Genomic DNA, 83,674 nt, shown 5'->3' on the forward strand with positions numbered 1-83,674 from the left:
ACGGGCTGCGGCAGCCGAGGTCGGGTTGGCACCATAGGTGTGGAACATAAACCTCTCTGCCATGGGTTCGGCGATATGCTTCTTGGCCACAACTGCACCAATCGGAAAGCCATTCCCCAGACCCTTGGCCATGACGATGATATCGGGAACAACGCCGTCCGCTTCGAACCCCCAGAAATTCTCGCCCGTACGGCCAAAGCCCGACTGCACCTCGTCCGCGATATAAAGACCTCCTGCCGCGCGCACGCGTTCGGCTGCGCCGGACAAATAACCGGGCGGCATTTCGATGATGCCACCATAGCCCTGCACGCTTTCGACAAAGATGCCCGCCACATTGCCGGATGTGGCTGTGGCGATTGTGCGATCGATCTCACCCAGATAGGGCTGCGTGCCCGGCCCAAAGATGCCGCGGTATTGATTGGGTTCCGGCACGAAGGCAACGTTGCCGGGCATGCCCGGGTGACGCCAGCCCGAGATGCCGGTGATCGACTGCGCCGCAGCCGTTGGTCCGTGATAGGCGGTACGCAGCGCCAGCAAATCCAGATTGCCAGTGTATGTGCGCGCCATGGTCATCGCCAGATCAACCGCTTCGGATCCGGAGTTGGTCAGGTGCACGACCCAGTCATGTCCTTTGGGCATCGTTGCGGCCAATTCTTCGGCCAGATGCGCAGGCGTTGGGTGGTAAAACATTGTCGTGCAGTGGGTCAGCTCTTGCGCCTGTGCAGTTGCCGCCGCCACAACACGAGGATGCGAATGTCCGACCGAGATACAGACGTTCATGCCCAGCAGGTCAGTGTATTTCCGACCCTCCGTATCCCAAAGGTATTGGCCCTGACCTTTCTTGAAAACGATAGGTTCGCGAAACGGTGTGAACCGCGTTAGTGAGGCCGCATAGTACTGATCCCGTCGCGCGGCTGTGTTCGAGAAGTCCCAGTCGGTGTGAAGGGGGTGGTCGGTCATTTGGAACCTCCGGTTTTCAATCGTGAGTTTTTGGGGTCAAAGGGGGCCTCAGGCAGGATCGTTGCCGCACGATGCTGGCCCAGGATTGAGATGGTCAGCCCCTCGCGCGCGGTCGGGTCGCGCAGATAGGCCAAGGCCAGAACTTTACCGGTCCGGTGGCCATAAGCACCCGAGGTGGCGATGCCGACCGGGATACCGTTTTTCCAGATCGTGTGCGCGTAGAACGGATCTATCTCACCGACCTCGACCTCAAGCAGCACCATATCCCATGCGTTGTCCCTTGCTAGTTCGTCGCGTAGGTCCTTGCGGACAAACGGGGTCAGACCTGCCTCTAATGGGCTGCGTTCGGTCGTCAGATCACTGCCCCAACCGCGATAGCCTTTTTCAAGACGCATGGAGTTTGCAGCATAGGCCCCGTAGAATCCCAGACCATGAGGTTTGGCGATCTCTTCAAGCGTCATGAAAAGTTGCACGGCATGTTCTTTAGCCACGTGCAGTTCCCAACCGCATTCGCCCAGATAGGATACTCGCAAGGCGCGCAGGGAAATCCCGCCGACATGGGTCTCGTGCGCGGTGAGCCATGGCATATGGTTCAACTCGGGCAACACATCGGAGGATTTGGGCCCCATGACGCCGATAACTGCCAGATCCTCAGAGACGTTTCGGATGGTGACGTCAAAGCCCTTGGCAACCTGCGTCAGAAGATCATAGTCGATCTGCTCGGCCGCGGCAGCGCTGGTCAGATAGGCGTGACGCTCGGCCAAGCGGGTGACGGTGAATTCCGACAGCACGCCACCTGTGGGTGTCAGCGCATGGGTCAGGCCGATCCGGCCCGGCTGGATCGCGCGGTTCGCGCCCAATGCTTGCAGGAAGGCCGCGACATCGGGGCCGGTGACGTCGAATTTTGAAAACACGGACAGGTCCGCCATGGCGACGCGATTGTGCGCGGCCTCGACCTCTCGCGCCACGGGTTCGAACCAATTGGCGCGGCGGAAGGTTTCACCGGCGATTGCTCCGGGTGTGTTTGAGAACCAATTAGGACGCTCCCACCCATAAGCCGCTCCCATCACCGCGCCACGTTCGACCATCAGGTCGTGCAGCGGGGACAGCCGCAGGCCGCGCCCTGCGGGCCGTTCCTCATGCGGATAGTGCACTCCAAATTGCAGGCCGAAACACTCGACGGCCTTAGCCACGCGGTAATCGCGATCCGCCCATGACCCGAAACGGCGGCTGTCGACGGCCAGCGCATCCATCGGTGGGGCACCGTGGGTCATCCAATGGGCAAGGAACCATCCGGCGCCGCCACCCTCCATCACGCCCATGGACGAACCGGTCAGCAGCCACGCATTTTCCAATCCTTGCGCAGGCCCGATCAGAGGGTTGGCGTCAGGTGTAAAGGTGATCGGTCCATTGATCACCGATTTTACACCACCGGTTTCCAGCGCCGGTATTCGTTCCATTGCGGCCATGATGATGTGTTCCACACTGTCCAGATCCGGCGGCATCAGGTCCGCGCCAAACTCCGGCGGCACACCATCAACGGACCAGACCTTGGCGTCCGTTTCATAAGGCCCCAGGATCAGCCCATCGCGCTCTTGCCGTACATACCAGCTTTCTTCAGGGTCGCGGATGATCGGCAGTTCGGGCAAGTCGGCTTTGATCCGGGACGATACGGCCTCCACCGTGTCCGTCACCAGGTATTGGTGCAGCACCGGAACAGACGGGATGTTGAGTCCCATCATATGCCCGATTTCCCAGCCCCACGTGCCTGCGGCGTTGACCACGTGGGTGGTTTCTATGATCTCCTTCGCAGTCTCAATCCGCCAATGATCCTGCTGACGCTCAATCGCGGTGACTGCGCAATTGCGTATGATCCGAGCCCCGCCACGCCGGGCAACCTCAGCCATTGCGTGGGTCGCCAGCGTAGGGTCTACATGGCCGTCATCAGGTTCATAAATCCCGCCGATCAGCCCATCCAGTTTGGCCAGAGGGAAGAGCTCGGCGATCCGATCGGGCGTCAGGACCTCCAGCGGGTAGCCGGTGAATTCGGACAGACCGGCCACATGGCGGAACTCATCCATTCGGTCGGGGTTGCGGGTAATCCGCATCGCGCCAGAGCGGTGAAAGCCGCAATCGCGTCCGGTTTCCCGCGGAAGTATATCGCGGTAAAGCCGAACAGAGGTGGCGCGCAATTCCTGAATGGTGGGATTATGCGCGAAATGGGTGCACAGTCCCGCCGCGTGCCATGTCGAACCATGGGTCAGGTCGTTTTTCTCGACCAGCAGAACATCGGACCAGCCCGCCTTGATCAGATGATACATCAGCGACACGCCCATCGCGCCGCCACCGATGATGACAACCTGCGCCTTGATCATGCGCGCATCCTTTCGCCTGAGGGATCAAAGGGCGGACGTCGCAAGGGCTGCGCTGGATAGTCCTGCCCAGCGACCCGAACCGCGAATTTTCGATCGCATGTCTGGGTCAACGTCTCGCCCGATTGGACCGCGACCATGGCAAAACACAGGTTCAGTCCCGTACGCGGCCCGCGCCCGCCCGAGGTTGTCAGCCCCACATGGGTGCCGTCCTCGAACACCGGTTCGTCATGCAACATCAGGGCATTGCCGTGAACTTGCAGAAGGATCAGGCGCTGTTGCAAGCCGTTGGACTTTTGCTGTTCCAGCGCCGCTTTGCCCTGAAACTCCTTGGACCAGTCGATGGTAAACCCCAGACCGGCTTCCAGCGGAGTGATCTTGGGGCCAAGTTCATGCCCCCAGTGTTTGAAGCCCTTTTCCAGCCGGCAGGCGTCAACCGCATAGTGGCCCAGCGGGCGCGCGCCTGCCTTGTGAAGGGTGTCGAACAACTGAGGGGCCTGAGCGTTGGGTATGGTTAGTTCCCAGCCCAATTCTCCGACAAAACTAACGCGCGTGGCGCGGCAAGCAATGCCTGCCATTTCGGCGGTGGCGGCATAGCCAAATGCCATTTCTGGAACGCTGCCAAGACCCTGTAGCAGCGTTCGGCTGCCACCTCCCATCACACCGATTGTGCAGAATGCTTCGGTCACATCCCTGACAGATACCTCGCCCTTCACATGCCTGCGCAGAAACATCAGATCGCGCATGCGCGTGGCGGCGCCCGAGGTCAGATGAAACGCATCCCGACCCAACCGCGTGATGGTCACATCCATTTCGATCCCACCGCGCGCGTTGAGTATCTGCGTATAGACAGACCGACCAATGGGCACGTCCATCTGCGCGGTCGTCAGGTGGTTCAATGCCTTCAGAGCATCCGGCCCGGTGATGTCCAGTTTGGTAAACGGGCTTAGGTCAATCAGCGCAGTGCCCTGATCCAAGACCGCCGCTTCGGCCTCAACCAGCGGCCACCACCCCTGATCTGTTGTCGAATAGGGCTGTGCCGGTCCGTAATACAGCCCGCGTTCCCAACCGGCCGTCAGGCCAAAATGCGCCCCAGCCTCAGCCCAGAAATCGTGCAGTGCTGTGGTGCGCAGACCTCGGCCGGCGTTGGGCTGTTTATATGGCCAATGCAAAGCGAAAAGATCCGCGACGGCCTCTTCCATGCGGTCGGCCATATGTTCAGCGCTGGCTGTGTGCGGGTCGACCCGGGCAACATCGACCTCCCACATGTCCATCGGGGGGTGGCCGTCGACCATCCAATCCGCCAGCGCCCGCCCAATCCCCGCCGAAGACATGACTCCGACCGAGTTCATACCCGCAGCCACAAACAAACCATTGACCGAGGTTTCACCAACAAGCGGCCTTGTGTCCGCGGTAAAGCTTTCCGGGCCATTCATGAAATGCTGAATGCCGACCGCTTCAAGGCTGGGGCACAGCTCTAATGCGGCCTCCATGAAAGGGGCAAATTGATCCCAATCCTCGGCCAGTTCAAGAAAGGGTCGGTCGCCTTCGGGGCCATAAGCGTCCCAGCATTTGGCGTTGGGTTCAAAGCCGCCGATCACAAGCTTGCCCGCATCGCCCTTGATGTAGATGCCCCGGTCCAGATCTCGGATCACTGGGAACGGGTTGGGCAGGTTGGGCATGGGTTCGGTGACAACATACATGTGCTCGACCGCCTGTAACGGAAGCGCGACGCCAACATTGGCGGCCAGCTCACGTGACCAAGCGCCGGTGGCAAGAACGACCTGATCGGCGTCCAGTTCCGTCCCATCGGTCAGGGTTACACCCGTGATCCGCTGACCCTTTTTCCGCAGGGACTGAACCCCGGTATGTTCGCGGATTGAAACGCCACGATCCCGTGCACCTTTGGCGTATGCCATGCACAAATCGACCGGATTCACATTGGCGTCTTCCGGCACATGGAGCGCACCGACATAGTTCCTCAGATCAAGGTGTGACAGGGGCACGTCCGAGGCCTCGATCATGCGTGGGGTCAATCCCAGCGTCTGGCCCAGATCCGCAATCCGGCGCAGCTCGTCCAGGCGGGCAGGGTCGCTGGCCAGCCAATAGCCAGAGGTTTGGCGATATCCAGTGGACATGCCAGTTTCGGCCTCAAGGGTAGGAAAAACCTCAAGTGCGGTCATTGCCAATCGGGTCATGTTTGGCGTTGCGCGCAGCGGACCGACAATCCCCGCCGCATGCCAAGACGTGCCCGAGGTCAGCTGGTTGCGCTCCAGAACAGTGACGTCATTCGAACCGCGTTTGGCCAGATGGTAGGCCAAGCTCAGACCAATAGCGCCACCTCCGATGATCAAGATACGGCTCATCAGAAGTAATCCTGATCTGGCTTCTCGGCCTTACGCTGCGCGATATAGTCCTGCAGCGCGGCGTCGATGCCGGGGGCGAGACCGGGGTCTTGATATGCGTCAAGCCGCTCTTTCCAGATTGCATTGGAGCGGGCTGCGGCATCCAACTCTCCGGCCGCGTGCCATTGTTCGAATGAATTGTCATCCGGGGTCCAGGGCCGGAACAATGCGGACATGAAATTGGCCTGCGTATGCTCAGAGCCCAGAAAATGCCGCCCCGGTCCAGTCGCGGCAATTGCCTCCATCGCCTGAGCGTTCTCGCTCATGTCGATTCCATCGAAGAACCGTCCGACTTTGCCACAAAGATCATGATCCAAGATCGTTTTTTCGAACGAGGTCACCAACCCACCTTCGAGCCATCCAGTTGCATGGTTGATCAGATTGGCACCCGCGAACATCGACATCATAAGGCCCCATGTGGCCTCTTGCTGGCTCTGGGCGTCCGAAACTTTTGAGGCGCTGAGCGTGCCAACCGTGTGCAGCGGCACCCCCAGCCTGCGGGCAAGCTGTCCGGCCGCCAAAACCATCAACCCGGCTTCGGGCGTACCAAAAGTGGGCGCACCGGATTTCATCGACATGGTTGAGGCAAAACTGCCCATCATGCAGGGTGCCCCGGGGTTTATAAGTTGGGTCAGCGTCATCGCCGCCATGGTTTCAGCCAGCACCTGCGCTAACGTCCCGGCAACGGTGGACGGCGACATGGCCCCGGTCAGAACCCAAGGGGTGCAGGCAACCGGTTGCCCGGCACGGGCATAGGTTTTCAATGCGCCCGACATGTGGCTGTCCATCACCAGCGGCGCGTTTGTGTTCGAGACACAATACAGCACGGCATTTTCCGCCACGAAGTCCTCGCCGAACACAATTCGTGCCATGTCGATCGCGTGACCCGCACGTTCAGCCCCGATAAATGCCCCCATGAAGGCACGATCAGAATGGCGTATATGGCCATAGAGCATGTCGAGATGGCGTTTGTTGGCCGGTAAATCCACTGGCTCGCAAACCACGCCGCCCGAATGGTGCAGCCAAGGCAGACTGTGATGCAGCTTGACCAGATCAACGAAATCCTGATGCGAGGCATAGCGCCGCCCGCGGTCCAGATCATGCACAAAGGGCGGACCCCAGGCCGGGCATAGCACGCTGGCGTCACCGCCCAATTGAACGCTGTTGGCGGGATTTCGGGCGTGTTGAACGAACTGTGCTGGCGCGGCTGCCATGATCGTATTGCGGCAGAACCCCGGCGCGAACCGAACGCGAGAGCCGTCGACGTCACAGCCTGCATCGGCAAAAATGCTCAGGATTTCCGGGTCGTCCTGAAACTCCATCCCTGTTTCGGCAAGGATGGTATCCGCATTGGCCTCGATCTGTTCCAACCCTGCCTCGCTGAGGACATTGAAGGTCGAAAGCTTGCGCAGAATATACGGCGCGCGCGCCTCGGGAAGAGTGCGAGGTCCAGCGGCCCTGCGGCGTCGAGATGAGCGCGAACGTGTCATGGCCAAAGCGTTGACCGAGTGCTTGACGTAAACCAAGAAAATTCCAACAGTATAAGGACTATTTATACTAAGGATGAGCAATGCTGGATCATCGTAAACTCTCACCAAGTCTGATGCGTTCACTTGAGGTTTTCGTCGCCGTTGCGGAAACGGGTCAGATGCGGGCGGGCGCAAAACTTCTGAATCTGTCGCAGCCGGCGGCTTCCCAGCACGTCACAGCGTTGGAAAGGGCCTTCGGCACTGTGCTTCTGGATCGCAGTACACGTCCGGCGCGGCTGACCTATGCGGGTGCGCGTTTGCATGGAAGAGCGCAGAAAATTCTGGATGCACTTTCCGACATGGAAACGGAACTGCGCCACGTTGGCCAGAAATCCCTGACGCTGCTGCGGGTCGGCATTCAAGCCTCGATCGCCACGACGCTGACGCCCTCTTTGGTCGATTTCGCGCAGCGTGAGTTCAATGTCGAAGATATTACCCTGCATGCCGGCCAAAGCGGCAACCATGAACACCTGCTGCGGACGAAACAAGCGGACCTCGCGATCACATCAAATCCGTTTCTGGATATGGATGGCTTGGAGCGTCATCACGTTCTGACCGAAAGATACCTGCTGGTTCTTCCCGAAGCATATGACGGCCCGACGGACAGCCTGGAGGCGATCCAAACGCGGCTTCCGCTGGTGCGGTTCGGAGATACAACCAACGCGGGCCGCCAAATTGCGCAGCATCTGCGCCGATTGCGGTTTGAGCCCGACAAGGTCATCCAGGCGGACCGCTCCAGCATGGTTACATCCTGTGTTTCTGCAGGTCAGGGGTTCAGCCTTTTGACGCCGACATTGCTGATCGATGGTCTGGTTGAGAATATGAACCTGCGGTTGAAAGATATTCCGGTCTCGGGCCTTTCGCGCACTTTAACTGTTGTCGCCAGAAAGGAAGAGCTGCAGAGTTTTCCGAAGGCACTTGCAGACATGTCCAGGCAGAAATTGGTGCAGCGCATCACCGGCCACATGGGCGACATCGGAGCAAAAAGCGTAGAGTACGATATGGTCTAGCGCGTCGTCACAAGCTGAACAGCGCGGGGAACTTCGGGCTCAGGTTCAGCCCAAAGTCGCGACCTGTTGGTGAACTTCGACAACATTGCCTTCGGGGTCGCGAAAGAACACTTGGTGCCACTCTTTCGAAAAGGCAGTGCCATAGTCCGAATAAGGAACCGCGTTTTCATCAAGTATCCTCAGGACCGCGGCAAGATCATCCGTTCGGAACGCGATGTGTCCGCGGCTCACTGGATTGATGACCTGATCATTTTTGAAAGCGACGTCAAAGTCCCGTTCCGCAAGGTGCATCTGCATGCTGCCGTCCGTTGCAAAGCGGATTTGGCCGTCATAACCCGAGTCTTCGGTTGCTTCAGAGCGCGGGAAATTATGCTGCGGAATATCACCCAAACCCAAGACGTTTGTATAAAAGTCGTGTAGGCGGTCAACGTCGTCTGCCACCAGGTTAATATGATGAAATTCCAGCTTCATTTGGTTCCATTTTACTTGTCGTCACACACTGGATGTGTGCTTGGGGGACTGAGGTATTGAGCAGCTGTTGATCAGGTCCCGGGATAGTGCCGACAGAGTTTGTGAACTGCAAGCCGGATTGAGCCCCACCATACCGCTACTCCGAGCGCGCGTTCCCTGATCCAACAAAAAACGCCCGCCAATTAGGGCGGGCGTCCGAAATCCAAAAGCGGTAAGATCCGAAATTAACGACGGATGCCCAACTTTTTGATCAGGTCCTGATAGCGCGCTTCTTCTTTGCCCTTCAGGTAGTCCAGCAGCTTACGGCGCTGGGCGACCATTTTCAGCAGACCGCGACGACCGTGGTTGTCTTTCTTGTGGGTCTTGAAGTGCTCGGTCAGGGTGGTGATGCGCGAGGTCAGGATGGCAACCTGGACTTCTGGCGAACCGGTGTCGCCGTCCTTGGTGCCGAATTCTTTCATGACGCGTGCTTTTTCAGCGGCAGTAATCGACATCGGGGTCTCCTTTAAAGGTTAGAGTTGATGGCGCAGGCCGGGATGTCGTCCAGCACAGGCCCATGGAGAAAACCGCACCGATTCCGATGCGGATGGGCGCGTATAAGCGGATTTCAGGCAAATGGCAAAGGGATTCTATTGCTTCAACTCAGCGCATTGAGCTGCGACAGTTCCTGACCGTTGATCAATTGGATATCGTCCAGGGTCAACCCTTTGGCACCCAGCAGTTGGGCGACGTCTTGTCCGTCGACCATGACACGGGTCAGGTTTTCGTTTTCAGTGTCTGTTTCAATGTTGATCTCCGGATCTTCCTCGCCTTCCCACGAGATCAACAGCTTGTCCTGCCCGGGTTCAAAATCCATGACCTTGACGGCATCGTCGTCATCCTCGGGGTTCAGGTGGATGCTGTCGGCGCCTTCGCCTCCGGTCACGATATCACCGCTATGGGCAGCAATAATGTCGTCGCCGGCTCCGCCATTCAGAAAATCCACGGAGTCTTCGTTTTCGCCATCCTCACCGGTCAGCACGTCGTCACCGTCGCCGCCAAACAAGACGTCTTCACCTGCGCCACCAGCAAGCTCATCGTCGCCATAGCCCCCATGCAGCGCATCGGCGCCCGCGCCTCCGGTCAGCGTGTCGTTGTCCTGACCGCCGTACAGGTCGTCATCCCCATCGCCACCGTCCAGCCTGTCGTCGCCGAAATGACCAAAAAGCTTGTCGTCGCCATCATCACCGGACAGGACGTCATCGTTACCTTCGCCATGCAAAACATCATCGCCTTCGCCGCCCTGGATTGTATCAACGCCATCGCCGCCATGCAGGGTGTCATCGCCCATGCCCCCCAGCACAGTGTCGTCGCCACCGTAGCCGTTGATCTGGTCGTCGCCATCTTGCCCGGTCAGAATGTTTGTGTCGTCGTCCCCGGCCACAACCAAATCGCCTTCGAATTCCGAGACTGTGGTCCCGGTCGAGGGCTCTTCGACTTCGTCGATGTTTTCACCAATCTCAAGATACCTGCCGTCAGAGACCTCTTGCGGTTCATCTTCGATGATCTCGTCTTCTTCGGTGTCGTCGTCAGCCTCCATAATACCGCCCATCGCATAGGCTGCTCCGCCCATTGCGGCCAGGCTCAGCAATCCGAACAGAAACATGGCAACCCTCCGAGAACGCACTGCTCCGAGGATGAAATATCCCATGTGATCAGTTAGTTGGTCAAAGCCAATCTGAACTTGTGGTTAACCGTCGGTCACCACGGTTCGGGCTGTTGGGTATAGGCGATGTAAAGCGGGTGCTTGGGGTGTCCGGCCTTGGTCAGCCCCAAATGAAACAGTTGCTGACCGGTGCCGCGCAGCAGCGTCTCAACCGCCGGGCCGCGGTCCAGATGTGCACCATGGGTGCCCCATGCGGCGATGACCTGATCGGCCCATTGAACACCATCCAATATGGCCGCGTCGTTCTCGGGTCCTACCGGGTCGGCAGCAGCGCGCATCTTGCGCGGGTCGGTGTCGCGCCAGGCAAAGATGTTGGTTACCTGAAATGCTCCGAACCCCAGCGCCCGCGCGCGGCGTTCGCAACGTTCCACCGTCGGGTCGTTCTGAACCTCGGTCGCGGTTGACGGGTTCAGCATCACAAACAGCGCTTTGCGCCCCGCAGGATCCCAGATACGGGTCAGGCTATAGCGATATTTCTCGCAATCGGAATAGATGGCGGTTGAGGGCGCGTCGCCCTTAGTGTGCGTTCGGGTAATCATGCCCTTCGCCTAGCACGTGGCTTAGGTAACGAACACCCGGCTGGGGTGCAATTCGCCCGATTTGTAGATCCCCACCGCCACGGCCTTGCCGTCCAGCGAAGCCCAGGCTTCATCGCCGTATTCCACGTCCGAGGCCAGAACCATGCCCGGATTTCCGTTGCGCAGGCGGGTTGCGCCTTCGGGTGTGCATTTCAATTCAGGCAGATCGGCGAGACCGGTTTCCAGCGGGTGCAGGTAGTCGTCCAGTGCGGTTGTCTTGGCCATTTCATCGATCTGTTCGATGCTCAACCCGTCTTCAACCTCGAACGGGCCGGACCAGACGCGGCGAAGAACTTTGACATGGCCGTGGCATCCCAGCGCCGCGCCCAGATCGCGGGCAATCGAGCGGACATAGCCACCCTTGCCGCAAGTCATCTCTAGCACGACGTGGTCTTCGTCGGGGCGGTCGACCAGAATCAACTCTTCTACCCAAAGCGGGCGGGCGGATAGCTCTACGTCTTCGCCGTCTCGCGCCAATTTATAGGCCCGTTGCCCGTCAATCTTAACGGCCGAGAATTTGGGCGGGACCTGCATGATATCGCCCAGAAACCGGGTCAACGCCTGTTTGATATCGTCATCCGAAGGGCGCGCGTCGCTTTGTGCGATCACTTCGCCCTCGGCATCGTCGGTGTTGGTTGCCTGACCCAAACGGACGGTGAAGGTGTAGGCCTTCAGCGCATCGGTGATGTAGGGAACGGTCTTGGTCGCCTCACCCAAAGCCACGGCCAGTACGCCGGTTGCTTCGGGGTCAAGCGTGCCTGCATGGCCCGCTTTCTTGGCATCCATCGCCCACCTAACCTTGTTGACCACAGCGGTCGAGGTCATGCCCGCGGGCTTGTCCACCACCAGCCAACCGGAAATGTCGCGACCCTTGCGTTTGCGTCCCATTCTACACCCTGAATCTTACCGAGGCGCGCGACCTAACGGATCGTTCTGCCACTGTCAATTTCAGGGCGTATCTTCGACCACACCTACAATAGGGCCAAGCGAAAACCCGACATCCGACCGATTTCCGGCGCGTTCATACATACGAGAGATATTGCCGTCGAAGAACAGGGCATTCGGCGTTTCAAGGACATCGCGGAACAGGCTGCCGAATTCGTGAAATGTGACATAGTCATCCGAGATCGCGAATACTGCCCGTGTCCCATCCGCGCTGGTACCAACGCCGTTGCGCACATAGCGCGAGGTCGAATCGGGCAAGAAGCGCGGGTGCAGTTCACCGCCTATGACCAGCATCGGGCCGGATTGCGTGGCGAAACGGCACTGCGGGGCCTGATCAACGTAATCCAAGGTTTCGAACACGTCGGCACGGCCCTCGCGGATGCAAAACACTCCGTTCGGCAGCAAGCCGAAATTGCCGGGACCGGCATTCGGGATCACCCGCATCTGTTCCTGGCCGTCTTCAACGTAATGCCCGACAGGCGAGCGGTCGTCATGATACATGCCCGCGTTCATGGCAAATGCCAGACGCTTTCCCTGTGGGGCCAGGGTCTCGTTCACCGATGAGAAATGGCCCAGCACCTTACCGTCTTCATCATTGAGGAAGAGGCGCAACTCTTCGCTGGCGGCGTCCACATCGCAGATGGTGTACCGCTTGTCCTCATGGGTCACCTTCTCGCATGTGACCGCTGAGGCCTGCGCGGCCCAGAAGACCGCGCCCAAAATGACAAATGCGCGGATCACTCGTCCAGATCGCGGCGCACCGCGTCCTGATCGAACATGCGGCGCGTGTCATCCATTCGGTCAAAGGTGTCATCCAGCCGGAACCGCAGATCGGGTGAGAATTTCAGACCGACCTTCTTGCCGACCGCCCGCCGCAATTCACCCTTGTTGCGGGCCAGCAGCGCGATCACATCCTCCTGCCCCTTGCCGCCCAAGGGCAACACATAGGCGGTGGCGATCTTCAGATCGGGTGAGGTGCGCACCTCACCCACGGTGATTGACATGCGGTTCAGGTCGGGGTCGTGGACATCTCCGCGCGCCAGAACCTCGGACAGGGTGCGGCGGATCAGTTCGCCGACACGAAGCTGTCGTTGGGACGGGCCGGGGCCATCGTGGAATTTGTTCTTTGCCATATCCCCGATCTAAGCCCAAAGCAGGGCTTTGCCAAGCGGGCGCGAACGGGGTAGGAGGCTTTGAGCCGAATTCAACAAAAGGACCAGCGCAATGACCCATATTCCGGGGATCGTCATCACAGGGGCTTCGGGCCGTATGGGGCAGATGCTGATCAAAACCGTGACGGACAGCGATCAGGCGCGTTTGGTTGGTGTTGTTGAGCGGGCGGGCCATGACTGGATCGGTCAGGATGTGGGCGAGGCGCTGGGCGGTCAGTCGCTGGGCGTCACCGTCACAGACGACCCGCTGGAGGCGTTTTCGCAGGCGCAGGCGGTGATTGACTTTACTGCGCCCGAGGCGACGCTGGAGTTTGCCGCACTGGCCGCGCAGGCACGGTGCGTCCACGTGATTGGTACCACTGGCATGTCGGATGAGCAGATCGCAGCGCTGGAACCGGCCTCTCGCCATGCGGTCATCGTGCGGGCAGGGAATATGAGCCTTGGCGTCAACCTGCTGGTGCAGTTGACCAAAAAGGTCGCCGCAGCGCTGGATGAAGATTTCGACATCGAGATCATCGAAGGGCACCATCACCACAAAGTCGACGCGCCCTCGGGTACAGCACTGATGCTGGGCGAGGCCGCCGCCGAAGGGCGCGGGGTTGATCTGGCCGATGTGTCCGATCGGGGCCGCGACGGAATTACCGGCGCGCGCAAGCGGGGCGATATCGGGTTCCATGCCATTCGCGGCGGTGACATCGTGGGCGAACACGACGTGCTGTTCGCAGCCCCCGGAGAACGCATCGTCCTGCGCCATCTGGCCACCGACCGCACCATCTTTGCCCGCGGCGCTTTGAAGGCGGCCCTATGGGGACAGGGCAAAGCGCCCGGTCAGTATGACATGGTGGATGTATTGGGGCTGTAAGGGATCCTATCTGAACGCGGCGATTCCCGGCGGTTCTGCATGTCCCAAGTCAATATGCGCGAACAGAGCATCCAAACGCTGGTCCCATGTCGGGAACTGACCTGTCAACGCATAGGTCAGACGCTCTGCTCCGATTGATATGCCTAACGGTGCGGCCTCGCCGCCGATGATGATCTCTCCGATTTCGGTCCAGTTGGCAGATGGTGGATAGGATTCGGGTGCGGGTTCAGTTTGATTGCCGACGCGGTAATAAACGCCCATCGTGACCAGGTAATCCTCGCCAAACGGATCGGGAAAGAAATAACCAGAGGCGTCGCGGGCGGCCAATGCCTCGGCCTCATCGCGCAGCAGGACCTTTTGCGAAAACGGCAAGTTCATCCCATCTAGAACCGGGCGCACGTCATCGGCCTGAGGCACGCTGACAAAAGCAATGCGGGAAGGGTCAAGGCTGAACTCTTCAGTCAGAAGACGCACCATAAGTTCCGTGGTGTCACGCCCGCTGACCGCACCTTCTGGATGGCAGCCAACCTCGTGAAACAGGGGCAGGACATCGGGGCGGTTTTTTTCTTCCACATCTGCGACGCGAGCCAGCGGTTGTATGACGAAAGCGTTTGGTTGCAATTTCTTTTGCTCGAAATCGTGCCGCAGCCCGCCATTATAGTCGACGTTCCCGGTGACAATCGAAAAAGGTTGTGACTCGGAAAACCCGAGCTTGGCGAACGCGGCTTTGAGACCAGCCAGTGTTTCGGCGAACTTTGCCTCGAACGCCTCATTCTGGCCAGTTGCGCCGACAGCAAATCGCGACAGCGCCGCACTCGCGGTGGCTGCGGTGCCTAGTTGTACCAATTTCCGACGGTTCAATCCCATCTGCGCCTCCCTTATGCACACACAGGGTGAGTATCGCAGAAGTTTGCGGCAAAGGTTAAGGGAATCTGAAAAGCGCCGCCCGGAAGAGACAGGTTTGGCTACAGATCGCGTATCTTGTCCGCGCGCAAGGGGCAGGCAAGGTAAACGCCGAACTCTTTGCCGATATCGGCGCTGACCCGGGCGTGCACCCGGCCCTGCCGATCAAGGAAGCGTTGGTTGTCTTCGACGGGGAATATCCCTTCGTGCCAGATGCCGGGATGAATATAGAGGCCACGCGTGCCGTCACACCAGAATGCGACCACCTTTTCTGGCGTCAGGTTGTCGCCGGGCAGGGCGACAGGCACGATGAAGGGCTTGTTGTCCAGCGGCCAGAACATCTGCCCGCCATCGGGGTGGTAGTTCATGTGCCACAGTAGAACCTGATCGCGCGGTGCCGTCTGCAGGTCGGTCTGCGCCTGTTGTGGATCAGCGGACCAACCCAGAACATAGTGGCCTTTGACGGCCTCGTTCTCACCATAAAGCACGTCACCCTGCCAATCGCATTTGAACGTACCTTCGACCCAGCCGCCCTCGTCGCCGGTGCCTTCGTCAATCTGGCGCCAGCCCTGTTGGGGCCAGCGAGCTATTTCAATCTCGAAGGTATCGGGGTCATCAACCAGACAGCCATAGCCTTTGACCGACGTGTCCGTGGCCCGGATCAGCGGAACCTCGTGCCAGGGAAGGGACGGTTTTGAACTGGCCTCGAAGATATATTCAGGCGCGCTCATGATGTGCCCAGATGCCTGTCGACCATGCGCTGTACCATCGGTGCGAAATGGGTGAAATCCGGCGTGTCCATGTCAGCCCGCTTGCCCGCCTCGTCCAGATAGCGCACCTGAACGATCTCTTTCAGGTTCGGATTACTTTCGAACTCTGCGACCTCTTCAGCGCTCATCGGCCCGCCCTGTAATTCAAGCGTATGGACCGAGGCGGTGGAGAGACGGTTGAAATATTCCGGTTTGGTGGCGCAGAGATACCGCTTGGCTGCCACGTGATAGCGGCAGCAATCGGTGATAACCGAGGGGAAGAACTGTTCCAGCACCTCAGCGCCTGCATCCTCGTGATGACGGTCCTCGGTGTCATCTGGGTGATAAGTGCCGAACTCGGAGGTGAAATGGCCGATATCGTGCAGCAATGCGCCAACGATGATTTCCTCGGGCTGGCCGTTCTGCTCGGCGATCGTGGCACCTTGCAACATGTGTTCAGCCATGGTGACGGGCTCACCCAGATATTCCTCACCGCCGCGGCGGTCGAAGATATCGCCGATGAAGGCCACGATATTGTCCCGGCTCAGGGTCGAGAAATCGGGCTTCATTCTGCGGCCTCCGGTTGGCTCATCTCCATCGCGGCCAATGTGGACAGCAACCCGTCTTTGTCGGCGTAACAGCCCTGTAACCAGCGTGACCCCGCACCGGAATAGCCCAGACGCGCGTGCAGCACGCGGGTGTTGTCGACGATGAAACTCTCGCCTGGTTCCAGTTTGAACGACACGCCCATGGCAGGGTCGTCGATGATCTCGCCCAATTGGCGATAGGCGGCGTAATAGGCCTCCATCTGGTCGAACGGCACGTCGACGAACGGCGCGGATGAGCGGTTGTTGAACCGGATACCGACCAATTCTCCATCCGGTGACAGCTCAATCATCGGGCGGCGTGACCGTAGGCAGATACCGTCCGAGCCCTTGTATTCGAACCGGGCGGGGTAGCCTGCCAGCAAGGCAAAACCTTCCGGGTTCTGTTCGTGCAGTTTTTCAGCAGCGCGGAAGCCGTCAACCACGATGGAATCACCACCCTCGGCGCTGTTTTCCAGGCAATACAGAATTTGCAGCGTCGGAACCGGATCACGATAGGGGTTGTCGGTATGCGCCTGCAGACCAAGGCCTGTATAGGCGAGGTTGGTCGGGTTCACCTCGGTTCGGACCTCAAAATAGGGGCCATAGTTGGTTTCGCGCACATAGCCGAACAGATCGGCGACTTTCAGCAAGGATTCCGGTTCGGTCGGGCCGCCGGTCAGCTTGGCAAAGCCGTATTCGGCCACCGCAGCTAGCCATCCGCGTTTGGCGCTGGGATTGGCGTGGACCTCATCCCAATCAGCGCTGGGCGCGTCGATGCCGCGTCCCCAGGTGGTGATGTCGGGAGCCGTCCGACCCATGGGGCGGTTTTGATCGCGGTCATAGCCGTGCTCGGCCAGCCAGTCGGCGGGAAAGGTGACGGTCTTGCCTTCTGGCTGAAAGGTGACTGTCAGATCACCATTGCTGATTTCGGCGGCGCTAACCGAAATGTCTGAGGGGATATCACCGATGGTGATCAGACGTTGGCCATTGCCGGGCGCGCGCGTTTCGGGGTCCAGCGCGTTGTCGCGTAGCCAGATGGCGTGAAAGCGAGCCTTTGTGCCGGTGTCGAATTCTACGGTCACAACCGAGGCGTCATGGGTGGCAGAGCGCAGCATGGGGGATCTCCTGTTCAGCGCGGGCTTTGGTTGAGGAGATACGCCTCTTGTGGCATTACGACAATTAATCCTTCTTTCTGCTGAGGCTTGGAAAAACTTATGGCTAAGAAAAAGATCGGGTTGCCGCCCTTGGATTGGCTGCGCGTTTTCGAGGCGGCGGGGCGTCTGGGCGGGTTTTCGGCAGCGGCGAGGGAATTTGGTCTGACACAAGCGGCGGTAAGCCAGCGGATCGGTAACCTAGAGGCCTGGCTAGGGCGCACGTTGTTTGTGCGTGAGGCGCGTGGCGTGTCATTGACTGTCGAAGGGGAAAGCTATCTGCCACTGGTGCAAGACAGTTTGCAGGCGCTTGAACGCAATACCGAGGATCTGTTTGGAAAATCCCCGCGCGAATTGCGGGTGGCCGGTTTGTCATCGCACATCCATGCGCTTGTGGTGCCAAGTCTTGCCCGGTTTCAGGAGGTGCAGCCGAAGGTGCGTGTCCTGACCGATTCCGTGGCGCGGCGGTCGTCGCTGGATGAAGAGCGGACATGGCTGCAAATCCGCTATGGTCGCGGTGCCTGGCCCGGGCGGGATTCCGAATTGATCGCAGCCGAAGTGTTGGTGCCGATGGCGGCTCCGGGTGTTGAATGGGGCGCGCCTTTGATTGATCTGCGCGGAGAACGGCCGGGGTGGCGAGACTGGGCGCGAAAGGCTGAGCAGGGCGATGTGACGACGTCGACCATTAGCTTCGATTCAATGGAACACGCGTTGTCCGCGGCACTTCAGGGCATGGGCGTAGCGTTGGGGTCGGTGCCACTGGCCAAGGCGGATCTACAGGACGGGCGGTTGCGCCGGTTGCACCTGCCCGAGCTGAAAACGAAAGATGGGTATTGGCTGACATGGCCGGAAGAACGGGCGAAATCAAAGAAGCAGCGCGCTCTGATAGCGGATTTTCTGGAAGCTCTGCGGGGATAGGCGATCAGAAATCGATCGCGATGCCTTTCTTCTCCCAATCGCCATAGCGGGCCGGGTCAGGACCGTCGCGACCGCCCAGTTCCTTTGGCATCTCTTTCGCTTTGGCCTCTGCCTTGCGACGGCGCTCTTCGGCTTCGGCCAAGGCGCGCTGGGCGGCAGGCGGCAGGTCTTTGCGGTCGTCACTCATGACTTCGGGTTCCTTTCCGTGCATGGGCTTGATATACGCCCGCGTCCGCCATTGGCAATGCGGGCGAGGATTTATTCAAAGGCGATTCCATGTCCGACAACGCAACAGCCGCCCGACGCAGCGCAATCTATCTGCTGGATCAGATACTGGGCGAAGGACGCCTGCTGTCCGAATGTCTGGCCGCCGGTGCGCTGGACCGGTTGGCCCCTGAAGATCGCGCGCGGGCGCAACGTCTGACGCTGGAAACCTTGCGCGGGTTGGAGCGTGCGGATCGTCTGCTGGAAAACCACCTGAACCGTACCCCCGCTTTGACTGTGCATAATGCCCTGCGCCTTGGCGCGGTCGAGCTGTGCCACGGTGAAGCGGCACATGGTGTGGTGAATTCAATGGTCGACATTGTAGGGCGTTCACGCAAGCACGGACGGCTGAAAGGCCTGGTGAATGCCGTGTTGCGTAAAGTGGCCGCCGAAGGGCCCGAAGCATGGCCCAAAATGCGCGTGCCGCGTTTGCCCGAATGGCTGCGTGATCCGCTGATCATGGCCTGGGGGGAGGATGCAATCGCGGGAATGGAAAAGGTGCAATTTGCCGGCGCACCGCTTGACCTGACTGTGAAGCCGGGTGCCAGCGGACCGGGTGAAGTCCTGCCGACCGGTTCGACGCGGCTGCATGATGCCGGTCAGGTCACTGCCCTTCCGGGCTATGGCAAAGGTGATTGGTGGGTGCAGGACGCGGCGGCCGCTATTCCAGTGTGCATACTTGCCCCGAAATTGGGCGAAAAGATCCTCGACCTTTGCGCCGCTCCGGGTGGAAAAACACTGCAACTAGCGGCGGCTGGGGCCGATGTTACGGCGCTCGACGTTTCGGAAACGCGATTGGCGCGGGTGCATGAGAACCTCAAACGCACCGGGCTGAAAGCCACTGTCGTCGCGGGCGACGCGCTTGAACATCAGGGCCAGTATGACGCCATCCTTTTGGACGCGCCGTGTTCTGCCACGGGAACGATCCGCAGGCACCCTGACTTGCCTTTTGCCAAAGACGGATCGGAATTCGGTGAGCTGATCGAGCTGCAGGCCCGGATGCTGGCCCACGCCTGGAGCTTGCTGAAACCCGGCGGGCGGCTGGTCTATTGCACTTGTTCTCTCCTGCCGGATGAGGGCGAGGTGCAGGTCGAAGAAGCGCTGGACCAACACCCCGATATGTCGGTGGATCGGGCGGCTTTGACCATTGCCGGAATCGAGTCCGAATGGATCACCGAGGAAGGCGGCCTGCGTCTGCGGCCCGATTACTGGGCTGATCTTGGTGGAATGGATGGGTTCTACATCGCACGCTTGAACAAATCGGCGTAGAAGCACGCTTTTCGATGACTTGACGATCGCCCCGGTCTATCGTTGGGTCTCAGGCGCCAGCAGAGCGCAAGGGGCAGAGTAACGAGCGTCATGTCGAAGACAGATACCATGACCAATCAGTGGACACGGTTTCAGAACCGTCTCTATGCACGCATCAGCCAGCGTCGCAAAGCGGTCTCGGGGTTTGTTGGCGAGCCGGAACCACGCACGGTCGGCTCATTTGCGCGCGGGCGTCAGTTGGTCGCCGGAAATCTGCTGTTCGCAGGCTATCTGGTCGAAGCTCAGGATACCGAGCTGTGGGATGTGACCGCGCCCAGTACCGGGTTTGACAATGAACGCCACGGCTTTGCCTGGCTCGACGATCTGGCGGCTGTTGGCGATATGCGCGCGCGTGAAAAGGCCCAGCGGTGGGTCTGGGGCTGGATTAACGCGCATGGCCGCGGTCAGGGGCCGGGCTGGGCACCTGATCTGACCGGTCGGCGCGTCATACGCTGGATTAACCATGCGATTTTCCTGTTGCGCGGCGCAGATGAACATCAAAGCAGGATGTTTTTTCGTTCGTTGGCCCAACAGACATGGTTTTTGTCCAAGCGCTGGAAGGCAGCGACTCCCGGTCTTCCCCGGTTTGAGGCGCTTGCCGGGCTGGTGCAGGCTGGTCTGGCGCTGGAGGGGTTGGAGCAAATGGCTGATCCTGCCCTTCGTGCTTTGGCACGCGAGTGTGACAGTCAGGTAGACGAACAGGGCGGTATCCCAACCCGCAACCCCGAAGAGCTGCTTGAGGTCTTTATGCTGCTTTCATGGACCTCGGCCGCGCTCAGCGCGTTGGGCCGGGGCACGCCCGGGGCGCAGGCAAGTGCCATCAAACGCATGGCCCCCACCTTGCGCAGCCTGCGCCATGCGGACGGGGCTTTGGCTCGGTTTCACGGCGGTGGGCGCGGTGTCGAAGGGCGTCTGGATCAGGCACTGGCGCAAAGCGGTGTCAGGCCACATCACGCCACAGGGCTGTCCATGGGATTTGCCCGACTTTATGCGGCCAGAACCAGCGTGATTGTGGATGCCGCCACTCCACCCAAGGGGGCGGCGTCATACAACGCCCATGCTTCGACCCTGGCGTTCGAACTGACGTCGGGCCGCAGACCGCTGGTGGTCAATTGCGGGTCGGGCGAAAGCTTTGGGATGGAATGGCGGCGTGCGGGTCGGGCGACACCGTCGCATTCGACACTGTGCCTAGATGGGTATTCAAGCGCTCGGCTGGCGCCACCGACGCAGGGCGCCGAACGCGAGGCACTGGTGGATGCGCCGCATGAGGTTCCCATTGATTTCGAGGATGCCTTTGAAGGCACGCGATTCATGGCCGGGCATGACGGGTATACCAAGGTCTTCGGATTGACACATGCGCGTACCTTTGAGCTGCGCTTTGATGGGCGTGAGCTGGCCTGCGAGGATATTCTGCTGACGGCCACCGACAAGGCGAAGCGCCAATTTGACAAGGCGATGGACGCCTCGGGTCTGAAGGGCATCGCCTTTGACATCCGGTTTCACCTGCATCCGGACGTGGATGCGGCACTGGATCTGGGGGGCGCTGCGGTGTCGATGGCGCTGAAAAGTGGTGAGATTTGGGTTTTCCGCCATGATGGCGTCGGAAAATTATCTGTAGAACCAAGCGTTTATTTGGAAAACGGGCGTTTAAAACCACGCGCGACAAAACAGATCGTTCTATCTGGCCGCGCAATGGAGTATGCGACGCGCATCCGGTGGACGCTGAGCAAGGCCCAGGACACAGCCTATGCCGTGCGGGATATACACCGGGACGAGCCCGAGTTTTACTGACGCCAAAAGGACCTTTGACCCCATGACCGATCTTCACCCCGTGCGCCGCGCGTTGCTTTCCGTTTCCGACAAGACCGGGCTGATCGAGCTGGGCAAGGCACTGGCCGAGCGCGGGGTCGAGTTGTTGTCGACCGGTGGTACCGCCAAGGCGCTGCGGGATGCAGGGCTTGAGGTGAAGGATGTCAGCGAGATCACTGGCTTCCCCGAGATGATGGATGGCCGTGTTAAAACACTGCATCCCATGGTGCATGGCGGTCTGCTGGCACTGCGTGACAACGAAAGTCATGTAGCGGCGATGGATGAGCACGGCATCGGTGCGATCGACCTGCTGGTGGTGAACCTCTATCCGTTCGAGGCCACGGTAGCCAAAGGTGCGGGTTACGACGAATGCATCGAAAACATCGATATCGGTGGCCCGGCGATGATCCGCGCGGCCTCGAAAAACCACGCTTTTGTGAATGTAGTTGTGGATGTTCAGGATTACGACGCGCTGCTGGCTGAGCTGGCGGCTAACGATGGGCAGACTTCCTATGCGTTCCGTCAGAACCTGGCGCAGACAGCCTATGCTCGTACCGCCGCCTATGACGCGGCCGTGTCGAATTGGATGGCCGATGCGCTGGCCGCCGAGGCCCCGCGCCGTCGCGCCTTTGCCGGAGAATTGAAGCAGACCTTGCGTTATGGCGAAAACAGCCACCAACAGGCGGTTTTCTACACCGATGGCACCAACCGCCCCGGTGTGGCGACAGCGGTGCAGCATCAGGGCAAGGAACTGAGCTACAACAACATCAACGACACAGACGCGGCATTTGAACTGGTGGCCGAGTTCGATCCGGCGCAAGGCGCAGCCTGCGCGATCATCAAGCATGCCAACCCCTGCGGTGTTGCCAAGGGCGCGACATTGATCGAGGCCTATAAGGCCGCGTTTGATTGTGACCGCACTTCGGCCTTTGGCGGGATCATTGCGCTGAACCAGCCGCTGGATGCCGAAACCGCGCAGGAAATCACCGGAATTTTCACCGAAGTTGTGATCGCTCCGGGTGCGTCGGATGAGGCCAAGGCAATCTTTGCCGCCAAAAAGAACCTGCGTCTGCTGACAACCGATGGTCTGCCGGACGTGACCGCAGGTGGCAAAACCGTCCGTCAGGTAGCTGGTGGTCTTCTGGTGCAGGATAAGGACAACGGATTTGTCGGCCTGGATGACCTGAAGGTCGTCACTAAGAAATCCCCGACCGAGGAACAGATGCGCGATCTTCTGTTTGCGTGGAAAGTGGCGAAACACGTCAAATCCAATGCCATCGTCTATGTCAAAGACGGAGCAACCGTGGGTGTGGGTGCCGGGCAGATGAGCCGCCTGGACTCGGCGATGATTGCAGCGAAGAAAGCCGGGCGCATGGCCGATGCTCTGGGCTTGGCCCAACCACTGACAATCGGTTCCGCCGTGGCGTCGGATGCGTTTTTCCCGTTCCCGGACGGTCTGATGGAAGCGGCCGAGGCCGGCGCGACCTGTGTTATCCAGCCGGGTGGTTCGATGCGCGATGAAGAGGTGATCGCAACCGCGGATGAGGCCGGTCTGGCCATGGTCTTTACCGGCATGCGCCACTTCCGCCACTGATGCGCTATCGTCTGCTTCTCTGGGCCGCACTGGCTGCGTTACTGATCGACCAAATCAGCAAGTATCTCGTCGTTCACGTGATGCGCGTGGCTGATGGGAACATTGATGTCCTGCCGCCGTTGCTGGTGTTCAAATACGGTGAGAATCGGGGCATCAATTTCGGCCTGTTTCAGGGCAATACCGATGCTGCCCGATGGGCGTTGATCGGAGTTTCCATGGTCATCGCAATCGGTGTGCTGATCTGGCTGATGCGCACAGCCCCGTCGAAACTGATGCTGGTTTGCGGCGGGTTGCTGATTGGCGGGGCGCTGGGCAACGTCGTGGATCGCCTGCTTTATGGTTATGTTCTGGATTTCCTGAACATGTCCTGTTGCGGCATCAACAACCCTTTCGTGTTCAACCTTGCTGATGTGTTCATTTTTGCGGGAGCGATTGGTCTGGTGGTGTTCGAAGGCAAAAAGGCCTCGTGACGTGCCATTTGAAATGCGATAAAAGCGCCTGAAACAGGCTGGAGACTCTGATGCGGCTGCCGCGTTCCTTATTTGCTTTGACATTGGCTTTTGCGGCTGCAGGCTGTTCCGATATCGGATTGCGCCACTTGGAAGCGCCCGGGCAGGGGCCGGACGAATTCTCGGTCCTGCCTGTCAAACCACTGACTCAGCCCAAGGATTACGCTTTTCTGCCTGCGCCCACTCTGGGTGGTGAGAACCTGACCGATCCGAACCCTAAGGCCGAAGCTGTCGTTGCCCTTGGCGGGAACGAATCTTCGCTGAATGCAAATACGGCCATCCCGTCCACGGACGCCGCCCTTGTGACGGCCTCCAGCCGGTATGGGGTTCCGGCAAATGCCCGGCAGGTGGTTGATGCCGAGGATGCAGAATTCCGCAGAAAGCAGAGCCGCCTGACGCGCTTGCGCTTGTTCAACGTGGATCGGTATTCGCAGGTCTACCGCCGCGAAACGTTGAATCCCGACCGTCAGAATGAGGCAGCACGCCAAGCCGGGATAGAAACACCTTCGGCGCCACCGGTAGATGAATAATCTTTAACTTTTCGTCATTGGCCTTGAACCCGCGTGGCGCCACCGTAGTTTGAACAGCATAAATCAAACGGAGGACGCCCTATGGTTCGGGCCCTGGCATTGTCGGCAGCCCTGATGGCCGCAACCCCTCTTGCTGCAAGCGAGGGGCACGAAGCGGTCACGACCTTTACGTTGGACAACGGCATGGATGTCGTCGTGATCGAGGATCACCGCGCCCCTGTTGTGCAGCATATGGTCTGGTATCGCGCAGGGTCAGCAGATGAGCCCGTGGGATCATCGGGCGTAGCGCATTTCCTGGAACACCTGCTGTTTAAAGGCACTGACACTTTGGCCCCGGGCGAATTTTCCGCCACCGTTGCGGCCAATGGCGGCACCGACAACGCGTTTACGTCGTATGATTATACCGCGTATTTCCAACGCGTTGCCGCCGACCGGCTGGAATTGATGATGCGGATGGAAGCGGATCGGATGCGCAATATTCGCCTGAGCGAAAATGATATTGTCACCGAGCGCGACGTGATCCTTGAGGAACGCAATCAGCGCACCGATAACAGCCCGCGCGCCCTGTTTGGCGAACAGATGAGCGCGTCGCAGTATCTGAACCATCGCTACGGCGTGCCAATCATCGGCTGGCGGCACGAGATGGAAACGCTGGACATGGAGGACGCGCTGTCCTTCTACCAAACCCATTATGCGCCCAATAACGCCATTCTGGTCGTCACCGGTGATGTCGAACCTGACGAGGTCAAATCGCTGGCCGAGCAGTATTACGGCGTGATCCCCGCCAACCCTGACCTGCCCGAACGGGTCCGGTCGCAGGAACCGCCGCAAACGGCAGAACGCCGTCTGACATACAAAGACGCGCGCGTGTCGCAGCCCTATGTGCAGCGCAGCTACCTGGCACCCGAGCGTGATCCGGGCGAACAGGAAAAAGCGGCTGCTCTGTTTTTGTTGGCAGAACTGTTGGGCGGAAGCACGACATCCTACCTGAACGAAAAGCTGCAGTTCGAGCAGCAGAAGGTTGTCTACACCGGGGCGTTCTATCGGGGTGTCTCGCTGGATGATACGACCTTTGACCTGATCGTCGTCCCGGCTGCAGGCGTTTCCCTGCAGGAGGCCGAAGATGCAATGGATCAGGTGGTTGCCGACTTCATTGCTGAGGGTGTGAACGAAGAAGACCTTGACCGGATCAAGATGCAGCTGCGGGCGTCTCAGACCTATGCGCGCGACAATGTGGATGGGATTGGCAACCGCTATGGCCGCGCGCTGACCAGCGGCCTGACAGTTGAGGACGTGCAGGCCTGGCCCGATATTCTGCAAGCTGTCACTGGGGATGAGATCATCGCCGCTGCCCGCGAGGTAATACAACCGGAAACATCGGTCACCGGCTGGCTAATGCGCGATGACGAGGTGACGCAATGAAACGGATATTCGCAACCCTGATCGCGTTCGTTGTCGCTCTGCCCGCGTGGGCCGATATCGAGATCGAAGAGGTTACTTCTCCTGGTGGTATTACCGCCTGGCTGGTCGAGGATCACTCGATCCCCTTCACCGCGCTGGAGCTGCGTTTCCGCGGCGGCACATCGCTGGATGACGCGGACAAACGCGGTGCGGTCTACCTGATGAGCGGCCTGATTGAAGAAGGCGCAGGTGACATGGATGCCCGCACCTATGCGCGTGAGCTGGAATCGCTGGCGGCCTCGTTCCGGTACGGTGCAACCGATGACTCGGTGTCGATCACCGCGCAGTTCCTGACCGAGAACCGGAACGACGTGATCGACTTGCTGCGCACCACCATTCACGAGCCGCGCTTTGATCAGGATGCGGTGGACCGGGTAAAGGCGCAGGTGCTGTCCGGCCTTAAATCCGATCAAACCGACCCGAATGACATTGCGGGTCGTAACTTTGCCCAAATGGCATACGGCGATCACCCTTACGGCACCGAAGGTAAGGGTACGATCGAAAGCGTGACCGCCCTGACGCGCGATGACGTGGTCACCGCCTATCAGGATGTCTTTGTCCAAGACCGGATGTATGTCGGCGCAGTGGGTGACATCACCCCCGAAGAGCTGGGCGCGTTGCTGGATAAACTGCTGGCCGACCTGCCAAAAACTGGAAAGCCGATCCCTGAACGTGCCGATGTGTCCATCCCCGGTGGTGTCAGCGTTGTCGAGTTCGACACGCCGCAATCTGTGGCCCTGTTCGGACATGCCGGCATTGACCGCGATGATCCCGATTTCTTTGCCGCCTTTGTCCTGAACCACATCCTTGGCGGGGGCGGGTTTGAAAGCCGCCTGATGCAGGAAGTGAGAGAGAAGCGTGGCTTGACGTATGGTATCGGCACTTATCTGGTGCCCAAGGACCTGGCCTCGGTCTATCTGGGATCCGTGTCGTCCAGCAATGATCGCATTGCAGAAGCGGTCGAGGTGATCCGCGACGAGTGGGCCCGTGCCGCGTCCGAAGGTGTAACCCAAAAAGAACTGGACGATGCCAAAACCTATCTGACGGGCGCTTACCCGCTGAGGTTTGATGGCAATGGCCAGATCGCGGGGATCATGGTCGGGATGCAGATGGAAGACCTGCCCATCGACTATATCGCCACCCGCAACGACAAGGTGAATGCGATCACGCTGGAAGAGATCAACCGGGTCGCCAGCGAATTGCTGGACCCTGAAGGGCTCCACTTCACCATTGTCGGTAAGCCCGAAGGTCTGGACGGCTAAACCCGATCAGGCCGCGACTGGCTGTTTCTGGGCCCGAAGCGTATGCTTGTTACTGCTCAGAAGCTTTTGCCGCGCGTGCCTGAAATGTGCGGCTTTAAGCGCGTCGTCGATATGCCGGTTGCGGCGTAGCAGGCGCGACAGACGGAAATTGTCGAACACCAGGCAGGTTGTCGGCTCTGAGGCGATGACGGTGGCCGTTGCGGGTAGGCCAAGGCCGAATGTCAGCTCTCCCAGTGTCTCGTCCGAGCCGCAAATATTGATGACCTGACCATTTTGAAGGATGGTTGTTCGCCCGCTCAGGACATAGCCAAGGAAATCTGTTGTTCTGGTTTCTTCGATCAGAATGTCGCCCTTGGCGAACTCCTGAACCGATGCAGTGTTCAATAGCTTTCGGGCGTGATGCGGTTTCAGTGACCCAAGATGATGCAAGATGAACTGGCGCTCGGCTGCGGAAAAGCGAATGAGATGCCGCGACAGGTATCCGCGCAGCAATCCGATGACCGAGATCGCGATATAGGCCAACTGTATGATCGAACCGGCAAGATTGAATTCTTCAACCATGCTGATCAGAACGCAGCTTGCGGCAACGATAACCAGAACAGGGTAGAGTACGCCATTGCCGCGGACTATGCCGATTTGCAGTAAAAAGTAGTTCAGAATGTAAAGGCCAGCCCCGGCGACGCCGACCATCGTGGCCAGTTCGACAAACTCGGTGAACTCAAATGGACTATTTAGCATGTAAGGACCCACCCTCGCAATGAATGGGTCCTACGCTGCGTCAATCACGTGAAGCCGTAAATGAACAACTTCACAGGTTAATGGCCGTTATGAGCGTGCTTTCGCCTGCGCGCGTAGCATTTGTCCCATCATCTGGCCGAACTTGCCCGAACCACGCTGGTACAGCGCGCCGTCTACGGCCAATACTGTGCCGCTGATATAGCTGGCCAGATCGGAGCTTAGGAACATACAGGCATTCGCGACGTCCTGCGGCTGACCCCAACGGCCCAGGGGGACGTCCTTGCGCAGCGCTTCTCCGGCATCTGGCGTAGGGGCCAAACGCTTGGCCCCTTCGGTACCCTCGATAAAGCCCGGCACGACCGAGTTCACGCGGATACCCTCGACACCCCATTCCATCGACAGGGTGCGGGTGATCTGATCCACGCCCGCCTTGGCGGCACAGACATGGGCCTGGCCTTCGTAAGGCAGATAGGATTGCGGGGCCGAAATGTTGATGATGCTGGCACCCGGACGCTTGAGGAAAGGATAGGCCCCCTTCATCACGTGGATCGTGCCCATCAGGTCGATATCGATCACGGTCTTGAAGGCGTTGACTGACATTTCGGCCGCCAAAGCCGGGAAGTTGCCCGCCGCGCCCGATACCAGCACGTCGAAGTCACCGAGCGCGTCGTGGAACTGTTTCAGCCCGTCCGCCACGGCCTCTGGGTCGCGCACGTCAAAGGTCGCACCGATGGCGTCCTGTGCGCCCGCTTCTTTCAGCGCGGCAACGGTGTCATCGACCTTTTCCTGCGATCTGCTGGCGACCGCCAGTTTGGCACCCGAGGCCGCAAAAGCTTCGGCAATGCCGCGATTGATACCGCTGGTTCCGCCGATGACGACGATGGTTTTTCCTGAAAAGTCCATGTAGGCCTCCCTTGGCGGGGAGCCCTACTCGCCGTAGGGCACCCAGATGTTTTTGACTTCGGTCGCAGCCTGCAGGAAGCGGCGGGAATGGTCCACGCCCCAATCGATTGCCGTCGCGTTATTCACCCAGGTCCGTTTCAGGTTCCCGGCCGAGACGACCTCGATCTCTTTCGACAGGTCGGTGGAAGAGAACGACCAGACCGCATCGACGTTCAGGTGCGAGGCCAGCGGTTTCGCCAGTTCCGCGTGGCTGCCGGTCAGGATGTTGACCACGCCAGCGGGGACGTCCGAGGTTTCGAGGATTTGGTAGAAATCGGTAGCCGCCAGCGGGTAGGGCTCCGAAGCCACCAGAACTGTCCGATTCCCCATCGCAATCGCCGGGGCCATGGCCGAGACCAGACCCAACAAAGGCGCCTCATCCGCACAAAGCGCGCCGATGACACCCACGGATTCCTTCATGGCAATCGCCACGCCACGGATGGGAACGCCGTGCACCTGACCGTCATATTTGTCGGCCCAAGCGGCGGCGGAGAACAGGCGTTGGATTGAAGCTTGGACCTCTTTCGCACCGTCTTTCTTGCCGGTCATTGCGTCGATGCGAGCGGCAAACTCGTCGGCGCGAGCCGAGAGGTTTTCGCCGATGTAATACAGGATCTGTGCCCGCAGATGGCCGGTGGTCTTGGACCAACCTTTGGCCCCTGCCGCAGCTTCAACCGCATTGCGGACGTCCTTGCGATTGGCGAGGCCCACGTGGCCCAACAGCCCGGATTTACCCCAGACGGGTTTCGAATAGCCGCTATCGGGCCGTGCCTGCTTGCCTCCGACATACATCTTGGCGGTACGGTCAATCGGATCGACCGGAGAGCCCTCGCCGATGGCCGCTTCGACCTTCGCCAACGGCTTAGCTTTGCCTTTGAGCCTGGTATAGGCCGTCAGCCCTTCCCAGCCGCCTTCACGGCCAAAGCCGCTTTCGCGCACGCCGCCGAAACCAGCGGCCGCATCAAACAGATTGGTGGCATTAACCCAGACGACACCCGCAACCAGCTTGGGCGCGATATCCAGTGCAAGGTTTACATTCTCGGTCCACACGGTCGCAGCCAACCCGTAACGGGTGTTGTTGGCCAGCTCCACCGCCTCTTCCGGCGTGCGGAAGGTTGAGGACACCAGCACCGGGCCAAAGATTTCTTCCTGCATCAGCGGGTCGGAAGTTTCGAGGCCCGAGATCAGCGTGGGTGGGTAATAACATCCGTTCGCAGGCAGATCGCACGCGGCTTGGTGCACGTGACCAGCGGTGTTGCTTTCGACCATGCTTTTGATGGTTTGCAGTTGGACCGGGTCTACAACCGCGCCCACATCAATGCATTTATCCAGCGGATCGCCGATGCGCAGCTTGTCCATCCGTGCGCGCAACTTGTCGTGAAAGCGATCAGCGATGCCTTCCTGCACCAACAGGCGCGAGCCCGCACAGCAGACCTGCCCTTGATTGAACCAGATCGCGTCGACCAGACCTTCGATGGCACTGTCGATATCGGCATCATCAAGGACGACGTAGGCCGACTTGCCGCCCAGCTCCAATGTCAGTTCCTTGCCGGAACCCGCGGTTGCTTCACGGATGCGGCGGCCCACAACGGTCGAGCCGGTAAAGGCGATCTTGTCCACGTCCGCGTTCACGATCATCTCGCCCACGGCGCCGTCACCAGTGACGATGTTGACTACGCCTTTGGGCAGCCCGGCCTGTGTGCAAATGTCAGCAAACAGAAGTGCGGTCAGCGAGGTGTACTCGGCAGGTTTCAAAACCACGGTGTTGCCCATCGCAAGTGCCGGCGCAATCTTCCACGCCAGCATCAGCAACGGGAAGTTCCACGGGATGATCTGCCCGCAGACGCCCAACGCCTCAGCATCGGGCAGTTCGCTTTCCATCAGCTGCGCCATGCCCGCGTGGTAGTAGAAATGTCGCTGCGCCAACGGGATGTCGATGTCGCGTGATTCACGGATCGGCTTGCCGTTGTCGAGGCTCTCAAGCACTGCAAACAGGCGCGAATGCTTCTGCAACAGGCGCGCGATGGCATAGAGGTACCGCGCACGGGCTGCACCGCCCAGCTTCTCCCATTTCGGTTGCGCCTTTCGGGCGGCAGAAACGGCAGCATCCACATCGGCCTGTTTGGCCTGCGTCAGCTTGGCCAAAACCTCTCCGGTCGCCGGGTTGCGGCTGTCGAACCCTTTGCCGGGTTTGGTGAACGCACCATCGATATAGTGACCGAACTTGTCGCCCTGATCGACCAGCCAGGCCAGAGCCTCGGCGGCGCTTTCGGGGGCAGGGCCGTAATCCATGGTTTCGAATATCTCTTTGACTGTCATTGTTTTTGTCCTCAGCCCATGGAGTGACGGTAACCGGCGGAGTATGCGCCAGTTACATAGTGTTCCAACTGCCGCTCGATATCGCCCAACAAGGACGACGCGCCAAAACGGAACAGGTCCGGCTCCAGCCAGCGGTCGCCCAGTTCGTCCTTGATCAGCGACAGGTAAACCAGCGCGTCCTTGGCTTTTGAAATCCCGCCCGCAGGTTTGTACCCGACCCGGTATCCGGTGCGGTCATAGTAGTCGCGGATTGCACGGATCATCACCAAAGACACAGGCAGGGTGGCGTTGACGCTTTCCTTGCCGGTCGAGGTCTTGATGAAATCCGCCCCGGCCATCATGCAGACCAGCGAGGCGCGCGCGACATTGCGCAGGCTGCCCAGTTCGCCGGTGGCAAGGATGGCTTTGACATGCGCATCACCGCAAGCCACGCGGAAAGCCTTCATCTCATCATACAATGCCTGCCAGTCACCCGACAGGACATGGCGGCGCGAGATCACGATGTCGATCTCTTCGGCCCCGGCCTTTACGCTTTCTTCGATCTCGGCCACGCGCAGATGGAATGGCGATAAACCAGCCGGGAAGCCGGTGGAAACCGCGGCAACAGGTATGCCGGTGCCATGCAGCGCGTCTGCGGCGGTTTCGATCATGTCGTGATAGACGCAAACGGCCCCGGTTGTGATAGGCGGCATATCCAGCGCCTTCAGAACCGAAGGTGCAACGGGTTGCCGTGCCTTGGCACACAGACGGCGGACTCGACCAACCGTGTCGTCACCCGACAGGGTGGTCAGGTCGATCATCGTGACCGCCTTTAACAGCCATGCGGCCTGATACTCTTTCTTGACGGACCGACGACCGGGCAGGGTCGCGGCGCGGCGTTCAATGGCCGAAGTATTGACCTGCACGGCGCGTACCCAGTCCAGATCAAGATCCATGCCGGGGTTTCTGGGCTCGGTCACTTGCGGCAGATGCGCGGTGCGCACGGGGCTTTCTGAGCTCTGCGTTTCCATCTTCACATCCTTTGGGAGGTTTGCGCCAAATTCGCACGGCTTGACGCTAATTGGAAGGCATAGCGGCCTTCCGCGTGCAATTTTTTTGACCAAATGGACAAATTTGAGGTTTTCTTGCGAATAATTCGCAATAGCGTTGACTTAGTTGCGAATGGTTCGCATATTCATTCTCAAGAGGATACCTAAATGGGGTCAGAAATGATTCGTCGTAGTTTTCTTGCGGTTTTGGCTTTTGCCGCCGCTTTGCCGGTCGCGGCATGGGCCGAGGCGCCGCTAAAGGTTGTTGCCACCACGGGCATGATCGCTGATGCGGCACGTCAGATCGGTGGCGATCAGGTTGAGGTCAAGGGCTTGATGGGCCCGGGCGTCGACCCGCATGCCTATCGTCAGACCCGCAGCGACATCGTTGCTATGACCCGGGCGGATCTGATCCTGTGGCACGGTCTTTACCTTGAAGCGCAGATGGAAGACTTCTTCCATGATCTCGGACGTAAACGTCCGGTCGTGGCTGTGGCCGAAGGTGTCGATAAGTCCAAACTGCGCGCGCATGACGACTATGCCGATAAGTATGACCCGCATGTATGGATGAGCCCGGCCGTTTGGCGCGATGTTGTGGTCGAGGTTCAAGAAGCCCTGACAGAGGCCCGCCCCGAGGCTGCTGATTTCTTCGCCGCGAACGCGCAGACACATCTGGCCGAGATTGATCAGTTGGAAGCCTACGGCAAACAAGTGCTGGCCGACGTACCGGAAAACAACCGTGTGCTTGTAACGGCGCATGACGCCTTTGGCTATTTCGGTGAGGAATACGGCTATGAGGTGCTTGGTATACAGGGCATCTCGACCCAGTCTGAGGCTGGTCTGAACCGGATCGGCGAACTGGTCGATACCTTGGTAGATCAGCAGCTGACGGCGGTGTTTGTCGAAAGCTCGGTTTCTGATCGGTCCATGCGTGCGCTGATCGAAGGTGCTGCGGCCAAAGGTCATGATGTTGGCATCGGCGGAGAGCTGTATTCCGACGCAATGGGTGAACCGGGCACCTATGAAGGCACGTATATCGGGATGCTGGATCACAACATCTCTGTGATTGCCGGAGCGCTGGGCGCAGACGTGCCCGAACGCGGCATGAACGGCAAACTGTCGGCGGGGTCTTGAACGATGCTGTCGCTGGCTGCGCATCAGGGTGCTTCGGTTGCTGAAAAAATTACGAAGGACTGCCCGCTGGCCATTCGCGGTCTGACTGTCTCATACGGTCAGAAACCTGCCGTGTTTTCGGTGGATATGACCGTGCAACCCGGCGCGATGACGGCGATCATCGGACCAAACGGGGCGGGGAAGTCTACGCTTCTGAAGGCGGCGCTGGGCATCGTTTCGCCCCTGTCCGGGCAGGTGTCCGTCTTTGGTGAACCGCTGGAGAAACAGCGTGCAAGAATTGCCTATGTGCCGCAACGCGCAAGCGTCGACTGGGATTTTCCGACGCGCGTGATTGATGTTGTGTTGATGGGTCTGTCCCGCGAGTTGGGCTTGCTGGGTCGTGTCCGTGCCCGGCATATGTCCCGGGCCATGGACTGTCTTAACCGGGTCGGGATGCGCGATTTTGCCGATCGTCAGATTGGTCAATTGTCCGGCGGCCAGCAACAGCGCGTTTTTCTTGCCCGTGCTCTGGCGCAGGATGCTGATCTTTACCTGTTGGATGAGCCATTCGCAGGTGTCGATGCAGCGACGGAAAAAGCAATCATCGCAGTGCTGAAGTCGCTGAAAGAGGCTGGCAAAACCGTCGTGGTCGTGCATCACGATCTGGCCACCGTGACTGATTATTTCGACCATGTATTCCTGATCAATACCCGCAAGGTGGCTGAGGGAACTGTGGCCGAGGCCTTTACCGCCGAAACCCTGCAATCGGCGTATGGCGGCCGTCTGGCAACAGCCCAGATCGACCAGATTTCACGCGCATTGGGGTAAATCATGCTTTGGGATGCTCTGACCCTTCAGCTGGGCTATAACGCCACGCTGGTCGCGATTGGTGCGACCTTACTGGGTATATCCGCTGGTGTGACGGGCACGTTCTTGTTCCTGCGCAAACGCGCGCTGGTCAGCGACGCAATCAGCCACGCGACTCTGCCCGGCGTCTGCCTTGGGTTCATGGTTTTGGTCGCCCTTGGCGGCGATGGGCGCACCCTGATCGGTCTGCTGGCCGGATCGGCGATGTCGGCCTGGGTTGGATTACTTTGCATGAACTGGCTGACACGCCACACACGACTGGCCGAGGATGCCGCCATTGGTGCCATCCTGTCGGTGTTCTTCGGTTTTGGCATCGTGCTGTTGACCGTGATCCAAACCATGGGCGTCGGTCGTCAGGCCGGGTTGGAAGGGTTCCTGCTTGGCTCGACCGCAGGGATGTTGTGGGCCGATGCGCTGGTCATCGCAATCGGTGGGGCAGCGACGCTGTTGCTGGTCATGATCATCCGCCGACCTATGACCATGGTGGCTTTCGACCCGGAATACGCCGCTGCCCGGGGGCTGCCGGTGCACCGGATTGATCTGGCGATGATGGGGCTGGTCATGGCAGTTACTGTGGTGGGCCTGAAAATTGTCGGGCTAATCCTGATTGTGGCGCTGCTGATCATCCCACCTGTCACGGCGCGGTTCTGGACGGACCGCTCGGACCGCGTGGTGCTGCTAGCTGGACTGGCCGGAGGGTTGGCGGGCTATCTGGGGGCGGCGATGTCGGCCTCGGCCCCCAATTTGCCCACCGGCCCGATCATTGTTCTGGTCAGCTTTGGCTTTTTCGCACTGTCCCTGTTACTTGCGCCTGTTCGGGGTGTTCTGGCAGCGGTTCTGCGGCAACTGCGGTTCCAGCGTCGGGTTCACATTCGGCAGGGTCTGCTGGCACTGGCGCAAGGGCAAAAGATCTATGAGCCGTTGACCTTGCGCCTGTTGCGGCGTGCCGGTTTTGCGCGGGCAGATGGCGTGGCCACCGAAATCGGCAAAACCCGGGCTGCCAAGGCGCTGTGGGATGAAAAGCGCTGGGAAATCGTCAGGGCCGATCAGATGCATGAGGCAACGGCAGCGCTCTATGACGGGTTGCGGGACATCGAAACCGTCCTGACCCAAGATCAGATCGCCGAGATCGACCGCCAGATCGGCGGCCCGCAGGAGGTTCCGGCATGAACGGTGAAGAATTCGTACCCCTGTCTTTGACACCCTTGCTGATCGGCACGTTTGCCGCCATCGCTTGCGCTTTGCCCGGGAACTTCCTGGTCCTGCGCAAACAGGCCCTGATCGGGGATGCGATCAGCCATGTGGTGCTGCCGGGTATTGTCGTGGCCTTTCTGCTGACCGGAACGATTTCAACCTGGCCAATGATGCTGGGCGCCGCGGGTGCGGCGGTGGTGGCCGTGGTTCTGATCGAAGCCGTCAGGCGGCTGGGGCAGATCGAGGCGGGTGCCGCGATGGGGGTGGTTTTCACCACGATGTTTGCTGCTGGTGTGCTGCTGTTGGAACAAACCGATACCTCGACCGTGCACTTGGATGTTGAACATGCGCTGTATGGCAATCTGGAAAGCCTGATCTGGTTGGACGCTGTGGGCTGGTCTTCGGTGTTGGATCCTGTGGCGCTGGCGGGGTTGCCGCCGGAATTGCCTCGGATTGCGCTGACTTTGCTGGGGGTATCTGTCTTTGTATGGCTGTTCTGGCGGCCGCTGAAAATTTCCACCTTTGACGAAGGGTTCGCGCGCACCATTGGTGTCCGGACCGGAGTTCTGGGCATGGCCCTTGTGATCACGGCAGCTATTGCCGCCGTGGCGGCATTTGACGCCGTGGGTTCGATCATTGTGATTGCCATGTTTATCTGTCCCCCGGCGGCGGCGCGCATGATGACCAACCGGCTCGAAACCCAGATCGCGTGGAGCATCGTCTTTGCCATCCTGTCGGCTGTCTCCGGGTACGTGCTGGCTGGATATGGTCCGCTCTGGCTGGGGGCGGCGGACGCAGTCAGTGCAGCGGGCATGATCGCAACGATGTCTGGTCTGATCCTTGCGTTTGCGGCTTTGTGGGGGCCATGCCGGACCCGGGCGAGTGCACCCGGGACCGCGTGACCCGGCATTTTCCCGCCGCTGGGCCTTGTGCGGTATCGGCCAAACTTCGCCACCCGACTTGAGGCCCAGAGAGTCTTCGCATCGTGAAACCGTATTCGTGGTATGAATTGACCCATTGATTATTGGATGACCACCACTCACTCCGGATCGTTCGAGCAATCGCGCCCAGACTGGCCGCAAGTCTAGGCTGGCAAGGTGCGATTGTTCGAACGCCCCCTCCTCACACTAAATGCAAGCCAAAGCGGTGGCAGAATCGTGCGCGAATGTGCTAGTTCTGGTGGTATGGCGCAGGCACACCCCAATATCAGCGAAAATCGACCGGTCATCCGGCAACTTGACGACGCAGCAATCAACCGTATTGCGGCAGGCGAGGTTGTTGAACGTCCGGCTTCTGCAGTCAAGGAATTGGTGGAAAATGCCATCGACGCAGGCGCAACCCGCGTCGCGATCGACATTGCCGATGGGGGTAAGACGCTGATTCGCGTCACCGATGATGGCTGTGGGATTGCTGCTGAGGATCTGCCATTGGCCTTGTCGCGCCATGCGACTTCGAAAATCGACGGGTCTGATCTGCTGAATATCCACACCTTCGGGTTTCGGGGTGAGGCGCTGCCTTCGCTCGGCGCCGTCGGGCGCCTGACCATTACCAGCCGGGTGCCGGGGGGCGAGGCGGCTTCGGTCCATGTGGCGGGTGGTCGGATCGAGGCGGTGAAACCTGCCGCCTTACGTGCTGGCACAGTGGTCGAACTGCGCGATCTCTTTTTCGCAACGCCTGCGCGATTGAAATTTATGCGCACCGACCGGGCCGAAGCCCAGGCAATCTCCGACACCGTCAAAAGGCTGGCCATGGCCGAGCCTGCGGTGACTTTCACTTTGCGTGACGTCTCTGGCGGTGGAGAAGGGCGCGTGACCTTCCGCGCTGACCGCGAAAATGGTGATCTGTTCGACGCACTGCATGCCCGGCTGGCCCGCGTTATAGGGCGCGAGTTTGCTGAAAATGCCCTGCAGATCGATGCCACGCGCGAGGGGATCCGGTTGTACGGTTACGCCGCCTTGCCAACCTATTCGCGCGGTGCGGCGGTGGCGCAGTATCTGTTCGTCAATGGTCGTCCTGTGCGCGACAAGATGCTGACGGGCGCGCTGCGGGCGGCCTATTTCGATTTCCTCAGCCGGGATCGTCATCCGGCAGCAGCATTGTTTATCGATTGCGATCCGACATTGGTCGACGTGAATGTGCATCCGGCAAAGTCCGAGGTCCGGTTCCGCGATCCGGGCGTCGCGCGCGGGTTGATCGTCTCGGCCCTGAGGCACACGCTGGCCGAGGCCGGGCACAGGGCCTCCTCCACAGTGGCCAATGCGACACTGGGCGCGATGCGTCCTGAACCCGCACAGCCTACGCCTGCGCGCGTTTATCAGATGGACCGACCTTCGCCATCTGCACGGCAGGCGGCGTATCAAGCGCAGGCGCCGGGGTTCGCCGAGCTGTCACAAGATTACAGCGGCAACGTGGTCGAGCCGGGCCCTGTGCCAACCGCCGAGGCTCCGGTTGAAGACCTGCCTTTGGGCGCGGCACGTGGGCAGGTACATGAAAACTACATCATCGCCCAAACCGCAGACGGCATGGTGATCGTCGATCAACATGCGGCACATGAGCGGCTGGTTTATGAAAAGCTCAAAAAACAGATGGCCGAGAGTGGGGTTGCTGCGCAGGCGCTTTTGATCCCGGAAATTGTTGAACTGTCCGACAGCGATTGCGCGCGCTTGATGCAGGTGGCTGATGATTTGACGAACCTGGGGCTGACCATTGAACCTTTCGGCGGCGGTGCCATCGCGGTGCGTGAAACTCCTGCCATTCTGGGAGAGGTGGACGCGCGGGCGATGATCCTCGATATCCTCGACGAACTGGCCGATCAGGGCGAAAGCCAGACCGTGCAGGCGCGGATTGAGGCGATTCTCAGCCGGGTGGCCTGTCATGGGTCGGTCCGGTCGGGTCGCCGTATGCGGGCCGAAGAAATGAACGCCCTTCTACGGGAAATGGAGGCCACGCCCCATTCCGGTCAGTGCAACCACGGGCGGCCGACTTATGTGGAATTGAAGCTGAGCGATATCGAGCGATTGTTCGGCCGCAGTTGATCCATTGGCTTGGTTGGGCTATGGAGAATAAAACAAGAACACCCGAGGCGACATGATCGAGATTGCAGGAACCCAATATGCGTTGAACGACCCCGTGATCCTGACCGTGGGCGGGGTTGTTACGCTGATCCTGCTGTTGCTGTTTTTGTCGCTGCGCGCAGCCAACCGGTCGGCCCGGATGGCGGAACCTCTGTCCCGCCAGATGGCGCATCTTGGCCAGCATGTGCAGCAATTGGGGCAGGGGCAGGAACAATTGCGCGGCGGATTGCAGCATGTTTCGGACACGCAGGCCAATGCGCAGGTGCAGGTGATCCAAACGGTTGAAACCCGTCTGTCCTCGGTCCAGCAGCAGATGAATGACCGGCTGGCGGATAACGCGATGAAATCGGCGCGTGCTTTGGCTGAGATGCAGGAGCGGATGAAGGAATCCCTGCATGGATCATCCAAACAAACCGCGACATCGCTAACGCAGTTGCAGGAACGTTTGGCCGCCATCGACAAGGCGCAGGACAATATCACAAAACTGTCGGGCGACGTGCTGTCTTTGCAGGATATCCTGTCGAACAAGCAAACGCGTGGTGCTTTCGGAGAGATTCAGCTGAATGATATCGTCTCTAAGGCGCTGCCTTCGGATAGTTTCCAGCTGCAGGCAACCCTGTCGAATGGACGGCGCGCAGATTGCCTGATCAACCTCCCGAACCCTCCAGGACCGATTGTCATCGACAGCAAGTTCCCGTTGGAGGCCTATGAGGCGCTGATCGGTTCGACCAATGACATGGAGTTGAAGGCGGCGGTTCAGATGTTCCGCAGCACGGTGCGCAAGCACATTACAGATATTTCTGAGAAGTACATTCTGGACGGTGAAACGGCAGATGGAGCACTGATGTTCCTGCCGTCCGAGGCGGTCTATGCCGAACTTCATGCCAAATTTCCTGAACTGGTGCAGGAGAGTTTCACCAAACGCGTGTGGATCGTCTCGCCCACCACCTGCATGGCGACACTAAACACGATGCGTGCGATCCTCAAAGACGCGCGGATGCGGGAACAAGCTGGGGCGATCCGCAAAGAACTGGGTTTGCTGCACAAGGATGTTGAGCGTTTGGGTGATCGGGTCGGCAATCTGGACCGCCATTTCGGGCAGGCGGCCAAGGATATCTCGGAAATCAAGATCAGCGCGGAAAAGGCTGGCCGCCGGGCTCAGCGGTTGGATAACTTCGATTTCGAGGAACTGGCGCCTGACGATCAGACCAACGTTGTGCCTCTGGGCCAGTCCGAAGGCTAGGCATTACTGGATTGACAGATCCAGATTGTAGCCGACCGTCTTGTCCGTATCGCGGTCATTGCCCATCAGATAGACCCGGATCGTGTAGTCTCCATCCTCAGGCAATTCGATGCGCGCGGTATTCCCGCCGATCGAGCCGTTGTAGATCGCGAAACCATCACTGTCCGGCGGCAGGATGTTGAAGTAGATCACGCCATAGCCATTTGTGTCGCTTACCTTCAGGTCGGCGAACATCTCTTGCCCGGCTTTTGCACCCAACTTGTAGTCGAAGTACTCGTTTCCAGTGACGGTACCATTGACCATTGTCCCGAAATTGCCCGGTTCGAACTTCACGTCAGCGACCAACTGGGCAGAAGCGACAGATGAAAAACCCATAAGGGCAAGAATAAAGAACATAGTCCGGATCATTTCAAATGCCTCCACCAATCTGCTTGCAGGGCAGGATACCATATGAGTGCTGATTGCGTCAGATCTTCAGGAACGGTTGGAACAGACGCGGCATCAGCTTGTTGAATTTCAGCGGCGCGTCAGTGACAGCCAGGCAGATGCAATCCTCGGTGATGTCGGCTGTCGGCGTATGGTGCAGGTCTTCATCTGCAATCTCCACATCGCCACGGGCAAAACGGTCGACCTCATCCGAAAACGCGCCCTGCAGAACCATTGTCAGCTCCATGCCATTATGGCTGTGGTCGGGAACTGCGGTGCCCGCCGGAATGAATAGCAACCGAGCTGTTGCTTCGCCGCTCGTCGGGAGGATCGCCTGCTTGACCCCCATGCCGATTGGTCGCCAGCGGATGTCGTTCACATCGCCGCCAACGTAATCCTGCAACGGGCTTGGCAAAACCGAGCAGCCGGCTCGCCTAGGTTTGGCAATCGGCGCACCGTTTGCGATCAAAGCCATCGTTTCCGCAAGTGCCTTGTCGTTCATCGCAACGGTCTCGTCCTGTTCTTCCAGGACATATCCGCCAACGGCGTCAAAGCTTTCGGCCTGAGCACGACATTGATTGCACATGGAAAGATGTGTCGCGACCATCAGGTCGAAAGCCTCGGGCAGAGTGCCTGCGGCGTAAGCCATCAGCAGGTCGTCTGTCAGGTGATGTTTGATTTTATTGCTCATATCCGTCATCTCAATTCATCGCATGGCGCAAGCGGTCCAGCGCCAGCCGTATCCGTGATTTGATCGTTCCCAGTGGCAATCCAGTCTGAGAAGCGATTTCTCGATGGCTCAGATCGCCAAAATAGGCTTTCTCGATCAGTTGTCTTTGCGCCTCTGGCAGCGCGGTCATCGCGTTGCGCAGCTGCGCGGTTTCCTGTTGCAGCACGAGTATGTCGTCCTGCTCCGGTTCAGCCTCGGGTCCCCATCCCAGTTCTTCGGGCTCGGGGCGGCGTTGTTTGCGCAGGACGTCGATTCGCTTGTTCCGGGCGATCGTGAACACCCATGTGGCCACGGTTGCCCGCGTGGGGTCGAACAAATGTGACTTGTGCCACAGCGTGACCATGACCTCTTGTGCGCACTCTTCGGCCATGGCCGCATCTGAGCCCGACTTGATCAGGAACGCCTTGATCCGCGGCGCGAAGTGCTGAAACAACTCAGCAAACGCTGCCTGATCCTGTGCGTCCCTTATGCGTCTGACGTGGTCCACCCACTCAGCTCGTTTGTCACAACTGTCTTGCGCTCGGTTCACCGGTTTTCCCTTGATGCGTTTCTTTACGCGCCACGGTTTCTGTGAAGGCCTGGTGGCCACCGGTTCATCCAAGGTCGCGGTATCGATCTCGGTAAACATAACAACATTACGCGGTAAGGCCCAAGCTGGATCACATTGTGATGCGATTTTAATCCGAACCGGAGCATGTTTCGTATGATAAGTATCTACATGTCGAAGAAAACAGCGCCGTTTGAACGGCTTGCAGGCGAATTGGAACACTGACGAGAATGAACAGGATCGACCATATTTCAGGCCATACTTACCACGGTCGAAAAGGCGGGATCGAGAATGCGTTCCGGTATTCCATCGACTACATCCTATTGGACCCCGAAGCCCGGCCTGACACACCGCTTTTGTTTTCGATGAACCGCGTAAATGCGATGTATTGGCGAGATCGTGACCATGGCGGTGAACCCGGCAATGGGAAGGGTGCGGCGTGGTTGCGAGCCAAATTCAACGAAATGGGTGTGACGCAACCTGCAAGACTTGAGTTGCTGACGCAGCCACGGGTGCTGGGGCATGTCTTCAATCCGGTCAGCTTCTGGTTCTGTTTCGATGCCGATGAACAACTATATGCGGTGGTAGCAGAGGTTACGAACACTTACGGCACGCGCCACAGCTATCTGTGCAACAATCCCGGGTTTGCCCCGATCCAGCCGACTGATCGCATCGTTGCGGACAAGCTGATGCATGTCTCACCGTTTCAAAAGATCGAAGGGACGTATGAGTTCCGGTTCGACCATCGCCCCGAGCGTATCGGCGTCTGGATTGACTATGGTCGAAAAGCGGGTGGATTGATTGCCACCCTGACCGGGCCGCGCGCGCCGCTGACCAACCGGGCAATCCTGTGGTCGTTGCTGCGGCGTCCCTTCGGTGCGCGACGTGCGTTTTTCCTGATTGTCTGGCAGGCGATCAAACTTAAGATAAAAAAGGCCCGGTTTGTTCCGTTCCGAACCGCCCCTGTGCCCGATCAGCCGATATCCCGCAGTCGCAAGCCTTAGCCCCTGGGTCTTTGCTTAAGATCAAAGACTCAGCCCCCTCCTCATGGTTGTGGTATTATTGAAACCGCGAATACGAGGAGCTGGGTCATGATGGAAATTTCGCCAAGGAAAATCGCTCAGGTTGCGATGATGGGGCGCGAGTTGGGTCGCGCCGAGGGCGAATTGCGCGCCTTCATCGACCGGATGAGCGAGGACGAACAGGCCGAACTGGTGGCTGTCATGTGGGTCGGGCGCGAAAGCTTTTTCGCCGAAGATCTGCCTGAGGCCATCGCAACCGCCAAGTCCGAGGCTTCGACCCCTTGCGCGGACTACCTGATTGGTACGCCGCACTTGTCGGATCACCTTGAAAATGGCTTGGATGCACTGGGCATCTCGGCTGAGGATGTGGAAAACGACCTGATGTAAGTGCTCCGGCTATGTGCAACCGGTGCAGCCCGCAAATTGCAAACCATTCGCCGAATAGCCAGTTTTTGGATAACATGATCAGGAAACCCGAAAGCCCGCATTCAGGCTGGGGTGCTTTTAGACGGAGCGTGATCCATGTGGCGCGTCTTGCAAATGCTTACGGTACTCGCGCTTTGCGTGAGCTTCGAGCCTCGCCCGGCTCAAGCCTGCGGCGTCTGCGTTGAGCTTCCGGAATATTCTCTGGCAGACCGGATTCTTTCTGCGCGCGTGATCGTGCTGGCGGCACCGTCGCCAGACAACCCATTCAGGTACTTTCCCGTGTCGGTTTTGAAAGGCACGCCAGAGCAGGTTGGGGCTTTGCCCGAAATACCTTTCCTGGTCGACAGTGTCATGCGATCCGCCATTCGCGCGAATCCGGACAGAACGGTTTTGATGGTCTACGGGACGGGGTATCAGGACAAGGCCGGTCGCAGCCTTCCCAGCGGTTGGACCAAGGGGTTCTTGATGACACCTGATCGGGCCCACTTCCTTGAAACACTGCGTGCCGAAGGGCAGGGCTGGGCCAGTGGCGCGCCGGATCGCGCGGCGCAGGTTGCCTTTTTTAGTGCCTATCTCACACATGAAGATCGCCTGTTGCGCAACACGGCGCTGATCGAAATCCACCGCGCGCCCTATTGGCTTTTGACCCACCTGACCGATGCCGTGCCAACCGCTCAATTATTACAGGATCTTCGCAATCCCAATCGTCTTGCCTACGCACCGGCACTTATCCGATTGTTGGGACTTCAGTCGGATCCAAAGGCCAAAGAACGCGTAAGGCTTGGCTATCAAAGTGCGCTTCGCAGTGGAGGCCTCAACCTGTACGACTGGGGTTTGGCGGGTATCGCAGTGGATGGTGATCGGGCAATCCTTGAAATCGAAAAGTCGCTGCAGCTGCCTGAACGCTCCGCCGACGAAAAGCGCATCCTGATCCGCAGTCTGGCCGATGGCGGAACGACCTATCCCGATTTGCGACCCCGAATCCTGGATGTGTTTAGGCATCAGTTGGACAAAGACAGCACTGTTGCGATCTGGATTGCCCTGGCTGTACGACCTTGGGGCACCAACGTACTGAACCCCAATTTTGAGGCTATCATGGCCCAAAATGATCTAGACCCGGCGACGCTGTTTCTCATGCGAGCGGCAATCGAAGCTGACGAACCGGGTTAACGTCGCGGTGACGCTCCACATAGTTCCAAATCGCACTAGGGAACAGATGGGGCAGCACTTTCGCCACGCAAATGCATCCCAACAGCACCGACGCAATCGATTTCAGAAAAATATCGCGCTTGATCAAAATCGTCTTGTATCTGGTCGACATGCAAGGATATACCGGCCAGCGGAGACGTGGCCGAGTGGTCGAAGGCGCTCCCCTGCTAAGGGAGTAGGCCCGGAAGGGTCTCGAGGGTTCGAATCCCTTCGTCTCCGCCATAATTTTTAATTTTATGGCGTAAATACAATGATATAGACCCAAGCTATTTTCATTCATCCCCCATTTCCCCCCCCAAATTGCGCACTGACTGTTATGACAACAAGGATATTGCGACGATGAAAGTGTTTTGCACCGGTGCCGCGATAATTATTGATAAAGCGTCTGGCCAACAGTTTGAAATCCAAGCTTCTGACCTTGATTGGGACAGCGTCGGAGGCGGCGAAGGGCCAATGGGTAGTATTGAGCAATACAGGGCTACCGTAGAACACGAAGTCCTGGGCAAACTCTCATGGAATTTATGGGAATACCCTGTAGGTGTTGAAAACGATAGTGAAACCGATACAGGCGGGCACCGCCTAGTCGAAGACTTCGACTATGGTTTAGAGCATGAAGAAGAATTCGACTTAGAGCAGTTCGATGACGAAGAAAGAGCGGCAGCAAGGCTTGGCTTTGGAGACTTAACCGAGGAAGAGCAAATCGACACCATGGTTGGCTGGTTCAACCGAATGTTCGAAGACCCACAAAACTCGACGCCATATGCGATAGATAAGGATAGCCCCTATAACTACGAGTACATTTGGGGAGGGCCGTACGACGCCTCAGATGAACTGTTTGGTGAATTTGGCGACATTGCCTCTGAAGAGGCAATTGAGCGAGCAGCAAGAATTGTTCAAGACCAAGATGGAATATTCGAGTGGGCTCCTAGCAACAACCACCCCGATATGCGTCAACGTGATCAAGGCACGGTAGCGGACCAGTACGAATTCGAGCAGTCTCTTTATGAGATTCGTAGACGTGCCCGCGAAAAACCTGAGCTTACTAGGGGAAATGAAAGAGAAGTCTTAGCGCGGAGTGAACTGGTCGCACTAGCGAAAGACTTACCGCCATTGCTAGAGTTGGCTTCGAACGAGCGAATTCGCGGCCAAATTGGCCACAATCAACCTCCTGCCGAATTTGAAATTCCCAAAAACATATCGCAACAAATCAACGTCAACATAAGCGTAGTTGTTTCTCAAGCGAATGAACCTGAGCCTGACGTAGAAGTCGTTGCGGAGAGCGTTGGTGTTATTCAAGCCGCTCTGGCTGAGCTCAAAGACTTTATCAAAACCACCAAAGATCAGGTCAAGACCATAGGCGCTAAAACCTTGGCCGCAGCAATTGTAGGCGGTATTACCTTGCTAGTTCATAAGAGCATCAACTGGCTTTCAGCTATGCTCGACATTCCGTTTCCGTAAAAGCTCTACAATCACTTGGTGCTAGTTCGCTCAGCGTGACGCTGTGAAAGCATGGCTTACGTAACCAATGCTCGCAAGTTCGTAGTGTCAGCCTCCAATACGTTACTTGACTGTTTAGTACTATAATCGACCGATGTAGAGCGTCCATGCTAGAATTCTGGATCGACGAAGAACAATTCCTGTTCCTCTCTGCTCAGAAAACTTTTGAACTTTGCTGTGAAAATTCGGTCCGCTTGGCCCTCGAACCACTCAATCTCTTCTCGTTTTCGTTGGTACCTCTGATGAGACATACCTTTGGGCTTGGGCGCTACCCGGTTTGCCATCCCTGCTTCCCCACCAAGCTCACGCCTAAGCTTGTTTGCGCGGCGCAACATGCGGTCATACCGTGACTCTGACTGGCTGGTGTAGACAAGGTTGTAGCATTGGCGACATAAGAAGTATTTGCCACCTGAGTAAAGATTGACCACGCGCCGATTGCAGTGCCGTCCACTCACAACACCGGGACAAAGAAAATAGGGACGCTGACCGCCATAGTTGCAGCTATTGTGGTCAAGCGGCACCGGCTGAGTTACCGGCTCCCAATCACCGCCATTTTGGCTGATGCGATAACTCAGGACTATGCGCGCTGTTTCAGCGCGAAAGCTAATCCGTGCGACTTCTTTACCATCACGCGACCAAATCCAATTCCCGCTCCAGCCCGCGTTCAAGCATCCTTCGCGGTGCATCCGATTGACGTCTAGGGAACGGCATTCTTCCGCCTTTTTCTTGTGGCCGGGTCGTCCAGATCCATAACCTCCCATTACCACCACCCCCGATTTTTTCCGAAATCGTTAGGCAAGTTTAGGGTCTTCGGGTGTTTTGGGCTTTGGCTTCTCTTGCTAACCGCCGATTGTTGCATACCGTGTTCCTTCCCTGAGAGTGGTTAGTATTAGTGACCCGCCAGAGTACCCAGAGGGAGGCCAGAATCGACGCTGACGGGTTCTTTGGTGGACCCAGAAACGGGGCTTGGGTTTCCTGATGGACCCATTCGCGCGGGTGACGGGTATTCTGGTGGACCGCTTTTTGTTTTTGCCCGCCAATAGCGCCATTCGTTTGTGGCAACCTCCACCCCCTTGGCGGTTTGCATCCGTTTCGTTGTCAACCGCCATTCATGGGCGCGCCGGTTGTACCAGTTGCCGGGATTGTGCAAGACAATGAACCCCTTTTCCTCCAGTTCAACAAAGGCGCGCTGGGCGGTGCCTTTCGATATGCCGAGTGCCTTGACCGCTTCATTCATCGATAGGCGCACGTTGCCGTTGTTGCCGCCGTTGAACCGCGTGTGAAGTTCCAGCCAGACTTTGACGGCGGCCCCCGAAAGGGACCGCCATGCTTCTGATTTGAGTTGGGCATAGGGAAGCGTCACATACTGACCTTCCGCGTCGCGCCGTTTACCTTTTGACGTCATCAGCGATGCCCCCTGCGCAGTTCAGTGTTAGTGCGAAGCCAATGGTTCGGCAGGCCGTGTTTGCGCTTCAGGTGACGTTCAAATGCACTGAGAGGGTTAATTTTGGCCTTGGGGTTGGCAGTCATTTTTTCTGCTCCCCATTGCTGTGGCCCAGGACAACGGAACTCCGCAGGCGGTATCTGGCGTGATATCCGGGATAGTTTCCCCCGTGCGGTTCGGTTTCGGTGTCAATGAGAAAGCCCATTTCACGCAAGGAATGGATGTGTGCGGCAAGACGGATTGCAGGGTTTTCAAGCGATGTGATGCCTTGATTTTTTGCTTGCATCAGGTGATGCATCGTTTGGCCGATGCGCCCCGATAGTGTGAACAAGCGGGGGCAATCGCCTCCCAGAAGGGTGACGTTCAAATTCATATTTGCCTCATTGATTTGGGAGGCGCGAAGCGATAGGGCTTATGCTTCTAGACTACCCAGCACCCGCGCCAGTTTCATGACTGCGTGGGTGTTGTTTTACCCGGCCAGTGATTTGGCAATCGGTCTATCGGAAAGCCAATCGGATATTGTGCTTTCGGGCCAAGCAACAGCGCGCTTTCCGATACGGACTGGTCGGGGAAACTCCCCCCTGTCCATCATGTCGTAAATACTTGAACGACTAAGGCCAGTGGCGGCTTCAACAGCCGGGCGTCGTAGGTAGCGTTCGTGCATGTCGGTTCCTTTCGTGTCAGTAAGTGACTAATTGGAACCTAACGGGACGAAGAACCTGAAATAGGTGTCACGATTAAAAAGCCGTTTCGATACGGTGTTAGGAATTCGGAACCTTTGGTTTGCGCCCCGGTTTAGAAATTTCTGGTCTTTTTTCTCGAGCAAGATTCCAAGCGAAACGAAAACTGCGCACACTTTGTTCTTTGGCCAATAGAGCTTTGGCGTCTTGAAACTTGGGTAGCTTACCTAGGTCCGCCAGTCTTATTATTTCTTCAGACACAGCTCGGGGTGACATATCTCTTTTGGGAGAAAGCTGGTTTTCTCCAAAAGGAAGCGAGTCAGTTTCATCAGCAGTTGATAAACGCGGCCCAATGTACGCAGGTATATCGGCTTCAAAGTCATCTAGAAATTCCAGGAAATCATCATGTGGAAAAATCAAAGGCAAGTGGAGGAACGGGCCATATCGTCGTTGGAGTTCAAGTTCATCGGGAGGTTCGCTCATGTGATTTGACGACTGTGAGGAACCTACAGTCCCAACCGATATATCGATGTGGTCGTTTAGGTTGTCATAAGGATTATCTGAAAAGATTAGAAGGCGAGAAGCAGGTACAGGTTCGCCACTAGCTAGGCAAACCGCAACCTCACTACTCTCTTGCAAATACAGCCATGTGACTTCAAAGTTTTCGTCGCCGAAAAACTCTATATCACCGATGTGACCTTTCTCATCAAATATAGCGGCTATTGTGAAATAAATTTCGCGCAGGCTGATCCAGCCTTTTGGGGCAAACAATTATCCAATCCTAACTAAGCTGTCGGAGTTTTCGGCAATAAAATGAGACCAGTTTTCCATTAGTTTTCTTCGCTTTTCAAAGTAGTCCGACCTGGCATATGCCGCTTCAGCCTTATCTTTCACGGTATGTGCCAAGGCTGCTTCAGATACATCGCGTGGGGTGTTGGTGCGTTCTTGCGCCCATGTCTTAAAGGACGTTCGGAACCCATGTACATCGACATCATAGCCCAGCCCCTTAACCAGCTTTGACAGGGTCATGTCAGACAATGGCTTGCCCTGTTTGGTGCCAGGGAAAACCAAGCCCTTACCTGAACCCAAATTTTGAGCCCTGGACAACACCTCCAAGGCGCCGGGGGATAAGGGAACACGATGTTCTTTCTTGGCCTTCATACGTAGCGCTGGGCGGGTCCAAACAGCGTTCTCCAGATCAAATTCAGACCACTCGGCCAATCGCACCTCACCAGACCTAGACGCAGTCAAGATAAGCAGTTCTATCGCTAGTTTGGTGGCATCCCCGGCGTTTGACTCCTTGAGGCTCTCTAGGAATTCAGGAAGCTTTTTGTAGGGTAGCGCCTTACGGTGCGTTTGCGTCCTATCCTGCTTGGGCAGCGCGGAAGAAATTGTATCGGCAGGGTTGTCCTGCCTCCAACCGTTGGCAATGGCCCACTTCATCACAGTGCCGATACGCTGGCGTACACGCCGCGCTGTTTCAGCCTTTTCTAGCCAGATTGGTTGAAGGACAACCAGCACATCAGCCGTGGTGACTTCGGAAACCTTCAGCTTGCCAATGCGGGGAAAGGTGTAGGTTTCGAGTGTGGAAATAAACTGCGCCGCGTGTTTCTTGTTGCGCCAAGTTGGTTCGTGGATCTTATGAACCTTTCGCGCGGCCTCCTCAAACGTAAGTAGGGCTTCAGCAGTGCGCTTGGCTTGCAATGGGTCGCCACCAGCCCGCGCCAGCTTGCGGTTCTCTAGCGCGGCTTCTCGGGCCTCTGCTAGGCTCACAAGGGATGCAGACCCCAATCCTATTTCAGTGCGTTTGCCGCGAATGACAATACGCTGAACCCAGCGCCGTGCGCCTGATGTATCCACCTTTAGAAACAGGCCATGCCCATCGAAATACTTACCGGGGCTAGATGCCGTTCGAACGAAGGCAGCCGAAAGTGCTTTCTCTTGGCGCTTGCGCGGTGTGTTGTTGTTGGTAGTACTTTGTTCGTCCGCCATTCCGTCCCCCACTAGTGACAAGAATATGGGGGACGACACTGGAACGTTCAAGAACAGAATAGGCTTTAAATATCTGTTTTATGGTACTTTATGGAACGTTTTAGAATTGCGGTAGGCGGACTTCGTCTCCGCCATTACACTCTGAATCGGACGTGATCGCGAACTCATTTGTTACCGATATTGCGCGACGTTTTTGTCCGACTCGTGCGATTCCGGTTAGACTTTCATCTCTAATCGCGCATCTTGGAAACGGTTTAGAACGCTCGGTATATCTCCGTCAGACAGTGCGCACAGGGCTGTTGAAAGCCCATCGGCGAGCGCTGCGGAGTTTGCAGATACCGACAAAATCCGGCGCGCTGGTGTTTGACCGGTGGGGCTGAGGATGTGACCGTGAGCGTCCGTCAGCATCAGGTTACCGGAATCAGAGGTCGCAACAGCTCGGTCGCGCAGAGAGATACGCTTTGTGATCTGACTTTCGGCGCCTGCCAAACCGACTAGCCAATCGCGCCCATCGTGACGTTGTCCGAGCGCTGCGATTTCCCCCATGTCGACCAAAACGTCTTGCAGCCCCTGTGATCTGAGCAGGGCAGCGATGCGATCTGTGATTGCCCCTTGCGCTACTCCATTCAGAGTCAGCGCCGACTGCCCTGGGTAGGGCAGGCGGACGCCATCGTTATTAACCGTGACCTTATCCCACCCGATGGATTTGCGGGCGGTTGTGGCGTCGTCACCGTTGATCAGAGCAGCCCAGAGAGGCTGGATTGTCGGGTCAAAAGCGCCCCCTGAATTCTGGTGCAAAACTGTGCACAGGCTGAACAGGCTCAAGAGCTCGGGCGCTGGTTGCATAAGAAACCCATCGCGGTTCAGGCGCGAAAGTTGGGATTTCGAGCGATACAGGCTGAAGATATCTTCCAGCCGTGTGATTTCGGCTTCGACGGCTGCAAAAACGGGGCGGGCTTGGGTATCTGTCAGCCCGACCAACTGCATGCTGGCGGGTGCGCCCAATGCAGAACCGCGCCACCGGGCGGTTGTAACCGGGGCTGCGATTGCAGGACAGGCCGCGCTTGCGGCCGAGATGGTCAGAAACCGGCGGCGGGACAGAAAGGTCATGCGGGTGTCTCCAGTAGTAAGCCCAGGTCGACCGGGCCTAGCACCTCGGTATCAGGAATCTCGGACAAGGGCAGAGCGGCACCGCCATACTGGTCGATGAAGGATGCGGCATCGGCTGGGTTGGAAAATGGCACCACCTCACGCGCACCCATGCCGCCTGCCACGTTGGAGCCGACAACAAATGTCGCGCCGTCGGCGTCGATCCAATTCGAGATGCCAGGCTGACGCCAGTTGAGTGCAACGCTCATATCGCTGACATAGACGGCGGTGATATCAGCGTCCCGTTCGGGGCTTTTGAGATAGGCTACCATGTCCCGCACCTGCGCAAAAAACAGCGGCGTGGGGTATCCTTCCAGGTGGATCTGCCCTTTGGGGCCACCATGCTCGGCGATATTCATTTGGCAGAAGAAGCTCAGGGCATCGGGAGTCAGATCAACCGGGTCGGGAGCAACGGCGACCTCCTCTTTGCAAGCCGCCAAGGCAATCAGCGCAATCAGCACAAGACGTTTCATGGCTCAACCCTCCGGAAGGCGGCGCGGGCGAGGGCACAGCCCAGTATCGGCCAGATCAGCAGCGAGGCGGGCGCGGCCCAGACGGGCAGAGCTTGGGCCGCACCGGTCATGCCGGACGCCATTGCGACGCCTTCGGTCGCGGAAATGTTCCACAGCCGAAATGCGTCGGCCGGGTTGGCCACCATCACCCATGGAAAGACGGATTGGGTGAAGGTGCCGCCCTCATCCATGACCACGGCTCCCAACAAGCCAAGATCATAGAGGACGACAAAGACCAGCCAAAGCCCGGCCGACAGACCTGCCGCCGCCGTAGCGCCCCTTGCCAGAGCAGACAGCAGGTACCCCAGCGCCAGAAAAACGGCGCCCAGCAAGATGGAGGTAAGGATTAGGCGCGCCAGAGCCAGCAGGCTTTCAGGACCGGCGCCACCAAACCATGCGGCCACTGCACCTGCGGTGCCGAAACCGATGGTCATGGCAAAGGCCAATGCCGCCAGATGGGCGGTGAATTTGCCCAGCAGAATTTCTCCGCGTCCGGCGGGGTAGGACAGCAGCAACGACAGACTGCCCCGGTCCACGTCGCCTGCGATGGCGTCGAAAGCGATCATCAGCGCCAGCAGCGGCGCAAGATAGACCGAAAGCGTGGTCATCGAAGCGACCGAGACGGTCAGCATATCGACGCCCAACGTGCCGGTCGGCGCGCTGCCTGCAAAGGTCAGGGCCAAGGCGAACAGCACCATGATCAGCGTGGCCATCAACAGCCAGCGGTTGCGGCGCAGGATCAACATCTCGGTGCGGGTGATGGCGAGGAAGCGGGTCATTGCATCTCCTCCTGTGCGTAATGGCGGTAGAGGTCTTCAAGTTTGGGCGGGGTCATTTCCACATCCGCCACGGCGTCGCCCAGTCCGGCGATGCGGCGCAGGGCCTCCATCTTGTCATCCGGCGAGCAGAGCAGTTCCACAGATGCTCCGTTGATCCGGTTGCCGCCCAGTTCGGCGGCAAGTGCTTCGGGGTTCGCGCTGGCACGCACTTTGAGGCGGATCGGCAGGCCAGCCAGCGCCGACAGATTGTTGAGCGTGTCATCCGCAACCATTCGGCCCTCGCGCATGATGGCGATGCGGTCGGTGCGGGCTTCGACCTCGGTGAGAGCGTGGGAGGCAATCAGGACCGCTGTGCCTTGACCGGCCAATTCATCGATGATGGCATATAGGTCTTGCCGCGAGATCGGGTCCAAACCACTTGTTGGCTCATCCAACAGCGCCACTTTTGGCCGGCCCAGCAGCACTTGCGCCAAACCCAGACGTTGGCGCATGCCTTTAGAGTAGGTTCCGATCCGGCGGTCCAGAGCGTTGCCAAGGCCCACGCGGTCCAGCAGGCTGGGGACATCGGCCCTGGACCCGGAAAGTTGCGCAAATAAGGTCAGCTGCTCGCGGCCCGTCAGCGCAGGATGAAACGACACTGCCTCAGGCAAATAGGCAGTATCCCGCCGCGCCTGCGCACTGCCGGGAGTGGCATCTCCGATCCGGATGGTTCCGACATGGATCGATGTCAGACCGAGGATAGATTTGATCAGGGTCGACTTGCCCGCGCCGTTATGGCCCAGCAGCGCCACGCGCTGACCAGGGGCAAGAGACAGGGTGATATCGTCAAGAACACGGGTTTTACCTCGGTCCTTGCTGACTTGGGTAATACTCAGGGCCTTATCCGTCATGAGGCACCTTTTTCATTGCTGGGGGTTCAGGGGCTTGCATCAGTGGGTTGCTGTCCATCACACCGCCCGGCAACAGCGCCGGGAAGGCCGATTGGGACCAGCGCACCAGTTGCACGGCGGGGGAGCCGAGCAAAAGTTTGGCCGCGGGTTGGGTCCACAGCACATGGTCCATACTGTCATTGGGGCGATAAGGGGCGTCGGCGATGCCGTCGCCGTCCACGTCATAGGCCGCAAAATCGGACCAGTAATTGCCGCGCCCGTCTTCGGACCACTCGACCCATTTGGTCGAAACGTATTTCACTTGGGTCCGGTTGCCGACAAAGGCGTTTCCGACGATCCGGTTGCGCTCGGACCCGGCAGTAAAGTGGATACCGATGCCGCATCCCTGGAACCAGTTGTCGGTGAATTCGTTCTTGTTGGAGTTATAGAGGAAGGTGCATTTTTCCTTGGCACCGATCACGACATTGCCGGTGATCTGACTCTTGTTGGCGTAGTTCAGCATCACGCCATGTTCACGGTCACCGATTGAGACGTTGTCGGCGACTTTCACATTGGTCGTGAACATCACCGCATAACCCAGATCGTTACCGATCGAGACATTGTCACTGACAACTGAGTCGTCCGCATACATGTAATGCACCGCAAAACGCAGGTCGCGGAATAGGTTGCCGGTGAAGGTGTTCTTTTTCGACGAGTTCACAAAGATCCCGTCGCGGCCATAGCGGATGTCATTGCTATCCACCACGGAACCGGGCGCGTTCCAGACATAGACTCCGTTTCCACGGTCGTTCATTCGCTGGTCTTGGCGACCTTCAATGCGGTTACCACGAACGATGCTGTCCTTGGCACCATGAATGTCGACGCCATAAAGATTGCCCAGCAGCACGTTATCCTCGACCACCGGCGCCTTAGCCGTTTTGGTCAGCTGGATGCCACTGTCGATCCCGTCATGGCTTGAACCGGAACCGATCACTGCCAGACCGCGCACGGTTACACCGGGCCCGGTCACGGTGATGACGCTGCCCTCGCCTTGTCCGTCAATGGTGGCCTGTCCTTGCCCGTCAATGGTGACGGGCCGGTCCAGAACCAGGGTTTCGGTATAGACACCGGGGCTCAGGCGAAGGGTGTCTCCATCCGCCGCCTGCGCCAGTGTTTCATTGATGGCCCCCGCCCGGTTGGGCACATCCCAGTCCGCCGCCCAAAGGGGCGAGCCAAGCAGGAGCGGTATGAGCAGGGACCAACGCATGGGTTATGCTCCCGCCGGTTCGACCAGCATCCGGCCGCGCATTTCCATATGCAGCGCGTGGCAGAACCACTGACAATAGAACCAGTGCACGCCCGGACGGTCGGCGGTGAAGGTGACCGATGCGGTTGCCATCGGAGCCACTTCCATCGCGATGCCGTAGTTGCCCAGGCAGAAGCCGTGGGTCACATCGTCCACGTCATCCAGGTTGGTGATGTAAACCGTCACCTGGTCACCCTGTTTGACAGTGAACTTCTCAAGGCTGAAGGTCGGAGCCTGCGAAGTCATGTAGACCCGTACCTTGTTACCGTCCCGGATCGGTTCTTCGGCGCCGTCTTCCAAATCGATGCCATCAGCCTCGGCCTGTTTGCGGGCGTCTTCCCATGTGACATCGGCGCGGTCCCAGACGTTGACCGGGTTGACGATGTCGGCGCGAACCATGATCGAGTCGTGCGGCTCAGCAAAGGTCGGCCCGTCGTGAACCACCTTCATCTCGTTGGATGAGATGTCGATCAGCTGTTCATTTTCAGGCTTCAGCGGGCCCGTGTTCAGGAACCGGTCTTTCGAGAACTTGTTCATCGAAATCAGCCATTTGCCATCGGCCTCCTTGGTCTCACCCATGGTGGTCGAGTTGTGGCCCGGCTGATAGTGAACGTCGACTTTCGAGATGATCGGGTCCACGTCGGCGCCACCGTATGCCTCGATTGCCTTGTCGATGTTCCACTTCACGATCTGACTGTCGAGGAACAGCGTGGTGAACGCATTGCCCTGACCGTCATAGGCGGTGTGAAGTGGGCCAAGACCCAGCTGCGGTTCACCCACAATGCAGGAACGTGGGTCGGTATCGCTTTCGAACAGGGCGTCTAGTTTGGTGACGTCCATGATCGAAACGGTGGGCGACAGCTTACCGTTGATGCAGACGTGCTTGCCGTCAGGCGCAGTGTTGATACCGTGCGGCGAGTTCGGGATCGGGATGTAACGGGTGTACTTCTTGTTCTGACCCTTGCGTCCATCCAGAACCTTGACGCCTTTCAGTTCCTGATAGTCACCAGCCTCAATCCCTGCTTCGATTTCTGCGAGGTTGAAGACAACGACATGATCCAGCTCGTTCTCGGTCATCTCGGCCAGGTTCATACCCATTTCCGAGTTGTACGAGGTCGAATAGGCGTATTTGCCCTGATAGTCGCAGTCCGTGTTATCGAGGTTACCCGACACGATCACCTGCCACGCGACCTCCATGGTGTCGCCGTCCAGCGCCGTGAAGATGTTCACGTATTGCGACGGATCGTCCAGCACTGTGCCGTCATTGACCAGCGGCGTTTCATCCTCACCATTGGCAAAGACATAGCCGGTGCGCGGGAACTTCTGAGGACGCAGACCGTGGATCGCCTTGGCGTTCGGGATTTCGGTGATCTTGTCGCATTTCATCACATCGCAGCGCACACGAGCGACGCGGGTGTTGGCCTTGTCGTTCATGAACAGATAGCGGCCATCATAGGTGCCATCGGTGAACGACATGTGCGGGTGGTGAAGGTCGCCGTTATCATAAGTTTTCAGGCCGCGCTTGGCGAGAAACTCTTTGGTCTCCGGCAGCAGGCCGTCGGTCATGATCTTCAGCGATTCATTGGTCTGGCCCCAGCCGGTGGCCGAGCAGCGATTGAACACCGGCACCCGCATCAGCTCGCGCATGGAAGGGAAGCCAAGGATACGCAGTTCACCGGTCTGACCCGAGGACCAGAAGCCGTAATATTCGTCCAGTTCGCCGGGCTGCAGATTGGCATTGGCGGCGGCGCTGGCCTGTTTTGCGGTCATCAGGGTCGAACCCAGACCGGTCCCGGCCAGCACGGCGCCGGTTGCGGTTGCGCCCAGCATCCCGCGACGTGTGATGTTCAGTTTGTTGTCATGTTCCGACATGATCGTTCCTCCTTTAGGAAACGGTTTTCGGTTTGGCGTTCGGATGGTTCGCCGGTGGTTGTCCGAGTGGGGTCTTGAGATCGACCGACCCTGTCTTGGCCCGCCGCTTGAGCTGGCGGATAACGACGGGACATTTGTCCTCGGACTGGTAGAGCACCTGACAATGCAGGCAGGTGACGCACTCGTTCGGATTGATCTCACCGGTGGGGTGGATGGCCTGAACGGGGCATTCGTTGGCGCAGGTTTGACAGGGGGTGCCGCAATCCTTGTAGCGGCGCAGCCAGTCGAACATGCGAATTCGGGCGGGGATGGCCAGCGCTCCGCCCAGCGGGCAGAGGTAGCGGCAGTAGAACCGTTCGATGAACAGCCCGATCCCCAGCAGGGTCAGCGCAAAGACCACGAAGGGCCAGTCCCGCATGAATTTCAGAATGATTGCCGTCTTGAAGGGCTCGATCTCAGCATACTTCTCGGCCAGCGGGATCGAGACGAAGCTGAGGCCGAACAATCCGAGGAAGATCATGTATTTTGCGGGCCAGAGGCGTTCGTTCAGGCCCCAAGGCAGCGTCCATTGCGGGACGCGTAAGGCCCGCGCGATCTTGTTGGTCAGCTCCTGCAGTGCGCCGAATGGACACAGCCAGCCGCAGTAGGCACCACGGCCCCAGAATAGCAACGCGGCGGCGACGGCAAACCATTGGATGAAGACCAGTGGATCCAGCAGGAACGCATCCCATGAGAAGCCGGTCCGCAGACTGCCTGCCAATGCCATCAGGTTCACCACGCTCAGCTGCGCATTGGCGTACCAGCCGATAAAGAACAGGGTCATGGTCAGATACCCGATGCGGAACCAGTAGAAGACCCGTGCATTCATCGTCGCGTGAAACTGGAAGAAGAAGGTTGCGGTCAGCACCAGCAGCATGACGCCAAGCACGGCGATCTCGACCGTGCGGTCCTTCCAGATGCGTTTCCAAAGTGCGGCTTTGGCCGCGGCTTCGCCCGTGGCATCGTCAACAACCGCCGGGGCGGTGACGGGCAGCAGGTATTGCTCGGGCAGCTTGTAGCCCAGATCGAAGGTCAGGAACGTCTTCTCAACCGCGCCCACGGCCCGTTGCACCAGCAATTGCAGGCGGAACGGCTCGGCGGGGTCAAACTCGGCCTCGGCAGGGATCTTGAAGATATCCAGTTCGGTGAAGCTGGGCGCATCCGGGGCCGCAACCTTGCCCAGACGCTCTTGCTGCTTGTCAAAGAACCGCACCGAATTGTCGCCCTGAATAAGCTGAATCCGGTCGAAAATTCCGCCGCGCACATAGCCTGAACCCTTGAAGCTGTAAGCCCCACGCCCCAGCACCAGAATGGCCTGTTCACCTTCGTCCAGCCACTCGGTCAGATTCTGATATTCGGCCTCGCCCAACAGGGACTTGCCGACCGATGGGACCGAGACCAGCGCCACATGCATGTCGATGAACGTGTCATTCGGCTCGCCCGGTTCCGGGCGTTTGATGGCGCGCTGATCGCCTGTGGCTGCAAAGGCGGCATTGACCTGACCGACATCCAAAGTCAGGCGCCGGACCGAGCCATCGCCGGACAGAGTGGTCCAGTCATAGACTGAGTTCTTAGCCATATCGATTTCGCGCTTGGGACCATCGGCCTGTAGCGGCGACAGACCACCCAGACCCAGCGCACGGGCTACCTTGATGCCGCCACGAACCAGGCTGTCATCAATCACCATGATCGTCACAGTCGCGCCCGAAATGATATCGAGGTCATGCCCCTCACCACCGGTCTCAGCTTCGACTTTTAGGTCCAGCCCGGCGTAACCTTCGGTCAACTCGACCATGCGCGAATTGGGGATGCCGATCAGAACAATGGGTTCCGAGTGTTTGACTAGTTTCACTCCGGCCAGAACTGCGTCGTCGTCGATGGCGGCGACCACGTGGATGGGCTTGCCGGAATAGCCGGTGGTGCCGACGAAATCCGAGGTCAGAAAAGCCCATGCGATGGTCTCGCCGCCCTTTAGAACCGGAGCAACGGGCACGTCATCGCGCACGGGACCAAAGGCATCGGCTTCGGGGGCCAACTCAGAAGGGGTGATGTCAGGCAGGAAGCTGGCGAGGCTGTCAGCATGGGCACTGATCGCCATCAGGCAGGACAGGGTAAGGGCCAGCAGGAATTGGATTGCGCGACTTACGGCCACAGCGCACCTCCGGAAACTTGGATTGACGCTATGGACGCGCGCTGGGCGCGTTCGAGGTATTTCTTGGGCGCAGCCGGGGGGGCACGGGTTTCAGGCCACAATCGTTTCAAGCTGCAGACCTGAACCAGATCGCGGGGCGAAGAGTGTTCGGTGTGAATAGCGTTGTCCCGTGCCAGGAAAGGCCAGTTCGGCATCGGGGCAGCCGAGGTGACAGCACACAGGGCGCAATCGGCGCATTTGGGGCAGGGCGCGGTTGGGTCCAGGTCTTCCTCCTCAAGGTCTATCTGGACCCAGACCGCCCCTGCCTCCGAGCAGATTTCCACCCACATGCTTTGGCCGGGACTCGCCAGCGCCGGACCGATCGTTTGCAACAACAGCATAAGGATACCCGCCAAAGCACACGTCGCACGTAACGCGCGAACAGGGAGGCTGTGCAGAGGGCTAAGGGCGGGCATGGAGAATCCAACTCGGAAATCGTTCCTAAGTCGTAGGGGATTCTCGCTTGGTGATACTTGACTTCGGTTAGGCTGCAGGAAATTTCGCGTTATTCGTCCGCTTCATCCATCAGCCCGCGCAACCAACGCCCTGCCAACCACGCGGCGGGTACGCCCAGAGGAATTGACCACAGGATCGCGGCTACAGGCGTAATCACGCCAAACCCGGCGCTGTTGGCGATCAGCCCCGCTAGAAACAGGTTGATGGCCACGGTCAAAGCCGTGGCCGGATACAAAAGGATGGCCAGTTTCCAGACCGGCCAATTGCCCTCAGTGGCTGGTGCCTTCCGAGAAGGTGATTTTGTTCCAGACATTGTATTTCCCTGAAGGTTTGCGCATCGGTAGGCGGCGGACCTCTTCCAATGTTTGCGCGTCATAGACAATAACCGCGCCATCATCTTCCCAGATGGACACGAGTGCGTGGCTGCCATCTTTGGTGAATTCCACATGAGCCACGGTTTGACCGGGGGCCGGGCGCAGAGTCTTAACGATTTCAAGACTCTGCTTGTCGATCACATGCATAGCGTCCTTGTTGGGTCCAAAGAACACATCGGCCCAGACGTAAGGAGAATTCTCATGGCTGCGCATGAAAAACCCCGGCCCTTCGGTTTTGATCTGCTTAACAGTTTTCCAGGTCTCCATATCGATCACGGAAACGGTGCCATCGGTCAGGTGCGGCGTTGCCATCACGGTCGTATCGCCATACCTCCACGTGATCCCCGAGCCCAGGTGCGGCATCCCCGGCAGATCCAGATCGGCGACCTTCTGACCGATGACCAGATCAATCACCTGACCGCCCTCGCCGCCGCGGGATGCGCCCATGACGTATTCATAGCTCTGGTCGAAAAAGAAATCATCCAGATAGTCCGGCGTGGTGATCTTGCGCACCGGGAAAGGGTCAGGGTTTTTGAATTGTCCTTCGATGCGGAAATCATGACCGATACCAAATTGAGGAGGATTGGCCCCGTAGAAGACCTCCCAGATCTCGGGCACATCCTTGAGGGCCAGAACAAAGCTCTCGCGTGGGGGGGCCTGATAGACCGCCGAAACGCGGCTGGGCTTGCCCTTCTTGCTTTTGATGTCGATGACCTTGACCACGGACAGGTCTTCGGTCGACAGCAAGGTCAGGCTGTTGGGCAGGTAGTTTGCCACTGCCACCCATTTGCCATCGCCCGACATGGCGATGTTGCGACTGTTCAGGCCAGCGCGCACGCGGCCAACCTGTTCCAAGGCCCAGATGTCATACTTCTGGACCCAGCCATCACGTGACATGATGAACACATATCGCCCGTCTGGGCTGAATTTTGGACCGCCATGAACGGCAAAGGGTGTCTCGAACCGGTCCAAAACCTCGAAAGTGTCACCGTCCAGCACGCTGACATGATGGTCCCCTGTCTCAACAGCCAGAGTAATGTTCATCGGGTCGCTGTCCCAGATGGGTGCTTCAACTGCGACGTAATTCTCGTCCAGAATTCGGCTGGCCATTATGTCGGCCTCACCCCACTCGGGATCGCTTTCCAGCGGTGATTTCAACCAACCCGCCAGTTCTTCAATCTGCAAAGCGTCGAGCTCGTGCGAGAAGGCAGGCATTTGGGTCGCGGTCCGCCCTTCGGCGATAACCGCGGCAACGCGGGGGCCGCGCATCCGCTTCAGCGTTTCAGGGATAAGCGCCGGACCCACGCCGCCTAAGCGGTTTTCGCCGTGGCAGGACGCACAAAATTCAGCGTAATCCGAAGGAGCGTCAGCCCATGCGGTTCCGATCAACAACAGCGAGCAGAGAGTGCCGAGTTTGAGCGTCTTAGAAGAACTGATGCGCCGGATCATGGCGTTTCCCCCGGAACGGCGTGACCTGCAGGCGATCGCCCGCCTCATCCACGCCGATTTCTTGGTTTGACAGATAGCATGCTGGATCTTCCGCCCACGGGTCGCCGGTCACCTGCAAAGCCCGGATACGGGTGTTGCCGCCACAGACATCCTTGAGCTGACAGGCGCCGCAGCGCCCTTTCAAGGGGCGGGGACGTGTGCGCAGCATGGCCAACATTTGGTCATCGCCGGTCCAAAGTTCTGAGAACGACCGGGTCTTCACATTGCCGACAGTGTAGTCCGACCAGTAAGTGTCGGGGTGTACGCGGCCCAGATTGTCGATATTGGCCACGCCTAGGCCGCTGGAGTTGCCACCCCATGCCGCCAGATGCTCGCGTACATGAGCTGTTTTTCCAGCATCGAAACGCGCGCGGACCCAGTTCAGGAAATACCCCGCGTCAGCGTCATTATTACCGGTCACGATATCCAGAGGACGACCACCCGAGGCAGCCTCCCATGCGCGCTCCAACAGCAGGTCCAGCCCGCTCCGTGTGCGCAGATGTTCAGCATCTTCGCCTCGGTTCTTGTCTCCACGACCTGCATAGACCAGATGGGACAAGTAGAACTTGTCGACACCCTCGTCATCGCACAGCTGCAGCAGATCGGGCAGATGGTGTTGAGTACCTTCAGTCAGGCAAAACCGAAGTCCCACCTTGATGCCGCGTTTCTTACACTCACGCACGCCGCGCAGGGCGTCGGCAAAGGCGCCTTCGACCCCTCGGAACCAGTCATTTGTGGCCCCGATACCGTCCAGCGAGATACCCACATAGTTGAACCCCACATCGGCAATCATATCGGCGGTTTCGTCATAGATCCGCGTGCCGTTGGTCGACAATGCCAGCATCGGCACCAGATCGCGGGCCCGTTTGGCGATGTCAAAGAAATCGAACCGGTCCAGTGGTTCTCCACCCGAGAGGATCAGGGCCGGGACGCGAAATTGGCCCAGATCCTCAAGGGTTACCATGGCTTGCTCATGGCTGAGCTCACCCGGGAAGGCCACATCCGCCGAAACAGTATAGCAATGGCGGCATTTCAAATTGCAGCGCCGCGTCAGGTTCCAGATCACCACCGGCTTCACCGGGCCGGGCCGGCGTTTACGCACTGTTGTCGGTTTGACGAGTTGGTGCATGTATTCGGTCAGGCGGAACATGTCTCAGCCTTTCGTTTTCAGGCGCAACCCGGTTTTCTTCAGGATGCGCGTGGAATAGAGGATGTCCTTGGCCCGGCAGGCATCGCCTAGAATGTCAGCAATTTCGGCGCGCTTCGCTTCGACCTCGTCACGATCAGCGCCGTGTACCATGGCGAACAGATTGTATGGCCAATCGGGCAGGGCGCGGGGGCGTTCATAGCAATGGGTGACAAAGGGCAACGCGCCGATCCGGGCGCCTAATTCGGTGATCCGGTCGTCATCCACATCCCAGACGGTCATCCCGTTCGATGTCATGCCCAATTTGTAGTGGTTCGGCGCGGCAGCGATGCGACGGATCACACCGCGCGACTTGAACTCGGCTAAGCGGTACAAAAGGGCATCTTCATCCATGCCAAGTATCTCGGCCACCTGCGCATAAGGCGCGGGCACAAGGGGCAGCCCGCCTTGCAGCGCCTCGATAATCTCTCGATCTGTTGCGTCGATCATGCCGCCACCCGAAAGCCGATGAAAAATTCCTGTAGTTTGGGGAAACGAAGAACGCAGATCCCCGTTTCCCGTTCGATTGCATCAGCAGTGCCCACGATCCCCTCGGGAGTTTCAGTGGCCAGCACGAACCACATGTTCAGCCGGTGCGTACGTTCATAATTGTGGGCAACCTCTGCATGCGCATTGACTTTGGTCAGGACGGTTTCGAATTCTTCAGTTGGCACCGCCATTGCACACAGGCAAAAAGCGCCCCCCATGGCGGCGGCGTCGAAGAACGGACCAAAGCGCGTGATCACTCGGCTGTCTTTCATACGGGTCAGGCGGTTAAGCACTTCGCTTTCAGGAATGCCCAACTCCTCTGCCACGGCTGCATAAGGGTGCGATACCAAGGGTAGATCGTCCTGCATCCGGTTCAGGATCGCGCGATCGGTTCCATCCAGTTTCATGCGGCGGCCTCTTTCGGTTGGATCAGCGCGCCGGTCTGTTTGAAACAGCGCGTCGAGAACAAAACCTTGTGCTGCGCGCCAAACAGGTCCGGCAGCGCGCGCGCACTGGCCAGGATCTCCAGCGCTTCGCTGCGGGTGCGGGCGTGGATCATTGAGTAAAGGCGATAAGGCCAGACCCCTTCGGCCGGACACCGTTCATAGCACAAGGTCACTCCGGGGTGGGCTGCAAGGGCAGGACCGGCGGCGTCGATCTGTTCGGATGGCAAGTCCCAGACAACCATTGCATTGGCTGACCATCCGAGCGCACGGTGGCGCACGATCACGCCCAGGCGCGAGATGATACCGGCTCTGTGCAGTACCTCGATCCGATCCATCACACCCGCAGCGTCGCGACCTATTGACTGGGCCAGCACGGCATAGGGTTCAGCGACCAGCGGCAAACCCGAACTGAGGGCTTGAAGCAACGCGCGATCGCCGTCTTGCAAGACCGATCGATCTATCTTGCGCGGGCTTGGAACGTTTCGGGTCTTGCCTGACATGCGAAACCCCAGATCCACGTTGAACGGACGAACCAACCGAAGGTCGAGAACCTGCAGCCCTGTGCGCTGGGCGATCCGAGCCAGCGTGTCATTTACATGCGCCCGGTCTGGACCGGTTGCCACGAACCAGAGGTTCCATTTGTCCTCGCGCTGGTAGTTATGGTTCACACCCGGTTCGGCGTCGATCAGAGCGGCCACGTCTTCCAGACGTTCACCCGGTGCAGCGACGGCGGCCAGAGTGCTGGCAGAAACCGCGCCAGGGGCAATGGTCGCGCCGACTCTCGTAATCCGGCCGGTCGCCCGCATTCGGGCTAGGCGATCCAACACTTCAATCTCGTCCAGCCCCAACGTGAAAGCCAAAACCTGGAAAGGGCGGTCCGTTACCGGAAAATTGCGTTGAAATTCATCCAGCAGGCGGCGATCGATCGGGTCGGTGATATGTTCCATCGCCTACAGCCCCGTTTTGTGCGCGCGGGCGGTGAAGAAGATGCCAGATGGGCTGTCCGCCTCGATCTCGCGCAGCTTTTCGAAAGTTTGTGTGTCGTAAACCATGACCTTGTTGGCATCGCGCACGCTGATCCAGACCTCATGCCCACGCGGGGTGAACTCCATATGCAGCACTGCAGGCCCCGGTTTGAACTCGTGGATGATCTCTTTGCTGACACTGTCGATCACCTGGATCGTGTCGTTCAGCGGGTGGGCAAAGTTCACCCAGACCTCTCGACCATCCGGTCGCGACATGGCAAAGACAGGCTGGCCATGGGTTTGGGTGCGCCCGGTTTCCGTCAGGGTATCGGCGTCGATCCAGAGCACCTCGTGATGGCCGACGGCGGGCAGCACAAACTCGCGCCCCGTTAGTGCCCAGCCTTCCAGATGGGGCATCTTGTAGACGGGCATCTCTTCCTGACCACGACCATAGTCGGGTAACACGCGGATCGGTTCGGGGTTGTCGGCCCAGAGGTCCAGCGCTGTCAGCCCGTCTTCGCCGAATAGCCCGGTGATGTAGGTCCGACCATTGGCGGTGATAAGCGCGTCATAGGGGTTCTTGCCCATGTCGAAGATCTTGGTGATTTCTGGCTTGCCCGCCGAGAAATCGGCAATCCAGGTCTCGCCCGTGTCCCACATGGTGAACACGAACCGGCGGCCTGGTGCGTCGACCAGACCGATGGTTTTGCTATCGGTGGGGATGTCGGCAACCATTTCAAGCGTGTTGGCATCAAAGACCCGCACACCGCCGGGTTCATAATTCGATACGGCTACCAATTGGCCGTCATCCGAAATCGCGCCGCCAATAGCATTGCCCGCCTGCACGACTCTGATCACGATCTGGCGTGTGACGATATCGACCTTGGTCAGGCCCCCATCACGGCCAAAAACATAGGCAAAGCGTTCATCAGGCGAATAGACCAGCGAGGCATGGGACAGGTCGCCAAGCCCTTCGATCCGCGCCAGCGCGACACGGTCTGATTGATCAATCAGCAAGACCGAGCCCTTGGCCCGTTCGATCACCAGGCCTAAGTCGCCGGTAGCGGTGGGTTCGGCTTGCGCCGTTGTCATCATCAGGATGGCCGCGAGACCAAGGAAAAAGTGTTTCATTGTTCCTCCTGTTCCAGCAGGTAATGGGCGATCCATTCGGCCTCTTCTTCGCTGATCAGGGGCCGCCACGGGGGCATTGCAGTGCCGGGGATACCGTCAAGGATGACGTCGGTCAGAACGTTTGCATCGTAATGCTCCAACGATTTGGACCGTAGATCCGGCCCAAGACCGCCTTTCAGAGACAACCCGTGGCAAGAGCCGCAATCCTGATGCACAAGCCGTTTGAGCGCGTTGCCATCAAGCACATCGGCGGCAAGGGCTGACGTTGCTATGAGGACGGCCGTTGTGAGTAAAGCGCGTGAGGCCCATGCCGGAAGCCCGCCATTCGATTGGACATCACTAACCATGGGCCTGCTCCAGCAGGTTCGCCACGGGTTGATCCGCATAAAGGGTAACCACTTGCCCGACGATAAACAGCGTCGGGGCCTTCAGATCCGCCTCGCGCACATCCGCCGCCAATTTGTCCAGTCTTGAAACAAGTCGACGCTCGTCTGGCGTTGTCGCTTTGCCTACGGCCAAAACAGGCGTCGAGCCAGGCAGGTTTTCCGTCATCAAGCCCATGGCGATCTGACCGATATTTGCGACACCCATGTAGATGACTAGCGTCGCGTCAGGATCGGCCAGCCGTTTCCAATCTAGGTCCAGCACTTTGTCGGCTTGCCTGTGACCGGTGACATATTGAACCGATGTTGCCAGGCCGCGATGGGTCAGCGGCACGCCAGTGGAACTGGATGCCCCCTGTGCCGCTGTGATGCCTGGCGCGTATTCAATGGCGATACCGTGCGCCATCAGATACGCGGCCTCTTCAGAGCCGCGGCCAAAGATCATCGGGTCGCCACCCTTCAAACGCGCTACGGTGAGGCCAGCGCGGGCCTCTTTTGCCAAAATGTCATTAATGCGGTCCTGCGGCACCGTATGGCACTTGGGCGCTTTGCCGACCGGGATCAGCCGCGCGCCGGGGGCATGCAGGTCCAGAATGTCGGCCGAAACCAGCCGGTCATACACAACCACATCGGCCTCTTGCAACATGCGCAGTGCGCGCAGGGTCATGAGTTCGGGGTCGCCGGGACCGGCACCAATCAGAAAAACCTTACCGCTCATGTGCAAACTCGCTTGGTCTGAATGTCTTCGAAACCCGGGTCCATTCGGCGAATTGAGGACGTCGCTGGGCCAACCGGGCGTGTCATGCTGGTAGGTTTGCGCATTAACTGCGCTGTTTCCTTGACTAAAGTTAAGGAGCGAGGGATTTGCGCCCGCGCTCCTTTCTTTCTGCCTGTATTTTTGCCTCGGCTCAGGGTTCGACTGTGATCATTCCGATCATGTTCTGTGTTTCCCAATGCGGGCCGCACAGGTATTCCTGCGGACCCGGGGTAAGGAAGGTATTCTCGACCGTTTCTTCAGGGAACAACCGGTCGCTTTCCGGCTTGCCGCCATCCTTCAGCAAGACCGAGTGGCTGGTCCGCTTGTCGACATTGACCCAGCGGACAGTGGTGCCGGCCTTCACGGTCAGTTCGGATGGGCAGAAGTTGTACTTGTACATCAGCACCACCTCGGCATCCTCGACCGCCGAGGTTGGCTGGCCAAAAAGCGTGAGATAACGGTCTTCGGCTTCGGCGCACAGCTCGGCAGTGTCCTCGGCCCATACTGGCGCGGATAGAAAAAGCAGGGCAGGAAGAAGGTGTTGGGGTTTCATCGTCCAAGTCTCCTTTCCAAAATGGGGTGGGGCCGGAGTGCCCGGCCCCGATCTGTTATTGTTTGACCACGTTGATGAAGGCGGCGTCGTCGTCCAATGCCAGGCTGGTGTCCAGCGTGACATGGTGGAACCGGGCGGCGGCGAAATCGTCATGGATCGCAAAACCAACCGTATAGGTCTGGCCGGGCTCGAGCGGGACGTCACCCGGCGCGCCCGAGTTCAGCGGCCGGGTAAAGACCACGGTCCACATGCCACCGGACAGGTTCGCCGAGGCGGCGATTTCACCGTCATTGACCACGCGCTGTTCCAGCAGATAGCCGTTTGTCGCGCTGCCATCGGCGTAGACGCGCATCAGGTCTAGATAGGTGCCATCGGCCAGGTACTGCTCGATCTGTGCTTCGGCCTCCAGCTTGTCCCAACCGCCTAGTGCTTTGCCACGGCGGCCTTTGATTTCGACATCCGTGCGGCTTTCGCTGATGTATTTGGTCACGGTGTCCTGCGCGGACATGCGACCTGCGACGTCGCCATTGGCGGCAATCGCATCCGCGCCGGGGTCAAAGGGCATATAGCTGTTGTCGGCGTGGCACGAAGCCCAGCACCCCACCTGATCGCCCAGTTCGATACCGGTGCCGGTGATCATCATGGCAACCTTGATCTGGTTGTCGGGATCCATCTTGCCGCCATCGACAAAGGGCGCAGGATTGTGACCCGCATCCGGCCATTGCATGCGGACATAGAGGTTCTCGTCATCATGCGCTGCCTGCACGGTCGCATCGATCACGCCGCGTTTGCCGGGGATCGGGGTCGGTTCCAATTCACCGCCAGCAACAATCTTGTTGCCGATTGTGTCCAGCTCTTTGGCGTGGCAGGTCGTACACTGGTCTCCACCTTTGGTCAGAGGACGCGCGCCGCCGTGGAACTTACCGTTTTGGACCCATTCAAACGAGGCTTGACCGGGGTAGAACAGTTTCAAATCGGTGCTGGCAACCGCGTTCCAGTCGATATCCGCGCCGACATCGTCACCACCCCCGATTGCGGGCGCTGCTGCTTCATCACCGTTGGATTTGGCGCGTTCTTCGGCCACGGCCGCATCCACCGCCGCAGCGATTTGAGCCTGCACGGCTTCATGTTGCGCCTGTTTGGCGGCTTTCTCGGTCTCGGCTTCTGCGGCTTCCTTGGCTTCGATCCGTTCAAGGCTCGCCATATATTCCGGCGGGATCTGACGGATAAAGTCCGGGTTCGGCGCTTCAAGCTCTTCCAGATACTCTTCGTCGGCCCGGTCGCGGGCGTCCGAGTGCGCAATCCCCTTGTGACAGTCGATACAGGTCTGGCCCACAGTCATCGCGTTCAGGTGCTGTTGACGCGCGCGGGGTTTCTGGAATTCAGGCATCATCGATTCAAAGTCGTGACAGTTGCGGCATTCACGCGAGTCGGTGGCCTTCATCCGTTCCCACTCATTCATCGCCAAATGCACGCGTTTGGCTTCGAACTTCTCACGCGTGTTGATGGTGCCAACCACCTTGCCGTACAGCTCTTTGGACGCCTTGATCTTGCGGATCATCTTGTGGGTCCAGTCCTTGGGCACGTGACAGTCGGAACAGACCGCACCGACACCGGACCGGTTCACGTCATGGATCGTGCCGGTGTATTCTTCATAGACAAAATCGCGCATCTCGTGACAAGAGATACAGAAATCTTTGGTGTTGGTGGCTTCCATGGCGGTGTTGAATCCGCCCCAGAAGATGATGCCGCCGACAAAGGCTGCGGCAATACCGGCCACGGGCATTCCCCACAGGAAATACCGGCGCCAGATCGGTTTTTTCTTATCCGGTTCGGAAGTCATATCCGGGCTCCGTTTTGGCTGTCTTGTCTGGCCTTGGATGGCAGGCCGGTGAGTTTGGCTGAGTGAACAAACGAGGAAAGGGCGGGCGAGGGGCCCGCCCTTTCCGAAGTTGGTAGAGAATCCGTCAGGTTACGTGGTTCGACCGGTTGTAGACGTTGAATTTTCCGGTCGGTGCAAACAGCCCCTTCACGCGGCCAATCTCTTCCAGCGTCTTGGCGTCGTAGATCACGATCTCACCGTTCGCTTCCTTCGAGGTCGAGCGGTTCCACTTGGAAACCCAAACCTCGGAACCGTCCTGGTTGAACTCGAAGTGGACTGCGACGTTGCCTTCCTCTTCTGTGATCTGGATCGTTTTCACGATCTCACCGGTTGCCTTGTCAATGACCTGCACCGATTGCTGAACCTCAGGCTCAGGGTGCTTGGTCTGGTCGGCCCAGATATAGTCCGATTCCGGGTGTGTCCGAATGAACAGACCGGGTCCGTCGGTTTCCACCTCGTAGCAGACTTTCCAGGCGTCATCCGGACGACCTTCGGGGTCGTTGCCCCACACGGTGACAGTGCCTTCGCCCAAGTGGGTCGTACCGGCAACCGGGCCACAATTCGGGTCTTCCCAGTTGGCGCCCGGGCCGGGGTGCGGCAGCGGCGCCGTGTCGATCATGGCTTCCAACTTGTGGGTTTCGGTATCGACCACAACCATCTTGTTCGACGCGTTCGCGGCGATCTGGAAGTAACGGCCGGTTGGATCAAAGAACCCGTCATGCAGGAACTTGGCGCTGTCGATCTTGTCGATCCGCAGGTTATCCAGATCGGAATAATCGACCTGCCACAGCTGGCCAAGTTCTTTCACAGCTACGATCCAGGTTGGCTCGTTCGGAGTGGTGTAGATCGCGGCAACACGCGCCTCTTCCACATAGTCCCCGTCCACGTTGTAGCCTCGGGTCGAGACAACCTTCTTCGGTTCCATTGTTTCGGCATCGACGATCGCGAAATGCGGCGGCCAATAAGCCCCACCGATCACGTATTTACCATCACCAGAAACGGCCACGTCGCGGGCGTCATAGCCAATGGTGACCTCGGCCACGAGCATATTCTCAGGGTTCTGCCACAGGTCGATCTTGGTCATCTTGCCGTCGCGGCCCATGGTGTACCAGAAGCGGCCAGGGTTTTCCGGCTCTTCCAGTTTATGGTGCTCGGACGCTTTCAGAACGTGCACGGCATAGCCTGTCGGAATATGCGCCAGCACTTCTTTGGTGTCGCCGTCGATCACGGCCACCTTGCCCACGTCACGTTCGATAACCACAAAGAAGTTTTCCCAATTGCGGCCATGCAGCGGCTCGCTTGGGTAATCTTCGGGTTCGACATAGACCTTACGGGTCGCCATCATTTGCTCAAGCGACATTTCCGGCGGCTTGGGTGGCTCCATCTGGATGTAGGTCGCCATATTGCGGATCTCGTCCTCGGACATCACGTCCGAGAAGTTGTTCATCCCGCCTTCGGTGCCCCAGGCGATAATTTTTTCGAGCCGTTCCTGTCCTAGTTTGAGGGTGCCGGATTCGGTCACGGTGCCGTCGGCGTTTTTCGTTTCCACCAATGGTTCAAGGCTTTTGCCCGTCGCACCTTTGCGCAACACGCCGTGACAGCCAGCGCAGCGTTCAAAGTACAATTGTTTTGACGATTCAAAGGCGTCCTTATCAAGGGTTGGCTCTTCGGCGAGTGTCGGAGCAGCGACGCTGCCCAGCAGCATCGCCAAACCGACCCCAAAGGCACGGCCAGTTTTTTTGTAGCTGATTCCAAGTGACATGATCACTCTCCATTTGCTGGTGAGGCAGGGCTAAGGTTGGCCCACCGAAGCCTTCGGCTCCTTGACGAAAGTCAACGGATGGGGCGTAAACCGGGGTGGAGATGCAAAAATTCACCCAAAAAAACCTCAGAAAATCTGTGTTTTAGAGGCATGTTTTCCGCCGTTTTGATTTTGGTTAAGTGCCGCGAACAAGCAGGCTGCTAGGGCTTGGAAAAACGACCTAGGAGAGCAGCCATGCCCGCAGTCATCACCCGTATTTTTGGTGAGGGGTTCCGCGTATTCTTTCTGTCCGCCGGGCTGTATGGCCTGTTTGTGGGGCTAGTCTGGGGCTTGTGGCTGACGGTGCCTTACGTGGCACCGGATTACGGCATGACGCCGCCTATGTGGCATGCGCATGAGATGATCTTTGGCTATGCCACTGCGGCGCTGGGCGGGTTCTTTCTGACGGCGGTGCCAAACTGGACCGGTGCACCTGACGCACGCGCGCGGTTCATCGCCCTCGCGGCAGGGGTATGGCTGGCAGGCCGGATGGCAATGTGGTTTTCCGGGATGTTGCCGCCGGTTATGGTTGCCGTGATCGACCTTGCGTTTGTTCCGATCCTTGCAGCCAAGATAGCGACGCAATTGATCCGTCGGCCGAAACCGCAGAACATGATTTTCTTACTGTTGCTCAGCCTGATCTGGATCGCGGACTTGCTGACTCATTTTGAGTGGATCGGAATGACCGATGACACGTTGCAATCCGGGCTGCGGATGGGTTTGCTGGCGCTCTGCGCGATGATAGCCATTCTGGGAGGACGGATCACGCCGGCTTTTACCCGCAACGCCATGAAGCGGGCCGGGGTGTCTGAGGCTGACTGGCCCGTTTCCGTCGGTGCGCTGAACAAGGCCGGAATGGGATTGTCGCTTATCCTGCCGCTAAGCGTTCTGGCATCAGGCGATTGGGAAATTGCCGGGGCTGTTGCCCTAACGTTGGGCGTTGTGCAAATCCTGCGCATGGCTCGGTGGCGGACAATTTGGGCTGCGCGTGAACCGATCCTGCTGGCGCTGCATCTGGGGTTGGGTATGCTGGCACTGGGTCTGATCCTGTGGGGCTTGGCGGTGCTGGGTCTTGGCAATGAGGTTGCCGCCCTGCATGTCCTGGGTATCGGTTGCGTAGGTGGCATGACACTGGCGGTCATGAGTCGCGCCGCGCTCGGACATAGCGGTCGCGCGCTGGTCGCACCCGGACCGATGGTTGTGGCCTATGGATTGATGGCGGCGGCGGCGCTGTCGCGTTGGATCGGGGCCGAGATGGACACGGGCTATTTGGTCGCAATGCTGTTGTCTGACGGTCTGTGGGTCACGGCTTTTGCGCTGTATCTGGTTGCGATGTGGCCCGCATTGACAAGACCGCGCGCGAAGCAAGACTAGGTACCTTATCGTTTCAAACGATCGAAATCATTCGATCAATGAGCGGCTGTTTTTGATGTGGCGTTGCACCATGTGTCGGACCTGTTTGCCTTTGCTCGGGATCGGACGCGCGGATGGCGGCACAAAATCCTCGGTGGCCAGGGCAGGAAACATCTCCAGCATTTCTGCCCGGGCTGCAAGTGGCACGGTTCTGAGCGCTTCGGCTCCGGCGAACAGGCTTTCTGATGGGGCGCCTTCGGCAAAGACGATCTCATGCTGTTCGAACAGCATGTGAAAATACTCGACCGACTCTGCGTTTTCCTCGACCGTTATGCCGGGAACGCCAACCAGCGCATGAGCAGCCACCAGAATTTCGCTGGTGTTGAACATTCGGATCGCGATGGCCGAGCGCACCAGCATCCGATGCTGTGGCGATACCAATAAGTCGCGCTGCGGCAGTCCGCTGCCCAATGTTCCAGCCGCGATGCGGATCGGGCGAAGTTTGGGCTTTTCCGACAGCTCCTGGCCGGTCAATGCGCGTGCGCCGATCCAGCGAATACGCTGCGGACCTCTGTCCATCGTCACCACCTCATCCCCGACCGCGAGCGCCTCGATAGGGCGCATGCCATCTGGCGTCTCGATCAGCGTACCCTTTGTGAAACACGGCACAACCGTATCAACCGGAATGTCCGGGCCATTGTCGGTCAATTCGATAATAGTGAGCGTCGTGTTCAGAGGAGGGACGCTGCCGCCAATAAAGCCAAGGAAATAACCCTGCTCAGCGGAGTTGGTATTCATAGACCCGTTGTTGTTGATGTCCCAATCCATGACGCCGATTTCATAAGTATTGCCATCTTCATCACGGACCCGGATGGTGTAATCCCAATCAAACGCGCGCCCAAGATATGTCTGGGTTGGGTCATTGGGAGTTTCATTGGATACGTTATCCCCATCGATGATCGTAGGATCGGCACCGTCGGAAATCGTAATCTGGCTGTATTGAGATATCTGGAATGTAGTATTGACTTGGTAAAGCTGCGCCTGACTGGTCGACATCGTCGAGTCAGAACGGAATGCACCGTAAATATCAATTGCCATCGTTACCCTGACCTTTGTGTGCTTTGCTTCTGCGAGGCCGCGCAAAAGCGTCGCTACTGAGTGCTCACGAAAAAATGTTGCTAAGTCTGGCGACGTTTTTCAAGGCGTTAAAACGGCATTTTTGGGGTATTTAGACCAATTGTAGGTGCAATAGTCTCCCGCAGGCCACACTCGGGTTGGCCTTTTTGTTGCGGGCTCTGGGTGCTTCATCAGCGATGTTTGCCAGTCTTGACTTTCGTTAAGGCGCTGCACGGTCCCCAACTGCATGCTGATCTTCACAAGCTAATCTGCGCAAAGGAGAGCGCGATGCGAGAAGTCATGACCAAGAGCATGGCCCGCAATATTTTCTATGGCGGGTCACTGTTCTTTATTCTTATCTTTCTGGCTTTGTCGGCCCATTCCCACTGGTACATCGTGAATTCCGAGAATGCCGCGAATCTTGATGACAGCGTGGTGCGGGGCAAACACGTCTGGGAAAAACACGCCTGTATCAATTGTCACACGATTCTGGGTGAAGGGGCTTACTTTGCCCCAGAGGTCGGCAACGTGATGACCCGGTGGGATGTTCTGGATGATCCGGAATCGGCCTTTGATGCCCTCAAGGGATGGATGGAAGCACAACCCACAGGCATTCCTGGTCGTCGGCAGATGCCCAATTTCAACCTCAGCGACGAAGAAATCCGTGATCTGACCAACTTCCTGATCTGGACGGACAATATCGACGCTCAGGACTGGCCGCCCAACGAGGCCGGCTGAGGAAGGGAACAGAGTAATGAAATACGAATCCCAAAAAATTGCTTATGCCTACTTTGCTGTAGCGATGGGCTTGTTCGCGATCCAGGTAATCGGTGGTCTGATCGCCGGCTGGATCTATGTATCGCCCAATTTCCTGAGCGAGCTTTTGCCGTTCAACATTGTGCGGATGCTGCACACAAATGCGCTGATCGTCTGGTTGATCCTGGGCTTCTTCGGCGCGGCCTATTTTCTGATCCCGGAAGAGGCCGAGCGTGAGATCCATTCGCCCATGCTGGCATATCTGCAGTTGATCATTCTGGTGGTTGGTACACTGGGCGTGGTTTTGACCTATACGTTCAACCTGTTCGAAGGAAACTGGCTGCTGGGCAAAGAGGGGCGCGAGTTCCTTGAGCAACCCAAATGGGTCAAGGCCGGCATCGTCGTGGCCGCACTGATCTTCCTTTACAACGTGTCGATGACGGTTCTGAAGGGCAAGAAGACCGCGATCACCAACATCTTGCTGCTGGGTCTTTGGGGGCTGGCGCTGCTGTTCCTGTTTGCCTTCTACAACCCTGGCAACCTGTCCTTGGACAAGCAGTACTGGTGGTATGTTGTCCACCTGTGGGTCGAAGGTGTGTGGGAACTGATCATGGCCTCGATCCTTGCCTACCTGATGCTGAAGCTTACCGGTGTTGACCGTGAGGTGGTCGAGAAATGGCTTTATGTCATCGTCGCGGCCGCGCTGTTCTCGGGCATCCTAGGAACTGGGCACCACTACTACTGGATCGGTACCCCTGCGTACTGGCAGTGGATCGGTTCGATCTTCTCGAGCCTCGAAGTGATCCCGTTCTTCGCGATGATGGCCTTTGCTTTCGTCATGGTCTGGAAGGGCCGTCGGGACCATCCCAACAAGGCCGCGCTTTTGTGGTCGCTTGGCTGTGCCACGCTGGCCTTCTTTGGCGCCGGGGTATGGGGCTTCCTGCACACGCTGCACGGGGTGAACTACTATACCCACGGTACGCAGATCACCGCAGCCCACGGTCACCTGGCCTTTTACGGTGCCTATGTCTGCCTAAACCTGGCGATCTTCAGCTATGCCATGCCGATCCTCAAAAACCGCGATCCGTACAATCAGGTGATGAACATGGGGTCGTTCTGGCTGATGACCAGCGGCATGGTCTTCATGACCTTCGTGCTGACTTTCGGCGGAACCGTGCAGACGCACATGCAGCGCGTGGTCGGAGACTACTTCATGGACGTGCAAGACCAGATCGCGATCTTCTACTGGATGCGCTTTGGCTCTGGCGTCGTGGTGGTCCTTGGTGCGCTGTTGTTCATCTACTCGGTCTGGGTGCCTCGCAAAGAGATCATCGAGCCGGGCGCAGCTGAAACCCCTGCGGAGTGATGCAAATGGATGGCTCCATTCAAATGGGAACGGGGGCGGCTGACGCCCCCTTCTACCTGCCCCAAAGCGATGAATGCGATGTGTTCACCGCCGCCTATGCCAACAACTTGCCGGTCCTGCTGAAAGGTCCGACAGGCTGCGGAAAAACCCGCTTTGTGGCTCATATGGCCGCGCGCCTTGGCCGTCCGCTTTACACAGTGGCTTGCCACGACGATCTGGCCGCGGCCGACCTGATCGGGCGATACCTACTGAAAGGTGGCGAAACCGTCTGGGTCGATGGCCCGCTAACCCGCGCGGTGCGCGAAGGCGCAATCTGTTACCTCGATGAAGTCGTTGAGGCCCGCAAGGACGTGACTGTCGTGCTGCACCCGTTGACCGACGACCGGCGCATCCTGCCGATCGACCGCACAGGTGAAGAGCTCGAGGCTGCGCCCGGTTTCATGCTGGTGGCGTCTTACAACCCCGGTTATCAGAACATTCTGAAAACCCTGAAACCCTCGACCCGGCAGCGTTTTATTTCGCTGGAGTTCGACTTCCCCTCGCCCGAGATGGAGGCCGAAGTTGTCGCGCAGGAAAGCGGCTTGCCGCTGGAACGCTGCAAGCCACTGGTCCGACTGGCCGGTAAGCTGCGCGGGCTCAAGGGTCAGGATCTCGAGGAAGGCGTTTCCACCCGTCTGGTCGTCTATGCCGCGACGCTGATCGCACAAGGCATGTCCACCGACCGCGCCATCCTTGCCGCAATGATCGAACCTCTGACGGATGACGAGGATATCAAACGCGGGCTCCTCGATCTTGTCACGGCTGTCTTTGGGTGAGGCCGGCCGATGGTCAAGATCGACTTTGAGCCATGGGAACCCGAAGAAACGATCGGGAAACTGTGGCACACCCTCGCCAGCCGCCTTGATGCACCTGAGGTGCACGTAGGAGCCGCGGTCGACCTCTCTGAGGTCGCGGGGCGGCTGGCAGTCCTTTTCCGAGGGCTGGGAGGTAGTCCGGGCGTTGAATTGCGTCCGGTCTCACCCGAGGTTTCCCGTCATCGTTTAAGCTGGCGTCGCCGGCTGGCTACCGAGACTGAATTGATGCCGCGCGCCTCGTTTGATGGCGAGGTTCTGCGCCTGCCAGATCGTCTGGCGGTGTTTCCCGTGCGCGAGGCAAACGGCGCATTGTATATCTGGCTGGCGGCAGCAGCCGCGCATGCCGGAACACGAATTGACGAAGATGACCCGCTGCGCGCCGATTTGCGAGCGCTGATCGCCGCTCGAAACATGGTCGAGGCGACATTGGAAGGCGCCCCGGGCCTTCACCCGCTTTACACCGAGCTTTGCAAAGGTTTTCTGCTTCAACGCGACACCCCCAACCTTCCGCCTGTCGAGGCCGCTGTCGAAGAGCTGATCCGGCACAGACTGGGCGATCGCGCCGAATTGTCGGAGCAGGCCGAAAACCTGTTGGCGATGGACGATCAACTGACCGCACCGCGCGGCTATCAACCGATGCGCCCGGTCCCACTGTGGCCCGCACTGCGTGCGGTTGGCTTTTCCGAACACAACGAGGTCGAAAACCCCGATACCGAGGGTCCGCCTGAAGAATCCGGCGAGAAAACTCACCGTGCCCGCCGTCGCAAATCCGATCAGGCGTCCCGCAGCGACAGCTTTATCCTACACAAGTTCGAAGCCATCCTCAGCTGGGCTGAGTTTCTAAACATCAATCGCCGTATCGATGACGATGATCCCGACAACGCCAAAAAGGCTGCCGACGACCAAGAAGAGATTGGCCTTGGGCAGATCTCCAAGGCGCCGCCCACCAAGCTAAAACTGCATCTGGACCTCGCCCCTGAGGATGTGAACCGAGAGCGGTTGTCGGGCCGTATCCTCTATCCCGAATGGGATGTGCGGACGGGTCGGTATCTGCCCGATCACGTCAATGTTCTGCTCTCGGATGCAGATATCCGCGAAGACGCGGCGGAGTTTGGCAAGGACCCAGCCGCCGCTCGCCGTATCCGCGCGGTCAAGCGCCAGTTCGAGGCGTTGCGCCCCGGTCGTGTTATGACGCGCGGCCATCTGGATGGCGACCAACTGGATATCGAGGCCGCCGTACGGGCACAGGTTGATCGCTGCGCAAATGGTGAAGGAACCGAGCGTATCTGGATGCAATCCCGTCCCGAAGCGCGCGACCTTGCCGTCTCGATCCTGCTGGATGTCAGCCGCTCCACTGAAAGCGCCGTCACAGGACGGGCCGTGATCGACATCGCGCGCGAGGCACTGGCCGCGCTGGCCTGGGGCCTGAACGCCTGTGGTGACGATTTCGCCATCCACGCCTTCAGTTCGCTAAAACGCCAACGCGTCTACGTCCAGCGCTGCAAGCGCTTTGATGAGCCGATGGGTACGACTGTCGAACAGCGCATCGCGTCGCTGCGGCCGGGCCATTACACGCGGCTTGGGGCCGCGATCCGCCATTGCTCGGCCGATCTAGCAGGTCAAAGCCGAAAGCGGCGGTTGCTGTTGGTCATCACCGATGGCAAGCCTAACGATCTGGACCATTACGAGGGGCGCCATGGTATCGAAGATACCTGCATGGCCGTCCGCGAGGCGCGCCGCGCCGGGCATTCGGTGTTCGGTGTGACCATCGACAAAACCGGCAAAAGCTGGTTCCCGCGAATGTTCGGACAAGGTGGGTTTGCGGTCATCCCCGACCCGCACCGCCTGACCATGGCGCTGCCGCAGATCTACCGCCAATTGGTCGGCGCATGAGCGATACCTCCCTGATCGACGAGCTTCCAGGTGAGTTGTTGATGTGGGTGCTCATCATCTCGGAGCTGTTGGTGTTCGGGGCAGGCTTGATCGCCTTCATGGCCGTTCGCCTGACCGACCCTGCGGGCTTTGCCGAGGCGCAGTCGCATCTTTATCGCACGGGTGCGGCCTTCAATACAGCAGTGCTGGTCACGTCAGGTTACCTCGCCGCGCAGGCGCTTCTTTGGCGCAAGGTGGCACGCCGTGGTGCCGCACGTCTTGCCTTGATCGGTGCTGCCCTGCTGGGAGTAGTGTTCCTGATCATCAAAGGGGTCGAGTACACGGGAAAAGCGGCGCAGGGGATCACGTTTGAGACCCACCCGTTTTTCATGTTCTACTACCTGCTGACCGGGTTTCACGCAGCACATGTGTTGGCAGGGGTGGGTATCCTGGTGCTCGTTGCCTGGCGCGACGATGCACGTAACATCGAGGCTGGCGCTCAGTTCTGGCACATGGTCGACCTGGTATGGATCATGCTGTTTCCCGTGATTTACCTTCTGGGATAGGCACCGTGTCACAGGCTTCATCTTTTTTCAAATGCGCCCGCCAGAGGCTCCCGAACTCACTCCTGCGTGCTTGGCTTACGTTGCTCGCGCTAAGCCTTGTTTCCGCATTGTTGACCATGCTGCCCGTACTACCGGAGCTTCTGGGCGCCGGTATCCTGATCCTCGCGCTGATCAAAGCCCGCGTTATCCTTGCATTGTATCTGGACCTCGCAAAAAGTCAGGTTTGGCTGCGCGGGTTCACAGCGGTGCTGACCGGCTTTGTGCTCGTCATCTTTTCCCTCTACCTCATGTGATCAAAGAAAAAGCCGCCTTCAAGAGCGGCAAGTTCTCAGGTGCGATTGGGCACCATGGCTATTGCGCGGCCATCGGCATCCGCGCGATCTGGCAGCGGTGCCACAGGGCCGACAGGGCGCCGACCAGATGGTCAATATCCTCGTCCGTATGCACAGGCGAAGGGGTGATCCGCAAACGCTCGGTCCCTTTGGGCACGGTTGGGTAGTTGATCGGCTGGATATAGATACCGAACTCTTCCAACAGCGTATCCGAGATGAATTTGCATTTCACCGGATCGCCTACCATCACGGGGATGATATGGCTGGGGTTAGGAAGGTGAGGAATTCCTTCGGCATCCAGTCGGGCACGTACCTGCCCCACGCGTGCTTTTTGAAGATCACGTTCGGTATTCGACTGTTTCAAATGCCGGATCGAGGCCGCAGCACCAGCTGCAATCGCGGGGGGCAGGGCCGTCGTAAAGATGAACCCGCTGGCAAAGCTGCGCACGAAATCGCACAGCGCAGCCGAAGCGGCGATGTAACCGCCAACCACGCCGAATGCTTTGCCCAGCGTGCCTTCGATCACGGTCAGCCGGTCCATCAGCCCCTCACGCTCGGCAATGCCACCGCCACGGGGGCCGTAAAGACCAACGGCGTGAACTTCATCCAGATAGGTCATCGCGCCGTATTTGTCGGCCAAATCGCAGATACCCTTGATCGGAGCGATGTCGCCATCCATTGAATAGACAGATTCAAACGCGATCATCTTGGGCGCGTTGGGGGCGGCCGCGGCCAGTTTCGCCTCGAGGTCTTCAAGGTCGTTGTGCTTCCAGATGACCTTTTGCGCGCGCGAATGGCGGATGCCTTCGATCATCGACGCGTGATTCAACGCATCAGAGAAAACGATCAGGCCGGGGATTTTGGCCGCCAGAGTTCCCAGCGCGGCCCAGTTCGAGACATAGCCCGAAGTGAACAGCAGCGCGGCCTCTTTCCCGTGCAGATCGGCCAGTTCATTTTCCAGCAGCACGTGGTCATGTGTTGTGCCCGAGATGTTGCGCGTGCCACCCGCACCTGCACCGTAGCGATCCAGTGTGTCATGCATCGCACCAATCACCTCCGGATGCTGCCCCATGCCCAAATAGTCGTTGGAACACCAGATCCGCACATCTCGCTGCACCGCTCCATCAGTCTGGCGCGCGTTTGGGAAGGCCCCGCAGTGCCGTTGCAGATCTATGAAAACGCGATAGTTTCCTTCGTCCCGCAAATCATCAAGGCTCTGGGTGAAAAATCGCTGGTAGTCCATCTCACACACTCCCGGGAATACTGGCTTTGACCTGAGGTTAGGCATGGTGGCGGTGCGATGACATGACAATTGTCAAGTTGTGGCGCAGGAAAAAGCTGGTGCAGAGGATTCAGGTTTGGCATAGCCATAAGGCAACGAATGTACCGGCTGAGAGATTGGCCAGGGAAAAAGGGGGCACTTCTTGGCCCATGAAACACAAAAGGCAATCGCCAGACAGTCGCTCTTGCTAAAAAGCCTGCCAGAGCACCATATCGACAAACTGCTCAGCCATGCGATCTGGCGGCGCTACGACCGGGGTGAGACGATCTTTCTGCAGGAGGAAGAAGCCAAGGCCGTACACGTTGTTCTGGCGGGTTGGGTCAAGCTGTTTCGCATGGCGCCGACTGGGGCCGAGGCCGTCGTCAGCGTCTTTACCCGTGGCGAAAGCTTTGGTGAGGCGGTCGCGCTGCGCAATGTGCCTTACCCAGTCTCTGCCGAGGCTGTTTCGGCCTGCGAAATCATGCATATTCCCAGCCCGCTTCTTTTGTCCCTGATGCGCGAAGACCCTGAGATTGGCGTGTCGATCCTGGCTTCGACTTTTACCCATTTGCATTCACTGGTCGCGCAGTTGGAGCAACTCAAGGCTCAGACCGGCGCACAGAGGGTGGCCGAGTTTCTGCTGAACCTGTCCGACAAGGTGTCTGGCGGCTGCGAGGTTGAGCTGCCTTATGATAAAATGCTGATTGCCGGGCGCTTGGGCATGAAACCCGAAAGTCTGAGCCGGGCGTTTTCGCGACTCAAGCCGGTGGGTGTGAAGATCAATCGCAATCACGCCGAAATCGCGGATATCCAAAGCCTGCGTGACTATGCCGAACGCGACTCGTCCGAGAAGTAGCGCACATTCCGCTTCGATAGGGTTATTAGCGCAGACATTTTGGCATATTTGCTAGCGTTTTTTCGCATGTTTGTGTACAATGATGCCAGTTCTGCCGCGTATTTCGGCGGGGGGTGCAGCATGACACACGACCGCAACGGTGGCCCTGACAGGCCGCCCTTGGTTGCGCTCAGCGTCGCCAAGGTCGCTCTTTCGGTTCGGGCCAAGCTGCTGGTGGCTTTTCTAGGAATAACCGGTCTGCTGGTCTGTTTGGTGTTGTTTGGTCTATATGCTTTGCATCAGGCCAATCTGCGGTCCGAGACGATGATGCGCGATCAGGAGCGTATTGCGTTTTTTAATGACACCCACACGACGATCTCGAACCTGAACACACATCTACTGTCCTTGTTCGTTCCGCAAAACCTGAAAGACTTTCCTCGTCAGAACGGATTTCTGGGAGCTTCTACGCGTTCGATACTTCACGTTTCGGCAGCACTAGAGCGTAACCTTGCCCTTGGTTTTCGCAGTTTCGGGCAGCCCGGAATGCCGGATGCGCAGGCGATTGCGAACCTTCGATCTGACCTTCAGGACATTTTACCGGCAATCACTGAACTGCGCCGTCTAAACCGCGAAGGCAATCTGTTAGCCGCAGCGCAACACGGTATCGACCACATGTTCGAGCCGCTCCAAGCCATGCAGCGCGAGGCGTATACCGTGGCGCAGAATGTCGAACAGGAAGTGCGCGAACTGGCGCGGACTACAGAACAAGCATATTTGACTTCACGCCTAAGCATCACGGCTGCGGCGATCGCGGCGATTGGGATTGCCCTTTTGTTGGGATATTCGATTTCGTCGTCCCTGTTGTGGCCGATCGAACGTATCCATGCGGTGCTCAGCAAGCTGTCCCGGGGTGGGTTCGACAACCGGATTTCGGTTCCCAATCGGGACGAACTGGGCGAGCTGGCAAACCACGTGAACCAGACCAGCGAAAAACTGGGTGCGCTTTACGGGCAAGTCGAAGTGCAAAAAGCCCAACTAGCTGATTTGAATGCAGCGCTGGAAACTCGGGTCGCCAACCAGATAGAAGAGATCGAGCGCACCAATCGTCTGAAACGTTTCTTGCCGGCGCAGGTGGCAGCGATGATTGTCGGCGCGACGGATGAGGCGGATGTCTTGAGAACCCGTAAGGCCGAGATCACGGTTCTTTTTGCTGATCTGCGCGGGTTCACGGCCTTCGCCACCGTTGCCAATGCGGATCAAGTTGTCGCGGCGCTCAACTCATTTCACGGCACTTGCGGGCCGCTTGTTGAGGCCTGCGGGGGAACATTGGAACGGTTTCTTGGCGACGGTTTGATGGTTTTGTTCGGCGCGCCGGTGCCGCTGGATGATGCCGCGCAGAGAGCCGTTGATCTGGCCCAGAAAATGCAAGTGGATGTTCGAAAGGCGATGGTCCCATACAGGGCGGGTATAGCGCAGCATGGTCTTGGCCTCGGCATTGGGATCGCAACGGGCGCAGCGACCTTGGGTCGGATCGGTTTTGAGGGTCGTCTGGATTACTCGGCCATCGGGCCTGCGCCCAATCTGGCGGCACGCCTGTGTGAAATCGCCAAGGACGGTCAGGTGCTTGTCTCAAATGCAACTGCGCGTCAGGTCCGGATAGATATGACCCCGGCGGGACCGTTCGATCTTAAAGGCATTGGAACCCGCGTTTCGGCCTTTGAATTGGCGCGTCTGGTCGAAAGCCGGGCGGCGCCTCACGTTTGTGCCCCCTATCCCTGACAAATGCAGGGAGTTGAGCCCGTCGTAACTTCAAAAGGCGGGGTCCGGCGGTCATGTGCCAGCGATGAGCGCGCCTACAACCTACAAGACTGAGCCAACCAAAACGGCTTCAGTGCGCACTCTGAAGACGGCCCAATGGGAACGGCAACTCACCCGACGCGTGGGTCAGCGAGTGTGTTTGACTTAAGGTGAGGGTGACGAACCGACTGTTTGCCGGGGCGCGGTCCTTTTCGTCCTACCTGGCGGATAACTGTCCCGCAAAGCGTTGATTTCGGATGTCGTCCGGGGATGTCTTGTAATGGGCGCGGAAGGCGCGCCCCAAAGCGACGGCAGAAGAAAACCCGGTGGCTGCCGAAATCTCTCGCTGCGACAAATCCGTTGTCCGAAGCAACGTGTCAGCCCGTTCCAAACGCAACTCTCTGTACGTTGTCAAAAGCTTTGTCCCGGTTCTGTTTAGGAATCGACGCTGCAACTGTCGGGTGGACGTACCCAGCATTTGCGCCAGATCCGAGATCCGCAATGGCTCCTCAAGATTATCACTCATCGTTTCGATGGCTCGTCGCACTTGTGGATCGGCCTCGGACCGTTGGAAAAGCCGGATTGCAAGATGGCTCTTGGCGGTCCTTTTAGGCTCGGACAGTCCGATGTATCCGCGCAGAGTGTCTGCGAGGTGCTCTCCGTGATCGATCGAAACGAAATTGGACAACAACCGTAAAGCGCTTAACCGGGTCGATGCGCTGTGCAAACGGTTATCATTGGCCATGTGGATACCCGATCCATCTTCGATCAGTCCGATTTCCTGCGCTGCGGCCGTGAAGTTGGGGTGCACCGCGGCGACTGTTTTTTCTGCCCGCCCGATCTGAGCAAGCAGCAAAACGGCGCTGCCGACAAATATTGTGCGCGACGACAGGTTCACAACCTGTGAGGTCCAGGATTTCTCAGAGTCATTCAACCGCCAGTTTTCGTGGATATCCCCCCAAAACAGTGCCGTTCGCCCAGACCAGTACAGCGGCCCTTCGACCGGATCTTTAGCCAACCTGCGAATGTTGATGATGTAAGAATGATGTTCGACCAGCCTGTTCAAGGCATCAAAGAAATCCAGGACGATCTGTGCAGATGCTTCGGTGTCCTCGCCAGAGAGGACAACATCGACGTGATGATTTCTGTTGGGTGTTTGCCTGGCAACGCAGGCTTGCCGTGAACGGGCATTTTTGAGGACATAGTGTTTCATTGTTCCTCCACCTGATGGTCTTTGGCTTTGCCCTTCGGGGCACCGCCCATTTCTTATGGCCGACCCCCATAATTTCGGGGGTCGGTCGTGAGTTTCAGCCCGCTTACTCAGCGGCTTCTTCGTAAGCGTCCATTGGGGGGCATGTGCAGATTAGGTTTCTGTCGCCATATGCGTTGTCGA

General features: G+C 58.4%; 81 protein-coding genes and 1 tRNA gene (1 of these 82 cut by a window edge). 30 read left to right on the forward strand and 52 right to left on the reverse strand.

Features of this window, described 5'->3' with window-relative positions; genetic code table 11:
* The 4 genes in view from AC2FID_RS10950 to AC2FID_RS10965 are tightly spaced (each overlapping or abutting the next) and all read right to left on the reverse strand, a layout consistent with a single transcriptional unit that may run on beyond the window.
* Window positions 1–960, reverse strand: partial view of an aspartate aminotransferase family protein gene (locus tag AC2FID_RS10950; protein WP_496836801.1) — the 5' portion only. 366 nt of this gene lie to the left of the window's left edge; only the first 960 of its 1,326 coding nucleotides appear in the window; its start codon is at window positions 958–960; its stop codon lies beyond the left edge, outside the window.
* Window positions 957–3,335 (reverse strand): GcvT family protein, encoded by a 2,379-nt coding sequence (locus tag AC2FID_RS10955; protein ID WP_496836803.1) that lies wholly within the window; start codon window positions 3,333–3,335, stop codon window positions 957–959. Before AC2FID_RS10955 ends, AC2FID_RS10950 begins: the two co-directional genes overlap by 4 nt.
* On the reverse strand, window positions 3,332–5,698 hold the full coding sequence (locus AC2FID_RS10960) for a GcvT family protein (RefSeq protein WP_496836805.1): 2,367 nt from the start codon (window positions 5,696–5,698) through the stop codon (window positions 3,332–3,334). The genes AC2FID_RS10955 and AC2FID_RS10960 overlap by 4 nt, the downstream gene beginning before the upstream one ends.
* The gene (locus AC2FID_RS10965) at window positions 5,698–7,227 is read right to left on the reverse strand and encodes a trimethylamine methyltransferase family protein (RefSeq protein ID WP_496836806.1); all 1,530 of its coding nucleotides are present in this window, start codon (window positions 7,225–7,227) and stop codon (window positions 5,698–5,700) included. Before AC2FID_RS10965 ends, AC2FID_RS10960 begins: the two co-directional genes overlap by 1 nt.
* 80 nt (window positions 7,228–7,307) lie before the next feature.
* On the opposite strand from AC2FID_RS10965, the gene AC2FID_RS10970 reads away from it, so the two are divergent.
* On the forward strand, window positions 7,308–8,276 hold the full coding sequence (locus AC2FID_RS10970; RefSeq protein WP_496836808.1) for a LysR family transcriptional regulator: 969 nt from the start codon (window positions 7,308–7,310) through the stop codon (window positions 8,274–8,276).
* Between the two features lie 45 nt (window positions 8,277–8,321).
* Here the strand turns inward: AC2FID_RS10970 and AC2FID_RS10975 are convergent, their stop codons facing one another.
* From AC2FID_RS10975 to rbfA, 7 genes are all read right to left on the reverse strand, one after another.
* Window positions 8,322–8,747, reverse strand: a complete 426-nt coding sequence (locus AC2FID_RS10975; RefSeq protein ID WP_282152321.1) for a VOC family protein — start codon at window positions 8,745–8,747, stop codon at window positions 8,322–8,324.
* Between the two features lie 224 nt (window positions 8,748–8,971).
* Entirely contained in the window at window positions 8,972–9,241 is a 270-nt protein-coding gene (gene rpsO, locus AC2FID_RS10980) for a 30S ribosomal protein S15 (RefSeq protein ID WP_039543122.1), read from the reverse strand.
* A gap of 143 nt (window positions 9,242–9,384) precedes the next feature.
* Entirely contained in the window at window positions 9,385–10,392 is a 1,008-nt protein-coding gene (locus AC2FID_RS10985; protein WP_496836809.1) for a calcium-binding protein, read from the reverse strand.
* A gap of 95 nt (window positions 10,393–10,487) precedes the next feature.
* Window positions 10,488–10,991, reverse strand: a complete 504-nt coding sequence (locus AC2FID_RS10990; RefSeq protein ID WP_282170211.1) for a DUF1643 domain-containing protein — start codon at window positions 10,989–10,991, stop codon at window positions 10,488–10,490.
* 21 nt (window positions 10,992–11,012) lie between these two features.
* Window positions 11,013–11,918, reverse strand: coding sequence for a tRNA pseudouridine(55) synthase TruB (gene truB / locus AC2FID_RS10995; protein WP_282170212.1), 906 nt, complete (start codon window positions 11,916–11,918; stop codon window positions 11,013–11,015).
* A gap of 60 nt (window positions 11,919–11,978) precedes the next feature.
* Window positions 11,979–12,716, reverse strand: coding sequence for a phosphodiester glycosidase family protein (locus AC2FID_RS11000; protein ID WP_282119560.1), 738 nt, complete (start codon window positions 12,714–12,716; stop codon window positions 11,979–11,981).
* Window positions 12,713–13,108, reverse strand: coding sequence for a 30S ribosome-binding factor RbfA (gene rbfA / locus AC2FID_RS11005; RefSeq protein WP_058274960.1), 396 nt, complete (start codon window positions 13,106–13,108; stop codon window positions 12,713–12,715). The genes AC2FID_RS11000 and rbfA overlap by 4 nt, the downstream gene beginning before the upstream one ends.
* Before the next feature lie 91 nt (window positions 13,109–13,199).
* Between rbfA and dapB the strand changes: the two genes are divergently transcribed.
* Window positions 13,200–14,009 (forward strand): 4-hydroxy-tetrahydrodipicolinate reductase, encoded by an 810-nt coding sequence (gene dapB / locus AC2FID_RS11010; RefSeq protein WP_496836813.1) that lies wholly within the window; start codon window positions 13,200–13,202, stop codon window positions 14,007–14,009.
* A 6-nt stretch (window positions 14,010–14,015) separates the two neighbouring features.
* Here the strand turns inward: dapB and AC2FID_RS11015 are convergent, their stop codons facing one another.
* The 4 genes from AC2FID_RS11015 to tmpA form a co-directional block, all read right to left on the reverse strand.
* A complete protein-coding gene (locus AC2FID_RS11015) occupies window positions 14,016–14,876 on the reverse strand; it encodes a hypothetical protein (protein ID WP_496697192.1) in 861 nt (286 codons plus the stop codon).
* A gap of 98 nt (window positions 14,877–14,974) precedes the next feature.
* Window positions 14,975–15,643 carry an ureidoglycolate lyase gene (locus AC2FID_RS11020; protein WP_109313582.1) on the reverse strand — a complete coding sequence of 223 codons (669 nt, stop codon included), beginning with the start codon at window positions 15,641–15,643 and terminating at the stop codon, window positions 14,975–14,977.
* The gene (gene tmpB, locus AC2FID_RS11025; protein ID WP_282170215.1) at window positions 15,640–16,230 is read right to left on the reverse strand and encodes a (R)-1-hydroxy-2-trimethylaminoethylphosphonate oxygenase; all 591 of its coding nucleotides are present in this window, start codon (window positions 16,228–16,230) and stop codon (window positions 15,640–15,642) included. Before tmpB ends, AC2FID_RS11020 begins: the two co-directional genes overlap by 4 nt.
* A complete protein-coding gene (gene tmpA / locus AC2FID_RS11030; protein ID WP_058274955.1) occupies window positions 16,227–17,363 on the reverse strand; it encodes a 2-trimethylaminoethylphosphonate dioxygenase in 1,137 nt (378 codons plus the stop codon). The genes tmpB and tmpA overlap by 4 nt, the downstream gene beginning before the upstream one ends.
* Before the next feature lie 99 nt (window positions 17,364–17,462).
* Here tmpA and AC2FID_RS11035 point away from each other — a divergent pair, with 99 nt between their 5' ends.
* Window positions 17,463–18,317 carry a LysR family transcriptional regulator gene (locus tag AC2FID_RS11035; protein WP_496836816.1) on the forward strand — a complete coding sequence of 285 codons (855 nt, stop codon included), beginning with the start codon at window positions 17,463–17,465 and terminating at the stop codon, window positions 18,315–18,317.
* 4 nt (window positions 18,318–18,321) lie between these two features.
* Here AC2FID_RS11035 and AC2FID_RS11040 read toward each other — a convergent pair whose 3' ends face one another.
* On the reverse strand, window positions 18,322–18,504 hold the full coding sequence (locus AC2FID_RS11040; RefSeq protein WP_170550772.1) for a DUF1674 domain-containing protein: 183 nt from the start codon (window positions 18,502–18,504) through the stop codon (window positions 18,322–18,324).
* Between the two features lie 89 nt (window positions 18,505–18,593).
* Between AC2FID_RS11040 and AC2FID_RS11045 the strand changes: the two genes are divergently transcribed.
* The 7 genes from AC2FID_RS11045 to AC2FID_RS11075 all read left to right on the forward strand — a co-directional run bounded on the left by AC2FID_RS11045 (window position 18,594) and on the right by AC2FID_RS11075 (window position 27,054).
* Window positions 18,594–19,850: an RsmB/NOP family class I SAM-dependent RNA methyltransferase gene (locus AC2FID_RS11045; RefSeq protein WP_496760675.1), complete on the forward strand. Its 1,257-nt coding sequence runs from the start codon at window positions 18,594–18,596 to the stop codon at window positions 19,848–19,850.
* A gap of 90 nt (window positions 19,851–19,940) precedes the next feature.
* Window positions 19,941–21,680 (forward strand): heparinase II/III family protein, encoded by a 1,740-nt coding sequence (locus tag AC2FID_RS11050; protein WP_496836818.1) that lies wholly within the window; start codon window positions 19,941–19,943, stop codon window positions 21,678–21,680.
* Window positions 21,681–21,702: 22 nt separating this feature from the next.
* The gene (gene purH, locus AC2FID_RS11055; protein WP_109313576.1) at window positions 21,703–23,292 is read left to right on the forward strand and encodes a bifunctional phosphoribosylaminoimidazolecarboxamide formyltransferase/IMP cyclohydrolase; all 1,590 of its coding nucleotides are present in this window, start codon (window positions 21,703–21,705) and stop codon (window positions 23,290–23,292) included.
* A complete protein-coding gene (gene lspA, locus AC2FID_RS11060; RefSeq protein WP_109313575.1) occupies window positions 23,292–23,762 on the forward strand; it encodes a signal peptidase II in 471 nt (156 codons plus the stop codon). The genes purH and lspA overlap by 1 nt, the downstream gene beginning before the upstream one ends.
* A gap of 50 nt (window positions 23,763–23,812) precedes the next feature.
* The gene (locus tag AC2FID_RS11065; RefSeq protein ID WP_282152334.1) at window positions 23,813–24,331 is read left to right on the forward strand and encodes a DUF3035 domain-containing protein; all 519 of its coding nucleotides are present in this window, start codon (window positions 23,813–23,815) and stop codon (window positions 24,329–24,331) included.
* An 81-nt stretch (window positions 24,332–24,412) separates the two neighbouring features.
* Entirely contained in the window at window positions 24,413–25,753 is a 1,341-nt protein-coding gene (locus tag AC2FID_RS11070; RefSeq protein ID WP_282170221.1) for a M16 family metallopeptidase, read from the forward strand.
* Window positions 25,750–27,054 (forward strand): M16 family metallopeptidase, encoded by a 1,305-nt coding sequence (locus AC2FID_RS11075; RefSeq protein WP_496836819.1) that lies wholly within the window; start codon window positions 25,750–25,752, stop codon window positions 27,052–27,054. Before AC2FID_RS11070 ends, AC2FID_RS11075 begins: the two co-directional genes overlap by 4 nt.
* Window positions 27,055–27,060: 6 nt before the next feature.
* On the opposite strand, the gene AC2FID_RS11080 is transcribed toward AC2FID_RS11075, so the two are convergent.
* From AC2FID_RS11080 to deoC, 4 genes are all read right to left on the reverse strand, one after another.
* Entirely contained in the window at window positions 27,061–27,792 is a 732-nt protein-coding gene (locus AC2FID_RS11080) for a cyclic nucleotide-binding domain-containing protein (RefSeq protein WP_496836821.1), read from the reverse strand.
* An 87-nt stretch (window positions 27,793–27,879) separates the two neighbouring features.
* Window positions 27,880–28,695 (reverse strand): SDR family oxidoreductase, encoded by an 816-nt coding sequence (locus AC2FID_RS11085; RefSeq protein ID WP_282152338.1) that lies wholly within the window; start codon window positions 28,693–28,695, stop codon window positions 27,880–27,882.
* 24 nt (window positions 28,696–28,719) lie between these two features.
* The gene (locus AC2FID_RS11090) at window positions 28,720–31,053 is read right to left on the reverse strand and encodes an aldehyde dehydrogenase family protein (RefSeq protein WP_496836823.1); all 2,334 of its coding nucleotides are present in this window, start codon (window positions 31,051–31,053) and stop codon (window positions 28,720–28,722) included.
* 11 nt (window positions 31,054–31,064) lie between these two features.
* Window positions 31,065–32,063, reverse strand: coding sequence for a deoxyribose-phosphate aldolase (gene deoC, locus AC2FID_RS11095; RefSeq protein WP_282152340.1), 999 nt, complete (start codon window positions 32,061–32,063; stop codon window positions 31,065–31,067).
* Between the two features lie 198 nt (window positions 32,064–32,261).
* Between deoC and AC2FID_RS11100 the strand changes: the two genes are divergently transcribed.
* The 6 genes from AC2FID_RS11100 (at window position 32,262) to AC2FID_RS11125 (ending at window position 39,572) form a co-directional block, all read left to right on the forward strand.
* On the forward strand, window positions 32,262–33,215 hold the full coding sequence (locus AC2FID_RS11100) for a metal ABC transporter solute-binding protein, Zn/Mn family (RefSeq protein WP_496836873.1): 954 nt from the start codon (window positions 32,262–32,264) through the stop codon (window positions 33,213–33,215).
* A gap of 3 nt (window positions 33,216–33,218) precedes the next feature.
* The gene (locus AC2FID_RS11105; protein WP_058274943.1) at window positions 33,219–34,022 is read left to right on the forward strand and encodes a metal ABC transporter ATP-binding protein; all 804 of its coding nucleotides are present in this window, start codon (window positions 33,219–33,221) and stop codon (window positions 34,020–34,022) included.
* A gap of 3 nt (window positions 34,023–34,025) precedes the next feature.
* Complete coding sequence (locus AC2FID_RS11110; protein ID WP_496836825.1) at window positions 34,026–35,231, forward strand: metal ABC transporter permease; 1,206 nt, start codon at window positions 34,026–34,028, stop codon at window positions 35,229–35,231.
* Window positions 35,228–36,157 carry a metal ABC transporter permease gene (locus tag AC2FID_RS11115; protein WP_496836116.1) on the forward strand — a complete coding sequence of 310 codons (930 nt, stop codon included), beginning with the start codon at window positions 35,228–35,230 and terminating at the stop codon, window positions 36,155–36,157. Before AC2FID_RS11110 ends, AC2FID_RS11115 begins: the two co-directional genes overlap by 4 nt.
* A gap of 282 nt (window positions 36,158–36,439) precedes the next feature.
* Complete coding sequence (gene mutL / locus AC2FID_RS11120) at window positions 36,440–38,290, forward strand: DNA mismatch repair endonuclease MutL (RefSeq protein ID WP_496755530.1); 1,851 nt, start codon at window positions 36,440–36,442, stop codon at window positions 38,288–38,290.
* Window positions 38,291–38,342: 52 nt separating this feature from the next.
* Complete coding sequence (locus AC2FID_RS11125) at window positions 38,343–39,572, forward strand: DNA recombination protein RmuC (RefSeq protein ID WP_282119539.1); 1,230 nt, start codon at window positions 38,343–38,345, stop codon at window positions 39,570–39,572.
* Window positions 39,573–39,575: 3 nt separating this feature from the next.
* Here AC2FID_RS11125 and AC2FID_RS11130 read toward each other — a convergent pair whose 3' ends face one another.
* From AC2FID_RS11130 to AC2FID_RS11140, 3 genes are read right to left on the reverse strand one after another with little or no spacing between them, the layout of a single operon-like run.
* Complete coding sequence (locus AC2FID_RS11130) at window positions 39,576–39,980, reverse strand: hypothetical protein (protein WP_282170230.1); 405 nt, start codon at window positions 39,978–39,980, stop codon at window positions 39,576–39,578.
* Between the two features lie 58 nt (window positions 39,981–40,038).
* Window positions 40,039–40,689 carry a ChrR family anti-sigma-E factor gene (locus AC2FID_RS11135; RefSeq protein ID WP_496836828.1) on the reverse strand — a complete coding sequence of 217 codons (651 nt, stop codon included), beginning with the start codon at window positions 40,687–40,689 and terminating at the stop codon, window positions 40,039–40,041.
* 10 nt (window positions 40,690–40,699) lie between these two features.
* Complete coding sequence (locus AC2FID_RS11140) at window positions 40,700–41,356, reverse strand: sigma-70 family RNA polymerase sigma factor (RefSeq protein ID WP_496836830.1); 657 nt, start codon at window positions 41,354–41,356, stop codon at window positions 40,700–40,702.
* A 149-nt stretch (window positions 41,357–41,505) separates the two neighbouring features.
* On the opposite strand from AC2FID_RS11140, the gene AC2FID_RS11145 reads away from it, so the two are divergent.
* From AC2FID_RS11145 to AC2FID_RS11165, 5 genes are all read left to right on the forward strand, one after another.
* Window positions 41,506–42,279 (forward strand): DUF1365 domain-containing protein, encoded by a 774-nt coding sequence (locus tag AC2FID_RS11145; protein ID WP_109313562.1) that lies wholly within the window; start codon window positions 41,506–41,508, stop codon window positions 42,277–42,279.
* 87 nt (window positions 42,280–42,366) lie between these two features.
* Window positions 42,367–42,684, forward strand: a complete 318-nt coding sequence (locus AC2FID_RS11150) for a DUF3775 domain-containing protein (RefSeq protein ID WP_058275224.1) — start codon at window positions 42,367–42,369, stop codon at window positions 42,682–42,684.
* A gap of 135 nt (window positions 42,685–42,819) precedes the next feature.
* Window positions 42,820–43,893 (forward strand): hypothetical protein, encoded by a 1,074-nt coding sequence (locus AC2FID_RS11155; protein WP_496836832.1) that lies wholly within the window; start codon window positions 42,820–42,822, stop codon window positions 43,891–43,893.
* A 171-nt stretch (window positions 43,894–44,064) separates the two neighbouring features.
* Window positions 44,065–44,154: transfer RNA gene (locus AC2FID_RS11160), tRNA-Ser, on the forward strand.
* Window positions 44,155–44,271: 117 nt separating this feature from the next.
* A complete protein-coding gene (locus AC2FID_RS11165) occupies window positions 44,272–45,390 on the forward strand; it encodes a hypothetical protein (RefSeq protein WP_496836833.1) in 1,119 nt (372 codons plus the stop codon).
* Window positions 45,391–45,539: 149 nt separating this feature from the next.
* Here AC2FID_RS11165 and AC2FID_RS11170 read toward each other — a convergent pair whose 3' ends face one another.
* The 26 genes from AC2FID_RS11170 to AC2FID_RS11295 form a co-directional block, all read right to left on the reverse strand.
* A complete protein-coding gene (locus tag AC2FID_RS11170; protein WP_496836835.1) occupies window positions 45,540–46,115 on the reverse strand; it encodes a hypothetical protein in 576 nt (191 codons plus the stop codon).
* 203 nt (window positions 46,116–46,318) lie between these two features.
* Window positions 46,319–46,834, reverse strand: coding sequence for a helix-turn-helix domain-containing protein (locus tag AC2FID_RS11175; RefSeq protein ID WP_496836836.1), 516 nt, complete (start codon window positions 46,832–46,834; stop codon window positions 46,319–46,321).
* Window positions 46,835–46,955: 121 nt separating this feature from the next.
* A complete protein-coding gene (locus AC2FID_RS11180) occupies window positions 46,956–47,246 on the reverse strand; it encodes a winged helix domain-containing protein (protein WP_496836838.1) in 291 nt (96 codons plus the stop codon).
* A 96-nt stretch (window positions 47,247–47,342) separates the two neighbouring features.
* Window positions 47,343–47,537, reverse strand: coding sequence for a helix-turn-helix transcriptional regulator (locus AC2FID_RS11185; RefSeq protein ID WP_480868213.1), 195 nt, complete (start codon window positions 47,535–47,537; stop codon window positions 47,343–47,345).
* Between the two features lie 97 nt (window positions 47,538–47,634).
* The gene (locus tag AC2FID_RS11190) at window positions 47,635–48,324 is read right to left on the reverse strand and encodes a hypothetical protein (protein WP_480868211.1); all 690 of its coding nucleotides are present in this window, start codon (window positions 48,322–48,324) and stop codon (window positions 47,635–47,637) included.
* Window positions 48,325–49,545: a tyrosine-type recombinase/integrase gene (locus AC2FID_RS11195; protein ID WP_496836840.1), complete on the reverse strand. Its 1,221-nt coding sequence runs from the start codon at window positions 49,543–49,545 to the stop codon at window positions 48,325–48,327.
* Window positions 49,546–49,761: 216 nt separating this feature from the next.
* Complete coding sequence (locus AC2FID_RS11200; protein WP_496836842.1) at window positions 49,762–50,655, reverse strand: FAD:protein FMN transferase; 894 nt, start codon at window positions 50,653–50,655, stop codon at window positions 49,762–49,764.
* Window positions 50,652–51,167 carry a nitrous oxide reductase accessory protein NosL gene (locus tag AC2FID_RS11205; RefSeq protein ID WP_282170236.1) on the reverse strand — a complete coding sequence of 172 codons (516 nt, stop codon included), beginning with the start codon at window positions 51,165–51,167 and terminating at the stop codon, window positions 50,652–50,654. The genes AC2FID_RS11200 and AC2FID_RS11205 overlap by 4 nt, the downstream gene beginning before the upstream one ends.
* On the reverse strand, window positions 51,164–51,985 hold the full coding sequence (locus tag AC2FID_RS11210) for an ABC transporter permease (RefSeq protein WP_496836844.1): 822 nt from the start codon (window positions 51,983–51,985) through the stop codon (window positions 51,164–51,166). Before AC2FID_RS11210 ends, AC2FID_RS11205 begins: the two co-directional genes overlap by 4 nt.
* A complete protein-coding gene (locus AC2FID_RS11215) occupies window positions 51,982–52,875 on the reverse strand; it encodes an ABC transporter ATP-binding protein (protein WP_058277303.1) in 894 nt (297 codons plus the stop codon). The genes AC2FID_RS11210 and AC2FID_RS11215 overlap by 4 nt, the downstream gene beginning before the upstream one ends.
* Window positions 52,865–54,121, reverse strand: a complete 1,257-nt coding sequence (locus AC2FID_RS11220; RefSeq protein WP_496836846.1) for a nitrous oxide reductase family maturation protein NosD — start codon at window positions 54,119–54,121, stop codon at window positions 52,865–52,867. Before AC2FID_RS11220 ends, AC2FID_RS11215 begins: the two co-directional genes overlap by 11 nt.
* A 3-nt stretch (window positions 54,122–54,124) precedes the next feature.
* Window positions 54,125–56,032, reverse strand: coding sequence for a TAT-dependent nitrous-oxide reductase (gene nosZ / locus AC2FID_RS11225; RefSeq protein WP_496836848.1), 1,908 nt, complete (start codon window positions 56,030–56,032; stop codon window positions 54,125–54,127).
* 13 nt (window positions 56,033–56,045) lie between these two features.
* Window positions 56,046–58,169: a 4Fe-4S binding protein gene (locus AC2FID_RS11230; RefSeq protein WP_496836875.1), complete on the reverse strand. Its 2,124-nt coding sequence runs from the start codon at window positions 58,167–58,169 to the stop codon at window positions 56,046–56,048.
* A gap of 44 nt (window positions 58,170–58,213) precedes the next feature.
* On the reverse strand, window positions 58,214–58,678 hold the full coding sequence (locus AC2FID_RS11235) for a hypothetical protein (protein WP_496836850.1): 465 nt from the start codon (window positions 58,676–58,678) through the stop codon (window positions 58,214–58,216).
* Between the two features lie 89 nt (window positions 58,679–58,767).
* A complete protein-coding gene (locus AC2FID_RS11240; protein WP_058274926.1) occupies window positions 58,768–59,031 on the reverse strand; it encodes a hypothetical protein in 264 nt (87 codons plus the stop codon).
* Entirely contained in the window at window positions 58,988–60,541 is a 1,554-nt protein-coding gene (locus AC2FID_RS11245) for a nitrite reductase (RefSeq protein ID WP_282121463.1), read from the reverse strand. The genes AC2FID_RS11240 and AC2FID_RS11245 overlap by 44 nt, the downstream gene beginning before the upstream one ends.
* Complete coding sequence (gene nirJ, locus AC2FID_RS11250) at window positions 60,516–61,730, reverse strand: heme d1 biosynthesis radical SAM protein NirJ (RefSeq protein ID WP_496836852.1); 1,215 nt, start codon at window positions 61,728–61,730, stop codon at window positions 60,516–60,518. The genes AC2FID_RS11245 and nirJ overlap by 26 nt, the downstream gene beginning before the upstream one ends.
* 3 nt (window positions 61,731–61,733) lie before the next feature.
* A complete protein-coding gene (ahbB, locus tag AC2FID_RS11255; protein ID WP_496755320.1) occupies window positions 61,734–62,216 on the reverse strand; it encodes a siroheme decarboxylase subunit beta in 483 nt (160 codons plus the stop codon).
* The gene (locus AC2FID_RS11260) at window positions 62,213–62,662 is read right to left on the reverse strand and encodes an Lrp/AsnC family transcriptional regulator (protein ID WP_058274922.1); all 450 of its coding nucleotides are present in this window, start codon (window positions 62,660–62,662) and stop codon (window positions 62,213–62,215) included. Before AC2FID_RS11260 ends, ahbB (AC2FID_RS11255) begins: the two co-directional genes overlap by 4 nt.
* Window positions 62,659–63,648 (reverse strand): siroheme decarboxylase subunit beta, encoded by a 990-nt coding sequence (ahbB, locus tag AC2FID_RS11265; protein WP_496755319.1) that lies wholly within the window; start codon window positions 63,646–63,648, stop codon window positions 62,659–62,661. The genes AC2FID_RS11260 and ahbB (AC2FID_RS11265) overlap by 4 nt, the downstream gene beginning before the upstream one ends.
* A gap of 3 nt (window positions 63,649–63,651) precedes the next feature.
* Window positions 63,652–64,797: a cytochrome D1 domain-containing protein gene (locus AC2FID_RS11270; protein WP_496755318.1), complete on the reverse strand. Its 1,146-nt coding sequence runs from the start codon at window positions 64,795–64,797 to the stop codon at window positions 63,652–63,654.
* Window positions 64,794–65,144 (reverse strand): c-type cytochrome, encoded by a 351-nt coding sequence (locus tag AC2FID_RS11275; protein ID WP_058274919.1) that lies wholly within the window; start codon window positions 65,142–65,144, stop codon window positions 64,794–64,796. The genes AC2FID_RS11270 and AC2FID_RS11275 overlap by 4 nt, the downstream gene beginning before the upstream one ends.
* Window positions 65,137–65,898: a uroporphyrinogen-III C-methyltransferase gene (gene cobA / locus AC2FID_RS11280; protein WP_496755317.1), complete on the reverse strand. Its 762-nt coding sequence runs from the start codon at window positions 65,896–65,898 to the stop codon at window positions 65,137–65,139. Before cobA ends, AC2FID_RS11275 begins: the two co-directional genes overlap by 8 nt.
* A 190-nt stretch (window positions 65,899–66,088) precedes the next feature.
* Window positions 66,089–66,490, reverse strand: coding sequence for a cupredoxin domain-containing protein (locus tag AC2FID_RS11285; RefSeq protein WP_496836856.1), 402 nt, complete (start codon window positions 66,488–66,490; stop codon window positions 66,089–66,091).
* A gap of 55 nt (window positions 66,491–66,545) precedes the next feature.
* Window positions 66,546–68,333, reverse strand: coding sequence for a NapC/NirT family cytochrome c (locus tag AC2FID_RS11290; protein WP_496836858.1), 1,788 nt, complete (start codon window positions 68,331–68,333; stop codon window positions 66,546–66,548).
* Between the two features lie 124 nt (window positions 68,334–68,457).
* Window positions 68,458–70,134 (reverse strand): cytochrome D1 domain-containing protein, encoded by a 1,677-nt coding sequence (locus tag AC2FID_RS11295; RefSeq protein WP_496836860.1) that lies wholly within the window; start codon window positions 70,132–70,134, stop codon window positions 68,458–68,460.
* A gap of 234 nt (window positions 70,135–70,368) precedes the next feature.
* Between AC2FID_RS11295 and AC2FID_RS11300 the strand changes: the two genes are divergently transcribed.
* Complete coding sequence (locus tag AC2FID_RS11300; protein WP_496836861.1) at window positions 70,369–71,547, forward strand: NnrS family protein; 1,179 nt, start codon at window positions 70,369–70,371, stop codon at window positions 71,545–71,547.
* 27 nt (window positions 71,548–71,574) lie between these two features.
* On the opposite strand, the gene AC2FID_RS11305 is transcribed toward AC2FID_RS11300, so the two are convergent.
* On the reverse strand, window positions 71,575–72,624 hold the full coding sequence (locus tag AC2FID_RS11305; protein WP_496697125.1) for a Hint domain-containing protein: 1,050 nt from the start codon (window positions 72,622–72,624) through the stop codon (window positions 71,575–71,577).
* A 306-nt stretch (window positions 72,625–72,930) separates the two neighbouring features.
* Between AC2FID_RS11305 and AC2FID_RS11310 the strand changes: the two genes are divergently transcribed.
* The 6 genes from AC2FID_RS11310 to AC2FID_RS11335 are packed head-to-tail and all read left to right on the forward strand — an operon-like array spanning window position 72,931 to window position 78,349.
* Window positions 72,931–73,380, forward strand: coding sequence for a c-type cytochrome (locus tag AC2FID_RS11310; protein ID WP_058275223.1), 450 nt, complete (start codon window positions 72,931–72,933; stop codon window positions 73,378–73,380).
* Between the two features lie 16 nt (window positions 73,381–73,396).
* Complete coding sequence (locus tag AC2FID_RS11315) at window positions 73,397–74,764, forward strand: cbb3-type cytochrome c oxidase subunit I (protein ID WP_058274912.1); 1,368 nt, start codon at window positions 73,397–73,399, stop codon at window positions 74,762–74,764.
* Between the two features lie 5 nt (window positions 74,765–74,769).
* The gene (locus tag AC2FID_RS11320) at window positions 74,770–75,579 is read left to right on the forward strand and encodes a CbbQ/NirQ/NorQ/GpvN family protein (RefSeq protein ID WP_496760665.1); all 810 of its coding nucleotides are present in this window, start codon (window positions 74,770–74,772) and stop codon (window positions 75,577–75,579) included.
* Window positions 75,580–75,588: 9 nt separating this feature from the next.
* Window positions 75,589–77,511, forward strand: a complete 1,923-nt coding sequence (locus tag AC2FID_RS11325) for a nitric oxide reductase activation protein NorD (protein WP_496760664.1) — start codon at window positions 75,589–75,591, stop codon at window positions 77,509–77,511.
* Window positions 77,508–78,056 carry a cytochrome c oxidase subunit 3 gene (locus AC2FID_RS11330; RefSeq protein ID WP_496755312.1) on the forward strand — a complete coding sequence of 183 codons (549 nt, stop codon included), beginning with the start codon at window positions 77,508–77,510 and terminating at the stop codon, window positions 78,054–78,056. The genes AC2FID_RS11325 and AC2FID_RS11330 overlap by 4 nt, the downstream gene beginning before the upstream one ends.
* Window positions 78,017–78,349, forward strand: a complete 333-nt coding sequence (locus AC2FID_RS11335; protein ID WP_496760663.1) for a cytochrome C oxidase subunit IV family protein — start codon at window positions 78,017–78,019, stop codon at window positions 78,347–78,349. Before AC2FID_RS11330 ends, AC2FID_RS11335 begins: the two co-directional genes overlap by 40 nt.
* 58 nt (window positions 78,350–78,407) lie before the next feature.
* Here AC2FID_RS11335 and hemA read toward each other — a convergent pair whose 3' ends face one another.
* Entirely contained in the window at window positions 78,408–79,631 is a 1,224-nt protein-coding gene (gene hemA / locus AC2FID_RS11340; RefSeq protein ID WP_496836862.1) for a 5-aminolevulinate synthase, read from the reverse strand.
* Window positions 79,632–79,812: 181 nt separating this feature from the next.
* On the opposite strand from hemA, the gene AC2FID_RS11345 reads away from it, so the two are divergent.
* Together AC2FID_RS11345 and AC2FID_RS11350 are read left to right on the forward strand one after the other, a co-directional pair.
* Window positions 79,813–80,505 carry a Crp/Fnr family transcriptional regulator gene (locus tag AC2FID_RS11345; protein ID WP_058274905.1) on the forward strand — a complete coding sequence of 231 codons (693 nt, stop codon included), beginning with the start codon at window positions 79,813–79,815 and terminating at the stop codon, window positions 80,503–80,505.
* A gap of 120 nt (window positions 80,506–80,625) precedes the next feature.
* Window positions 80,626–82,263: an adenylate/guanylate cyclase domain-containing protein gene (locus AC2FID_RS11350; protein ID WP_496836863.1), complete on the forward strand. Its 1,638-nt coding sequence runs from the start codon at window positions 80,626–80,628 to the stop codon at window positions 82,261–82,263.
* A gap of 235 nt (window positions 82,264–82,498) precedes the next feature.
* Here the strand turns inward: AC2FID_RS11350 and AC2FID_RS11355 are convergent, their stop codons facing one another.
* A complete protein-coding gene (locus AC2FID_RS11355) occupies window positions 82,499–83,494 on the reverse strand; it encodes a helix-turn-helix domain-containing protein (RefSeq protein ID WP_282170256.1) in 996 nt (331 codons plus the stop codon).
* Window positions 83,495–83,674: the final 180 nt, after the last annotated feature.

This window comes from Ruegeria sp. CDSC068 (assembly GCF_059610545.1).

Excerpts from the sequence above, each read along its gene's own strand:
- AC2FID_RS10955 (WP_496836803.1), bottom strand. The coding sequence starts at position 3,335 with ATGATCAAGGCGCAGGTTGTCATCATCGGTGGCGGCGCGATGGGCGTG.
- AC2FID_RS10960 (WP_496836805.1), bottom strand. The coding sequence starts at position 5,698 with ATGAGCCGTATCTTGATCATCGGAGGTGGCGCTATTGGTCTGAGCTTG.
- AC2FID_RS10965 (WP_496836806.1), bottom strand. The coding sequence starts at position 7,227 with ATGACACGTTCGCGCTCATCTCGACGCCGCAGGGCCGCTGGACCTCGC.
- AC2FID_RS10970 (WP_496836808.1), top strand. The coding sequence starts at position 7,308 with ATGCTGGATCATCGTAAACTCTCACCAAGTCTGATGCGTTCACTTGAG.
- AC2FID_RS10975 (WP_282152321.1), bottom strand. The coding sequence starts at position 8,747 with ATGAAGCTGGAATTTCATCATATTAACCTGGTGGCAGACGACGTTGAC.
- rpsO (WP_039543122.1), bottom strand. The coding sequence starts at position 9,241 with ATGTCGATTACTGCCGCTGAAAAAGCACGCGTCATGAAAGAATTCGGC.
- AC2FID_RS10985 (WP_496836809.1), bottom strand. The coding sequence starts at position 10,392 with ATGTTTCTGTTCGGATTGCTGAGCCTGGCCGCAATGGGCGGAGCAGCC.
- AC2FID_RS10990 (WP_282170211.1), bottom strand. The coding sequence starts at position 10,991 with ATGATTACCCGAACGCACACTAAGGGCGACGCGCCCTCAACCGCCATC.
- truB (WP_282170212.1), bottom strand. The coding sequence starts at position 11,918 with ATGGGACGCAAACGCAAGGGTCGCGACATTTCCGGTTGGCTGGTGGTG.
- rbfA (WP_058274960.1), bottom strand. The coding sequence starts at position 13,108 with ATGGCAAAGAACAAATTCCACGATGGCCCCGGCCCGTCCCAACGACAG.
- dapB (WP_496836813.1), top strand. The coding sequence starts at position 13,200 with ATGACCCATATTCCGGGGATCGTCATCACAGGGGCTTCGGGCCGTATG.
- AC2FID_RS11015 (WP_496697192.1), bottom strand. The coding sequence starts at position 14,876 with ATGGGATTGAACCGTCGGAAATTGGTACAACTAGGCACCGCAGCCACC.
- AC2FID_RS11020 (WP_109313582.1), bottom strand. The coding sequence starts at position 15,643 with ATGAGCGCGCCTGAATATATCTTCGAGGCCAGTTCAAAACCGTCCCTT.
- tmpB (WP_282170215.1), bottom strand. The coding sequence starts at position 16,230 with ATGAAGCCCGATTTCTCGACCCTGAGCCGGGACAATATCGTGGCCTTC.
- tmpA (WP_058274955.1), bottom strand. The coding sequence starts at position 17,363 with ATGCTGCGCTCTGCCACCCATGACGCCTCGGTTGTGACCGTAGAATTC.
- AC2FID_RS11035 (WP_496836816.1), top strand. The coding sequence starts at position 17,463 with ATGGCTAAGAAAAAGATCGGGTTGCCGCCCTTGGATTGGCTGCGCGTT.
- AC2FID_RS11040 (WP_170550772.1), bottom strand. The coding sequence starts at position 18,504 with ATGAGTGACGACCGCAAAGACCTGCCGCCTGCCGCCCAGCGCGCCTTG.
- AC2FID_RS11045 (WP_496760675.1), top strand. The coding sequence starts at position 18,594 with ATGTCCGACAACGCAACAGCCGCCCGACGCAGCGCAATCTATCTGCTG.
- AC2FID_RS11050 (WP_496836818.1), top strand. The coding sequence starts at position 19,941 with ATGTCGAAGACAGATACCATGACCAATCAGTGGACACGGTTTCAGAAC.
- purH (WP_109313576.1), top strand. The coding sequence starts at position 21,703 with ATGACCGATCTTCACCCCGTGCGCCGCGCGTTGCTTTCCGTTTCCGAC.
- lspA (WP_109313575.1), top strand. The coding sequence starts at position 23,292 with ATGCGCTATCGTCTGCTTCTCTGGGCCGCACTGGCTGCGTTACTGATC.
- AC2FID_RS11065 (WP_282152334.1), top strand. The coding sequence starts at position 23,813 with ATGCGGCTGCCGCGTTCCTTATTTGCTTTGACATTGGCTTTTGCGGCT.
- AC2FID_RS11070 (WP_282170221.1), top strand. The coding sequence starts at position 24,413 with ATGGTTCGGGCCCTGGCATTGTCGGCAGCCCTGATGGCCGCAACCCCT.
- AC2FID_RS11075 (WP_496836819.1), top strand. The coding sequence starts at position 25,750 with ATGAAACGGATATTCGCAACCCTGATCGCGTTCGTTGTCGCTCTGCCC.
- AC2FID_RS11080 (WP_496836821.1), bottom strand. The coding sequence starts at position 27,792 with ATGCTAAATAGTCCATTTGAGTTCACCGAGTTTGTCGAACTGGCCACG.
- AC2FID_RS11085 (WP_282152338.1), bottom strand. The coding sequence starts at position 28,695 with ATGGACTTTTCAGGAAAAACCATCGTCGTCATCGGCGGAACCAGCGGT.
- AC2FID_RS11090 (WP_496836823.1), bottom strand. The coding sequence starts at position 31,053 with ATGACAGTCAAAGAGATATTCGAAACCATGGATTACGGCCCTGCCCCC.
- deoC (WP_282152340.1), bottom strand. The coding sequence starts at position 32,063 with ATGGAAACGCAGAGCTCAGAAAGCCCCGTGCGCACCGCGCATCTGCCG.
- AC2FID_RS11100 (WP_496836873.1), top strand. The coding sequence starts at position 32,262 with ATGATTCGTCGTAGTTTTCTTGCGGTTTTGGCTTTTGCCGCCGCTTTG.
- AC2FID_RS11105 (WP_058274943.1), top strand. The coding sequence starts at position 33,219 with ATGCTGTCGCTGGCTGCGCATCAGGGTGCTTCGGTTGCTGAAAAAATT.
- AC2FID_RS11110 (WP_496836825.1), top strand. The coding sequence starts at position 34,026 with ATGCTTTGGGATGCTCTGACCCTTCAGCTGGGCTATAACGCCACGCTG.
- AC2FID_RS11115 (WP_496836116.1), top strand. The coding sequence starts at position 35,228 with ATGAACGGTGAAGAATTCGTACCCCTGTCTTTGACACCCTTGCTGATC.
- mutL (WP_496755530.1), top strand. The coding sequence starts at position 36,440 with ATGGCGCAGGCACACCCCAATATCAGCGAAAATCGACCGGTCATCCGG.
- AC2FID_RS11125 (WP_282119539.1), top strand. The coding sequence starts at position 38,343 with ATGATCGAGATTGCAGGAACCCAATATGCGTTGAACGACCCCGTGATC.
- AC2FID_RS11130 (WP_282170230.1), bottom strand. The coding sequence starts at position 39,980 with ATGATCCGGACTATGTTCTTTATTCTTGCCCTTATGGGTTTTTCATCT.
- AC2FID_RS11135 (WP_496836828.1), bottom strand. The coding sequence starts at position 40,689 with ATGAGCAATAAAATCAAACATCACCTGACAGACGACCTGCTGATGGCT.
- AC2FID_RS11140 (WP_496836830.1), bottom strand. The coding sequence starts at position 41,356 with ATGTTTACCGAGATCGATACCGCGACCTTGGATGAACCGGTGGCCACC.
- AC2FID_RS11145 (WP_109313562.1), top strand. The coding sequence starts at position 41,506 with ATGAACAGGATCGACCATATTTCAGGCCATACTTACCACGGTCGAAAA.
- AC2FID_RS11150 (WP_058275224.1), top strand. The coding sequence starts at position 42,367 with ATGATGGAAATTTCGCCAAGGAAAATCGCTCAGGTTGCGATGATGGGG.
- AC2FID_RS11155 (WP_496836832.1), top strand. The coding sequence starts at position 42,820 with ATGTGGCGCGTCTTGCAAATGCTTACGGTACTCGCGCTTTGCGTGAGC.
- AC2FID_RS11165 (WP_496836833.1), top strand. The coding sequence starts at position 44,272 with ATGAAAGTGTTTTGCACCGGTGCCGCGATAATTATTGATAAAGCGTCT.
- AC2FID_RS11170 (WP_496836835.1), bottom strand. The coding sequence starts at position 46,115 with ATGCACCGCGAAGGATGCTTGAACGCGGGCTGGAGCGGGAATTGGATT.
- AC2FID_RS11175 (WP_496836836.1), bottom strand. The coding sequence starts at position 46,834 with ATGACGTCAAAAGGTAAACGGCGCGACGCGGAAGGTCAGTATGTGACG.
- AC2FID_RS11180 (WP_496836838.1), bottom strand. The coding sequence starts at position 47,246 with ATGAATTTGAACGTCACCCTTCTGGGAGGCGATTGCCCCCGCTTGTTC.
- AC2FID_RS11185 (WP_480868213.1), bottom strand. The coding sequence starts at position 47,537 with ATGCACGAACGCTACCTACGACGCCCGGCTGTTGAAGCCGCCACTGGC.
- AC2FID_RS11195 (WP_496836840.1), bottom strand. The coding sequence starts at position 49,545 with ATGGCGGACGAACAAAGTACTACCAACAACAACACACCGCGCAAGCGC.
- AC2FID_RS11200 (WP_496836842.1), bottom strand. The coding sequence starts at position 50,655 with ATGACCTTTCTGTCCCGCCGCCGGTTTCTGACCATCTCGGCCGCAAGC.
- AC2FID_RS11205 (WP_282170236.1), bottom strand. The coding sequence starts at position 51,167 with ATGAAACGTCTTGTGCTGATTGCGCTGATTGCCTTGGCGGCTTGCAAA.
- AC2FID_RS11210 (WP_496836844.1), bottom strand. The coding sequence starts at position 51,985 with ATGACCCGCTTCCTCGCCATCACCCGCACCGAGATGTTGATCCTGCGC.
- AC2FID_RS11215 (WP_058277303.1), bottom strand. The coding sequence starts at position 52,875 with ATGACGGATAAGGCCCTGAGTATTACCCAAGTCAGCAAGGACCGAGGT.
- AC2FID_RS11220 (WP_496836846.1), bottom strand. The coding sequence starts at position 54,121 with ATGCGTTGGTCCCTGCTCATACCGCTCCTGCTTGGCTCGCCCCTTTGG.
- nosZ (WP_496836848.1), bottom strand. The coding sequence starts at position 56,032 with ATGTCGGAACATGACAACAAACTGAACATCACACGTCGCGGGATGCTG.
- AC2FID_RS11230 (WP_496836875.1), bottom strand. The coding sequence starts at position 58,169 with ATGGCGATCAGTGCCCATGCTGACAGCCTCGCCAGCTTCCTGCCTGAC.
- AC2FID_RS11235 (WP_496836850.1), bottom strand. The coding sequence starts at position 58,678 with ATGCCCGCCCTTAGCCCTCTGCACAGCCTCCCTGTTCGCGCGTTACGT.
- AC2FID_RS11240 (WP_058274926.1), bottom strand. The coding sequence starts at position 59,031 with ATGTCTGGAACAAAATCACCTTCTCGGAAGGCACCAGCCACTGAGGGC.
- AC2FID_RS11245 (WP_282121463.1), bottom strand. The coding sequence starts at position 60,541 with ATGATCCGGCGCATCAGTTCTTCTAAGACGCTCAAACTCGGCACTCTC.
- nirJ (WP_496836852.1), bottom strand. The coding sequence starts at position 61,730 with ATGTTCCGCCTGACCGAATACATGCACCAACTCGTCAAACCGACAACA.
- ahbB (WP_496755320.1), bottom strand. The coding sequence starts at position 62,216 with ATGATCGACGCAACAGATCGAGAGATTATCGAGGCGCTGCAAGGCGGG.
- AC2FID_RS11260 (WP_058274922.1), bottom strand. The coding sequence starts at position 62,662 with ATGAAACTGGATGGAACCGATCGCGCGATCCTGAACCGGATGCAGGAC.
- ahbB (WP_496755319.1), bottom strand. The coding sequence starts at position 63,648 with ATGGAACATATCACCGACCCGATCGATCGCCGCCTGCTGGATGAATTT.
- AC2FID_RS11270 (WP_496755318.1), bottom strand. The coding sequence starts at position 64,797 with ATGAAACACTTTTTCCTTGGTCTCGCGGCCATCCTGATGATGACAACG.
- AC2FID_RS11275 (WP_058274919.1), bottom strand. The coding sequence starts at position 65,144 with ATGGTTAGTGATGTCCAATCGAATGGCGGGCTTCCGGCATGGGCCTCA.
- cobA (WP_496755317.1), bottom strand. The coding sequence starts at position 65,898 with ATGAGCGGTAAGGTTTTTCTGATTGGTGCCGGTCCCGGCGACCCCGAA.
- AC2FID_RS11285 (WP_496836856.1), bottom strand. The coding sequence starts at position 66,490 with ATGAAACCCCAACACCTTCTTCCTGCCCTGCTTTTTCTATCCGCGCCA.
- AC2FID_RS11290 (WP_496836858.1), bottom strand. The coding sequence starts at position 68,333 with ATGACTTCCGAACCGGATAAGAAAAAACCGATCTGGCGCCGGTATTTC.
- AC2FID_RS11295 (WP_496836860.1), bottom strand. The coding sequence starts at position 70,134 with ATGTCACTTGGAATCAGCTACAAAAAAACTGGCCGTGCCTTTGGGGTC.
- AC2FID_RS11300 (WP_496836861.1), top strand. The coding sequence starts at position 70,369 with ATGCCCGCAGTCATCACCCGTATTTTTGGTGAGGGGTTCCGCGTATTC.
- AC2FID_RS11305 (WP_496697125.1), bottom strand. The coding sequence starts at position 72,624 with ATGGCAATTGATATTTACGGTGCATTCCGTTCTGACTCGACGATGTCG.
- AC2FID_RS11310 (WP_058275223.1), top strand. The coding sequence starts at position 72,931 with ATGCGAGAAGTCATGACCAAGAGCATGGCCCGCAATATTTTCTATGGC.
- AC2FID_RS11315 (WP_058274912.1), top strand. The coding sequence starts at position 73,397 with ATGAAATACGAATCCCAAAAAATTGCTTATGCCTACTTTGCTGTAGCG.
- AC2FID_RS11320 (WP_496760665.1), top strand. The coding sequence starts at position 74,770 with ATGGATGGCTCCATTCAAATGGGAACGGGGGCGGCTGACGCCCCCTTC.
- AC2FID_RS11325 (WP_496760664.1), top strand. The coding sequence starts at position 75,589 with ATGGTCAAGATCGACTTTGAGCCATGGGAACCCGAAGAAACGATCGGG.
- AC2FID_RS11330 (WP_496755312.1), top strand. The coding sequence starts at position 77,508 with ATGAGCGATACCTCCCTGATCGACGAGCTTCCAGGTGAGTTGTTGATG.
- AC2FID_RS11335 (WP_496760663.1), top strand. The coding sequence starts at position 78,017 with ATGGATCATGCTGTTTCCCGTGATTTACCTTCTGGGATAGGCACCGTG.
- hemA (WP_496836862.1), bottom strand. The coding sequence starts at position 79,631 with ATGGACTACCAGCGATTTTTCACCCAGAGCCTTGATGATTTGCGGGAC.
- AC2FID_RS11350 (WP_496836863.1), top strand. The coding sequence starts at position 80,626 with ATGACACACGACCGCAACGGTGGCCCTGACAGGCCGCCCTTGGTTGCG.
- AC2FID_RS11355 (WP_282170256.1), bottom strand. The coding sequence starts at position 83,494 with ATGAAACACTATGTCCTCAAAAATGCCCGTTCACGGCAAGCCTGCGTT.